The 93930-nt window shown below is 69.1% G+C and carries 94 protein-coding genes, 1 tRNA gene and 1 pseudogene; 43 read left to right on the top strand and 53 right to left on the bottom strand.

Annotated elements, in window-relative coordinates; all coding sequences use genetic code 11:
- Positions 1–171: 171 nt before the first annotated feature.
- Positions 172–1299 (bottom strand): hypothetical protein, encoded by a 1128-nt coding sequence (locus MKK63_RS02640; RefSeq protein WP_243998459.1) that lies wholly within the window; start codon positions 1297–1299, stop codon positions 172–174.
- 26 nt (positions 1300–1325) lie between these two features.
- Complete coding sequence (locus tag MKK63_RS02635) at positions 1326–2315, bottom strand: hypothetical protein (RefSeq protein ID WP_243998457.1); 990 nt, start codon at positions 2313–2315, stop codon at positions 1326–1328.
- On the opposite strand from MKK63_RS02635, the gene MKK63_RS02630 reads away from it, so the two are divergent.
- Positions 2314–2643 carry a hypothetical protein gene (locus tag MKK63_RS02630; RefSeq protein ID WP_243998455.1) on the top strand — a complete coding sequence of 110 codons (330 nt, stop codon included), beginning with the start codon at positions 2314–2316 and terminating at the stop codon, positions 2641–2643. The genes MKK63_RS02635 and MKK63_RS02630 overlap by 2 nt on opposite strands.
- A 495-nt stretch (positions 2644–3138) precedes the next feature.
- Here the strand turns inward: MKK63_RS02630 and MKK63_RS02625 are convergent, their stop codons facing one another.
- The 4 genes from MKK63_RS02625 to MKK63_RS02610 form a co-directional block, all read right to left on the bottom strand.
- Positions 3139–6315: a PAS domain S-box protein gene (locus MKK63_RS02625; protein WP_243998453.1), complete on the bottom strand. Its 3177-nt coding sequence runs from the start codon at positions 6313–6315 to the stop codon at positions 3139–3141.
- 447 nt (positions 6316–6762) lie between these two features.
- Positions 6763–7956, bottom strand: coding sequence for an FAD-dependent monooxygenase (locus MKK63_RS02620; RefSeq protein WP_243998451.1), 1194 nt, complete (start codon positions 7954–7956; stop codon positions 6763–6765).
- 218 nt (positions 7957–8174) lie between these two features.
- Positions 8175–9416 carry a GGDEF domain-containing protein gene (locus tag MKK63_RS02615; RefSeq protein ID WP_243998448.1) on the bottom strand — a complete coding sequence of 414 codons (1242 nt, stop codon included), beginning with the start codon at positions 9414–9416 and terminating at the stop codon, positions 8175–8177.
- 123 nt (positions 9417–9539) lie between these two features.
- On the bottom strand, positions 9540–10613 hold the full coding sequence (locus MKK63_RS02610) for an HD-GYP domain-containing protein (RefSeq protein ID WP_243998446.1): 1074 nt from the start codon (positions 10611–10613) through the stop codon (positions 9540–9542).
- Between the two features lie 744 nt (positions 10614–11357).
- Between MKK63_RS02610 and MKK63_RS02605 the strand changes: the two genes are divergently transcribed.
- The 4 genes from MKK63_RS02605 to terL all read left to right on the top strand — a co-directional run bounded on the left by MKK63_RS02605 (position 11358) and on the right by terL (position 17735).
- Positions 11358–12632, top strand: a complete 1275-nt coding sequence (locus MKK63_RS02605) for a cation:proton antiporter (RefSeq protein ID WP_243998444.1) — start codon at positions 11358–11360, stop codon at positions 12630–12632.
- Between the two features lie 1115 nt (positions 12633–13747).
- Entirely contained in the window at positions 13748–15265 is a 1518-nt protein-coding gene (locus MKK63_RS02600; protein WP_243998443.1) for a DNA modification methylase, read from the top strand.
- 237 nt (positions 15266–15502) lie between these two features.
- The gene (locus MKK63_RS02595) at positions 15503–16126 is read left to right on the top strand and encodes a DUF5681 domain-containing protein (protein WP_243998441.1); all 624 of its coding nucleotides are present in this window, start codon (positions 15503–15505) and stop codon (positions 16124–16126) included.
- Positions 16119–17735, top strand: a complete 1617-nt coding sequence (gene terL / locus MKK63_RS31900) for a phage terminase large subunit (RefSeq protein WP_243998439.1) — start codon at positions 16119–16121, stop codon at positions 17733–17735. The genes MKK63_RS02595 and terL overlap by 8 nt, the downstream gene beginning before the upstream one ends.
- A gap of 423 nt (positions 17736–18158) precedes the next feature.
- Here the strand turns inward: terL and MKK63_RS02585 are convergent, their stop codons facing one another.
- A complete protein-coding gene (locus MKK63_RS02585; RefSeq protein WP_243998437.1) occupies positions 18159–19205 on the bottom strand; it encodes an IS110 family transposase in 1047 nt (348 codons plus the stop codon).
- 192 nt (positions 19206–19397) lie between these two features.
- Here MKK63_RS02585 and MKK63_RS02580 point away from each other — a divergent pair, with 192 nt between their 5' ends.
- Complete coding sequence (locus MKK63_RS02580) at positions 19398–20210, top strand: IS5 family transposase (protein ID WP_243998435.1); 813 nt, start codon at positions 19398–19400, stop codon at positions 20208–20210.
- Between the two features lie 35 nt (positions 20211–20245).
- Here the strand turns inward: MKK63_RS02580 and MKK63_RS02575 are convergent, their stop codons facing one another.
- On the bottom strand, positions 20246–21877 hold the full coding sequence (locus tag MKK63_RS02575) for an integrase family protein (protein WP_243998433.1): 1632 nt from the start codon (positions 21875–21877) through the stop codon (positions 20246–20248).
- 232 nt (positions 21878–22109) lie between these two features.
- On the opposite strand from MKK63_RS02575, the gene MKK63_RS02570 reads away from it, so the two are divergent.
- Together MKK63_RS02570 and MKK63_RS02565 are read left to right on the top strand one after the other, a co-directional pair.
- A tRNA-Arg gene (locus MKK63_RS02570) sits at positions 22110–22186 on the top strand.
- Positions 22187–22349: 163 nt separating this feature from the next.
- Positions 22350–23009 (top strand): carboxymuconolactone decarboxylase family protein, encoded by a 660-nt coding sequence (locus MKK63_RS02565; RefSeq protein WP_243998432.1) that lies wholly within the window; start codon positions 22350–22352, stop codon positions 23007–23009.
- 56 nt (positions 23010–23065) lie between these two features.
- Here MKK63_RS02565 and MKK63_RS02560 read toward each other — a convergent pair.
- From MKK63_RS02560 to MKK63_RS02550, 3 genes and pseudogenes are all read right to left on the bottom strand, one after another.
- Positions 23066–24055 (bottom strand): annotated as a pseudogene (locus MKK63_RS02560) (aminotransferase class V-fold PLP-dependent enzyme); the annotation flags it as partial.
- Between the two features lie 116 nt (positions 24056–24171).
- On the bottom strand, positions 24172–24597 hold the full coding sequence (locus MKK63_RS02555) for a GFA family protein (RefSeq protein ID WP_243998430.1): 426 nt from the start codon (positions 24595–24597) through the stop codon (positions 24172–24174).
- Positions 24598–24692: 95 nt separating this feature from the next.
- Positions 24693–25130, bottom strand: coding sequence for a MucR family transcriptional regulator (locus MKK63_RS02550; RefSeq protein WP_279574474.1), 438 nt, complete (start codon positions 25128–25130; stop codon positions 24693–24695).
- A 313-nt stretch (positions 25131–25443) separates the two neighbouring features.
- Between MKK63_RS02550 and MKK63_RS02545 the strand changes: the two genes are divergently transcribed.
- The 4 genes from MKK63_RS02545 (at position 25444) to MKK63_RS02530 (ending at position 27231) form a co-directional block, all read left to right on the top strand.
- Positions 25444–25812 (top strand): hypothetical protein, encoded by a 369-nt coding sequence (locus MKK63_RS02545; RefSeq protein ID WP_243998466.1) that lies wholly within the window; start codon positions 25444–25446, stop codon positions 25810–25812.
- Positions 25813–25967: 155 nt separating this feature from the next.
- Positions 25968–26402, top strand: a complete 435-nt coding sequence (locus MKK63_RS02540; RefSeq protein WP_243998426.1) for a cupin domain-containing protein — start codon at positions 25968–25970, stop codon at positions 26400–26402.
- A gap of 114 nt (positions 26403–26516) precedes the next feature.
- On the top strand, positions 26517–26777 hold the full coding sequence (locus MKK63_RS02535; RefSeq protein WP_243998424.1) for a hypothetical protein: 261 nt from the start codon (positions 26517–26519) through the stop codon (positions 26775–26777).
- A 157-nt stretch (positions 26778–26934) separates the two neighbouring features.
- Entirely contained in the window at positions 26935–27231 is a 297-nt protein-coding gene (locus tag MKK63_RS02530; RefSeq protein ID WP_243998422.1) for a hypothetical protein, read from the top strand.
- Positions 27232–27451: 220 nt separating this feature from the next.
- Here the strand turns inward: MKK63_RS02530 and MKK63_RS02525 are convergent, their stop codons facing one another.
- Entirely contained in the window at positions 27452–28507 is a 1056-nt protein-coding gene (locus MKK63_RS02525; RefSeq protein WP_243998421.1) for an enoyl-CoA hydratase/isomerase family protein, read from the bottom strand.
- A gap of 216 nt (positions 28508–28723) precedes the next feature.
- On the opposite strand from MKK63_RS02525, the gene catC reads away from it, so the two are divergent.
- The 4 genes from catC to MKK63_RS02505 all read left to right on the top strand — a co-directional run bounded on the left by catC (position 28724) and on the right by MKK63_RS02505 (position 31444).
- A complete protein-coding gene (catC, locus tag MKK63_RS02520) occupies positions 28724–29008 on the top strand; it encodes a muconolactone Delta-isomerase (RefSeq protein WP_243998419.1) in 285 nt (94 codons plus the stop codon).
- 11 nt (positions 29009–29019) lie between these two features.
- Positions 29020–29316, top strand: a complete 297-nt coding sequence (locus MKK63_RS02515; RefSeq protein ID WP_243998417.1) for a YciI family protein — start codon at positions 29020–29022, stop codon at positions 29314–29316.
- Positions 29317–29329: 13 nt separating this feature from the next.
- On the top strand, positions 29330–30121 hold the full coding sequence (pcaD, locus tag MKK63_RS02510; protein WP_243998415.1) for a 3-oxoadipate enol-lactonase: 792 nt from the start codon (positions 29330–29332) through the stop codon (positions 30119–30121).
- Between the two features lie 87 nt (positions 30122–30208).
- Positions 30209–31444 carry an ABC transporter substrate-binding protein gene (locus MKK63_RS02505; RefSeq protein WP_243998403.1) on the top strand — a complete coding sequence of 412 codons (1236 nt, stop codon included), beginning with the start codon at positions 30209–30211 and terminating at the stop codon, positions 31442–31444.
- A 9-nt stretch (positions 31445–31453) separates the two neighbouring features.
- Here the strand turns inward: MKK63_RS02505 and MKK63_RS02500 are convergent, their stop codons facing one another.
- From MKK63_RS02500 to MKK63_RS02470, 7 genes are all read right to left on the bottom strand, one after another.
- Positions 31454–31885, bottom strand: a complete 432-nt coding sequence (locus MKK63_RS02500; RefSeq protein WP_243998401.1) for a hypothetical protein — start codon at positions 31883–31885, stop codon at positions 31454–31456.
- Between the two features lie 43 nt (positions 31886–31928).
- Complete coding sequence (locus MKK63_RS02495; RefSeq protein WP_243998399.1) at positions 31929–32498, bottom strand: hypothetical protein; 570 nt, start codon at positions 32496–32498, stop codon at positions 31929–31931.
- 641 nt (positions 32499–33139) lie between these two features.
- Positions 33140–33358 (bottom strand): hypothetical protein, encoded by a 219-nt coding sequence (locus tag MKK63_RS02490; protein ID WP_243998397.1) that lies wholly within the window; start codon positions 33356–33358, stop codon positions 33140–33142.
- Between the two features lie 256 nt (positions 33359–33614).
- On the bottom strand, positions 33615–34358 hold the full coding sequence (locus MKK63_RS02485) for an ABC transporter permease (RefSeq protein WP_243998395.1): 744 nt from the start codon (positions 34356–34358) through the stop codon (positions 33615–33617).
- Complete coding sequence (locus MKK63_RS02480) at positions 34355–35287, bottom strand: ABC transporter ATP-binding protein (RefSeq protein WP_243998464.1); 933 nt, start codon at positions 35285–35287, stop codon at positions 34355–34357. Before MKK63_RS02480 ends, MKK63_RS02485 begins: the two co-directional genes overlap by 4 nt.
- A gap of 11 nt (positions 35288–35298) precedes the next feature.
- The gene (locus tag MKK63_RS02475) at positions 35299–36516 is read right to left on the bottom strand and encodes an ABC transporter permease (RefSeq protein WP_243998394.1); all 1218 of its coding nucleotides are present in this window, start codon (positions 36514–36516) and stop codon (positions 35299–35301) included.
- Positions 36517–36621: 105 nt separating this feature from the next.
- Positions 36622–37530, bottom strand: a complete 909-nt coding sequence (locus MKK63_RS02470; RefSeq protein WP_243998392.1) for a glycine betaine ABC transporter substrate-binding protein — start codon at positions 37528–37530, stop codon at positions 36622–36624.
- Positions 37531–37884: 354 nt separating this feature from the next.
- Here MKK63_RS02470 and MKK63_RS02465 point away from each other — a divergent pair, with 354 nt between their 5' ends.
- On the top strand, positions 37885–38100 hold the full coding sequence (locus MKK63_RS02465) for a hypothetical protein (protein ID WP_243924007.1): 216 nt from the start codon (positions 37885–37887) through the stop codon (positions 38098–38100).
- Between the two features lie 7 nt (positions 38101–38107).
- Here the strand turns inward: MKK63_RS02465 and MKK63_RS02460 are convergent, their stop codons facing one another.
- From MKK63_RS02460 to MKK63_RS02435, 6 genes are all read right to left on the bottom strand, one after another.
- Positions 38108–39574 (bottom strand): protein adenylyltransferase SelO, encoded by a 1467-nt coding sequence (locus MKK63_RS02460; protein WP_243998390.1) that lies wholly within the window; start codon positions 39572–39574, stop codon positions 38108–38110.
- Between the two features lie 241 nt (positions 39575–39815).
- Positions 39816–40859, bottom strand: coding sequence for a phosphatase PAP2 family protein (locus MKK63_RS02455; protein ID WP_243998388.1), 1044 nt, complete (start codon positions 40857–40859; stop codon positions 39816–39818).
- 112 nt (positions 40860–40971) lie between these two features.
- A complete protein-coding gene (locus tag MKK63_RS02450) occupies positions 40972–41223 on the bottom strand; it encodes a hypothetical protein (RefSeq protein ID WP_243998386.1) in 252 nt (83 codons plus the stop codon).
- A gap of 108 nt (positions 41224–41331) precedes the next feature.
- Positions 41332–41847 carry a MucR family transcriptional regulator gene (locus tag MKK63_RS02445; RefSeq protein ID WP_243998384.1) on the bottom strand — a complete coding sequence of 172 codons (516 nt, stop codon included), beginning with the start codon at positions 41845–41847 and terminating at the stop codon, positions 41332–41334.
- Positions 41848–42349: 502 nt separating this feature from the next.
- Complete coding sequence (locus tag MKK63_RS02440; RefSeq protein WP_243998382.1) at positions 42350–42652, bottom strand: hypothetical protein; 303 nt, start codon at positions 42650–42652, stop codon at positions 42350–42352.
- 147 nt (positions 42653–42799) lie between these two features.
- A complete protein-coding gene (locus tag MKK63_RS02435) occupies positions 42800–43180 on the bottom strand; it encodes a hypothetical protein (RefSeq protein ID WP_243998380.1) in 381 nt (126 codons plus the stop codon).
- Between the two features lie 96 nt (positions 43181–43276).
- Between MKK63_RS02435 and MKK63_RS02430 the strand changes: the two genes are divergently transcribed.
- The gene (locus tag MKK63_RS02430; protein WP_243998378.1) at positions 43277–44035 is read left to right on the top strand and encodes a CDP-diacylglycerol diphosphatase; all 759 of its coding nucleotides are present in this window, start codon (positions 43277–43279) and stop codon (positions 44033–44035) included.
- 675 nt (positions 44036–44710) lie between these two features.
- Positions 44711–44956, top strand: coding sequence for a hypothetical protein (locus tag MKK63_RS02425; protein ID WP_243998376.1), 246 nt, complete (start codon positions 44711–44713; stop codon positions 44954–44956).
- Between the two features lie 12 nt (positions 44957–44968).
- On the opposite strand, the gene MKK63_RS02420 is transcribed toward MKK63_RS02425, so the two are convergent.
- Positions 44969–45157 (bottom strand): hypothetical protein, encoded by a 189-nt coding sequence (locus MKK63_RS02420; RefSeq protein WP_243998374.1) that lies wholly within the window; start codon positions 45155–45157, stop codon positions 44969–44971.
- Positions 45158–45292: 135 nt separating this feature from the next.
- Positions 45293–45553, bottom strand: a complete 261-nt coding sequence (locus tag MKK63_RS02415) for a hypothetical protein (RefSeq protein ID WP_243998372.1) — start codon at positions 45551–45553, stop codon at positions 45293–45295.
- A 154-nt stretch (positions 45554–45707) separates the two neighbouring features.
- On the opposite strand from MKK63_RS02415, the gene MKK63_RS02410 reads away from it, so the two are divergent.
- Positions 45708–45974 carry a hypothetical protein gene (locus tag MKK63_RS02410; protein ID WP_243998370.1) on the top strand — a complete coding sequence of 89 codons (267 nt, stop codon included), beginning with the start codon at positions 45708–45710 and terminating at the stop codon, positions 45972–45974.
- A 58-nt stretch (positions 45975–46032) separates the two neighbouring features.
- A complete protein-coding gene (locus MKK63_RS02405) occupies positions 46033–46332 on the top strand; it encodes a hypothetical protein (RefSeq protein ID WP_243998368.1) in 300 nt (99 codons plus the stop codon).
- A gap of 96 nt (positions 46333–46428) precedes the next feature.
- Here the strand turns inward: MKK63_RS02405 and MKK63_RS02400 are convergent, their stop codons facing one another.
- A complete protein-coding gene (locus MKK63_RS02400; RefSeq protein ID WP_243998366.1) occupies positions 46429–46818 on the bottom strand; it encodes a hypothetical protein in 390 nt (129 codons plus the stop codon).
- A gap of 214 nt (positions 46819–47032) precedes the next feature.
- On the opposite strand from MKK63_RS02400, the gene MKK63_RS02395 reads away from it, so the two are divergent.
- The gene (locus tag MKK63_RS02395) at positions 47033–47278 is read left to right on the top strand and encodes a hypothetical protein (RefSeq protein ID WP_243998365.1); all 246 of its coding nucleotides are present in this window, start codon (positions 47033–47035) and stop codon (positions 47276–47278) included.
- Between the two features lie 24 nt (positions 47279–47302).
- Here MKK63_RS02395 and MKK63_RS02390 read toward each other — a convergent pair whose 3' ends face one another.
- Together MKK63_RS02390 and MKK63_RS02385 are read right to left on the bottom strand one after the other, a co-directional pair.
- Positions 47303–48043 (bottom strand): DUF4336 domain-containing protein, encoded by a 741-nt coding sequence (locus MKK63_RS02390; RefSeq protein WP_243998363.1) that lies wholly within the window; start codon positions 48041–48043, stop codon positions 47303–47305.
- A 216-nt stretch (positions 48044–48259) separates the two neighbouring features.
- Positions 48260–48835: a YgjV family protein gene (locus tag MKK63_RS02385; protein WP_313901739.1), complete on the bottom strand. Its 576-nt coding sequence runs from the start codon at positions 48833–48835 to the stop codon at positions 48260–48262.
- A 616-nt stretch (positions 48836–49451) separates the two neighbouring features.
- Here MKK63_RS02385 and MKK63_RS02380 point away from each other — a divergent pair.
- Together MKK63_RS02380 and egtD are read left to right on the top strand one after the other, a co-directional pair.
- Positions 49452–50429 (top strand): N5-glutamine methyltransferase family protein, encoded by a 978-nt coding sequence (locus MKK63_RS02380; RefSeq protein WP_243998359.1) that lies wholly within the window; start codon positions 49452–49454, stop codon positions 50427–50429.
- Positions 50426–51349: an L-histidine N(alpha)-methyltransferase gene (egtD, locus tag MKK63_RS02375; protein ID WP_243998357.1), complete on the top strand. Its 924-nt coding sequence runs from the start codon at positions 50426–50428 to the stop codon at positions 51347–51349. The genes MKK63_RS02380 and egtD overlap by 4 nt, the downstream gene beginning before the upstream one ends.
- A 21-nt stretch (positions 51350–51370) precedes the next feature.
- Here the strand turns inward: egtD and MKK63_RS02370 are convergent, their stop codons facing one another.
- The 3 genes from MKK63_RS02370 to MKK63_RS02360 form a co-directional block, all read right to left on the bottom strand.
- Positions 51371–51595, bottom strand: coding sequence for a hypothetical protein (locus MKK63_RS02370; protein ID WP_243998355.1), 225 nt, complete (start codon positions 51593–51595; stop codon positions 51371–51373).
- 71 nt (positions 51596–51666) lie between these two features.
- A complete protein-coding gene (locus MKK63_RS02365) occupies positions 51667–52110 on the bottom strand; it encodes a DMT family transporter (RefSeq protein WP_243998353.1) in 444 nt (147 codons plus the stop codon).
- A gap of 39 nt (positions 52111–52149) precedes the next feature.
- Positions 52150–52608, bottom strand: a complete 459-nt coding sequence (locus MKK63_RS02360) for a DMT family transporter (RefSeq protein WP_243998351.1) — start codon at positions 52606–52608, stop codon at positions 52150–52152.
- 223 nt (positions 52609–52831) lie between these two features.
- Between MKK63_RS02360 and MKK63_RS02355 the strand changes: the two genes are divergently transcribed.
- Genes MKK63_RS02355 through MKK63_RS02345 form a run of 3 tightly spaced genes read left to right on the top strand, consistent with a single transcriptional unit; the run spans position 52832 to position 55496 of the window.
- Positions 52832–54838, top strand: a complete 2007-nt coding sequence (locus MKK63_RS02355; protein ID WP_243998349.1) for an OPT family oligopeptide transporter — start codon at positions 52832–52834, stop codon at positions 54836–54838.
- 2 nt (positions 54839–54840) lie between these two features.
- On the top strand, positions 54841–55344 hold the full coding sequence (locus MKK63_RS02350; protein WP_243998462.1) for a DUF2243 domain-containing protein: 504 nt from the start codon (positions 54841–54843) through the stop codon (positions 55342–55344).
- Positions 55341–55496 (top strand): hypothetical protein, encoded by a 156-nt coding sequence (locus MKK63_RS02345; RefSeq protein ID WP_243998347.1) that lies wholly within the window; start codon positions 55341–55343, stop codon positions 55494–55496. The genes MKK63_RS02350 and MKK63_RS02345 overlap by 4 nt, the downstream gene beginning before the upstream one ends.
- 16 nt (positions 55497–55512) lie before the next feature.
- On the opposite strand, the gene MKK63_RS02340 is transcribed toward MKK63_RS02345, so the two are convergent.
- The 3 genes from MKK63_RS02340 to MKK63_RS02330 form a co-directional block, all read right to left on the bottom strand.
- Complete coding sequence (locus MKK63_RS02340; RefSeq protein ID WP_243998345.1) at positions 55513–56271, bottom strand: amino acid ABC transporter ATP-binding protein; 759 nt, start codon at positions 56269–56271, stop codon at positions 55513–55515.
- Complete coding sequence (locus tag MKK63_RS02335; RefSeq protein WP_243998343.1) at positions 56268–56948, bottom strand: amino acid ABC transporter permease; 681 nt, start codon at positions 56946–56948, stop codon at positions 56268–56270. Before MKK63_RS02335 ends, MKK63_RS02340 begins: the two co-directional genes overlap by 4 nt.
- A 483-nt stretch (positions 56949–57431) precedes the next feature.
- The gene (locus tag MKK63_RS02330) at positions 57432–58208 is read right to left on the bottom strand and encodes an amino acid ABC transporter substrate-binding protein (RefSeq protein ID WP_243998341.1); all 777 of its coding nucleotides are present in this window, start codon (positions 58206–58208) and stop codon (positions 57432–57434) included.
- A gap of 328 nt (positions 58209–58536) precedes the next feature.
- On the opposite strand from MKK63_RS02330, the gene MKK63_RS02325 reads away from it, so the two are divergent.
- Positions 58537–59463 carry a dihydrodipicolinate synthase family protein gene (locus tag MKK63_RS02325; protein ID WP_243998339.1) on the top strand — a complete coding sequence of 309 codons (927 nt, stop codon included), beginning with the start codon at positions 58537–58539 and terminating at the stop codon, positions 59461–59463.
- 7 nt (positions 59464–59470) lie between these two features.
- Here MKK63_RS02325 and MKK63_RS02320 read toward each other — a convergent pair whose 3' ends face one another.
- Positions 59471–60673, bottom strand: a complete 1203-nt coding sequence (locus tag MKK63_RS02320; RefSeq protein WP_243998337.1) for a pyridoxal phosphate-dependent aminotransferase — start codon at positions 60671–60673, stop codon at positions 59471–59473.
- A gap of 252 nt (positions 60674–60925) precedes the next feature.
- On the opposite strand from MKK63_RS02320, the gene MKK63_RS02315 reads away from it, so the two are divergent.
- Genes MKK63_RS02315 through MKK63_RS02300 form a run of 4 tightly spaced genes read left to right on the top strand, consistent with a single transcriptional unit; the run spans position 60926 to position 64082 of the window.
- Positions 60926–62344 carry a cytochrome ubiquinol oxidase subunit I gene (locus tag MKK63_RS02315; protein ID WP_243998335.1) on the top strand — a complete coding sequence of 473 codons (1419 nt, stop codon included), beginning with the start codon at positions 60926–60928 and terminating at the stop codon, positions 62342–62344.
- 7 nt (positions 62345–62351) lie between these two features.
- Positions 62352–63359 carry a cytochrome d ubiquinol oxidase subunit II gene (gene cydB, locus MKK63_RS02310; protein WP_243998333.1) on the top strand — a complete coding sequence of 336 codons (1008 nt, stop codon included), beginning with the start codon at positions 62352–62354 and terminating at the stop codon, positions 63357–63359.
- Positions 63359–63481, top strand: coding sequence for a DUF2474 family protein (locus tag MKK63_RS02305; protein ID WP_243998331.1), 123 nt, complete (start codon positions 63359–63361; stop codon positions 63479–63481). The genes cydB and MKK63_RS02305 overlap by 1 nt, the downstream gene beginning before the upstream one ends.
- A 34-nt stretch (positions 63482–63515) precedes the next feature.
- Positions 63516–64082, top strand: a complete 567-nt coding sequence (locus tag MKK63_RS02300; protein WP_243998329.1) for a GbsR/MarR family transcriptional regulator — start codon at positions 63516–63518, stop codon at positions 64080–64082.
- A gap of 50 nt (positions 64083–64132) precedes the next feature.
- Here the strand turns inward: MKK63_RS02300 and MKK63_RS02295 are convergent, their stop codons facing one another.
- On the bottom strand, positions 64133–64828 hold the full coding sequence (locus tag MKK63_RS02295; RefSeq protein ID WP_243998328.1) for a GntR family transcriptional regulator: 696 nt from the start codon (positions 64826–64828) through the stop codon (positions 64133–64135).
- Positions 64829–65150: 322 nt separating this feature from the next.
- Positions 65151–66101, bottom strand: coding sequence for a LysR family transcriptional regulator (locus MKK63_RS02290; protein ID WP_243998326.1), 951 nt, complete (start codon positions 66099–66101; stop codon positions 65151–65153).
- Between the two features lie 121 nt (positions 66102–66222).
- Between MKK63_RS02290 and MKK63_RS02285 the strand changes: the two genes are divergently transcribed.
- The 4 genes from MKK63_RS02285 to MKK63_RS02270 all read left to right on the top strand — a co-directional run bounded on the left by MKK63_RS02285 (position 66223) and on the right by MKK63_RS02270 (position 69380).
- The gene (locus MKK63_RS02285; protein WP_243998323.1) at positions 66223–67146 is read left to right on the top strand and encodes a VOC family protein; all 924 of its coding nucleotides are present in this window, start codon (positions 66223–66225) and stop codon (positions 67144–67146) included.
- A 59-nt stretch (positions 67147–67205) separates the two neighbouring features.
- Positions 67206–67838 carry an alpha/beta hydrolase gene (locus MKK63_RS02280; protein WP_243998322.1) on the top strand — a complete coding sequence of 211 codons (633 nt, stop codon included), beginning with the start codon at positions 67206–67208 and terminating at the stop codon, positions 67836–67838.
- 37 nt (positions 67839–67875) lie between these two features.
- A complete protein-coding gene (locus MKK63_RS02275; RefSeq protein WP_243998320.1) occupies positions 67876–68307 on the top strand; it encodes a DoxX family protein in 432 nt (143 codons plus the stop codon).
- 95 nt (positions 68308–68402) lie between these two features.
- A complete protein-coding gene (locus tag MKK63_RS02270; RefSeq protein ID WP_243998318.1) occupies positions 68403–69380 on the top strand; it encodes a Gfo/Idh/MocA family protein in 978 nt (325 codons plus the stop codon).
- A gap of 10 nt (positions 69381–69390) precedes the next feature.
- Here MKK63_RS02270 and MKK63_RS02265 read toward each other — a convergent pair whose 3' ends face one another.
- Genes MKK63_RS02265 through argJ form a run of 3 tightly spaced genes read right to left on the bottom strand, consistent with a single transcriptional unit; the run spans position 69391 to position 71773 of the window.
- A complete protein-coding gene (locus MKK63_RS02265) occupies positions 69391–69819 on the bottom strand; it encodes a (deoxy)nucleoside triphosphate pyrophosphohydrolase (RefSeq protein ID WP_243998316.1) in 429 nt (142 codons plus the stop codon).
- The gene (locus MKK63_RS02260) at positions 69816–70526 is read right to left on the bottom strand and encodes an SIMPL domain-containing protein (RefSeq protein WP_243998314.1); all 711 of its coding nucleotides are present in this window, start codon (positions 70524–70526) and stop codon (positions 69816–69818) included. Before MKK63_RS02260 ends, MKK63_RS02265 begins: the two co-directional genes overlap by 4 nt.
- Positions 70523–71773: a bifunctional glutamate N-acetyltransferase/amino-acid acetyltransferase ArgJ gene (gene argJ / locus MKK63_RS02255; protein WP_243998312.1), complete on the bottom strand. Its 1251-nt coding sequence runs from the start codon at positions 71771–71773 to the stop codon at positions 70523–70525. The genes MKK63_RS02260 and argJ overlap by 4 nt, the downstream gene beginning before the upstream one ends.
- A gap of 230 nt (positions 71774–72003) precedes the next feature.
- Here argJ and MKK63_RS02250 point away from each other — a divergent pair, with 230 nt between their 5' ends.
- Entirely contained in the window at positions 72004–72438 is a 435-nt protein-coding gene (locus tag MKK63_RS02250; protein ID WP_243998310.1) for a histidine kinase, read from the top strand.
- 666 nt (positions 72439–73104) lie between these two features.
- Positions 73105–75000 carry a methyl-accepting chemotaxis protein gene (locus MKK63_RS02245; protein WP_243998308.1) on the top strand — a complete coding sequence of 632 codons (1896 nt, stop codon included), beginning with the start codon at positions 73105–73107 and terminating at the stop codon, positions 74998–75000.
- A gap of 26 nt (positions 75001–75026) precedes the next feature.
- Here the strand turns inward: MKK63_RS02245 and MKK63_RS02240 are convergent, their stop codons facing one another.
- From MKK63_RS02240 to MKK63_RS02205, 8 genes are all read right to left on the bottom strand, one after another.
- Positions 75027–75851: a TetR/AcrR family transcriptional regulator gene (locus MKK63_RS02240; RefSeq protein WP_243998306.1), complete on the bottom strand. Its 825-nt coding sequence runs from the start codon at positions 75849–75851 to the stop codon at positions 75027–75029.
- Positions 75852–75954: 103 nt separating this feature from the next.
- Positions 75955–76758: a pyrroline-5-carboxylate reductase gene (gene proC / locus MKK63_RS02235; protein WP_243998304.1), complete on the bottom strand. Its 804-nt coding sequence runs from the start codon at positions 76756–76758 to the stop codon at positions 75955–75957.
- Between the two features lie 26 nt (positions 76759–76784).
- Positions 76785–77294, bottom strand: a complete 510-nt coding sequence (locus MKK63_RS02230; RefSeq protein ID WP_243998303.1) for a YbjN domain-containing protein — start codon at positions 77292–77294, stop codon at positions 76785–76787.
- Positions 77295–77588: 294 nt separating this feature from the next.
- A complete protein-coding gene (locus MKK63_RS02225; RefSeq protein ID WP_243998301.1) occupies positions 77589–77873 on the bottom strand; it encodes an accessory factor UbiK family protein in 285 nt (94 codons plus the stop codon).
- Positions 77874–78019: 146 nt separating this feature from the next.
- A complete protein-coding gene (locus MKK63_RS02220; protein ID WP_243998299.1) occupies positions 78020–78250 on the bottom strand; it encodes a hypothetical protein in 231 nt (76 codons plus the stop codon).
- 133 nt (positions 78251–78383) lie between these two features.
- A complete protein-coding gene (locus tag MKK63_RS02215) occupies positions 78384–79100 on the bottom strand; it encodes a PhoH family protein (protein ID WP_243924100.1) in 717 nt (238 codons plus the stop codon).
- Between the two features lie 432 nt (positions 79101–79532).
- Positions 79533–81899, bottom strand: coding sequence for an ATP-dependent helicase (locus tag MKK63_RS02210; protein ID WP_243998296.1), 2367 nt, complete (start codon positions 81897–81899; stop codon positions 79533–79535).
- 298 nt (positions 81900–82197) lie between these two features.
- Positions 82198–82395 (bottom strand): hypothetical protein, encoded by a 198-nt coding sequence (locus tag MKK63_RS02205; RefSeq protein ID WP_243924102.1) that lies wholly within the window; start codon positions 82393–82395, stop codon positions 82198–82200.
- A gap of 408 nt (positions 82396–82803) precedes the next feature.
- On the opposite strand from MKK63_RS02205, the gene MKK63_RS02200 reads away from it, so the two are divergent.
- Positions 82804–86247, top strand: a complete 3444-nt coding sequence (locus tag MKK63_RS02200; protein WP_243998294.1) for an AsmA protein — start codon at positions 82804–82806, stop codon at positions 86245–86247.
- A 10-nt stretch (positions 86248–86257) separates the two neighbouring features.
- Here the strand turns inward: MKK63_RS02200 and MKK63_RS02195 are convergent, their stop codons facing one another.
- Positions 86258–88405 carry a S9 family peptidase gene (locus tag MKK63_RS02195; RefSeq protein ID WP_243998292.1) on the bottom strand — a complete coding sequence of 716 codons (2148 nt, stop codon included), beginning with the start codon at positions 88403–88405 and terminating at the stop codon, positions 86258–86260.
- A 214-nt stretch (positions 88406–88619) separates the two neighbouring features.
- Here MKK63_RS02195 and MKK63_RS02190 point away from each other — a divergent pair, with 214 nt between their 5' ends.
- Both MKK63_RS02190 and MKK63_RS02185 read left to right on the top strand, forming a co-directional pair.
- The gene (locus MKK63_RS02190; protein ID WP_243998290.1) at positions 88620–88841 is read left to right on the top strand and encodes a hypothetical protein; all 222 of its coding nucleotides are present in this window, start codon (positions 88620–88622) and stop codon (positions 88839–88841) included.
- Positions 88842–88936: 95 nt separating this feature from the next.
- Positions 88937–89791 (top strand): DUF6456 domain-containing protein, encoded by an 855-nt coding sequence (locus tag MKK63_RS02185; RefSeq protein WP_243998288.1) that lies wholly within the window; start codon positions 88937–88939, stop codon positions 89789–89791.
- Between the two features lie 13 nt (positions 89792–89804).
- On the opposite strand, the gene MKK63_RS02180 is transcribed toward MKK63_RS02185, so the two are convergent.
- Positions 89805–90233: a SufE family protein gene (locus MKK63_RS02180; RefSeq protein ID WP_243998286.1), complete on the bottom strand. Its 429-nt coding sequence runs from the start codon at positions 90231–90233 to the stop codon at positions 89805–89807.
- A 96-nt stretch (positions 90234–90329) separates the two neighbouring features.
- Positions 90330–91355, bottom strand: coding sequence for a sensor histidine kinase (locus MKK63_RS02175; protein ID WP_243998284.1), 1026 nt, complete (start codon positions 91353–91355; stop codon positions 90330–90332).
- 421 nt (positions 91356–91776) lie between these two features.
- On the opposite strand from MKK63_RS02175, the gene MKK63_RS02170 reads away from it, so the two are divergent.
- Both MKK63_RS02170 and MKK63_RS02165 read left to right on the top strand, forming a co-directional pair.
- Positions 91777–92427, top strand: coding sequence for a helix-turn-helix domain-containing protein (locus MKK63_RS02170; protein ID WP_243998282.1), 651 nt, complete (start codon positions 91777–91779; stop codon positions 92425–92427).
- Positions 92396–93715, top strand: a complete 1320-nt coding sequence (locus MKK63_RS02165) for a DNA-packaging protein (protein ID WP_243998460.1) — start codon at positions 92396–92398, stop codon at positions 93713–93715. Before MKK63_RS02170 ends, MKK63_RS02165 begins: the two co-directional genes overlap by 32 nt.
- The last annotated feature ends 215 nt before the right edge of the window (positions 93716–93930 follow it).

The raw sequence follows: 93930 nt of genomic DNA, 5'->3' as shown, positions 1-93930 counted from the left end.
CGTCCAGCACCAGTTCGTCGACATGCACGCCTGCCGGAACCGAGGGCAGCGACGAATTCGAGATCGCCATCGTGTGGACCCTCGGACGCTCCAAGGATCAACGCCTCAAAAAGCCCTCAGCACCGAACCTGCGGAAGAACCCCGTTCCAACGCCTTTTGACACCATGACGGTCAGCCCTGCCGTGCGGGCTTGGAGGTGGCGGCCGTCGCGACGTTCGGTGCCGCGAGCACCAGGCCGATGCCGTAGCGGTCGATCTCGAAGCGCAGGGGCTTCAGGGGGGGCGCGGTCTGGTCCATCGTCACCATGAAGGTCCCGAGCTTGTCCCCGACGACGCGGCGATGGTGGTTGGCGGCCTGGCGATGGGGCGGCTGGGTGGACTTGTCCTCGGGCGATCCAGGCGACGGGATGGGCTTGCTCGGCGACACGATGGTGCCGCGGTTCCGGCCCTGGGTCTCGAAGAGCCACTTCACCGCGGGCACTGCCTCGGTCTCGGTCACTCCGCGGTCCGGCCCGAGGGACAGGTACGAGCAGTGGTGGAACAGCTTCAGGAGGTCCCAGCGCAGTCGGTCGTCGTTCCCGTACCCGCGCGTGATGTTCACGATCTCGGTCAGCACGGCATGGTCGACGTCCGAGCCGAACAGCGCATACGATTCCTCCCCGCCATCCACGAAGACGGCCTGGAAGACGATGCTGTCGCCGTTGCGGTCGTGGACCACGGTCTCGTCCTGTCGCCAGGCGAAGGGGCTGTGGACGAAGAATTCTACCGCCTCCGGCCCGTCCTTGGCGAAGCCGGGCACGAGCTTGCCTGCGTCGACGAACAGGTGCTTCCGGCTCTCGAAATCCATGCCTTCCGCTTCCATCCACGACTTGAGGCGGTCGGCGCGAGAGAAGATGCGGATGCCCTTTTTCTCGCGCAGGCGGTGGCGCGCCTCCTGCCGGATGAGGCGGGCATCGCCATCGAGGTTGGTTTCTGTCAGCGCACAGGCCGGCACCCAGAGCTCGTCGATCTCGACGCGGTCCCCGCCCTGGTACGCGGTCGAGTGCCGGAGCCAGAAGAACTCGCCCATGCGCTGGCAATGGTCATCGTCGAGGTGCGTGAAGCAGACCACGTCGAATCGGTTTCGACCCACCTTGCGGAGGACCGCCCGCAACTCCTTCGCGAGGTCGCAGCGCTGCTCGTACGGGTCGTCGGGATTGTGCTGGTTGCCGAAGTCGATGAGGAGCAACTGCTTGTTCGCGAGCTCAAGTAGGGTGCTGTCGGCGTTTCCGAGCGGATAGAAGGTCGCGTAGGCGGTCATCTCGAAGTCTCCTCGGTCCGATGGGTTCAGGGCATGCGATCCGTCGAGGGCCGCCAGCGAAGCGTCCTGGGGAACAGGGCGGCCGAATGCGTCGTGAGGACCGTGTCGGCCACCTCGAAGCCGTGCCGTGCGATGCGTTCGAACGCGGCAGGCGTCATGGCCTTGAGGTCGGTGGGGTGGCCGAGCGCCGCGCGGACCTCCTCATCGTTCAGGAAGCCGTCGTATTCGCGCTCGTCGCGCGAGCGTCCTTCCTTGATGTCCACGTCCCGGACCGACACGCCCATCTTGAAGAGGGCGCCGGTGACGATTTTCGCTGCGACGTCCCTGATGAACATCCTGGACCTGAGGGCTCGGATCTGGTCGCTCGCGATGTCGAAGAGGCGGGGGCCGGCGAGGCGTCCCTTGAAGATGCTTAGCGGGGAGGCCGAGCCGTAGGCCGGAACGGGGCCGGAGGCGTCGCTGCAGATGATGAACGCAGCCGGGTCCGGCGCCTTTCCGGGCTTGTAGACCGCTTCGAGACCCAGGTTCTCGTAGACGCCACCGTCCCACAGCCCGATCCTGGTTACGTCGGGTTGCGTCCTCTTCATCGGCTTGCGGGTGGCGGGATCCGTCTGGAACCACCCCTCCTTGGGCAGGTCGATCCAGAGTGCGCCCAGGACGTACGGCACGGCCGCCGAGGCTGCCGCGGCATCCGCCAATCGGATGTCCGGGGCGTAGTGGCGCCCGAACACCCAGTCCCCCATTTCCCTTGCGGAGAACCTCCAGCACTTGCCGCTTTGGAGGGACGTCGTGTTGATGAGCCAGGCGGGCTTCTCGGGCAGGTCCCGCACGCGGCCGGTGACGCCCCAGCGTTCGGCGAGGAGGTCGGCCAGCACGCTGGCCCGGTGCGTCAGTATTCTTCGGTTGAAGCGCAGCAGCCCCCGCCAGCCGATGGCCCCGACCGTGAACAGGTCGACGGTCGTCAGGAGGTTTCGCAGGGCCCCGGAATGGCCGCCGGTGAGGAAGGCGGGGTCCATGCGCGAGCGCAGCTTCAAGACCTCGAACCATTTCACCGCCTACCGTCGGTTGGCCGGGGTCGACGAACGGATCGCGGGCAACAGGCGCGCGCGCGTGAACTTCCACTCGTTCCGCCGTTGGTTCATCTCGCGGATGGAGCAGGCGGGGGTGGCGGACCCGATGATCTCGGCCGTCGTCGGCCATAAGAGGGGGTCGATGGCTCTCGACGTCTACAGCGAGGGTCCGAAGATGCGGGCGGCCCGCCGGGCGATCGCGCGCATCAAGCTGCCGCCCCTCGACGGAAGCGAGATCAAGGAGGACATGGTCCTGCGCGCAGCCGCCAAGTGACGGGTGCCGCCCGGCGCGCGACGCTGGCCGGGCCGGTGCGCCGGCGCCGGACGATCGCCTTCGTCGATGCGGGATGCCGGCGACCACGGCCGTTCGCCGTGGCCGGAGTACGCGCCTCGATCGCGGAATCGTTCGATGTCCGGCGCACGAGCCGGCGGGATCGGCGAACACGATCGCGCCGACGGGCCGTTGCGTCGGTCGTCCCGATCCATCCGCCGCCTCGGGTTGGTCGCGGCCCGACGCGGCCGTGCGCCTCGGCGCGACGCCGTCTCCGCCGCGTTCTAAGCGGGGAATTCCGGGCGAGGGCCCGCGCGGCACCCTCGAACCTCCCCGAACGGATCCCGAACGGCCGCCGACGTACCACCGTCCGCGGTATGCCCGGGTGCCTTTCGCATGCCCGACCTGGGCCGGAGCCCGGACGCCCGACCCCGGCGCGGGGTAAGCTGTCGGTTCGTGCCGGTACGGCGTTGCCCGAGGCGGTCGACGGGCTGCCGCTCAAGCCGCGCGAAGCCTGTCGATCTCGGCCAACGTCCTGGAGCTGATGGCTCGCAGGACAGCCAGCGCCGCCGCGTGATCGCCACCGGCGTGGCACGCCGCCTCGACCTCGCGACAGGCCTGCGCCAACCCCGCGAACCCCATGGCCCCGGCCGCCGAGACCATCGCGTGCGCATCGTATGCGAGTTGCCGGACGTCCGGCGTCGTTTCCCGCCCGAACCGCTCGGTGAGTTCCTGGGCCAGCATCGAAAGCATGCGGGACGTCCGGTCCCGTCCGACCGTCGCCACCATGTCGTCGAGCAGGTCGACGTCGACGGTGTCCTCGATGGCCCGCGGGGCGGCGGCGGTCAGTCGCTCGATAACGTCGAGCAGCTCGGCGGCCCGGAACGGTTTCCCGACATGGGCGTCCATGCCCGCGGCGAGGAAGCCCTCGACCTGTTTCGGGAGGACGTTGGCGGTCATCGCCACGATGGGCACCCGCCCGACCGGGCCGTCCAGCGCCCGGATCCGCCGCGTGGCGGATAGCCCGTCGAGCACGGGCATCTGAACGTCCATCAGGACCAGGTCATAGGACGTCGAGCAGGCGGCGGCGACCGCGGCCTCGCCGTCGCAGACCACGTCCACCGCGTGTCCCGCCCGGCACAGAATCTCGCGCGCGAGCTCGCGGTTCAGCGCGACGTCGTCGGCGAGGAGCAGGCGCCGTCCGGCGCGCTCGGCGCCGGGATGCCCTGGCATGGCCTGCGCGGCTTCCGGTGTCGCCACCGGCAGGACGATCTCGAACCAGAACGTCGAGCCATGGCCCTCCACGCTCTCGAAGCCGATGGTCCCGCCCATCAACTCGACCAGCGTCTTGCAGATGGCCAGGCCGAGGCCGGTCCCGCCGAAGGTCCGGCCTATCGACTCGTCGGCCTGGGAGAAGCGTCGGAACAGGCGGTCCCGCCGCGCCGCCGGAACCCCGATGCCGGTATCGGTGACGGAAAAGCGCAGCCGCGCGCACCCGTCGGCCGCGTCGGTCGCGGCGATGTCCAGGGCGACCCGGCCCTCGGCCGTGAACTTGCAGGCGTTCCCCAACAGGTTGAGCAGGACCTGGGTCAGGCGGTCCCGGTCGCCCAGCAGCCATTCGGGCAGGTTCCCGGCGACGGAGACGTCCAGGGCGAGGCCCTTGGCCTGCGTGGACCCGCGCATCATCGCCAGGGCTTGGTCGACCAGGTCGGACAGCGCGAACGGGCGCGGCGCGATCTCGATCCGCCCGGCCTCGATCTTCGAGAAGTCGAGCACGTCGTTGACCACGGTCAGCAGGGCCGAGCCGGCGGAACGGATGCGCTCGGCGTGCAACCGGACGGCCGGCGCCAGGCCCGGCTCGTCGAGCAACAGGTCGCTGTAACCGATCACCGAGTTCAGCGGGGTCCTGATCTCGTGGCTCATCGTGGAGAGGAAATCGCCCTTGGCCGCGCTGGCGCGTTCGGCCTCCTCGCGCGCGGCGACCAGGGCGGCCTCGTCCGCCTTGCGGGCCTCGATGTTGCGCACCGAGGACACGACCCCGGTCGTCCTCCCGGCCGCGTCCCGCAACCGCCTCAGCGAGGCCTCGATCCAGATCCAGCGGCCGTCGCGGTGGCGCAGCCTGTTGACGATGACGCCGCGGTCCTCGGCCCCCCCGACCATGTCCGAGAGGAGGGCCTCGAAGGCGGCCGCATCGTCGGGATGGATCATGCGCTGTGGACTGTGTCCGAGGAGTTCGCCGGGCTCGTATCCGAGCAGGTCGCGACTGGCGGGCGAGACGTAGAGGCGGCGGCCCGACAGGTCCATGTGCGTGACCATGTCGGCCGTCGCCTCCGACACCAGCCGCAGGCGCGCCTCGCTCTCGCGCAGGGCCCGGTCCGCCTCGACCCGCGCGGTGACGTCCCGGCCGGAGACGACCACGGCCGGGTCCCCCGCGTCTCGGCCCACCAGCTTGAACATCGATTCGATCCAGACGTAGTGCCCGTCCTTGTGGCGCAACCGATGCACGTGGGACGCTTGCGGGCGGTCCGGCGACAGGGACACGTAGATCGCCGACACCTCCGCCATCTCATCGGGATGGATGAGCTCGGCGGGCGGCAGCGCGGCGTACTCCTCCGGTTCCCAGCCGAGAACCGCGCGGACGGCCGGGGATACGTAGGCGCGCTCCGCCATCGACGGCTTGAGCACGATGAGGTCGCTCGTGTTCTCGGCGAGCAGGCGATGGCGTTCCTCGCTCGCGCGGATGCGCGCGTCGGATACCCCCCGCCTGTCGATCTCGCGGGCGAGCAGCAGCAGCGCGGCGACGAGCACGAGCGTCAGGCCCCCCGCCATGGATGCCTGCAGGAGCGCCGAGCGCCACCAGTCTGCCAGCGCGTCGGTCCGTGCCAGCGCCGCGCCGACGTAGAGAGGGTAGTCGTCGAGAAAACCGAGCGCCACGACGCGTTCGACGCCGTCCGTCATGGTGGCCGACCAGTACGGCTTCTCGTCCCTGGACGGTACGTGCTGACGGTAGTTCTCGCCGTCGGCGAAGTTCCTGCCGATCATGCCAGGGAGCGGCGGCGTGCGCACCAGCAGCGTCCCGTCGGTCCTCCACAGGCTAAGACCCGCCCCGGGCCCGTTATCGATGGCCCCGTACACCGCCTCGAACATCCGCGGATCGACCGTCGCCTGGACGATGCCGGCGAACGTCCCGTCCGGGCCGTCGATGCGGCGCGCGACCGGGATCAGCAACTTGCCGGTCAAACGTCCCGTGATCGGGTTTCCGATGGTGAGACCCGTGCCCGGCCGGTCGCGCAACGCCTGGAAGTAGTCGCGGTCGCGCACGTCAAGGCTGCGGGCCGGGAACGCGTCCGCCTCCACGACGGTGCGACCGAGGCGGTCTACGATGATGATGTTGTTCAATCGTGACCGCAGCGCTTGCTCGCGCAACGCGGCGTGGATGGCCTCGGGGGCGAGGCCACCCTCGCGTTGCCCGACGAGGGGGGCGACGGCGCGCAGGTAGGTGTCGATGATCTCGAAGGTCCGGGCGGCATGCTGTTCGAGGGCATGGGCGGTGTTCGCCGCGCGGACCTCGGCGTTCGCGAGCTCCTGGGCGTGCTGCCGATTAAGCGTGACAGCGACGAAGGCTGGGACGCCGAGGCCGAGCGTCAGCGCGGCGATGCGAGCGAGCGTTCTCAACGTCATCGTCGTACCGGGAGTCCAAGCGGCGCGGCCTACGTCGCCCCACGGGCACGTCCACCACAAGGAGGAACATAGACGGGTAAACGGCCCGTGTGCCCTCAGACCTCGAACACCGGCCGTCGCCCGCGGTGTGTCCGTCGTGCCGGGCATCGAACGTGGCCTCCTGTTCGGATCAAGGATCTCCGGGCGAACGAACGGCGGGCGGGAGCGAGGGGATTTTCGGGTCCGACGGCAACGCCCCGGACTTGGGTACCCGATGCGGTCATGCGGGAATGCGACGACCGAAGACCGGCCCCTCGTTTCGGAAACGGACGTTCGGCCTCCGACCGGACCGGGAAGTTTGGATCTCGCCCGTCGATGTCCGGATCCAGGGGTGAGACCGATTTTGCCTTCGAGCGCCCGGGCTCGGCATCCTCGCCGGCCGATCAAGCGCCGAGCGATACTCTAGGCCGTGCCGATCCGTGGATAGCGCGACAGGTCGGGCTCCTTCGGATTGGATGTAAAGAGGCGTGCCGCCAGCCTGCTCAAGACCGGCCTCGTCAGAATGGCCAGCACACCATGAGCTAGCGCGATGCCCAGCCGTGTCCGGGGATGGGCTAGTCGCGGGAGAAAACTCGGGACAGCCTGGCCCTGCGTTACCATCGGCCGCATGGCTCGCTCGTAGGCGATGAATGCCGCCGCGGGATCGTCGTGAAGCGCCAGTTCGCCCGCGAGTACGTAGGCGCCCGCGATCGCCAGCGTGGCGCCGATGCCCCCCAACGGCGTGACGCACCAAGCGGCGTCGCCCACCAAGACCACGCGCCCCTTCGACCAGCAAGGCATCCGCACCTGGCGCAGCGCGTCGAAATAGAAATCCTTCGTGCCGTCCATGGCGGCTAGGACGCGCGGCGTCTGCCAGCCGGCGTCGGCGAAGCGCTCATGTAGGTAGGCCTTCTGCCGCCCGGCGTCCCAGTCGTGCTCGCCGCCTGGCGGTTGCACGATCGTCAGGGTTGCACGCGTCGTCCCTTTGCGGTCCGGTCGGGTCGTGACGCTGCGCCGTTCGGGAGCATTGTACCAGCGCCACATCCGGCCGTCGCCGTCAGCACGCGGGATGGTGAAGTACGCGCACAGCATGCCCATCCAGCGCGGATCGTTCTCACCCGGGAAGACGAGCTCGCGGGTTGCCGAGCCGACCCCTTCGGCCACCACGACCGCGTCGAACGTTTCCGTGCGACCGCCGGCGAAGGTGACGGCGACGTCGCCGCCCCGGTCATCGATCGCCGTGATCCGCTCATCGAAACGATAGGCGACCCGCTGGCTCGCGGGTTCGTAGATCAGCCGCGCAAGATCGCCGCGCAGGATCTCCATCTCCGCGGTAGGCCCATCGGTGCCCGGCTCCGCGACCACCTTAGCCGCGGTCCTACCCCGTTCGTCGACCCATGCGAGGCCCTCCTCGCCGGTGCCTGCATCGAGCGCCGCCTGTTCCAGCCCCATGCGCCGAAGCACCTCGCGCCCGACCCCGCGCACATCGACATTCTGTCCGCCATCGCGGAATGCGGGTGCGCGCTCCACCACCGTCACGTCGAAGCCGGAACGTCCCAGCCACCAGGCGGCGGCATTGCCGGCGATACTCCCGCCGGTGATGAGTATTCGATGCATCGGACGCCTTGGGATTGCGAGAACCTGTCACGGCTGCACGCGGTGTCGTACTGCTTGTGAGGGGCAACGGAAACCAAGGGTGGCTCTGTTCGCGACCGTAGACCACCTTGTCCAGATTGAAGGCCCCCCGCCCCGCGTCCGGAAAGGGACTTTTCCATCCTTCGCATCGTGGCAGAGGCAGCCATCAGCGACAGCTGCCGATCGCCGCGTTTCGGCCGCTAGGCCGCCACGTCGACATCCAGGCCTGGCGTTCCGCCCGCGGGGCGGGAGGCGTACGAGACCGTGTTGCGGCCCGAGGCCTTGGCGGCATACAGCGCGTCGTCCGCGAGCTTGAGCGCCCGCAGGCCGGCATCGACATCGCCGACGGCCCGCATGGCGGAGGCGCCGACGCTCACGGTCACATGCCCGCGATACTTGAACCCGGGGTGCGGAAGGGCCCGCCCCTCGACGGCACGCCGCAACGATTCGGCGGTCTGGCGGGCGACGTCTCCGTCGGCGCCCGGTATCAGGACGGCGAACTCCTCGCCTCCTAGGCGCGCGACCGTCCCGCCCGAGACAGCGGGATGGGCCGCCAGGGTGTGGGCCACCATGCGCAGGCACTCGTCCCCGGCAGCGTGGCCGGCGCTGTCGTTGAAGGCCTTGAAGTGGTCGATGTCTAGCATCAGCACGCCGAAGCAGGCCCGCTCCCGCAGGCTCGCCCGGGTGGCCTCCTCCAACCTGGCGTGGAAGGCTCGGCGGTTAGCCAGCCCGGTGAGGGCATCGGTCGTGGACAACCTCAGGAGTTCGGCGTTCGCCGCGACGAGGGCCTCTCCCTGCGACCGCTCCCGTAGCCCTTGGAGGAAGGCGTCGCGGTCCCTCCGCTCCCGGCCGAACGTCATGGACAGCGTCAGGACGGTGACGATGGCGTTAAAACCCAGCGTGGCGAGGATCTCCACGAGGTCTCCGGGAGCGGACAACCGAATGGCCAGGACCACGTTCACGGCGATGGTGGCGGCGGCGAGAGCGGCCGCGTGCGGGAGGCGCAGCGGCATGGCCGCGTTGACGAAGAAGGCCGCCATTCCGGCCGCGGAGAGATAGAGTTCCGTGTAACGCCCACCGAGCAGCAGGCCGATCAGCGCTATGCTGGCGAGGCCGCACAGGACCGGCACGCCGGCCACGAGGCCTTGCTGCCACGCCGGCCGGCGCGGCGAGAGCGACAGGATGCCGGCGAGGAGGACGGGGGCGACGACGCCAAGCCGGATGGCCAGCCCGAGAAGCAATGCGCCGTGCCAGGCGTCCAACGCGATGGCCAGCAGGTCCGCGCACATGGCGAACGCGAGGAAGTTCCTGAGCATTGCCGTGCGGGCCTGCGCCGTCGACCGTTCGAAGCGGGCCTCCAGTTCGGGTGGCATCGCGAGCCGATGTCGGGGCCGCGACAGCGCCGCCTCCACGACGTCGGGACTAGGGGCTCGATCGACCATGCCTGATGGCTCTCCTCGGATGGACGAGGCCGATAACACCCGGTCGTTCGCGGGCCGTGAAGCCAAAGCGTCCAATTCTTCTGGTCGGTCGCCCGTCGGGGGCGATGGGCCTCCGCCCCGCGATCAGGCAGGCGCGCGCAACCCTGCCCGGTCCCGTGTCGAGGACGGCTTGCCTTCGAGTACGATGACCGGCGCGATGACGACCGGCTTGAACGCCCCGATCAGGACCCGGTCCAGTCGACCCGCCATCCCATCCAGGATGCCGAACGCCTCGGCGCTTCCCAGCGGCGCCCGGTACGGGCGGCGCTCGATCAGCGCCCCGTAGACGTCGCAGACGGTGACCAGACGCACCAGGTCGGGGATGTCCCTGCCGTCCAGCCCGTCCGGGTAGCCGGATCCGTCGAGCATCTCGTGGTGGGAGCGGGCGACGGCCAGCACGGGGGCCTCGAATCCCTGGCCGAGGAGCATCGCATGACCCGCGGCGGCGTGGGTACGCATGATGGCCATCTCGGCGGCGTCGAGCCTGCCGGGCTTGGTCAGGATCGCCGCCGGGACCTTCGTCTTGCCGACGTCGTGGAGCAGAGCCGCCTTGGTCAGGCGATGCCGATCCGGCGCCGCCAAGCCCAGGGTCCCGGCGAAGGCCGCGGCGAGCCCCGCCACCAACAGGATGTGCTGGTGCGTAGCATCGTCGAACTCCCGGACCACCCGGATCCAGTCTAAGATGCCGGCGGCGCCGATGGCTCGCGCCACGGCCTCGGTCCCGTTCTGTACCTCGGCTTGGGTCAGGATGCCCTTGTTGAAGGTGTCGCTCAGGAACTGTCGGGCCCGCTCCGCGTGCGCCATCGCCGAGAGCGGCACCCGGCCGGTTTCCACGACAAGACGTTCGATCAGGGCCGGCAGCGCGTCCAGGTCCGACGCCGGGACGGTCTCCGTCGCCCCCAGGACCCGGGCGTAGGCGCGTGAGCGGGGACCGTCCCCGTGCGCGACGAGGACGAGGCGACCGTCCGGAGGCCGCATCCTCCCCAGGAGGGCCCGCAGGCGCGAGACGGCATCGGCGGAGAGCTCGCGCACGTCGCTGACGATGATGAGCGGCTGGACCGAGAGCTCGGGTGGGTCGTAAAGATCGCAAAGGGCGATCGCGACGAGGCCTCTCAGGCCTCGGAAACGCCGTTCGGACCGAGCGGTGTCATCGCTCAATATGACGAGCTCACACATTCCTGGCCCCGTCCCGTCGACATGAGCCCTCCGATCCGGCCTCGCTCCGTCGACGATGTTCCACTCCTGCGCATTAGGAGTCCGGCCAACTTAAGATTTGCCTGCTTCAGGGCCGTGCGACTGAATTGTCGCACCTCCGTTCGCCCGAACCTCATGGGCCTCCGTCGAGCCGCGCACGGGGAACGACGCGATCCCGTATCCCGGGGCGCCACCGAGGGCGACGTCCGCGTCCGCCCCGGCCGGGCCCGAGCCGATGTCACTTCGTCCGGCAGGCGAGGAGGGGCACCTCTCGTCGGCACGATCCACCGGAGATCCCCATGGGAGCCGGCCCTTGTCGGCGACGACCGCGACACGCACCTGGCGGATCCCGTCGCACGGGACGGGGACGCCTCCGGCACGGTCCGGCCGGCGGACGGGTAGAGACGGCGGACGCGTCGGAACGGGCTTTCACCCGCTTCGGAAGCGAGGCGGGTTCCGCGGGACACGATAGTGCGAACGGTGATGACGGCATGGATGCCGTTGCGCTCACTCGGCGTAGCCTCGCCGGCGTGCCCCTGCGAATGCGTCCGACATGGGGCGAGGGGGCGAAGGCCATTCCGGACCGCGGTCAACCGCCCGACATCGCTCGCATGTCGGAGTGCCCGGGCCCGTCGCGGGCTTTGCCGCCGGGGCACAAGCCGCCGTCCGGCCCGGGAACGGGCCGGGGCATGGACGGTTCCACCCGCGATGGAACCCTACGTCTACGTCGTCACCGGATTCGGTGCGCTGGTCCTGCTGACGGCTTGGCTGCCGATGGTGCTGCGGGCGCTGCCGTTGTCCCTCCCGATATGCTGCGTCGGCCTCGGCGCCGCGCTGTCCCTCGTCCCGTTCCTCGCCGGGCTGGCTCCGCACCCGGGCGAGCACCTCAAGCTGGTCGAGCACGCCACCGAGGCCGTGGTCGTCATCTCGCTAATGGGCGCCGGCCTGAAGATCGACCGGCTTATCGGATGGACGCGCTGGGCGACGACGTGGCGGCTCCTCGGCCTCGCGATGCCGTTGACCATCGCCGCCCTGGCGGCGCTCGCCACCACCCTCCTCGGGCTCGGGATCGCCTCCGCCCTGCTGCTCGGCGCGTCGCTCGCCCCGACCGACCCGGTGCTGGCTTCCGACGTCCAGGTCGGCCATCCGTCCGAGGGCCGGGAGGACGAGATGCGCTTCGCCCTCACGTCCGAGGCCGGCCTGAACGACGGCCTCGCCTTCCCCTTCGTAAACCTCGCCATCGCGCTGGCCGGCGGCGGCCCGTCCCTTGGTCACTGGCTCGCCGTCGACGTGGTGTGGAAGGTCGCCGTCGGGGCGGTCCTCGGGGCGCTGGTCGGCCGGGGCCTCGGCTGGCTGACCTTCCACCTGCCCAACGTCTCGAAGCTGTCGCGCACCGGGGACGGCTTCGTGGCGCTGGGGGTGACCTGCCTCGCCTACGGCATCGTCCAGGCGGTCGACGGCTACGGCTTCGTCGGGGTCTTCGCGGCGGCGTTGGCCTTGCGGGCGTCGAACAGCGGCCACGACTACCATCGCAAGATGCACGATTACGCCGAGGAGCTCGAACGCCTGCTGATGATGGTCCTGCTCATCGGCTTCGGGGTCACCCTCGGCGGCGGAGGTCTCCTCTCCGGACTGACATGGCCGGCCGTCGCGTTCGTGGCGCTGGCCCTGCTCGTCGTCCGTCCCGTGTGCGGATGGGTCGGTTTCGCCGGCTCCGGGCTACCCTCCGACGAACGGGCGGTGATCGCGTTCTTCGGCATCCGTGGGCTCGGGACGGCGTACTACCTCGCCTACGCGCTCGGGCACGCCCCGTTCGAGGCGCCGGACCTGCTGTGGGCGACCGTCGGCCTCGCCGTGCTGGTGTCCATCGTCATGCACGGGATCACCGTCACGCCGGTGCTGCGGTTCCTCGATCACCGCAGCGGTCGGGACACGGCGAGCGGCCAACTCGACCTCGCGCTGCGGGACCCGCCACCGCTCTGAGATCCGCGATCGGCGGACGACGGGGACCATGGCCGGATGGAATGGCGCTAACGTCGGGCTGGTGCGCCGCGGAGCGGTCGTGCCCACCGGCTTCGTCGACGGGACCATGCACGCTCGCGTCGACCGTCCGTGGACGGTGCCGGCGCATCGCGGGCCGTCCGGCATCGGGCGATCGACGCGGTGACGGACCCGACCCGCGAAGGGACGTCCCGGGAGTCGGTGCGAGCCGGGTCTCTGGAGTTCGGCATTCGGGATCCCGGGAAGCGCCGCGAGGACGGGATCGCAATGCCGCGTCCGGTTCCGGCGCTTGCGGACGGCCGTCCGCGCAGGGCGTGGCGGCCGCGTGGGATGGACGGTTCGCGTCGCGGAAATGGGATCCGGGCGAAGGCGAAATCGCATCCCGGCGGGGATGGGACGGAGCCCGGCTTGGGGATGAATGGGGATTTCGCGGGGATGTCCGCCGAGTTAAATCATTGATGCCACTCACTTATTTTTTTGCAAAAAATAAGTGGTGGTGCGGGTAGTCAGGCGCGAACCAGTCTCCAACTGGCGCAGATCCCTGCACCAGGGAAAAATACAGCGATTTTTTCGATTTCCATGGGTCTGGCGCGTTCGGCTCGGTCGGTTCGAATTGGCGCTCCGTGGAATACAAAATCTTGTATTTCCGCTGGTGCCGTGGGTTGAAAGATCTGAGACACTGAAGCGCCGAGCCAGCGGACCCTATCGATCCGCCCTCGTCGTCCTCGACCTTTTTGCTAGGGGTCTGTTGGGATCGTTTACCCGAGGGCGCAGACACGGCCGACCTCGATGACCTGTTCATTCCGAGCTGGGCAACACGATCGGGTTGCGTTTCCCGCGGCGATCCGGCATTCAGCTCGTTGCCGCGGTCGGGTCCCGTTCCCGATTATCGCGGTCCCGGGGACTGATCGCCACGAGATGGTGGTCGTCTGCCCGCGGACATCACGAACTTGAAGCAGCGCGGGGCGCATCAGCCCTAGGCAGCATCGGTTTGGCACGCACGACCCCTGTCGGTCGTTCGCCAACTGATGACTGCGCGCTGACGATCACCTCTCCGAGCTTCGGTCTCCAACCTTGTAACGGGCTTGGAGGCTTCGATGTCACGCAGAGAAAAACTTGACCCAGCCACCGCGGTAGCGGATCTCTCATCCCGTGCCGTGAACGCGATCGCCCTCGACGAGGCGCCACGCGTAGCCATCGGTCCCGGGCTCGAAGGCCGCTACGGGCTCGCCCCCTTGAGCGCCCTCCTCGAGAACCCACACCGTGTGCAGGTCCACTCGCCGCGGCAGCTGAGTAAGCTGAGCCGCGCGATCGAGGTCACAGGGCAACTGGCTCCCGCGATCATTGACGAGCAATACATGGTCCTCGCGGGTCACGCCCGACTCGCGGCGGCCAAGGCGCTGGGTCACGCGAGCATGCCGGTGGTTCAGGTCTTCCACCTGTCGCAGGTACAGAAGCGCGCCTTCTTGCTGAGCGACAATCGCGTCGGCCTCGATGCCCGCCTTGATCGCAAGACACTGGCCGCCCAAATCCCCGAGCTGACCCTGTTGTTCGAGGATGCCGGTCTCACCTTCAGCGACACCGGCTTCGAGGTCGCCGAGATCGACACCCTGGTGATCGACTTCGAAGATAGCGGCCCCGAACCCGACGATGCTATCGATCCAATGCTCGCCGCCGGTGCGATCGTGCTTCGGCAAGGCGACGTCTTCGCTCTGGGCGACCATCGCCTCGCCGTCGGCGATGCCCGCGACGCCGGCCTGCTCGATCGACTCATGTCCGGTGAGAAGGCCGAGGTCGCCTTTGTCGACCCCCCGTACAACGTGCCGGTCCGCTCGATCGGCGGGCGTGGTCGCAGCCGGCATCCCGAGTTCGCCTTCGCCTCGGGCGAGATGAGCCGGGCAGAGTTCGTCGCCTTCCTGGAGGCGGCTCTCGGCAACGCCGCCCGGGTCTCGGTACCTGGGGCGGTGCACTTCGTGTGTATTGACTGGAAGCATTGCCGCGACCTCATCGACGCCGGCGAGCGTGTCTATGGCGCTTATCTCAACCTCGTCACATGGGTGAAGACCAACGCAGGCCAAGGCGGCCTGTATCGCAACCAGCATGAGTTGATCGGCGTATTCCGGGTCGGGGAAGCGCCACATCGCGACAACGTTCAGATGGGCCGGTTCGGGCGCAACCGCTCGAATGTATGGACCTATGCCGGCGCTAACACCTTCCGTTCTGGGCGCATGGATGACCTCAACGACCATCCGACGGTCAAGCCGATCCAGTTGGTCATCGATGCGCTCAAGGACGTCAGCCGACGCGACGCCGTGGTCCTCTACACTTTCGTGGGCTCGGGCACCACGATCCTTGCCGGCGAGCGGATCGGTCGCCGTGTGCGGGCGGTGGAGTATGAGCTACGCTACGCCCAGATCGCGATCCGGCGCTTCGAGGCGATCACCGGCCAGAACGCCCGGCACATCGAGACTGGTTTGACGCTCGCCCAGCTGACCGAGCGCCGCCCCGCGCAGGAGCAGTCGAGTGCGACGGTCGATCAGTCCCCGGAGCCGACGCCACCGCTCGCGGCGGCCAGACCGCGGGTGCGGGAACAACTGAACCGACCCAGCTCGTAGCCGCACGACGCGCGCCACGCTTTGCGCCCGACTCGACCGTCGCCGACCAGATGCTATGGCCCAGATTGAATCTCTCCGGTCTATAGCACAGTCATGTCTTATCGATCGCATTATCAAATATAAAAATCAAAAAATGAAATAAATTTGCCGATCAGCCGCTCTTATGATTGACAAGAAGCGATCGAGTGGGCATTTTCGTCTCATCGCAGCAAGTCGTTGCGATTTTGTATTCGAGACATGCCCGGGAAGACGAGCCGCCATTCTGGCGGGTTCATCGTCATCGTTCTCCAGCGGAACGGCATTCCGGCGCAGTCACGTCCTTTCTCAATGGAAAGCCGTGACGCGTCGCTGGAGGTTGCCATGTCCCGCCACGATGACGACGACATCCTGCCCGTGGATCCCGCACATAGCGGCCCGCAATCCGATATCACTGACGAGGATGAGCGTGTCGGCTACGGCCGTCCTCCGAAGCGGTCTCAATTTGTCAAAGGTCAGAGCGGCAATCCAGCGGGACGGCCAAAGGGGAGCCTCAACCGCGCAACCATTCGAGCCATGGTGACGACGCTGTGGCTCGAGGAAACGATGAAGATCGGTGAGGGCGGGCGCCAGCGGCACATCCCCCGCCTCGAGGCCCTCCTGAAGAAACAGGCCGAGCTCGCGTTCAAGGGCGACCGCAAGGCGATCAAGGATTGCCTCGATGTTGTCTTTCGTATGCTCGGCGATGTCCGTGAAGCGCACAGGGATCAGGAAACGACCGCCGAAGATCTCGCGATTCTACGCACGCATGATTTTGAAGCACGTGACAGCGCCGAGCACGCTGCCGATGTCCCCTGCGACGACGAGGGAGGCGATCGTGAGTGATCTTCGCCGTCGCCTGCGGGCACTGTTGCGCCAGAACCTCGCCGCCTTCGCCCAGAAGACTTTTCAGTCCCTCGATCCAGGGACGCCGTACTGTCACAGCTGGCACCTCGAGCATCTCGCATGGCAACTTGGACGGGTGGCCCGGGGTGAGGTCCGCCGCCTGATCATCAACGTGCCGCCGCGCTCGATGAAGTCGATCACGGTCTCGGTCGCCTTCACCGCCTGGCTCCTGGGTCACGATCCGACCAAGCGCATCCTGTGCGCCTCCTACGCAGCCGATCTCGCGCGCAAGCATTCGATCGACACCCGCATCATCATGGAGAGCGACTGGTACCGCGAGCTGTTTCCGCGCTGCGAGCTGGTCGCGCGGCGTCAGCGCGATACCGAGCTCGTGACCTCGCAAAAGGGCGGAGGTCTGGCCTTCGGGCTCGGGGGGGCGCTCACCGGGCGCGGTGCAGACGTCATCATCCTCGACGATCCGATGAAGGCCGCGAGCGCCACCTCGGAGGCCGACCGTCGCCGGGCGATCGAGTATTACGAGGGGACGCTGGTCTCGCGGCTGAACGACAAGCAGCGCGGCGCTATCGTCCTCGTGATGCAGCGCTTGCACGAAGACGATCTCTGCGGCCATCTGCTCGAGCGATCTCGTGAGGACTGGGAGGTCGTTCACCTCCCGGCCATCGCCATAGAGGACGGCGCGTTCCAGCTCAGCGACCGTCCCGGCCCCGTGCATCGGCGCATCTGCGACGACGCCCTCCAACCCGACCGTGAGCCGCGCGAGATTCTCGAAAACCTCAAGCGTGAACTCGGCTCGCGGACCTTCGAAGCCCAGTACCAGCAGGCACCGACGCCGGCCGGCGGCAACCTCATCAAACGGGAGTGGCTGCAGTACTATCGCGATCGGCCGAGGACCTTCGAGCGCATTGTCGTCTCCTGGGACACGGCTTCGACCCAGGGAGACACCAGCGACTGGTCGGCCGGCCTCGTCTGGGGCGTGCACGATCAAAACTTCTATCTACTCGACGTGGTCCGTAATCGCCTCGAGTTCCCGCAGTTGAAGGAAGCTGTGCTTAAACTTCATGCGGACTGGAAGGCCGACGCTACGCTGATCGAGAAGACCGGGCTCGGGATCGCCTTGAAGCAGGATATCTGTCGCACGACCAGACTGAGGCCACTCTTGCTCCCGCCGAAGTTCGACAAGATCACGCGTTGCGAGGCGCAATCGGATCGCTTTGCGGAGGGACGCATATTTCTCCCTGACGAGGCGCCCTGGCTCGCGCTTTATGAGAAGGAGCTACTGGCCTTCCCGAATGGCCGCCACGACGATCAGGTCGATGCGACGAGCTATGCCTTGCACCACCTTACGGACTGGCTGAACCGCGCCAGACCGCTCGAAAGAAGAAGTCGCGACAGCATCTCGCCCAGGAACCCGCGCGAGAGCGGACCGGAAAGCGAGGTCGTATCGATCGAACCCGAAACACCCGTCATCGAGCCCGTCCGGACGACCATCGAAAACGGATGCGTCACACGACACGTCAGCGCCCGCACGCCGGTCCCAGTGCAAGAGACGCCGGATCGGCCAAGCGGAAGGCCGACGCGTCGCCGGTGATGCGCAAAGCCGATATTCTGTTTTACGCCCAACCCAGTCATTCAAAGGTCGCGAGCAAATTCTTCGAAACGGACATCGCCGGTTGTAACTACTTCGGGCCCCGCAACTATGGCCGCAACACTAAGAGCCCTCTCTGATTGGGGTTCGTGAGGCAAGCATCTCCTCATCGATGTTCCTTGTCCCGGTGTGTCGCTCCCGCGGGTCACGCGCTTCTCTTCGCGGTCGGCGCGAGGCCGCCGCATGATGGGGTCAGGAGAGCAAGGCGTCTCAATCTGTTTCACGACCTGGTCTGCTGACGCGGACCGGTTCGGGACTCTCAACGAGATCGCCTCGCCCATCGTCCCCACGGGAACGATCCGGGTCACCCTCGCGGGTGAAGTCTGGCCTGCCGTCGTTCCGTTCGACGGGGCAGGCGTGTCTCGGTCATGCGAGGGCAGCGACGAAGGCCGTCGGCTCCTTGCCAAAGCGGAACTCAGTCCCGTCGCTCCACATCCGGTGCAGGACGACGGCGAGCTTGCGCGCGACCGCCACGCGGGCCCGCGCCATGCCACGATGCTTGGCAACCTGCGTCCCCCAGGCGCGCAGGCTCGACCATTTGCGTGAGCGCGTCAGCAGCGAGTGCGCGGCCTCGTAGAGCGCGGTGCGAGCGAGTTCGTCGCCGCAGCGGCTGACCTTGCCCTGGATGTCGGTCTCGCCTGACTGGTAACGGGATGGCGTCAGGCCAAGGTGGGCACCCACGTCCCGGGAGTGCCGGAACCGCTCCGGCCGGTCGATGGTGGCGCGGAAGGCCAGCGCGGTGATCGGGCCGACACCCGGCACGCTCATCAGCCGCCGGCAGACCGCCTCGCCGCGCACGATGACGAGAACCTGACGGGTCAGCCGGTCGAGTTGCTCCAGCATGGTCGCCAGGATCGCCAGCAGGGGCGTGACGAGCGGTAGGATCAGGGGATCGTCGCCGGCTAACTCTCGCACGCGCCCGGCAAAGGCGGCGCGGGCCGGGGTGCCGAGCTTGATCCCGCCCTCGCGCAGGATCGCCCGCACCACGTTCTCGATGGAGCGCATCTCGTTGAGCACGGTGCGCCGCGCCACCAGCAGCGAACGCCAGAGCCGGGACTGACGCGACTTGACGTGAACCTGCCGGTACCAGCCTGTCCGCATGATCTGGGCGAGCGCACGGGCATCGTTGCGGTCTGTCTTGTTGGGCATCGTCTTCATGGCTGCGTTGGCGGACCGCGTCTCGATGCAGATGGCCGGCAAACCCGCCGCCCGAAGCTCATCGTGCAGCCAGGCTGTCAGCGAACACGCTTCCAGGCCGACACGCTCCAGGGGCAGGCCGAGCCCCGTCAGGGCAGCGATGAGATCGGAGGGCTCGCTAGCGGCTCGCATCTCCTTGATGATCCGACCCGTCGCGTCGACCACACAGATCGCCGTCTTTTCCAGGGAGACGTCGAGTCCGGCAAAGTAGGTCATGGCTGCTCCTTCCTGATGCTGTGGCGATCCGACATCGACCACGATCTCACATCTCGATAGGAGCAGCCGCCTTCAGCGGACCCACAGCGTGACCCCAATCACCCCATCTGTCCGATAAGGGACTGAGGCGGGGTTGAGTGGTCGGGATGGCGATGCTTCCAGGCGGGTGCTGAAGCCTGACTTGGAAGCGCCATGTGGACCCCGACCACCCGCCGGCAGCATAGCCGCGCGGGCCTTCGCTATGAAACTGATCTGACTGATGCCGAGTGGGCGGTGATCGCGCCACTGATGCCGAGGCCGGCGCCCTGTGGCCGGCCTCCGCTCTGGACGACACGGGAGGTCCTGAACGCCATCTTCTACGTTCTGAGAGGTGGGATCTCTTGGCGGATGATCCCCAAGGATCTGCCGCCGCGCTCGACCACGTTTGGCTACTTCAGCCGCTGGCGCGACACAGGGCTGTTCGGCCGGATCAATCACCACCTCGTCCTGGCTGATCGCGAGCGTGTCGGACGCGAAGCCTCGCCGTCCGCCGCAGTGCTCGACAGCCAGAGCGTTAAAACCACGGAGAGCGGCGGGCCGCGCGGCTACGACGCCGGTAAGAAGGTCAAGGGTCGCAAGCGCCAAGCGCTGGTCGATACGGACGGGCGTGCGCTCGTCCTCGATCCGCAGCCTGCCGACATGCAGGACCGGGACGGAGCCGTGCCGGTCCTTCGCCTGTCACGCCGGAGCTTCTCGTTCATCGTCAAGGCCTTCGCCGACGCCGGCTATGCCGGCGACAAGCCCGCGACCGCCACGATCATCGCCGTCGAGATCGTGCGCAAGCCGCCGGATCAGGTCGGCTTCGCTGTGCATCCGCGCCGGTGGGTCGTTGAGCGGTTCTTCGCCTGGATCAGTCGCAACCGACGCCTCTGGAAGGACCCGGAAGCGACCCTCGCCTCCGCTAAAGCCTTCCTCTACGCCGCAGCCGTCATGATCCTCGTCAGACGCCTCGCCCGATCACCCTGACTTCTCGGACGGACTCTAAGGTTGTAATTAACCCATCAGACCACTGCCTCGGCCCGCCTGCGCTTCTTCGTGTACGCCTTGGCCGACACTAGGCGCAGGCGCGCGTATTCTTTCTCCAGGTCGACGCCCCGCTGTTCGGCCCGTCGCTTGACGAGCTCGGCTTTAAGCTCCTCGCGCGGGAGGAGAACCGCGGCTACCGCGGCCGGCTCCAGGAACCGCTCCCACGCCTCCATGACTGGGCGCTTGAACCCGAGTAGCTCGGCCTCCGTGTAGCGCCTCGTCGTCCCGTTCGACTGGCGGACGGTTTCGGCTTCGTCGCCATGATCGAGGATGTAGCCGACCAAGGCGACGTGCACGTTGCCTTTCTCCTGCACGGTCGACGACAGGCCGCGGCGCAGGTCATGGGGCGAGCTCTCCGAACCCGGGATGGCTCGAACGGTGTGCGTCAGCGTGTCCTCGGCGATGCGCGCCATCTCGCCGGGAGCATCGGCCTTGGCCGGGCGCTGCTGCGGGAAAGCCCAGCGCTGATCCTCGCAGTATTTCAGCCGGTGCCAAGCGAGGTAGGCCGAGAACGGCGCCCAGGCCGCCGGCGGCAGGGGGATGACGTGCTCTTTGCCCTTCTTGCCCGACGGCTTGCGGTGCCAGCAACGCCATAAGCCCCAGCCCGGGCTGCCGTCCCATGCCTCGAAATCGTCGCGGTAGGCCATCACGACGGACAGGCGCCGCTGCCCGGTCCAGGCCGCGAGTTGAATCGCGGCACCGATAGCGGGATTGAGGACGCCGCATCGCGCCGTCGCCAGGATGAGGCCGCACTCCTCCACTGGCGGGAAGTGCTGCCGCTCCTTCACGCCGACGAGTTTCGGTCCCTTAAGGCGGTCCATGTCGGTCGTGGTGATGCCCGAGGCGCGCTCCCGATCAGGGCTGCGCATCCAGCGCCAGAGCATCCGCGCCTTGCGGACGACGTCGGCTGCCTGCGTCCGCTTGCCCGCTTTGCGGAGTTCTTCTACCGCCTGTGCAATGCTGGCGGGCGCGATGTGGACGACCGGCATGGCGTCGAAGGCCCGCAGCGCCGGGCACCGGAGCGTCTTCCTGTAATTTTCGACGGTCGGCTGCGCGTAGACGCCCTCGTCGCACTCGGACTGGAGCCAGGCGAGATAGGCGTCCCGGGCCTCGGCATATGTCCAGGTCGCCGCCGGCGTCTGCCTCGGCATCACCTCCGGGACGTAGAGTGCCGCGAGGTTGGTCCGACCCTTCTTCCTCGCGTCGGCATGGAGGAGGGACTGGCGCTGAAGCTCGATCCAGTTGTCCGATGGGATGCCGTTGCCAGTCGAGACGTGGCGGACGATGGCGGCGCAGGCATGCCGGGCGTGCGCGAGGCCCCAGGCATCGATGCGGCCAATCCGGACGCGGGATTCCTTGCCCTGGTACTGTACGCGGGCGAAGAAGGTTGGACCCCGCGGCTGGACGCGTAAGCGCAGCCCGCGCTGGATGGTGTCAGAGATCTCGAACGTCGCCTTGAGCCCAGCACTCTTCCAGAGGGACGTGAGGGTTTCGATCAGGCCGACGGAGATCTCCTCTCTGCGGTTGACTGTCCGGGCCGGGCCTTCGCCACCCCAGACGCTGCCCGTGTAGGCCACGCCGCCATCCGTCTTCCGCTTACCGCCCATGCCCTGGCCGTCCGAGTTTCGCCCGCGGTCCAATTCCATAACTCGGACGGTATTCGGACGGCCATGAGATGTGGCTCTCCGGAACCTTCCACGAGTTAGTTTTCCCCATAAATGATGCGTTCAGTCCAATAGGTTGGCCTTCCAGCCCCCGTTCTCCGAGCGGAAAGTCCGTGGTGGCAGAAATGCTTGACCCCGGCCTAGAGCCGTGGCTTTTGAGCTGCCTGGCACCCGAGACTCCGTAGCTCAGCTGGATAGAGCAGCCGCCTTCTAAGCGGCAGGTCGTAGGTTCGAGCCCTACCGGGGTCGCCAACCCTTCGCCCGCCGGATCGATCCTGGCCGGTGTGCCCGGTCGGGCAAGCGCTGCGACGGCACCGCGAACCCCCTCGAAACCGCTGGACCCCGGCGTCAGACCCGCCGACATTGCCGGTGCAAAGGCGTGGAGACGCGCGCCCGCACGGCGGAGGGATCGGCGATGGGCAGGCTCGGGATCTGGGGCAGTGCGGCGGTGGCCGTCCTCGCGGCGGGCGGGGGCTGGCTGGCGGCGCAGGGGACGCGTGGGGCGGTCGCGCACGCGCCGCGCTTTCCGCAACTGACCCTGGAGCAGCTCACACCTGCGCAACGCCCGGTTGGCGAGAAGATCCTTAAGGTCTCGAGCGTCGGGCTGGCCGGCCCCTACAACCCGATGATCCGCAGCCCCGAGATGGCGCAGCGGATGTATGACCTGCTCGACTATCTACGCTGGCACACCTCCGTGCCGACGCGGCTGAACGAGTTCGCCATCCTGATCCAGGGGCGGCTCTGGCGCTCGCAGGTGGAGTGGTTCGCCCACTATCCGCTCGCCATCAAGGCCGGCCTCTCCGAGCAGGTTGCGGCCGACCTCAAGGCGAACAAGCGACCGGAGGGCATGAAACCGGACGAAGCCGCCGTGTACGATTTCTGCATGGAACTCTCCACGCAGCACGCGGTCTCGGACGGGACCTTCGCGCGGGCGAAGGCGGTGCTGGGCGAGCAGGGCGTGGTCGACCTGACTGCGCTGACCGGCACCTACGTGACGGTCGCCATGCTGCTGAGCATGGCCGAGGAGGGCGTGCCGCCCGGCAAGGAACCGCCGTTCAAGCCCGGAGAGCAATAGGCGGACGCGATGCGTGCGGCTTGGCGCGCCGGCCTCCGAGACCGGCGCGCTTCGGCTTAGTGCCGCGGCAGGGTGTGGGGCGCCTTCAGGAAGACGTCCACATCCGCGCGGGTGTTGTAGAATGCGAGCGAGGCCCGCACCGACTGGTCGACGCCGAACCGGCGCAGGGCCGGCAGCGCGCAGTGATGGCCCGAGAACACCGCGATGCCGTGCGCGTCGAGGTGGTGGGCCACCGCGTGGTTCTCCTGCCCCTCGATTACGAAGGGCATCACGCTCGCCTTCTCGTGCGCCGTGCCGATGAGGCGCAGGCGCTTCACCTCGGCCAGTCCGCTCTGCGCATAGTCCAGCAGATCGTGCTCGTAGGCGGCGATCGCCGGCAGGCCGATGCTCTCCAGGTAATCCAGCGTCGCGCCAAGGCCGACCGCACCCGCGATGTCCGGGGTGCCGGCCTTGAACTTGTCCGGGGCGCCCTTGTAGACCGTCCGGGCGAAGGTGACGTCCTCGATCATGTGGCCGCCGCCCTGCCAGGGCGGCATCGCTTCGAGCAGGGCGGTCTTGCCGTCGAGGGCGCCGATCCCCGTCGGCCCGAACACCTTGTGGCCCGAGAAGACCGGGAAATCGGCATCGAGCGCCTGCACGTCGAGCGGCATGTGCGGCGAGGATTGCGCCGCATCGACCAGCACCGGCACGCCGTAGGCGTAGGCCAACGCGATGATCTCCCGGATCGGGTTCACGGTGCCGAGGGCGTTGGCGACATGCGTCACCGAGCCGATCTTCGTCCGGCCCGAGAGCAGGGCTGCGTATTGCTCGACGATGATCTCGCCCCGGTCGTTGACCGGAATCACCCGGAGCGTCGCCCCGATCCGCTGCGCCAGCAGCTGCCAGGGGACGATGTTGGCGTGGTGCTCGGTGGTCGAGACGATGATCTCGTCGCTCGGCCCGATATTGGCCTCGCCGAACGAGGCGGCCACGAGGTCGATCGCGTCCGTAGTCCCGCGCAGGAAGACGAGGTCGTCCTTCGCGGGGGCGTTGATGAAGCGGCGCACCGCTGCCTAGGTCGGCGGTCGGGTGACGCTGGCGGTCACCACCTCGCTCCTCGTGCTCCTGGCGATCGCGGTCCTGCTCATTTGCGGCCTCGCGATCGGCTGAGCACGGCGCAGGATCAATCGGCGGGCTCGTAGCGCAGCGTCCCTGCGCGGCGCGTCAGCTGGCCGGTGTCGTTCGTGTGGTTGACGCCGTCCATCACGGGTACGGCAGGGAAATCGAACGGGCTGATGCCCTCCAGGCAGGCCACGTTGACCGCGTAGAGCGTGCTGTCCGAGCGCCGCTGATGGTGCGTATAGATCCCGCAGCGGGAACAGAAGAAGTGCTCTGCCGTGCCGGTATGGAACCGGTAGCTCGTCAGCACCTCCGCGCCCTGCCGGATCCGGATCCCGCCCGCCTCCGCCATCGCCACGACGGCGCCGCGCATGCGGCAGTACGAGCAGGTGCAGCGCCGGATCGACCGGAAGCCGTCGCTGAGCGCCACGTCGAACCGCACCGCGCCGCAATGGCACCGGCCGGCATGCAAGTCCGTCTCGGCGTCCATGTCGCCCAAACCCCGTCCTCTGCCCCCGGACCGAGCGTATCGCCGTGGTGGGGACCGGACAATTCAGAGATTCGCACGCGTTGCGTGAGGTGGACTCACGTGTGGGTTCGGGTCGGCTCGTGGCCGAACTGGATCGCCCGCGCGATCTCCGCGCGCCGCGCGACGTAACCGGGGGCCGCCATCGGGTAATCGTTCGGCAGGCCGTAGCGCGCGCGGTACCGCTCGGGCGTCAGGCCGTGGGCTTTGAGGTGGCGTTTCAGTGTTTTGTAGGAGCGGCCATCGATGAAGCTGATCAGACCGTCCCGCTGGACCGAGTCGCGGATCTCGGCTGGCGTCGGCTGCACAGGCGCCGGCAGGCTATCGGCCGGTGGCACGAGTGCCATCAGCGCTGCGTGCACGCCGGTCAGGATCTCCGGCAGGCCGGTCGGCGCGACGGCATTGCGCGAGAGATACGCCGCGACGACGCGCACCGCGAACTCATTTATCGCGTGCCGAAAATCGGGTGGGGACGGATTTACATCCTGCCGATTCATCATGAGCTCCCGCGGAAACGCATACAAATAAGAAATACTCATACATTCTGCGGAGTCAACGTGGGGAGGTGGCCGGTGGGTTCCGGATTGCGCGCGACACCGGTCGGCGCGCCGCGGGGCCGGCCGCTTTCTCTCGATCGAGCTTCGTGATCCAATACAATCTTCGTGCAGTGCGAAGTCTCTTCAGGGAGCGGATCCCCTGTCCTCGCATCGACAGGCCGGAGTGCCGGCCGCGGCCTGGTCTCGGCCATGGGCCCCGCCTCGCGCCTTCGCGGGCGCGGGACGCACTGGCCTGTGGGCCGCGCCGTTGCTCGTGCTTCTGCTCGCGCCGTCCGCCGTCCGCGGGCAGGACACGCTCGGGCTGATCGCCCCGGACGCACCCGAATTCGGCGCGCCGTTCGAGACGGGGATGCGCGCCAGGGTCGCCGCTGAATTCCCGGATGCGCTCCTCGTCCGGTTCCGGAAGATCAGGCCGATGCCGGGCGAGACCGGCCACGACATCGCGTTCTGCGGCCAGGTCAGCGCGACGCCGCCAGAACAGGCGGCACCGAGCTTCCACCTGTTCCTCTACGGCCGTACCGCCGAAACCGAGACCGTTCAGATCCTCGGATCCGAATCCCTCAACGGCTACCGCGTCGGCCGCAAGCTGATCGGTGCCCTGCGCCGTATCGGTTGTTTATAGAACGCTCTCCGCCGTAGTGGACGCCGGGTCGGCGCAGGAGAGCGCGTTACAGCGAGAGCTGAGAGCTTCACGCTGGAACCGGCTGGCGTGAAGCAGGCGGCAAGACTGTAACGCGACGACACGGCCAGCTATTCCCGGTCGGAGCGGGCGATGTCATGATCTCGGAAACAGACAAGATCCGGGAGAACGACATGGCGCGCCGCCCATCGGCTGGGAGATACCTGATCGCGGTGGGCGCCTTGGTCATCACGGGCGCAGCCGCGGCTCAGGAGCTCAAGCGGACCGAGCTCGGTCGTCAGCCGGTCTCGAGTGACGAGAGCCGCGAGATCGTCATGCAACTGGTCGAGATCCCGCCGGGGGCGACCTCGCGCCGGCATTTTCACAACGGCGAGGAAGCCTACTACGTGCTGGAGGGTGGCCTCGCGCAGGTACAGGGACAGGCGCCGAAGGAGCGGCCGGCCGGCGAGCGCGGCATCAACCGGCGCGGCGTTCCCCATGCCGGCTACACGGTGGTCGGCGACAGGACCGTGAAGATCCTGTCGGTTTACGTCGTCGACAAGGGCAAGCCCCTCCAGGAGGCCGCTGAGTGAGCCCCTGCCCGATCGGTGACGAGAATGTGGCAGAAGCTTGACTATTGCCGTCGAATCAGTTTTAAACTTGATTGTTGCGTCATGGATACACCCCAAAGGGCTTTGGAGGTTCTGATGTGCGCGCGGAAGACCTTCTATATTTTCGCCAAGTCCTCCGATGGCCAGCTTTTCTGTGCCGTCCGTCAGGATCAGCCGATCCCCCGGATGATCGACGGCGTGCAGTGGCGTTACGTGACCTGCATCGACACCGCACGCGACCGACCGTTCGGCTTCGATGTAGATGACGCTCATAAAGCCATGCGGAACGGCGGCGTATACTTCTACAAGCGCGAGTTCGTCTTTTCCCAGCCCCGGACGCTGCTTCAGGCCGCCTGAACGTCGGCCCTCCGCCGGCTGCCGCATGGACGCCTTCCGCATCGGTGTGCTGGAAAAACGCCGCATCGCGGGCGGGCTGGGTGAACTGATCGGGGGCCTCGTTGCTTGGCACGCGGTGGGATCGGGAGATCCAGACCCTGGCCGCGGGAGGACGGACGTGTCGTTCAGGATGGGGCTGGCCGGCTTGGCGCTGGCGATGATGGGTGCGGCCCCGGCTTGGGCCTGGGGCGTTCCCGGCTGCACCAATCTGCCCGAATACAATCGCGCCCTCGGGGCGCTGCAGGGGATGACGAGCGCCTGCGACATGAGCGTCGAGGAGGCCCGTCGGGTGATCGCGGCCCATGACGGGGTTGCCGCACCGCCGCCCGCCGCGGCGCCGATAATCGCGCCGCCGCCCCGAGCCCATCGCCGACCTCATCGGAGGGGTCGGCACCCGCGTTCGACCCGGCGATGAGCGCACGTGGAGGGTTGCGCGCTCACCGCCTTGGTTCCAGCGCCCCTTGCACGGCGTCATCACCCTGGCCTCGGCCACGCTTTCCGGGGCGGCGACGCTGGCTTACTCTCCCGCACAGGCTGCGAGTTCACAAATCGCAGTCCGGATCTGACGCGGCTCAGCCCGATCCAGAACCGGCAGTCGCTGCGGGTGGGTGCGCGTAGCCGATGGTCCATATCCCTCAGATGAAGCTTGGCTCCGGCTCCTCCGTCGGCTCGAAGGCCTCCCGGATAGCGTCCGGGTCGACGGCGTCGAGCGTGGCCGGTTGCCAAGCGGGCCGGTTGTCCTTCTCGACCAGCACCGCGCGCACGCCCTCGTAGAAATCGTGCCCCCGCATGATGCGCGTCACCAGTCGGTACTCCGTCCGGATGGCCGCGATCACGTCCAGATCGGGCCCGCGCCGCATCTGCTCGAAGGCAAGGCAGAGGCTGGTCGGCGACCGGCTGCGGAGGGTGCGGGCCGTCTCGGTGGCGAAATCCGACTGCGCGACCGCGTCGAGCCGCGCCAGGATGGCCGGGACGCTCTCCGCCGAGAAGCACGCATCGATGAGGGCCGCCTCTTGGGTCACCGGCCCGGTCGGCGGCGGAGGCGCGGCGTGGGCGGCCAGGGCCGGCTCGATCGGGCCACCTTCCGCCAACGCGTCGAGGATCGCCGGGAAATCGGCGGCGCGCGCCGCATGGGTCGCCAGCCCGAGCGGGAGGGCGTCGCCCGCGCCGATCTTCGATCCGGTCAGCGCCAAGTAGGTGCCGCTGCGACCCGCCAGACGCGGCAGGATTGCGGTGGTGCCGACATCCGGAACGAAGCCGATCCCGACCTCCGGCATCGCGAAGGCGTAGGATTCGGACGCCACCCGGTACGGCCCGTGCACAGAGATGCCGACGCCGCCGCCCATGACGATGCCGTCGATCAGCGCGACGATCGGTTTGGGGTAGAGGGCCATCGCGGCGACGAGTTCGTACTCGCCGCGCCAGATCTCAAACATCGCCTCCGTCTGTCCGGCCTTGGCGGCTTCGTATATGCGCCGGACATCGCCGCCCGCGCAGAAGGCCCGTCCGCCGCTGCCCTGCACCACCACCCGCGTTACGCGGTCGTCGGCGGCCCAGTCCCGGAGCTGAGCCTGCATCGCCCGGATCATGCCGAGCGTCAGCGCGTTCAGGGCCTTGGGCCGGCTGAGCGTGACGAGGCCGAGGGGGCCGCGCACCTCGAACACCACCTCGTTGGTCGACTGTGCGGTCATCGTCGGACGCATCCACCCCCTGTGAGCTTCGGTTTATGGGGCGGCTGAATAGGCGTGCATCCAGATGGCCGCAACGATGGGGCGGAATCGGGGACAATCGCCCCCGACCGTCGCCGATCCCGCGCTCGAGCCCCGTGGCGACAGCATCGACAGCCTGTCTCGGGATGATAAGCGTCGCGGCCAGCACGGACATCCGGTCGGCATAGGACAGACACGATGCTCTACATGGTCCACATGCAGGTCGACATCCCCGCCACCCTGCCGAAGGCGGAAGCGGACCGTCTGAAAGCCGAGGAGAAGGCGTTCTCGCAGAAACTTCAGCAGGACGGCACGTGGCGGCACCTGTGGCGGATCGCCGGGCAATACGCGAATTACAGCGTCTTCGATGTCGACGGGAACGACGCACTGCACGACATCCTGACGGCGCTGCCGCTCTACCCGTACATGACGATCCACGTCACGCCGCTGGCCCAGCATCCCTCCGCCATCGCGGCCAACTGACAGGTCGAACCATGCCCTTCATCATCGAGACCTTCGACAAGCCGGGCAGCCTCGAGATCCGCAGGGCGCATCGCGCCGAGCATCTGGCTTATCTCGACCGGATCAAGAAAAGCCTCCTGGCCTGCGGCGCCAAGCTGAACGACGACGGCAGCGATGCGGGCGGCGGCCTCTATGTCGTCGATGTCGAGACCCGCGCGGAGGCCGAGGCGCTGATCCAGGCGGATCCGTTCCACACGGCGGGCCTGTTCGACCGCGTCGCGATCAAGCGCTGGCGCAAGGCCTATCTCGACGGCAGAAGCTATCTCTGAGGGAGGGGCGCATATGGCTTTCGCCGAACTCGATGACGTGCGGCTGCACTACAGGGCGGATGGCGATCCCGCGAACCCCACGCTCGTGCTGTCCAACTCGCTGGGCGCGGCGCTGGACATGTGGGCGCCGCAGATCGAACCCTTGGCGCGCCATGTCCACCTGATCCGCTACGACACGCGCGGCCACGGTCAGTCGGAGGTCACGCCCGGACCCTACACGATCGCCCAACTCGGCCGGGACGTGGTCGGCCTCTTGGATCGCCTCGGCCTGGAGCGGGTGCATTTCGCCGGCGTGTCGATGGGTGGCCTGACCGGGCAGTGGCTCGCCCTGAACCATCCGGAGCGGCTGGCGCGCCTCGCCCTGTGCAACACGGCCGCGTATATCGGGCCGCCGGAGAACTGGACCAGCCGGGCCGAGAAGGTCCGCGCGGACGGCGTCGGCAGCATCGCCGATGCCGTGGCGTCGCGCTGGCTGACGGCGGACTATGCGGTTGCCCAACCCGAGCTGGCGGCCAGCCTGCGGCGAATGCTGGCTGCCACGGCGCCGGAGGGCTACGCGGCGGCCTGCCTCGCGGTGCGCGACGCCGATTTCCGCGGCGCGCTTCCGCGGATCACCGCGCCGACGCTGGTGATCGCCGGGACGCACGACCTCGCGACGCCGCCGGCGGAAGGCCGCTTCCTGGCGGACCACATCCCTGGCGCGCAGTACCGTGAGCTCAGCGGCGCCCATTTGACGAATCTCGAGGATGTCCAGCGCTTCAACGAGGCCGTGCTGACGCTCTTCGGCGAAACGCGCGCGTCGTAGAGCCGGCGAAAACTCGGCCGGCCGCGGGCCGGAACGGCCCGCGGCCTCAAGAAAACAAAGGCCGATCAACAAATGGGGAGGAAATCCATGTCCGATCGGATCTCGGGGCGGACGCTCGCCCGACATGGGGTCGTGGCCTTCGCCGCGGCCTGCCTCGCCGCCGCACCGGCCCGCGCACAATACGCCGATGGCGGCATCAAGATCGGTGTGCTGACCGACATGTCGGGCGGCTATTCGGACCTCGCCGGGCGCGGCTCGGTGACGGCCGCGCAACTCGCCGTGGAGGACTTTGGCCGGCCGATCAACGGCCGCAAGGTCGAGCTGATCTTCGCCGACCATCAGAACAAGGCCGATATCGCCTCCGCGATCGCCCGCCGCTGGTTCGACACCGAGGGCGTCGACGCGATCTTCGACACCAACTCCTCGGTGGCGGGCTTGGCCGTCCGTGAAGTCGCGCGCGCCAAGGGCAAGATCGACATCAATTCCGGCGCCGGCTCGATGGCGCTGACCAACGCCGCCTGCTCGCCGACCGGCGCCCACTGGACCTGGGACACCTATTCGCTGGCGGCCGGCACCGCCACGGCCCTGGCGGACGACCCCAAGAACACGTGGTTCTTCATCACCGCCGATTATACGTTCGGGCACGATCTGGAGAAGCAGGTCACCCGCGTCGTGAAGGCGAAGGGCGGCCAGGTGCTCGGCTCGGTCAAGCACCCGTTCCCGAATCCGGATTTCTCGTCCTACCTGCTGCAGGCTCAAGGGTCGGGCGCCAAGATCATCGGCATGGCCAATGCGGGCGCCGACACGATCAACACGATCAAGCAGGCGAGCGAGTTCGGCATCCCGCAGGGCGGCCAGACGCTCGGCGGGCTCAACATTTTCCTGACCGACATCCACTCCGTCGGTCTCAAGGACGCCCAGGGGATGATCCTGACAACCGGTTTCTACTGGGACCTGGACGACCAGACCCGGGCCTTCGCCCGACGCTTCGGCGAGCGGATGGGCGGACGGATGCCCACCATGGTGCAGGCCGGCGATTACTCGGCCGTGCTCCACTTCCTCAAGGCCACCGAGGCCGCCGGGACGGATAACGGGCTGAAAGTCATGGCCAAGATGCGCGAACTGCCGATTCAGGACTTTTTCGCCCATAACGCCAGCCTGCGCGTCGACGGCCGGATGGTCCACGACATGTACTTGGCGCAGGTCAAGACGCCCGCGGACTCCAAGGGGCCGTGGGATTTCTACAAGATCCTGAAGACCATCCCGGGCGAGCAGGCGTTCCAGCCCCTGTCGGAGAGCACCTGCAGCCTCGTGAAGAAGTGAGGCCGGACCCTACACGTCGTCGGGCGCCGCTTCAGTCCGGGCCTGCGCCCAGGCGCAGTCGCGCTCGGCCTGCCGGGCACGTTGCTCCGCCGCATAGGCGTCCTGATCCGGCTGCGCCTGCCGGCTCTGGCGCTTGGCCCGGGCGGCCGCACGCTTGCGCCATTCCTCGGTCTCGGCCTTCTGGCGCAGCAATTCCTCGACCGTGATGGGTTTCACCGGCTCCTTCGGCTGAGCCCAGGCGTAGGCGCGCCGGGGCGGCGGCCGGGGCGCGGATTCTGTCCGCGCGGGACGGGCCGCGCGCATCGCCTCGGCGAGGGTCAGGCCGGCGCTCGCAGCGATACGCGCGGCGGCAGCCTGCGCGGCCGCGCGCTCGCCCATGGTCGCGCCCTGTGCGGCGAGCGCGAGGCACTTCTCGAACCTGTCTCGGTCGGCGGGTGTCATCGGGCGCGTATAGCGCCCGGACGGCCCGCCGTCCCGCTGGTTCTCAATCCGGCTTGGCGCTCGCCACCGTGCCGGTGAAGCTGTAGCTGCCGAGCTTCTCGCCGACCACTTGGACCGCGCCGTCCGTCAGGGTGTTCAGCCGGCGCGAGCGGATCGTCATCATGCCCGCCAGGCCCGCGAACTTGCCGGTGCCGCCGATCCACTGGCCCGTCCCCTCGTTCACCGCCGCGAGCGGCTGGAGCGGGTAGTCCCACTTCTCGAACACGTGGTCGCCATCGGCATCGACGTAGTCGCAATAGCCGTGGTTCTCCACGGTCTTGGCGCCGTTGTCGATCGTCGGCGCGGAGGTGCAGCGCCCGGCCATGTTGTGCAGGAGCTTGCCGCCGGATTCGTTGACCGCGGTCATCATGGCGATCGAGGCGGAGGCCACGCGGTTCTCGCCGATGGTGACGGGCTTCGGCGCTGCCAGCACCGTCGACGTGTAGGTGATCCGGAAATCACCCTGCCGCGGCATGTCGTCGGCGCCGGCCGTGGTGGAGCCGAGGAGCAGCAGGCCGAATGCCGCCGCCGAACATGTCGCGGGTGATGCGAACGCAATTTCTTTGCCCATCATGACGACCTCCCAGTCTGGCGCATGCGAGACGGGTCGGCTTCGGTCCGAGTGTTCATCTCAGGCCGGCCGAATCGTTGGCGCCGAGCAAATATTGTTCTCAGTGCGATCTTCATTCAAGCGTACCTCTAAGATATTGTATTCGATCGGCGGTCTCGTGCATGACACGATCGCGTTATTGTAGGTGACGCCGAAGCGATCAGCGCCAACGACTGCTGTTTATGATCTCTTGAGATACTTGATCATCCATTCGATGCAAAATATCGACCGTGCTCGAAATCACGAATGTTGTTCATAAGTATAAACTGGAATTTTGCATCGGCAGACTCTCGTGCGAATAAAGATAAGACTCCCAGTCCTGAAGCGGAAAATCCGAAACCTTCATCGAACAATCACGGACGACTTGACTGCAAGTTGCGCGATCAGGCGTCGTCACAAATCTGAGGCGCCTGGCCGGGTCGGAGCGACTCGGCAGAGGGCAGCCCACCCAGGCGCGCCGTCCTCACCGCGCGCCCGCGTCCACCAGGGCCGTTCAGCGGAAGCCCGGCGCCGAGCTGGTGGACGTCATCGACGACGCCTGGAACGGCATTGGGCTCGTCACCGCGCAGCTGGCTGCGTGAGCCGGCGCGCGACGGATGGGAGCCTCACAAGTCGGCGCAGGCCTTGCCGCCCGGCCGTGTCTCCCGCGCACCTGCGCCGCCGTCCGGGTCGCTCAGGACGACGAGGATCCGTCCCAGCAGCACCCGCGAATGTCGTGCGATCCGGGTCTCGCTGTGGTCGACCGTTGGGCACGGGCTCGCGTCGTAGGCCGCGCGCAACTCGGCGAGCTGGCGCATCCGCAGTTCGGGATCGATGGGAGCCATGACCCGTCCTCCCGGCCGGCTTTGGTCCGCGGTACGCCCCCGCGAACAAGCCTTCGACCATCCCGAGTCGGGGAGTTGGAAAACCGTGTCTGAACGGTCCCTACGACCTTTAGCGCCGGAACGCCTGGACATACGTCGCAGGCTCCCCGACCGTTTGGTCAAGGTGCGGGTGCCGTTCTGGTCGGCACCAACCATCAGACAGGGGGTTCCACGCCCCAGGCCCGCGCGTACGGGCCCGCCGGACTTATAGTCGGTTCTAGGAACGGAATCCAGTTCGCCGCGCTGCACTTTGCTCGAGGATGTGGAAAGCCGCGTCGATCAGGATCGCCAGCGCCGAAACGACGAGGCCGCCTTGCAGGACATAGGCGGTGTTGCCCGTGAGCAGGCCCGAGATGATGACCTCGCCCAGCGTGCTGGCCGCTACCGTCGAGCCGATCGTTGCGGTCGCGAGGCCGATGACGGCCGACAGCCGGATCCCGGCCAGGATCATTGGCAGCGCGAGCGGCAGTTCCACTTGGACGAGCCGCTGGCTGTCGGTCAGCCCCATGCCGCGCGCCGCCTCCATCAGCGCCGGATCGAGGCCTTCGAGGCCAGTGAGCGTGGTCTCGAAGATCGGCAGCAGCCCGTACAGCACGAGGGCGACGAGGGTCGGCAGCGGCCCGAACCCGAAGATCGGCACGGCTAAGGCCAGCACCGCCACCGGCGGGAATGTCTGGCCGAGATTGGCCACCGCCCGGGCGAAGGGCAGGACGTCGCGTCCCGCCGGACGGGTCGCCGCGACCGCGAAGCCGATCGCCAGCACGCTCGCCGTCAGGGTTGCGGCGGCGACCAGCAGGAGGTGGTTGATAGTGAGCGCAAGCAGCGGGGTCTGTGCGTAGATCGGCGCGGTGTCGCCGGGGGCGAAAGGGCGCAACAGGCCCGCGAAGCTCTGCGGCGCGAGCAGGAAGGTGCCGAGCAGGGCGAGCAGCGCGAGATGCGCTAGATATCCCGCACGGCTCACGGGCGGGCGCCCTGCGCCTCGAGCGCGGCGCGCGTCACCCGGCCGAGCAGCACGCCGTCTCGGCTGACAGGCAGGGCCGGGCGCTGCGACCACAGGCTCTCAGCCAGCGCCGCGCGCACCGAGGTGCCCGCCGGGATCGGCGTGCCCGGCGCCGCCCCGGGCTCCACGAGATCGTCCACGACGCGCAGCGCCATGAGCTGGAAGGCCCGGTCGCCGCCGCCGAGGAGGGCGCCGACGAACGCGGTGGCCGGCGCACCGATCAGCGCCGCCGGATCGGCCTCCTGCACGAGGCGGCCCCGGTCCATCACGGCGATCCGGTCGCCGAGCCGCAGCGCCTCGTCCATGTCGTGGGTCACCAGCACGATGGTGGTGCCGGTGCGCCGCTGGATCGCCCGCAGATCCGCCTGAGCCTGGCGGCGGATGATCGGATCGAGGGCGCCGAAGGGCTCGTCCATCAGCAGGATCGGCGGCTCGGCGGCCAGCGCCCGGGCGACCCCGATCCGCTGCTGCTCGCCGCCCGACAGCGCCGCCGGGAGCCGGTCCCGGTAGGCGGCCGGATCGAGGTTGAACAGGCCGAGCAGCGCGTCGACCCGCGCGTCGATCCGCCGACGGTCCCAGCCCAGCAGCCGCGGCACCACCGCGATGTTCTCCGCCACCGTCCGATGGGGGAACAGGCCGTGGCCCTGGATCGCGTAGCCGATCCCCCGGCGCAGGACATGCGGGGCGACCGCCCGGATGTCCCGGCCCGCGATCCGGACCGTGCCGGCGCTCGGCTCGACGAGGCGGTTGATCATCCGCAGCAGGGTCGTCTTACCGGAGCCCGAGGTGCCCACGACCGTCAGCACCGCGCCCGCCTCGACCCGCAGGCTGACGTCGGACACGACCGCCCGCTCCCCGAAGACGCGGCTGATCCCGGCGAGTTCGATCATCGGATCAGGCATCACGGGTGCCGTTCCGCCACCCGGCCGCGGCTCACTGCGATGGCGGCATCGAACAGCACGGCGGCGCTGCTCGCCAGGGCGACGGTCGGCAGCGCCCCGAGCAGGACGAGGTCGCCCGCGTTCTGGCTGATGCCCTGGAAGACGAACACGCCGAGCCCGCCGCCGCCCACGAGGCCCGCGATCACCGCAAGGCCGATGTTCTGGACCAGCACGATGCGGATCCCGGTGAGGAGACTCGGGAGCGCCAGCGGCAGCTCTACCTGGAGGAGGCGCTGGCGGCCGGTCATCCCGACGCCGCGTGCCGCGTCGCGCACCGGTGCAGGCACGGCGTCGAGCCCCGCGACGGTGGCGGCCGCGACAGGCAGGAGCGCGTAGGCCCACAGGGCCACGACGGCCGGGGCGGGGCCGATCCCCGCGATCCCGGATTCCGCGGCCCCGGGGATCGTCCGGCCGATCCAGGCCAGCGGCGCGATCAGCATCCCGAACAGCGCCAGGGAGGGGATGGTCTGGACCACGTTGAGAATCGCGAGCAGCGCCCGCCACAGGGCCGGCTTCGGACGTGCCAGGATCGCGGCCGGGATCCCGACCAGGGCGGCCGCCGCCACCGACGCGAGGGCAAGGCCGAGATGGGTCCGGACCTCCCGGCCGAACGTATCCGCGTGACCGGCATATTCCCGCATCACCGAGAGGTTGTCCCAGAACCCGGACCGGAGGGCGAGCCCCGCCAGGATCGCAACGGTCGCCAGCGCCGTGACCCGCATCCCGGGGCCGGGCCGCAGGCGCGCCAGCCCGTCGCCGGTGGCGAGGCCGGCGGCGCCGAAGGCCAGCCACCAGCCGGCCTCCGGCGAGACCCGGCTGTAGCGGTCGCCGGGCGGCGTCAGGTGATCGGCCGCCCATCCGGCCGTGAGGCCGAGGAGCAGCAACGCGGCTGCGCCCGCGGCAAGCCGCAGGAACGGGGGGATCCGCAGGGCCAGCAGCGGCGCGGCGAGCCCGGAGCCGCAAAGCAGTGCGAGCGCCGGACCGGCCGGCAGCGCCGACCATGCCATCAGCGCGGTGCCTTCGGCGATCCGGTTCGGCCGCACGACCATCAGCGGCAGCACGACGAGGCCCAGAGTCAGCAGGGTCGCGAGGGTCGCGCCCAGGGGATCGAGGCCGGAGACGATCCGGCCGCTCGGGCGGGCATCGGCATGCGTCCCGGGTGCAGGGAATTGGCCCATCCGGAGGCTCCGCGCGCGGCCGCAGGAGCGTGGCTGCGCGTCGCCTGGACTTAGCGCGCTCTGCGCCGAAGTGGACACCGGTTCGGCGCAGAGCGCGCGCCGGCCTTAATGCACGAACCCCGCCGCCTTCAGGAAATCCGCCGCTACCGTGGAGGCGGGTTCGCCGCCGATCTGAACCCGTCCGTTGAGGTCGCGCAGCGTGGCGAGGTCGAGCTGGCGGAAGATCGGATCGAGCACCGTCGCGATCTCAGGACGCGCCCTGAGGACGGCTCCGCGGACCACGGGTGCCGGCTGGTAGACCGGTTGGACGCCGCGGTCATCCGCCATCACCATGAGGCGGGCGGCGGCGAGACTGCCATCGGTCCCGAACACCATGGCGGCGTTGGTTCCGGAGGTACCCCGCGCCGCCGCCGCGATCGTGGCGGCGGTGTCTCCGCCGGCGAGGATGACGAGCTGGTCCGGCCTGAAGCCGAAGCCGTAGGCCCGGCCGAAGGCCGGGAGCGCGGCGGGCGCGGAGACGAATTCCGACGAGGCCGCGAGCTTGATCGAGCCGCCACCGGCCACGTAGCGGCCGAAATCGCTCATCGTCTCGAGGGCATTGGCCTTGGCGATGTCGTCGCGCACCGCGATCGCCCAGGTGTTGTTGGCCGAGGCGGGCGCCAGCCAAACGAGGTCGTTGGCCGCGCGGTCGAGGCGCCGGGCGGTCTCGTAGGCGGCCTGTGCGTCCTTCCAGACCGGGAGATCCTGCCGTCCGAAGAAGAACGCCGCGTTGCCGGTGTATTCCGGGTAGATGTCGATCTGGCCCTCCAGCAGGGCCTGGCGCACGATCGATGTCGACCCGAGTTGGGTCTTGTCCACCGTCGAAATGCCCTTGGCCCCGAGCGCCTGCAGGATGATGGCGCCGAGAACCCCGCCCTCCGTGTCGAGCTTGGAGCTGACCACGACGGGCGCCGCCTGCGCGGCCGACAGGCCGATCAGCAACCCGACAAGTCCGGCCAGGATCCGCTTGCCCATCGATCCGGGTTCTCCTGTCCGCGCCGCCGCTCAGGATCGGCGCCGGGCCGGATCACGGTATACGACCCCGTGGCAGAATCATCGGGCGATCCTGTTCACCTGCTCATTCCGAGTCGACCGCGTCGCCGCCGCGGCGGCGATGACGCTGTTGCTGACCCTGCTTCAGGCATCGGAGCCGGATCGCGCTGCGGGGCCGTATCGGTCGGCCTGAGGCACGCTGGTTCGCAAAGACTCCATCAAGTCTCCGAAATCCAGTTAAGACTACTTAACCTTGACATGAACTTACAATGAACCCAAGCGATCCAGGCGGTATATGCACGTATAGGTTGTTCCTGGTGGAGCCGAGTCTGACACATGTCGTATTCGATCTTCGTCCGTGATCTTGCCCATGACGACGGGCGTACACCGCAGCTCCTGGCCTATGACATCCAAGACCGCTCCCTGGCAGCCTCCCTCGTGTCGGTGATCGCAACCTCGTACCGGGATCACGGGTTCAACCCGGCCACGCGGGTGCATTGGTTCCGTGCCGCGGGCACCGTGCACGAGATTTACACCTGGCCGCAGGCCTGAACGGGCCTTACGTGCCGCAGAAGGTCCGGTAGCCGACCCCGCCGCCCTCCGGCGCCTGCGCGTAGCGGGCGTGCTCCGGCTGGTCGGCGTAGGGCCGTGCCAGCACCGCCAACAAGGTTTCGAAGGGCGCGAAATCGTTTCGCTCCACGGCGGCCGCGATCATCGCCTCGACCTGATGGTTGCGAGGGATGAAGGCCGGATTCGCCGTCCGCATCGCGGCGGCTATCTCGGCCGGGGCGCGGGTTTCCTCGGCGAGGCGCGCCCGCCAGCGAACCGCCCACCCGTCGTACGCGGTCGGGTCGACGAACAGGTCGCGCACGGATCCGTCGCCCTCAACGGCTCCGCACAGGGTCCGGAAGGTCAGGGTGAAGTCGGCTTGGTTCTCGCCCATCCGTGTCAGGAGGTCGCCCGCCAGCGCGGGGTCGCCGTCCCGGACCGCGCCGAGCCCGAGCTTTCGATTGAGGCCGCCGTGATAGGCGTCTTCGAAAGCAGGTGCGTTGCCGGAGAGCGCCGCTTCGGCCTCACGGACCGCCTGCTCTTCGTCATCGGCGAGCAAGGGCAGCAGGGTTTCGGCGAACCGGGTCAGGTTCCAAAGCGCGATGCGCGGCTGCTGGCCGTAGGCGTAGCGTCCGTTCTGATCGATCGAACTGAACACCGTGCCGGGATCGTAGGCGTCGAGGAAGGCGCAGGGGCCGTAGTCGATCGTCTCGCCGGCCACCGCCATGTTGTCGGTGTTCATCACCCCGTGGACGAAGCCCACGAGCAGCCATCGCGCCACCAGCCCTGCCTGGGCGGCGATGACCGCGTCGAGCAGCGCCCGGTAGCGATTTTCCGCCTCCGCCGCCTCGGGATAGTGCCGGGCCACGACATGGTCGGCCAGGGCCCGCAGGGCCTCGACGTCACCCCGGACCGCGAAGAACTGGAAGGTGCCGACCCGGATGTGGCTCGCTGCGACCCGCGTGAGCACGGCCCCGGGCAGCAGGGTCTCGCGCACCACGGGCTCGCCGGTGGCGACGGCGGCGAGCGCCCGGGTGGTCGGAATGCCCAGCGCCGCCATCGCCTCGCTGACGAGGTACTCGCGCAGCACCGGTCCGAGGGCCGCCCGGCCGTCCCCGCGCCGGGAGAACGGGGTCGGGCCGGAGCCCTTGAGCTGGATGTCGCGGCGGATGCCGGTCCGGTCGATCACTTCGCCGAGCAGGACCGCGCGCCCGTCGCCGAGTTGCGGCACGAACTGGCCGAACTGGTGCCCGGCATAGGCCGCCGCGATCGGATCGGCACCCTCCGGAACCGTGTTCCCCGCCAGCGCCGCAACCCCGTCCGGACCTGCGAGCCAGTCGGCGTCGAGCCCAAGTTCCCCCGCCAAGGCCCGATTTAGGTGGATCAGGCGCGGAGCCTCCACGGGGGTCGCGGGGCGGCGCGCGTAGAAGCGCTCGGGCAGGCGGGTGTAGCTGTTGTCGAAGGGAAGTGCCATCATCGGGGGCTTCTATGGAGCGGCGTTGGCGTGGGCAAGCGGGGCGGGTTTCGGCCGGGACCGTGCAGGCGCGGTTCCGGTCCGCGTCTTCGAGAGAGACCAGAACTCCTCCGCCGCGGCGCCCGGGACGATCGCCAGCTGTCCGGCTGGGCGCGCCTCGTCCACTGGGTCTCGGGCATAGTCTGTCGGACCTCCACTGTCGGACTAATCCACCGGCGGTGGGATAGTTCGCGGCTCAACGCGCTCAGGCATCGGCACGGCTGATCGCCCCGGGGACCGGACAGGCCGGGGCGGCGGACGGCGTGCGCCGAAGGACCCGCTCTCGAACCGCCAGGGCCGCGATCGCCAGGGTCGCCCCGGCCAGCACGTCCGGCAGGTAGTGACCGCCCGCGCCCAGCGTCGCCACGATCACGACTGCGTTGAGGAGGATCGCGAGCGGGCCAAGGACGGGCAAGGGTGCCAGCGCCCAGGCGGTCAGGAGCGCGAGGCACACGTGGAAGGACGGGAAGGTCGCCAGCCCCCGCAGGTCGCCGAGCGCCAGCGTGTCGAGCGTGCCCGCCCGCAGCCGTGCCACCGGCTCCAGATGCCAGAGCGCGCCGATCGTCTCCAGATGGTCCGACGGAACAACGCGCGGCGCGTAATGGGCGTAAGGGCCCAGCGCCGGCAACAGGGCGGCGAGGACGATCACGCACAGCAGTGTGACTGAGAACAGCCGGATGTAGGCCCAGAGCCGTCCGAGCCGGCGGGTCGCGCTCAACGCGATGACCACGACGCCGACCTGCGGCCCGCTGGAATGATAGGCGAGCGCCAGCCACCACGACAGGGTGGGATGGCGCGCCAGGAAGGCCACGTAAGCCGTCCAGTCGAAACCGAGCCGTGCCTCGAACCCAGCCAGCGCGTCGTCAATGAAGGGCAGCCCCAGGCCCGCGACAAGGAAGTGCAGAACCGCCACCGGTATGGTGAAGGTGATCAGAAATGCGCTCGCGAGCGCCATGCCTCGCAGGGGCGGATCCGATTTCACGGTCGCGAAGCAGGCCGCCGCGACCAGCAGGACTACCACGATGGCGGCAGCCACGACGAAGCCGGTCGGCGCGGCCGTCATGCCGGCCGCCCGCATCCAGACGGCGTCGATCCCGATAAGCGCGAGGCTCAGCGCCCAGAGTCGGGGATCGGGGGCGGCGATTCCCGTGGCGAACCGGCGAAGCCCACGCGACCAAGAACGGCACGTACCCGCAACGTGAGCGTCGGCCCAGGGTCGGGCTGCCCCGACCTGCTCGTGAGATATCATCCGGCTCTGCTCACCCCGCGGCCAAGGCGTGACCGCACCGGGCAGACGCACGAGGGCCGCAATGGTTCGCCCGCGGACGCAAGGTCCGGCCCTGCCAGTGGGGCCGGGCTCTCTATCGGCCCGTGGTGGGGGGCGTGCCGGCCACCGGCGGCTTGCCGCTGCCGACGGCGCCTTCAGTCGGCGGTACGGTGGCGGGGTTGGTCACGGCCTCCGTCGCCGTCTTGCCCGGATCCCGCGTATCGGCTGCCGGCTTGGTCGCGGTCTCGGCCTTGGGATCCGCCCCGGTCCGATCCTGCGCCCGAGCCGCCGACAGGTCGGTGAGGGTCGTGGCGACGATGAGAAGGGCGAGGATCGATCGATTCAAGGTCTGCTCCGGGCTGCTCGAGGGGCAATGGTCGGCCGCACGCGTCGTTCCGGCCCGGGCGAGCGCAGGAGCGCGTCGCTCGGGACCGCCGGACCGTCGAGGTCAGGCCTACGCGTCGGCCTTCTTGCGACCCCGGGTCGGCTTGGCGGGCTCCGGTGCCGCCGCGACGGTCTCGGCCGAGGCCGCGTTCTTCGCTGCCGGGCCCCGACGCTTGTGACCGAGGCCGGCATTGCGGGCGAACTCGGCGCGCATTGCCGAGTAGGTCGACGCCGTCGTCGGGTAATCGGGCGGCAGGCCATAGCGCTGCCGGTACTGCTCGATCGTCATGCCGTTCCCGGTCAGGTGGCGCTTGAGCGTCTTGTACGGCTTGCCGTCGATGAAGCTGACCAGCGCGTCCGGCGTAATCGACTTCTTGATCTGCGCGGGTGTCGCCTTCTTGAAGTCCGGCTCCGCAGGTGTCGAACCTTGGCCAAGGCTCGACAGCGCAGCATGGACGCCGGACAGAAGCGTCGGCAGGTCGGGCATAGGAACGGAGTTGTTGGCTACATAAGCCGAGACGATATCGGCGGTCAGCTCGACGAAATCGATCGTGTCTTGGTGCGGGGCTGAAATGTTATCTTCCATCGACGCCTCTCTCGCGGGAATGCGCCATGAACGTGGCTTTCTCTGCCATCCGTCAAGGGCTCGTCTGATCGAATATAACCAATCACGGTTGTTATCTACCGGTTGCGCGGCAAATAACAACATGGATCAATCGCGGCGCTCGTTGCCGGAGACGTTCAGTTACAATCCTGCGTAGGCCCCTTTGCGGGCCCTGTGTCGATGCATTCGGGTCGAAGACATCTTCGCGCCTCCCCTTTGCGCTCGGCCTGCGGGCTTACGCTGGGATGCCCTTGCGGGTGACGTGTGAGGTTGAAGGGGCATGAGTCCCACTTCTGTGCAGGGGACCGAATTCATGCAATGTCGGGCAGCCCAACCGCCCACCGAGCGTCCGAGAAGCGCTCTCCCATAAGCGGGGCGCGGGGGAACCCGTGCTTCCGCCTGAAATGTGCGAATATTCAAGCCCGCCAGAGACAGCATGGCTGTCGCGGCTCGAACGCCGCGGCTCACCGCTCCGCCGCCGCCGTCAGGCGTTGGCTGCCGTCCCGTGCGGCGTGGCGATCGCGCCCCGCGTCCCGGACGGGACGACTGCCTGAAGCATCCGCGCGGCGCTCGATCCGTAATCTGCCCGATACGTCCGTTCGAGGGTCATCAGCGCGCGCATCGGCGCCTCAGCCAGATCGAGCAGCCGCGCGTCCCGCCAGCGCAGCTTGGTGAGTCGGCCGCGGCTGAACCAGCGTGGCTTCTCCTCCTCGACGAGCAGGACCAGCTTGCCCGTCCACGTCTTGCGAAACCAGAACCGTCCCGTGAGCTTGGCCGCGTCGAACATGACATCCTCGCGTGCATGAACCTCGTCACGCCCCCGTGAAACAATGCGTGGGTTGCGCGGCGGTTGCCAGTCGGAACCGCCGCGGTGCGCCGAAATTCGCGCCGCCTTCCTCGTGAGGTTGTGCCTCCGCCGTCGAGGCCCGCGGCGCTATCGGTCCGAAAGGCGTGTCGGGCGTCGGGCCGCAACGGCCGCGACCACAAGACCCGTCACCGCGCCGGCCAGCGCGGCACCCGCCTTGATCAGAAAATCGGCGAACCGGCCGTGGCGCGTGCTGGTCAGGGTCTGCGCGGCCTCGAGGCCGCCGGCCATGAGGACGCTGCCGATCAGGATCTGAAGCCGATGCTGCGGGTAGCCCACCATCATCAGCAGGCCGGCAAGCGCGTAGGCGGCGATCCGCTCGATGCTCGGATTATGGGTCACCACCGGCCGGAGGCCGATCGGCACGAGGGTCACGACCACGATGAAGGCCACCAGGATCCAGGCCGCGATCCGCACCAGACGCAGGTGCCGCGTGTCTGATTCAAGCATTGGCGGTCCGTAACCTCGTGCTGACGGCTTGAGGATACACTGTTTTCCGGCCGTTGCCTGTTGCTGAACGGCCGACGAGGATCGGACGGTCTGATCATGCGCCGTATGCTGGCCATCGGGACGCTGCTCGCATTCACACTGATCCCGGTCGCCGACGCGGCCAATCCGGCGCGGGACGTGCTGTGGGTCGCGCTGCAGGGCTGTGTCCTGGCCAAGAAGGCCGCGGGCCGGAGTTTCCCGTGCCTGTCCGTCGATCTCGGCGACGGCGAGCGGCCGGGTTCTGCGGTGCTGCGCGCCCCGGGCGAGCCGACCCACGTCGTCGTGATGCCCACCGACAACGTATCGGGGATCGAGGCCCCCGTGCTCCAAGGGCCGCGCGGCGTCGCATACTGGCAGGCTGCGCTCCGCGCGCGGCACTTCGTGTCGGACGCCCTCCAGGGGCGCTTGCCGGCTGCCGCGGTGGGTTTGGGGGTGAACTCCGTCGATGGACGCAGCCAGGACCAACTCCACATCCACCTCGATTGCATGCATCGCGGCGTCATGGCGGCCCTGAAGGCACATGGCTCTGCCATCGGCGAGAGCTGGGCACCGTTCCCCGTCCTGCTGGATGAGGATCAATACCTCGCCCTGCGGGTACCGGCCGACGCGGTGGAGCACTTCAACCCGTTCGCGGCGCTGGCCCACGTGCCGGGCTGGCAGGGGAAGCTCCACGATGCGAGCTTCGCCGCGGTCGCGGCCGATCCGGACGATCCCGGCGCGGGCATGATCGTCCTTGCTTACAGGATGCCGGAGGCGAGCGCCGAAGCGTTGATGGACCACACCTGCCGGGTCACCCGTACCGGCCGGGGCAGTTGAGCGGCGGCGCCGAACACGCCGCACTGTTGCCGATCCGTTCTATTCAGAGGCTTGGCCTTGGGGCATAGGACGGGCATGCGCATGCCGTTGCCTGAGCGCTATCCGTGGGACTTGATCCGGCGGTGGGAAGCGCGTTGCGACCCAGGTCCGAAAAGGCTTCCGGAGCTGACGCGCCCGGGGGCACTCCTCGGCTTTTGTGCGATCCTGACCCTGGCCACCGTCCCGGTGCGTGCCGGCCCGTCGGCTGAGGCAGTTGATCCGCGCGCCCTGGAACTGGCTTGGCACCGTTGCCTACGCGAAGCGTCCGCGCATCAGCCTTCAGGACAAAGCCGCGCCGGGGACGAGCGCAACGCCCTGGACGAGTGCAAGCCGCGGGAGGACGCCCTGGTGTCCGCGCTCATGGCCAGCCGCCGCCCCGAGGACGGCCGGAGTGGGACAGTCTGGTCACGGACCTGGGCGGCTTTCGTGGAACCGCTGACGGCCTGGATCGGTGGCTTGCGGCGCTGAGCGTCGGGGCATCGCATCAGGATGCCGACCAAACGTGCTTGATGTGGGGACCTCTGCTCAGTTGGGCATGACGGTCGACATGCATCAGCGCCGTTCCGGCCGGGTCTCCGCGGCACCGCACCGCGCCGGACGCGCCGAACCAGCGCGCGGGCCGCTCGTTGGGCCCGCATGACAGAGCAAACCCCCACCTCGCCCCACGACCCGATCGTCGAGGCGCGTCGCCGCGAAATGGCAACCGAGCACCTGCTGTTCGGGACGATCCGCTTCCTCGCCCAGCGCGATCCGGAACTGCTGGACGAACTCGACGGCAGCCTCGAACACCTCTGGGATACCGGCGATAGCGAATCGCGAGACGATGCGGCCGTCCGCAAGATCGCAAGCCGCATCATCAAGAGCCTGCGCGCCGAGCGTTAAGCCGGCGCCGCTCTACCGCTGAGCGTTGTCGTTCAGCCGGATGGTCGGGATCATCGCGACGGCCTTGGCGGTCACACGGTCGAAGACCTCGCCGGTCAGGCCGCGCTCGGTCGCCAGTTTCCTGATCCGCTCTGCGAGCTGGGACAGAGTCAGGCCGTAATAGGTCTTCTCTGTCGTCTGATCGACAGCCTCGTTTGCCACGCGTCAACTCCTGTTCGTGGTGGGTCGGGGAGCGATGATGTGGCCGATGCTGTGCGGCCGTTCAAGTCACTTTGCGCGATGGCTGCCTTGAAACGGCCCGAAGCGGATCGCGCTCCGCTTCGGGCCGTTTCCCCTTCAGCGTGCGCAGCCGATGCAGATGCCGCTGGTGATGGCGTCGTTGCGCTGCTCGTTGGCATTGCGCTGATCGATGCTTCCGGTCTCCTTCGGGTTGAGGGCGCCCGGGTTCGGCACGGTCTGGCCCGTCGCGGCGGTGTGCGGGGCTTTCGCGGCGGTGGTCGGGCCGCCGCCCGTGCCGGTTTCGCTCACCGGATCCGCGAAGGCGGGGACGGCGAAGGCGAGGGAGGCAGTCAGTGCGAGGATCAGCGGCGTACGCATGGGAAGCTCCTGAAACGACAAGCGACGATTTGCGAAATCGACGCTCGCGGACGGCGGAAGTTCCCGCGGACGTCGCCCGACCCGCTGACGGCGCGACGGTCATGGCCTATGACAACCGGAAGGGATCGCGCGCGGACGTGAAGGGGGCGCAGGGATGGGCAACGGCGAGGGCATCCGCGCGCCGAACGGGAAACTCGCGGAGGTCCAGCGTCTGGCGACGGCGCTCGCCGCCCGGGTGCGCTACGCGCAGCTCGTTGGGCGGCCGGTCTACGATGCGCAGATCACCGCTCTGGTCAGCGCCGCGCGCCTGATGGATGCGGAGCACGCAACCTGGCCCCCCATGGTCGAGGAGGTGCTGACCGAACTCGCCAAGTCCCTCGAGAGCGGCGATCCGAGCCCGGAGGAGGGCGACGGCCCTTGAAGGCGTGGCGCCAAGAGCCACCCTTGTTTCCCGGATAAGCGGGACGAAAGGGTGCGCGATGAATCAGGACACGCCGGAGGTCGATCAGACCGCGCGAACGATCGCCGAGAAAGTCTACGCAGCGTATTGGCGGCAGGCGCAGGGCGCGGACCATCCGCAGATCGAGCAGACGGTGCTCGCCCGGTTGGTCGAGGCCATCCAGCCGGAGATCCCGGGCGGCTCGCCCGGCGCGATCATCACGGCAGCCAACACGGTTCTCGACGCCCTGGAACAACGCAGCCCCGAGATCCGCGGGCCTCGGGTGAGCGCTATCAACCGGGCGGACGGCACCGTTGTGATGGGGCCGACCGGCGGCTGATGCCGCGGTATCGGCCCGGGTTCCAGTCGCCTTCCGAGATCTGTGCCCGATCGCGTTGCGATCAAACGCGGCTCTAAGCCTTTGTTGTGACGCGTTTTAGTAGAGTTGGGCCGGGCTCGGCGGGGCCTGATCCGGCCGGTTGCGGGGCTTCAACCAGTAGACGGCGTCCAACAGGACCACCGGCGCCACCGCCAGGGCCGCCGCCAGGGTGCGGCCGCGCTGCGGATTGGCGGGGGTGGCCCGGGCCGCCAGCAGGCCAGCGTCGAGAAGGTCGCCCGCCATGCGCACGCCCAGATGCCGCTCCGGCTGGGCGGATGCCAGGATGGCCGCGCCCGAGGCGATCTCGCGCAGCCCGTAGAGTTGGACGAGGCCTTCGTGCCCCTGCAGCCCCGTCGCCGCGGCGACGCGCCGCGGTGCGAAGGTCTCGGCGAGACCGAGACCGATCCCGAACCAAGCTAGCCCGCGGGCCATTGTCCGATCGTTCATGAGACACCCTGCTCCGCGCGTCCGGTCCATTGGTCCGGGGTCGGCAGCCGGCCATGCCCGGCAAACCAGGCGGTGTCAGCGGTGTTCCGGGGCGGTGCCGGTCAGGAACTTCGGTGTGGGGGGCTGATTGGACAGGTAGGCGCGGAACGCTGCGGAGCACGTCCCGTCGCTGCACATCCGCTCGCCGGACGCGCGATGGAAAGCCGGGCGCCCCATGATCCTGAACCTGCAACCCGCGCAGGTCGCGACGAAGAGCGACGATGCCGAAAGCCAGCTCGTTTTCGCGGATGGTTTCCTCGTGGCGGTGCTGGTCCGTCTCTCGCAGCAGCACGGGGCCGATGCGGGCAAGTGGTTCTTGGAAGCCGGGTTCGGTCCGGTCGACCCGATCTGTCCGCCGACCTTCGCGGATCTCGCCGCCGCGCAGGCCTGGATCCTGCGGCAGCTCGCTACCGACTCCTGAAGCGGGTCGCGGTCCGGCGCGCTCTCAGGTGAACCGTCCGAGCCAGCGCAGGGCGTGGCACAGGCGCGCGGTCGCATCCCCCGCGAACCACAATCCATGTGCGAAGATGACCCGTTCCGGCTTCAGCGCGACGAGTTCCGCAGCCGCCCGTGCGGCCGCCTGTCGACGCAGTTTGACGACGAGGCGCAGATAGGGTGGCGGCTGGCCGTGGGGCGTGGTCATGCGGGCCAGCCGCAGGAACGGCCGCAGCAGCGCCGGCATCTTGGCCGGTTCGAGGTTGAGGACGAGGTCGGTTAGGATCAGGGTCCGGCTCGGCCCGTGGAAGAAGCCGACTTCCCGAAACCGGAGGCCGCCGGGGACAATGGTCTGGCGCAGGTCCGAGGCCCATTCGGACGGCGCCGCATCCTCCAGCACCCGGTCGACCCGAAGGCCGGAGCGCCGGACCTGCCCGCGCTGGCGCAGGTTCGGGGCCGCCCAGGTCAGCGCATCCGGGCAATGGTCCTGCCACGCTTTCAGGTAGGTCCAATGCGCGATGTTCGGCGCGACCAGATGGCGGATCGGCCCCAGCGACGCGATGTCCCGGTGCAGGCGTGGGTCGTAGCGCGTCGGCGAGTGCAGCCAGAGCGCGCCATCGCGAAGTCGGATGATCGTCATCCGGACGGGCAGCGGGATGCCGAGGGCGCGCAGCGGTCCGCTGTCGACGATCCAGACGCCCTCGGCCACCGGCTTGAGTACGTCGAGCGGGGGGTAGGTGGCCTTTGACAAACGGGATCTCCGTTCGAAGGCCGGCGGCCTCGCGCGCCAGGATTGGCTTTACCGGAACGCTGAAGGCCTGCGGAGTTTCCGGGGTGGATCGCCGCAGGGGCAGCGTATCCTGAGAGCCGTGCCCGATCACGTTGCAAACGCGCATGGCTCTAAGCCGTTGTTGTCACCCGCTCTCTTGTGCCGAACAGGTGTCCACGTCGGCTGAGAGCGATCGAGTTACGCCCGCAGGCCGACCGGCGTGGCCGGGCGAGCCGGAAGGGCACGCAGCAGGGCGATCGTCAGGCCGGAAATCGTCAGCAGGTCGCAGGTCAGGCCGAAGACCGAGCCGACCAGGAGGTTGTGCCCGGCCCAGCACAGGGAGGCACCGAGGAAGAACAGGCGCATGGGCTGCGGTGCCGCATGGAGGCGAGCCCCCGTGGCGAGCAGCGTGCCGAGGGCCGCGCAGGCCGAGGGCCAGCCGTTCCAGGTGGCAGCCGTCAGGCAGGCCGCTGCGAGGGTGGTTGCCGCGAACAGGGGCGGCACCCAGACGCTCCGGCCCGGACGGCCGAGGCAGGTCAGCGCGACGAGGCTCTGTAGCACCGAGATGGCGCACATGGCGGTGCCGGTGAGCGCCCCGAGCGTCAGATAGTGGACGCCGAAGGCGGCCGCGCAGGCGGCAGAGGCCAGCAGGATCCGGTCCCGCCGCGGCATGATGCCGGCCGTAAAGCCCAGGCACAGGCCCAGCGATCCGAACAGATCGAGATGGGCCGCGGCCGAGACCGCCCAGATAGACAAGGAATCGACGGCGTTCATCATCAGCGCCCGACCGGCGCGGATGCGCCGTTTCTGTCGGATGCGCTAGATTTTCATGGTGAGCGGATCGTTAATGCCGCCCCATGGCGGGGACACGACAGCGTGAGCGTGGTCTTTCGGTCTCTGTGGGTGTGGATCCGCAGGCGCCTGCTGAGAACACGATCCGCGCTCGCCCCTGGCTGCGGCCTTTCCGGACCCAATGTCGAACCCGCTCGCCCTTCGGCGGGGGAGGGCCGTAGGAACCCGTCTCCTGCGGATTGATGGAAGAGTGATCATGGCAGTGCTGCGGAGGGTCGGCAGGTCCATCCAAGATCACTTCATGCAGACGAAAAAATAAAGGCGTTTTTTCACCCAACAACACTGTATTAACATAGATTAATTATAGAAATTGCCGGTTTCTCAGTTGAAACAACACCTGGAGTGGTCGGTTTTCCTGGCATTCTATCAAATGCCAGACCGCGGCCATTCGGCCGGCGGTAGGTGCGACCGCGCCCGACGACAGGACCTGCCCGTACCCGCGGGTCGGCGACCGCACCCTGGAACGCCCGGCAGGCGGCCGAGACCCTCTGGTTCGGCGCCTGCCGGGCGCGCCAGATGGACAGCTGAGGACCGGCCGATGACGCGATCCGAACCGTTTCCCCAACACGTGTTCCCCGCCGACGAGGCGGCCGTACTGGACCTGGCGCGCGCCGTGCGCGACACGGGCTACAGCTTCACCACGGTGACCCCGGCGAGCCACGCCCACGTCAACATGCGGCCGCGCAACGCCGAGGCGCAGGCCCTGCGCGACGTGTTCGGCTGGAGCCGGCCGTTCCGGGCCGGGCTGCTCCCCGAGCCGATCCTGCGTCTGATGCGCGAAGCCGGCGCCGTGGTGGAGGACGGTCCGCTCCTGCGGCCCACGCTCCGGTTCTCCAGCCTCGACGACGAACTCTTCGTCCATTCCGCCTACCCGCCGAGCGCCGCCGACGCGGTGTTCTTCGGCCCCGACACGATGCGCTTCGTGGGCGCGGTGATCGCCTACGTCGAGGGTCGAACCGCGCCGGTGCGCCGGGCAGCCGATCTCGGCTGTGGCTCGGGCGCCGCCGGGATCTGCATCGCCAAGCGCAAACCGGGCGCCGAAATCGTGCTGGTCGACATCAACCCTGCCGCCATGCGGGCGGCCCAGGTCAACGCTCGCCTCGCCGGGACCGAAAGCGTCGTGGTCCGCCGCAGCGACATGCTGCGCGATGTCGAGGGTTCGTTCGACCTGATCGTGTCGAACCCGCCCTTCATGATCGACCCCGCCGCGCGGGCCTATCGGGATGGCGGCGGCCCGTTCGGGGCCGGCCTGTCGCTCGCCGTGGCCGAGCAGGCGGTGGAGCGTCTCGCGCCCGGTGGTACTCTGGTCCTGTTCACCGGCGCGGCCATCGTCGAAGGGAAGGACCCGTTCCGCGACGCCGTAGCCGAGCTGTGCACCGGCGCGGGCCTGGACTGGGCCTATCGCGAGTTCGATCCCGACGCGTACGGCGAGGAACTGGCGACCGAGGCCTACGACGCGGTGGAGCGCCTCGCCCTGGTCGTCCTCACGGCCACGCGCCCGGGGTCGCGGCCATGAGCGACGCGTTCCTCCGAGACGCCCTCGCGGGCCTGACCGCCGTGCCGAAGACGCTGCCCGGAAAATACCTCTGGGACGAGACCGGCTCCGATCTGTTCGACCGGATCTGCCACAGCGCCGACTACTACCCGACCGCCCAGGAGACCGCGCTCCTGCCCCAGGCCTCCGCCGATGTGGCGCGGCAGGTCCGGCCGGGCGTTACCGTGGTCGAGTTCGGTAGTGGCGCGAGCCGCAAGATCCGCACGCTGCTCGACGCGCTCCCCGAACCCGCGGCCTACGTCGCCATCGACATCTCGGGTGCGTATCTTGAGGCGGCGATCCGGCGGCTCGCGCCGGACTATCCGGGCATCGCCATGATGCCGGTCTGCGCCGATTACTCGAAGCCGGTTGCGTTGCCGGTTCAGGCCGGTCCGGGGGGTATCCTGGGCTTCTATCCAGGCACGAGCATCGGCAATTTCGATCCAACCGAGGCTGGCCGGTTCCTGGAACGGGCGCGCAAAACGCTTGGTCCCAGCCTGTTCCTGGTGGGTGCGGACGGGACCACCGACCCCAAGCGCCTGCAGCGCGCCTACGGCGCCGCCGACGGGTTGATGGCGGCGTTCCACCGCAACATCCTCAGCCGGCTCAATCGCGAATGCGGGGCGGAGTTCGACAGCGAGAATTTCCGGCATCAAATCCGGCTTCTGCCGGATCCGTTCCGCGTCGAGGCGCATCTCGTGGCGACGCAGCCCGGAACCTATCGGCTCGGCGGGAACGCCATCGCGTTCGCGGCCTCCGAGAGCATCCGGACCGACACCTCGCATAAGTACACGGCGGACGCGTTCCAGGCGCTCGCCCGCGCGGCCGGCTGGCAGCCGCGCGCCCTCTGGCAGGCCAAAGGCGGCAGCTTCAACCTGCATCTGTTGCAGGCCGAGGACTGATCCTGACGACTGATCCCGGCGTCAGACCACTTCGATCGGCGCGTGCTTGCCATCGTGGGCTGAACCCGATTCGAGGCTCTGCGTCTCGGCCGCGTGCTGCTGATCCCGCGCCGGTGGCGGGTAATCCGCGAGCGGGCGCCAGGGCGCCGCTGGGACGCCCTGGCGGAAGCCCCCGGGCCTTAGGAACAGCCAGACGGCGACGGCCATCCAGGGGATCACGAAGAAAGCGAAAGCGGCGAGCCCCACGGTATGCTCCGGGCAGGGGTGGCGATCGGGTAAAACGCCGCAGTGATGGACAGGGATCCCTTACGCCCCCCTCAGAACCGCGCGACGAGTCCCACGCCGCCGATCATCAGGGCGCCGCCGAGGATGCGCCACAGGCTTGCCGGGTGGACCTTGAATCCGACGAGACCGAAATGGTCGAGCAGGGTCGAGGTGATCACCCCCGCGGTGACGATCAGCCCGAGGAAGGTTGCAGCGCCGATCTTCTTGGCGATGAAGAGCTGCGCCATCATCAGGCCCGCGCTCATCAGTCCGCCGAACCACGCCCACCAGGGAACCTCGGCGAGGCGGTCCGCCCGCGGCAGGCCGAACTGCCCGGTCATCAGCACGATCACCCCGACGGTCGCGAGGCTCACCAGCAGGCTGACCACGCCCGCCGGGAGGGGCCGCGCGAACGACTTGGCGAGGGTGGCGTTCTGGCCCGGCGCGACCGCGCTGGCGAGGCCGGCCAGCAGCGCGAACCCGTAGAGGAACAACATGCCGAGACCTTGATGACGGAGCGGGGATGCGTGGGGCCGTCAGAACGCCGCCACCAGGGCGACGCCGACGACCATCAGGATGCCGCCGGCGAGGCGCCAGCGGCCGGCAGGGTGGCGATCGAACCCGACAAGCCCGTAATGATCGAGGGCGATCGAGCCGATAACGCCCGCCGTGATCACGCAGCTCAGGAAAGGCGCGGCGCCGATCTGTTCCGAGACGTAGAGCTGCGCCAGGACGATGGCGGCACCGAGGACACCCCCGGGCCAAGCCCACCAGGGGACGGCGGCGATAGCCTCGGCGCCCACCTGCCCGGCGCCCGGCCGGTCTAAGCGCCGGGCCACCACCACGATGATTGCGAAGCAGGCGGTCGCCAGGGCGAAGCAGAAGATTCCGGCCAGCATCGGCTGACCCGTGGCCTTGGCCAGCGTCGCATTCTGGCCCGGCTCGATGGCGTTCGCGACGCCGGCCAGCAGCGCAAGGCCGTAGAGATACCACATGGGGGCGTCTGGGTTGTCTCGGAGCGGATCCGACGGCGCAGTCGGTCTGCTGCCAAACCCGCCGGGGCGGCGGATGACTGCATCTCACCGGCGGGACGACCCGGGTCAGATCGCCCCAGGGGCCGGCAACGGGACCTGCAACGCTTGGTCGAAAGGCCGCAAACACCGTCTCGGGAAAGTTTTGTACCCTCGCGCTGTTTGCTTATGACAGCCAGAGGGACTGATGGACGCGCGCAGCCCGACGCCGCCCAAGACGCAGCAGAGTCCCGTCGAGTTGACGCTTCGCGGCATCGCCCTCGGCGCGGCTATCACGATCGTCTTCATGGCCGCCAACCTCTACATGGGGTTGAAGACCGGGATGACGTTCTCGTCGTCGATCCCGGCCGCGATGATCTCGATGGGCGCGTTCCGGCTGATGGGCGGCGCCGGCATCCTCGAGAACAACATCGTGCAGACGCAGGCTTCGGCCGCCGGCACGTTGTGCAACGTCATCCTGGCGCTGCCCGGCCTCGTCCTTATCGGGCACTGGCAGGGTTTCCCGTTCTGGCAGACCACCGCGGTCTGCCTGCTCGGGGGTCTGCTCGGCGTCGCGTTCTCGATCCCCCTGCGCCGCGCCCTCGTGGCCGGCAGCGACCTTCCCTATCCGGAGGGGATCGCCGCCGCCGAGGTGCTCCGGACCGGCCAGGAGGAGGAGGGCGGCCACGGCCTGCGCGATCTCATGGCAGCCGCAGGCGTGGCCGGGGCGATCGGGTTCGCCACCACCGGGTTGAAGGTCCTGGGCGAAGGCCTGAACGGGGCGATCAGCCTCGGCGGGGCGGTGTTCCGCACCGGGACCGGCTTCTCGCTGGCACTGGTCGGCGTCGGCTACCTCGTGGGGATCGGGGCCTGCCTCGCGCTGCTGACCGGGGTCGTGATCGCCTGGGGGATCGCAGTTCCCGTGCTCACCGCCCTGTCGCCCGATCCGAGCCAGTCCGCCGGGGCGGCGGCCGAGGCGGTCTGGTCGAGCCACGTGCGGCTCATGGGGGCTGGGATCATCGCGGTCGGCGGCGTGTGGACGGTCGGCTCGCTGGCGAAACCGATCCTGGGCAGCATCCGCGCGGCCCTGTCCGGCGCCGGCGGCCTCGGCAGGGACCATCCCCGCGAGGAGCGTGACCTGCCGATCACCTGGGTCGCCGCCGGGACGGTGGCGCTGGGGGTGCCGCTGGCGGGCCTGTTCTGGGTGTTCGCCAAGCCTGCCGATCTCGGCGGCGTGCTGATCGTGCTGGCCCTGTCCGCGACTTTGTTCACGATCCTGTTCGGCTTCCTGATGGCGGCGGCCTGCGGCTACCTCGCGGGGCTGCTGGGCTCGTCGTCGAGCCCGATCTCCGGGATCGGCATCCTGACCACGATGGCGACCGCGCTGCTGCTGCCGCTGATCCTCGGCCATTCCGCCGGGCCGGAGGGCGACCGGTTCGTCACCGGCATGACCCTGCTGCTGACGGCCGTCATCGTCACGACCTCCTCGATCGCCAACGACAACCTGCAGGACCTGAAGACCGGGCAGGTGCTCGGCGCCACGCCCTGGCACCAGCAGGTCGCCCTGATCCTCGGCGTCGGGATCGGGGCCGTGGTGATCGCCCCGATCCTGTCGCTGCTCTATGAGGCCTACGGCTTCGTCGGCGCGCCGCTGCGCGAGGGCCAGGATGCGGCGAGCGCCATGCCGGCGCCCCAGGCCGCCCTGATGACCCAGATCGCTAACGGCATCGTCCACAGCGAACTGCCCTGGCGCATGGTGCTGATCGGTGCCGGGCTCGGAGTGGTGCTGGTCGCCATGGAGACGTGGCTGAAGCGGCGCGCCTTCACCTTCCCGGCGCTGACGGTCGGGATCGGCATGTACCTGCCGCTCTCCGTCGAGATGACGATCGCCATCGGCGGCGTGCTCGGCTGGGTGGCCGAGCGCCGGTTGAGCGCCCGGATCGGGGCCAAGGGCGACAAGAAGGCCGACACGGCGGTGGGCGCCGCCCGCCGCCGCGGCGTCCTCCTCGCCTCCGGCTTTTTGGTCGGGGAGAGCTGCGTCGGCGTCCTGCTCGCCGGTGCCGATCTTATGGCGGGGCACAGCGCGTCGCTGGCGCTCGCCGGAAAAGGCTTCGCGCCCTACGCGGCCGGGCTCGGGCTCGCGGTGTTCCTGGCAGCTTTGGCGGTCTACTTTCGGATGGTTTCGACTCCGGGCCGCCCTGAGCCCCGGCCATGAGCATGGACGCGGCCAACACGCGGGAATTTCCCTTGAGCGCCGGCCTCCTGTTCGGGCTCGGGCTCGGCGGCTTCTTCGATGGGATCGTGCTGCATCAGGTGCTCCAATGGCACCACATGGTGAGCAGCTGGTATCCAATCGATTCGATCGCCAATCTCGAGCTGAACACCCGATGGGACGGCATTTTCCACAGCGCGACCTACGTGTTCGTCGTGCTTGGATTGTTCGTCCTCTGGCGCGCGGCGCACCGCACGCATCTCGTCTGGTCCGGCAAGCTCCTCGGCGGGTCGGTGCTGATCGGCTGGGGCGTGTTCAACCTCGTTGAGGGCGTGATCGACCACGAGGTGCTCGGCGTCCATCACGTCAACGAGCTGATGCCGCGGGCGCACTGGCTCTACTGGGATCTCGGCTTCCTGCTCTGGGGCGGCGCCATGTTGGCGGTGGGCCTCGGCCTCGTGCAGGTCGGCAGGACGGAGGACGCCGCGACGGCGCGCGGGCCGACATGAGGGCTGCCGCGCCCGGCCTCCGGGCCGCCGTACCCTGGCTCGCCCTGGCGGCCGGCCTGATCCTCGCCACACTGCCGGCGTGGCGACCGCTTCTCTTCGAGACCGCTGTGTCGATCGAGGATCTCCTGAACCTGCGCTGCCTGCCGCGCTGAGCCGCGCGGCCGCCGGTCAGGCGCCCGCCGCCTCGCCGAGCAGCGTCCGGACGAAGCGCTGCGTGCGCGGATCCCCTGGCTTCCCGAACAGGTCGGCGGCGGCGCCCTGCTCGACGATGGTGCCGCCCTCTAGGAACACCACCGTGTCGGCGACGCGGCGCGCGAGGCGCAGGTCGTGGGTCGCCAGCACCATGGTCATGCCCTCGCCCGCCAGCCCGGCCAGCACGTCCACCACTTCGGCGGCGAGTTCGGGATCGAGGGCCGAGGTCGGCTCGTCACAGAGCAGGAGGCGCGGGGACGGCGCGAGCGCCCGGGCGATCGCCACCCGCTGCTGCTGGCCGCCCGACAGGCTGGCGGGCCAATCCGCCGCTTTCTGGGCGAGGCCGACGCGCTCCAGCAGGTCCAGCGCCCGGGCCCGCGCCTTCGCGCGCGGCCACTTCGCTACGGTGACGAGCCCCTCCATGACGTTCTCGATCACGGTGCGGTGGGGGAAGAGCTGGAAGTTCTGGAACACCATGCCGGTCTGGCGGCGCACGGCGAGCACGTCCCGCCGGGCCGGCGGGTGTCCCGGTCGGAATTCGAGACGGAGGTCGCCGAGGGTGAGCGTGCCGGCTTGCGGGATCTCCAGCAGGTTCACGCAGCGCAGCAGCGTCGACTTGCCCGAGCCCGACGGGCCGATCAGCGCCGTCACCCGCCCCTCCGGAATGGCGAGATCGACGCCCCGCAGGACCGGGTTGGCGCCGAAGCGTTTCTCGATGGCCGACAGGGCGATCACGCGCGCGCCTCCAGATAGCCGCCATAGCGCCCGAGGCGCCGTTCCAGGAGCGTCTGCAGCCAGGACAGGAGCGAGGACAGGACGAGGTAGATCAGGGCGGCCTCGATATAGAGGATCAGCGGCTCGTAGGTGACCGCGACGATGCGCTGGGCCGCCTGGAACAGCTCGGGCACCGTGATGGCGGCGGCGAGCGAGGTGTCCTTCACCAGGGCGATGAAGGTGTTGGCGAGGGAGGGCACCGCCACCCGTGCCGCCTGCGGCAGGATCGTGCGGCGCAGGGCCTGGGCCGGTGTCATGCCGATCGCGTAGGACGCCTCCCACTGGCCCTTCGGGATGGACGCGATGGCGGCGCGGATGATCTCGGACGTGTAGGCGCCGACGTTCAGCGTGAACCCGATCACCGCGGCCGGGAAGGCGTCGATCAGGATCCCGAGGCTCGGCAGGCCGTAGAAGATCACGAACAGCTGGACGAGCAGCGGGGTGCCCCGGAAGATCCACACGTAGAGCCACGCCAGGGCCGCCAGGGGGCGGGGGGCGAACAGGCGCAGGAGGGCGGTTCCGAGACCGAGGGCGAGCCCCAGCGTGAAGGCGATCAGCGTCAGCGGAACGGTGAAGCGTAGTCCGGCGGCGAGCAGCGGCTCGAGCGATTGGAGCATGAGGTCGAGCCAGTGCGGCACGGGGCGGCGTCTCCTTCCGGGGGAACGGGGTTCTTGACACAGCTGTATCGGAGAATGGGCCACATTCGCGCGTGCTCCCTCCCCGCAGAGGAGCCACACAAGCTGGAGGCAAGCGATTGATGACGGAGCGCGACCGGCTCCCTCTCCCGAGCGGGCTAACGGATGCACATATCGGGTTTGGGAGATGCGAAGGCGGCTCCGCGCCTCTCCCGCCCCCGCAGAGGGGGGAGGGAGGGCGCATGTGCCAGCCGTGCCGCCTCACTTGGCAACCGCATGATGATCCCGAACTCGATGTGTGAATTCGCAAGCCCGCACGGGAGAGGGGACCCACGCTTCATCCTGCTGCTGTTGTCCTGCACACGATGCGTAAGTCCGGTCGCTTCTGTGGGCGAGAGAAGCGTTGGCGCGTCCGCCTTCTCGCCGGGCGGCCCTCATCGCCGTAACCCGAAGCGGGCGGCGTGACGGCATTCCCTCTCAGAACATCTACTTCGACACATCGGCCCCGAAATATGTCTGCGCGATCGCCGCGTAGCTGCCATCGGCTTTGATCTCGTCGAGCGCCTTGTCGAGGGCGGCCTTCAGCCCGGGGTTGTTCTTGCGCAGGATGATCCCGGAGGCGTCCGCGTCGGCCTGCTCGGCGGCGATCTTCACGGGGGCGTTCGGCTTCTGCTTGCGGAAGTCGAGGAACGACAGGTTGTCGTTGACGGTGGCGTCGGCCCGTCCGGTGATCACCAACTGGATCGACTGATCGAACCCGTCCGTGCCGATGATCTGCGCCCCGGACTGCTCGGCCAGGCGGGCGAAGTTGCTGGTCAGGCTCTGCGCGGCCCTCTTGCCCTTCAGATCGGCGAAGGATGTGATGTCGGGCCGGTCAGACTTGGTGATCAGCACGGCGCGAGCCCGGATATAGGGCTCCGAGAAGTCGAACTTCGCCTGCCGCTCCTTGGTGATGCCGACTTGGTTGATCACCACGTCGTAGCGCCCGCCGTCGAGCCCTGCGATCAGCCCGTCCCACTTGCCCTCGAGAAACTGGGGCGTGACGCCGAGCTTCTCGGCGACCTTGCGACCGATCTCCACGTCGAAGCCGACGAGCGCCCCGGAGGCGTCGTGAAACGTGAAGGGCGCGTAGGTGCCCTCGGTGCCGATGCGCAGGGTCTTGGCCGCCCGGATCGTGTCGAGGTCATCGGCCCGGGCGGGCGCGCCCAGGAGGAGTGCCGAGACAGCCAGCACCGCGGCCAGACCGGTCGAGAAAAGTCGCATCCGAAAATACCTCACGCCGATAACAATGTTCTCTCGCGGCCGTCGAAGTCGATCCGGCCCTGCGCGTTTATTTCGTCAATGAATCGAGCCAGGCCGTCAAGGCAAGCGAGCGGATCAGTGGTGGTGAAGCCGAACTCCTTCGCGCCGGTCTATTCGGCCGCGTCGGGATTGTTCTGGATCACGGGCTGAAACTAAGCTGGCCATCCTGTCACACCGTCGGCTGCGCCCCGCGACGATGCCGCAGGACGTTCGTGATAGGAGGCGGCCCGCCCCGGGCATCGAACGATTCGCGGGGTGGACTCCTGGCCCCGCCGCAGAAGGACCGCTCATGACTTCGCTCGCTCACGCCTATCGCGGCGTCTTCCCGGTCGCCCCCACGGTGTTCGACGCCTCAGGCACCCTCGATCTCGACGGGCAGCGCCGGGCGATCGATTTCATGATCGACGCCGGCAGCCACGGCATCTGCATCCTCGCGAACTTTTCCGAGCAGTTCGTTCTCACCGACGACGAGCGCGAGCGCGTGATGCGCGCCGTGCTGGAGCATGTGGCGGGCCGCGTGCCGGTGATCGTCACGACCACGCACTTCGCCACGCAGGTCTGTGCCGAGCGCTCGCGCCGGGCGCAGGACGCCGGGGCCGCCATGGTGATGATCATGCCGCCCTATCACGGCGCCACGATCCGCGTGCCCGAGATCGGCGTCTACGACTTCTTCCGCGCGGTCTCGGACGCGATCTCCATCCCGATCATGATCCAGGACGCGCCGGTCTCGGGCACGCCGCTCTCGGCTGCGTTCCTCGCGCGCATGGCCCGGGAGATCGCCAACGTCAGCTATTTCAAGATCGAGACCGCCCAGGCGGCCGCGAAGCTGCGCGAGTTGATCGCCCTCGGTGGCGACGCCGTGGTCGGCCCCTGGGACGGCGAGGAGGCGATCACCCTGATGGCCGATCTCGACGCAGGTGCCACCGGGGCGATGACCGGCGGCGCCTATCCGGACGGGATCCGCCAGATCACCGACGCCTTCGCGGCCGGGCGCCGCGAGGAGGCTCTCGACGCCTACGAACGCTGGCTGCCGCTGATCAACTACGAGAACCGGCAATGCGGGCTGCTCGCCTGCAAGGCGCTGATGCAGGAGGGCGGGGTGATCGCCCACGAGACCGCGCGCCTGCCGGTCCAGCCACTCCACCCGGCGACCCGGGCTGGGCTGATCGAGCTTGCCCGCCGGAACGACGCGCTGGTGCTGCGCTGGGGACGGTAGGCTTGGTTCAGCCCGCGCGGCCGAGCACGGCGGAGAGGCGCGCCACTGCTTCCCGCGCCAGTTCCGGGCTGATGGCGAAGCAGATCCGCACCAGACCCTCGCCCTCCGGCCCGAAGGCGGTGCCGGGGGCCACGCCGACCTTGGCCTCCCGCAGCAGGCGCAGCGCGAGGTCGAGGCTCGGCTCGTCGCCGCCCATCCGGGCCATCAGGTAGAAGGCGCCCTCGGGCGGGGCGGCGGTGACGCCCGGCAGCCGGGACAGGCCGTCCACCAGGATCGCGCGCGCCTCGGCGCAGCGGTCGACCATGGTGCGGATGAAGCTGTCGCCCTCGTTCAGCGCCGCGATGCAGGCGTGCTGCACGAAAGTCGAGATCGAGGTGGTGCTGTACTGCCCGAGCTTGGCGAAGGTCGGCGCCAGCCCGCGCGGATAGACGACCCAGCCGGCGCGCCAGCCGGTCATCGCCCAGTTCTTCGAGAAGGTGTTGGTGACGATCAACCGGTCGTCCGGCTCGCAGACCTGCAGGAAAGACGGAGCGATCCGGTTGCCGTAGGTGAAGTGCGCGTAGACCTCGTCCGACAGGATCCACAGGCCGCGGGCGCGGGCGAGGTCGCGCAGGGCCGTCATCTCGGCGAGCGGCATGGTCCAGCCCGTCGGGTTCGAGGGCGAGTTGATCATGATCACCCGGGTGCGCGGCGTCAGCGCGGCCTCGATATCGGCGAGCGGCAGGGCGAAGCGCCCGTCCGGCTGCCGCCGGTAGGGCACCGCCACCGGCACGCCGCCGGTGATGCGCACGGCCTCGCGCAGGTTCGGCCAGGCGGGGGAGGGGATGATGATCTCGTCGCCGGGCTCCAGCAGCACCTGGGCGGCCTGCATGATCGCGTTCATGCCGCCGGCCGTGACGGCGAACCGGTCGGGCGGGATCTCAACGCCCCAGTGGCGGGCGTGGTAGGCGCCCAGCGCCTCGCGCAGGGCCGGAAGGCCGAGCGACGTCGTGTAGCGGGTATGCCCGGCGAGCATCGCCCGGTGCGCCGCCTCGATGATGAAGGGCGGCGTCGGCAGATCGCCCTCGCCGATCCAGAGCTTCACCACCTCCGGATCGTCGCGCCCGCGATCCGCCACGAGGCCGATCTGGCTCGTGCCGATGCCGCGGATCCGGTCCGACAGGAGCGCGGCGAGATCGGCTGGAGCGGCGTCAGCAAGGGAATCGGCCATTGGGCGCGGGGGCTCTCGTGAGGTCCGGGCGCGGCCGGCAGGGGGCGCCTCGCGGCCCTGTGGCCCGATGCGCCGCCGGGCCTGCAGCGTCCCGATCGTGAGTGAGGGACTGAATCTGCCGCGTTCCGGATCACGCGTCCAGAGACCCTGCGTGGCGCACCAGCCCTAACCGACACGCAGAAGTTATAGTCTTTTCAGAAATTTCTGAAATTGCCATACCGTGAGTCGCCGTCGCTTGGCTGGAGGCCTGCCGTGCTCGCCCATCTCGATCCGCTGATCCTCGCACGCGCGCAGTTCGGGTTCACCGTGGCGTTCCACATCGTGTTCCCGTCCTTCTCGATCGGGCTGGCGAGTTACCTCGCCGTGCTGGAAGGCCTGTGGTTCGCCACCGGGCGGCAGGTCTACATGGATCTGTTCCGGTACTGGCTGAAGATCTTCGCCATCGCCTTTGCGATGGGCGTCGTGTCCGGGCTGGTGATGTCCTACCAGTTCGGCACCAACTGGTCGGTCTTCTCCGACAAGACCGGGCCGGTGCTGGGGCCGATGATGGCCTACGAGGTGCTGTCCGCCTTCTTCCTGGAGGCCGGCTTCCTCGGGGTGATGCTGTTCGGCATGACGAAAGTCGGCCCGCGGCTCCACTTCGCCGCGACCCTGATGGTGGCGATCGGGACCTTCTTCTCCGCCTTCTGGATCCTGGCGGTGAACTCGTGGATGCAGACGCCGTCCGGCTACGGCACCAACCCGCAGGGCCAGTTCGTGCCGCTGGACTGGTGGGCGGTGGTGTTCAACCCGTCCTTCCCGTTCCGCCTCGTCCACATGGTGCTGGCGGCCTACCTCACGACGTCTCTGGTCGTGGGCGCGGTGGGCGCGTGGCACCTGCTGCGCGATCGGACCAATCCGGCCGCCCGGACGATGTTCTCGATGGCGATGTGGATGGCGGCCCTGGTGGCCCCCGCCCAGATTCTGGCCGGCGACGCGCATGGGCTCAACACCCTGGAGCACCAGCCCGCCAAGGTCATGGCCATGGAGGGCCATTACCAGAGCCATCCCGACGGGGCGCCGCTCGTCCTGTTCGGCCTGCCCGATCAGGAGGCCGGCACGATCCGCTACGCGGTGGAGATCCCGAAGCTGTCCTCGCTGGTGCTGAAGCACGCCCTCGATGCGCCGCTCGCCGGCCTCGACAGCCTGCCCCGCACGGATTGGCCGCCGGTGCCGGTCGTGTTCTGGTCGTTCCGGGTGATGGTGAGCCTGGGGCTGCTGATGCTTCTGCTGGGCTGCCTCAGCCTGCTCGCCCGCATCAAGGGCCGGCTCTACGCATGGGCGCCGCTCCACCGCTTCGCCCTGGCCATGGGGCCGGCCGGCTTCGTGGCCGTGCTGGCCGGCTGGATCACCACCGAGGTCGGGCGCCAGCCCTACACGGTTTACGGTCTGCTGCGCACGGCGGACTCGGCTTCGCCGCTCGCCGGGCCGGCGGTGGCCGCCTCGCTCACCGCCTTCGTGGTGGTCTACCTTTTGGTCTTCGCCATGGGGACGCTCTACATCCTGCGCCTCATGGCCAAGCCCCCGCAGGCCGGCGAGCCCGGGCTTCAGCCCGGCGCGCCGATCCGGACCGCGGGCATCACGCCCGCCCCCGCGGTCGATCCCGACCGTCATCTTCAGCGGGCCGAGTGAGGCAGCCATGCTGTACAGTGTCGATCTCACCGTGGTCTGGGCGTTCGTCATCGCCTTCGCGGTCTTCGCCTACATCGTCATGGACGGCTTCGATCTCGGCATCGGCATCCTGTTCCCGACCCTGCGGCCGGGACCCGACCGGGACACCGCGATGAACTCGATCGCTCCGGTCTGGGACGGCAACGAGACCTGGCTGGTGATGGGCGGGGGCGGGCTGTTCGCCGTCTTCCCGCTCGCCTACGCGGTCATCCTGCCGGCGCTCTACGCGCCGATCCTCGCGATGCTGCTGGGACTGGTCTTCCGGGGCGTCGCCTTCGAGTTCCGCTGGCGCGATCCCGGCCACCGGGCCGTCTGGGACGTGGCCTTCACGGTAGGTTCGGTGGTCGCGGCCCTGGCCCAGGGGATCACCCTGGGGGCGCTGCTCCAGGGCATCGCCGTGGAGGGCCGCGCCTATGCGGGCGGCTGGTGGGACTGGCTCACGCCGTTCAGCCTGCTGGTCGGCGTGAGCCTCGCGATCGCCTACGCGCTCTTGGGGGCCACGTGGCTGGTGATGCGCACCGAGGGCCTGCTCCAGATCCAGGCCCGGCGCCTTGCCGAGCGCCTCACCCTCGGGACCGTGGCGGCGGTCGCCCTGGTGAGCGCCGCCACACTGTTCCTGCAGGGGCGCTATTTCGAGCGCTGGTTGGCGATGCCGAACGTGCTCGTCACCGCGCAGGTGCCGCTCCTCGTGGCGCTCGCGGCCTACGCGCTGTGGCGGACCCTGCGGAACGGGGCCGAGCGGGCGCCGTTCCTGATTGCGCTGGGGCTGTTCGCCCTGTCGTTCTTAGGGCTCGGGATCAGCATCTACCCCGATGTGGTGCCGGGGCGGATCACCATCTGGCAGGCGGCCGCCCCCGAGGCGAGCCAAGTGTTCCTGCTGGTCGGCGCCGCGGCGCTGATCCCGATCATCCTGGCCTACACCGCGTATTCGTACTGGGTGTTCCGCGGCAAGGTCGACACGCACGGATATCACTGATGGCCGCTGCATCGCCGCTGCCCCTGTGGAAGCGTCTCGCCTGGTTCGTGGCGATCTGGGCGCTCAGCATCGTGGCGCTTGGATCCATCGCGACGCTGCTGCGGTTCTGGCTCAGGACCTGATAGGCTGCGGATCCAGGCCCCGTCGGAACGCCCCGTGCAACTGCCCCCCCTCGTCCAGACCTTCGTGCTTCATTTCGGCGAGATGGGATCCCGGTGGGGGATCAACCGGACGGTGGGCCAGATCTACGCGGTGCTGTTCGTGGCGGAGCGACCGCTCAACGCCGACGAGATCGTCGAGCGGCTCGGCGTGTCGCGCTCCAACGTCAGCATGGGCCTGAAGGAGCTGCAGGCCTGGAACCTCGTGCGCCTCCAGCACAGGCCCGGGGACCGGCGGGACTACTTCGCCACCCCCGAGGATGTCTGGCAGATCGTCCGTACGCTGGTCGAAGAGCGCAAGAAGCGCGAGATCGATCCGACCTTGACGATCCTGCGCGAGTTGCTGATGCAGCGCGTCGAGACCGACGCCGAGCGTCATGCCCAGGCCCGCCTCGGGGAGATGCACGACCTGTTCGAGCTCTTCACCGGCTGGTACGACGACATGCGCCGGCTCGAGACCGACCGCCTCGTTCAACTCCTCACCCTCGGCACGAAAGTCCAGAAGGTGCTGGAGATGAAGGATCGGCTGACCCGCCGCGGCGGCCGGGCCGACAAGGGGGACTGAGGTTTTGGGACTGAGGCTGCCGGTCAGGCGCGACGGCGGTGCGCAACCGGTCAGAGCCGGGCCAGCCCGTCCCGATAGATAGCCACGAGGCAGACGCCGACGGACACGATATGGCCGCGCAGGGCCTCCGCAGCCTCCTCGATCCTGCGGGCCTCGCACAAATCGAGGATTTGCGCGTGTTCCGCGTGCGCGCGGGCAATGTCTCCGGTGGCCTGGAGCTGCAGGCGCGTCGGGCGGTCGCAATCCTGCAGCAGGCCCGACACGATCGTCAGGGAGCGTGGCCGGTCCGCGTGGCGCAGCAGGTCGAAGTGAAAGCGCCGGTTCAACTCGCCCCAGCGCATGATTTCGCCGCCGCTCAGCGCCTCGCCATACGCCTTCTGCACGGCGCGCAGATCCTGAAAATCCTCGTCCGTGAGGTGGGGGACAGAGAGCGGCAGGAGCTGCGGCTCGAGCTGGACGCGCAGCCTGAAGATATCCTCCACCTCTTCCAGGGACAGGCCCGTCACCACGGCACCGCGATGCGGCACGATCTTGACGAGGTTGACGGCCTCCAGTTGCAGGAGCGCTTCCCGGATCGGGATCCGGCTGATCCCGAACTCCTCCGCCAGCGCATCCTGGCGGAGCTGGACGCCCGGGCGCAATTCCCCGTTCAGGATTCGCTGCCGCAGCGAATCGGCCACGGCTGCCGCGACCGTCTTGTGCTGCAGTCGGTCAGGCGAACGCCGCCCGGGAACCGCTATGAACATCGAGGCCTCGACAGGACTGTATACCCTCAGACATAACATCTTGCGCAGCGGAGTCGCGCTGCGTCGGCTTGGACTATAGTCCTTACATACGTCAGGTTGCCGTGCAAGTAAAAGATTAACCTGACGGAGCGATTTCCGTCAGGCTGGCCAGTCTTATCGGTCTCTAGGCATCGTATAGGCCGGGGTCTGCGCCGCACGATGCAGAATGCGTTCGAAATGTTCATAAGCAGGATAATGCGCCCGGTCCGGGCGTCGCAGCCGGTACTGATTTTTCGCTGACCGGTAGCCTCCCGGAGGACGCATCGCCCTCAAATGCATCAGGTTATGCCAAGAGGGCGGGATCTCGCGTTGCAGTTGGTATGTGGGGGGCTGCCCATGGGGCATGCGCGAGCCCTTGCGCCAGATGGGCCACGAGGGCCGTGACGCGTGCCGGCCGGGGGTCGCCGGGGGGCGTCACCAAGTGCAACGCGATCGGCGGCGATGACCAGTCGGGCAGGACCCGCTCCAGGCGGCCGGCCTCCAAGTCGTTCCAGATCATGAAATCGGGTTGGAGCGCGAGGCCGAGTCCCGCCCGGAGCGCCGGCGCCAGCGCCTCGGCGTTGTTGGCCCGCAGCGCCCCGCCGGGCGTCACGACGGCCTCCGCACCGGTCGCATCCGCGAAACGCCACCGGTCCGGGGTCGGCAGGTAGGCGTAGCCGAGGCAGGCGTGGTGGGCGAGGTCGTCCGGATGCCGGGGGCGACCATTCCGGTCGAGATAGGCGGGGGTCGCCACGAGGGAGCGCCTTATCGCGCAGAGGCGACGGGCGCGCAGCGATGAATCCGGCAGGGCCGCGATGCGCAGCCCGATATCGAATCCCCCGCCCACGAGATCGACCACCGCGTCCGAGAGGTGCAGGTCCACCGACACCGCCGGGTGCTGACGGAGAAACTCCGGCAGAAGCGGCGCCACGTGAATCACCCCGAAGGTCATCGGGGCCGCGAGCCGCACCAGCCCCCGCGGCTCCGCGGCGCCCGCCATGGCCTGGGCCTCGGCCGCCTCGCCCTCCGCCAGGATGCGCGCCGCGCTCGCCTTGGCGGCCTGCCCCGCCTCGGTGAGCGCGAGCTTGCGCGAGGTGCGGTTGAACAGCCGCGCACCGATCCGGATCTCCAGCCGGCCGACAGCCTTCGAGACGGTGCCCTTCGAGAGCCCCAGATCCGCGGCGGCCCGGCCGAAGGAGCCGGTCTCCACCACCTTGGCGAACACCGCCCAGGCCTCGAAATCCGGCAGTCTCATGGGTCAATTCCGGAAACGATGAGTTTCCATCGTTTCTATTTTCAGGAGCATTGGCAAGGGGCAGATTGTGGTCATCGCACAACGCCCCGCGCTCAGCGCGGCAGCCTGAGGAGACAGCGCCATGACCCAGACCGGCCTCCATCACGTCACGGCCTTCTCCGGGCCTGCCCTGCGCAACCTCGACTTCCACACCCGGGTGCTCGGGCTGCGGCTGGTGAAGAAGACCGTCAACTTCGACGATCCGGGCACCTACCACCTCTATTACGGCGACGCGGCCGGGCGTCCTGGCACGATCCTGACCTTCTTCCCCATCGAGCGGGCGGCTCCCGGCCGCGTCGGGCTCGGCGAGACGCAGGAGACCGCGTTCCGGATCCCCCGCGCCTCCATCGGCTGGTGGACCCATCGCCTGATCGAGAAGGGCGTCGCCCACGAGCCGCTGGTCCAGGTCTTCGGCGAGCCGACCCTGCGCTTCCGCGACCCGGACGGCATGATGCTCGCGCTGGTGGGCGTCGAGGAGACCGGGGCCGAGGCCTGGGCCTCCGGCGAGGTACCGGCCGAGCACGCCATCCGCGGCCTGCACGGGGTCACGCTGCTCCTCGACAAGGCGGAGCCGACCGCCGCGATCCTCACGGAGGTGCTGGGCCTGGGCGAGGCTGGCCGCGAGGGCAACCTGATCCGTTTCGCGGGCAGCGCTGCGCTCGGCGGCTTCGTGACCCTGCGGGCCGTGGGTGGGTTTCTGCCCGGCCGGCCCGGCGCCGGCTCGGTCCACCATATCGCGTTCCGGGCGGCGGACGACGCCGCACAGGCCGCAATGGGGGCCGCGCTGGCTGAGCGGGGTCTCCACGTCACCGAGCAGCGCGACCGCCAGTACTTCCGTTCGATCTACTTCCGCGAGCCCGGCGGCGTGCTGTTCGAGATCGCCACGGACGCCCCCGGCTTCGCGGTCGACGAGCCGATCGAGACCCTTGGGTCCGCCCTGAAGCTGCCCGCTGGGCTGGAGCCACATCGGGCCGAGATCGAGGCGGTGCTGCCCAAGGTGGCCTGAACCCTCACGGCCCGCCCCGCGACAGCGCGGGGCGGGATCTAGACTCGCGCGAGGTTGCCATGACTGACGGATCCCTCGGTTTCATCCATCGTTTCGAGCCCGGCTCCGATGCCGCGCACCCGCTGCTGCTCCTGCATGGGACCGGCGGCGACGAGAACGACCTCCTGCCGCTCGGCCGGATGCTCGCGCCGGACGCCGCGCTCCTCTCGCCCCGGGGTGCGGTGTCCGAGAACGGCATGCCGCGCTTCTTTCGCCGACTGGCGGAGGGCGTGTTCGACGAGGCCGATTTGCGCCGACGCACGGGCGACCTCGCGGGCTTCGTGGCAGGGGCACGTGATCACTACGGGCGCGGCGCGCCGTTGGCGCTGGGGTTCTCCAACGGCGCCAACATCGCCGCCGCGCTTCTGATGCTGCGGCCGCAGACCCTGGAGGGCGCCGTGCTGATCCGTCCGATGGTGCCCTTCGCCGAGCCCCCGGCGGCCGACATTGCGGGACGTCCGGTCCTGATCCTGTCCGGCGCCATGGACCCGATCGTGCCGGTGGAGAACGCCCGCCGCCTCGCCGCGCAACTCACCGCCGCCGGCGCGCAGGTCGAGCACCGCATCCTGCCCGCCGGCCATGGCCTATCGCAGGCCGATCTCGACCGCGCGGCGGACTGGCTCCGCGAGCTCGCTATCCCGCACGCCGCCTGAGTCGCCCGCACTTTCACCCCACGAAAGGACTACGCCCATGGCCTCCTCGATCGCCCCCGTTCCGACCGCCACCGGAGCCTCCGTCGCGGCCCTGCTGCCGGTGACCGGCCGGGTCCTGATGAGCGCGCTCTTCCTCGCGAGTGGGGTCGGCAAGCTCGCCGCGCCCGCCACGACGCTCGCTACCATCGAAGCCGCCGGCCTGCCGCTGCCCACGCTCTCGTATGGGGTGGCGACGCTGGTGGAGATCGGCGGTGGCCTGTTGCTGATCGCCGGCTATCGCACCCGGCTCGTAGCTCTGGCGCTTACCCTCTTCGCGGTCGCCACCGCGGTGACCTTTCACGCGGCTCTGGGGGACCAGAACCAGATGTTCCACTTCCTGAAGAACCTCGCCGTCGCCGGCGGCCTGCTGCAGGTCGCGGCTTTCGGCGCCGGCCCGTTCAGCCTCGATGCCCGGCGGGGTCGCGCCTGACACTATGTGGCTCGGCTGGCTTTCCCGCACCGGTTCGGTTCCGTAAGCCTGCGACCGGGATGCGCATCCGCGCCGTCCGACACGCGGGACCTTCCATGCCGGCCACCGACGCCACGCTCGCCCTCGGGATCATCGGTGCGGGAATCATGGGCGAGCGCCTGCTCGGTGCCATTCACGGGGCATCGGAGTCGCCCGTCCGGGTCGCGGCGATCTGGGATCCGTCGCCGGAGGCCCTGGCCCGGATCGGTTCAGCCTTCCCGGCTGTGCCGCGGGTCGCCGATGCCGAAGCCGTCGTGGCGGCGAGCGCCTGTCTCTACATCGCCTCGCCGCCGGCCTCGCATCTCGGTTACGCGCGGGCAGCCCTGGCGGCGGGCCGGAGCGTCTTCTGCGAGAAGCCGCTTGCGATCGACCTCGCCGATGCCCGCGCCTTCGTGGCGGAGGCCGGGCAGGCCGGCGCGGTGAACTTTCCCTTCGCCTCGTCGCCCGGCGTGGCTGCGCTTCAGCGCTGGATCGCCGAGGGCGTGGTCGGCACGCCGCGGCGGGTCGCCATTGCGGTGGAGTTCGCCCGCTGGCCGCGCCCCTGGCAGGCAGACGCGGCGCGCTGGCTCGACGCCCGGTCGGAGGGCGGCTTCACCCGCGAGGTGGTCTCGCACTTCCTGTTCCTCGCCCGACGCCTGCTCGGCCCCCTCGAAGGGATCAGCGGCCGCGTCGAAGTCCCAGAGCCCGGCCTGTCCGAGCGGGCGATCACCGTGGCGCTGACGGCGGCCGGCATCCCCGTGACGCTGACCGGCCGGGTCGGCGGCACCGACAAGGACGATCACAACACCTGGACGCTGGAGGGCGATGCCGGCGCCGTCCGGCTGCGCGACTGGGCCATTGCCGAGCGCCGCGCCGCCGATGGCCGCTTCGAGCCGGCGCCCGACGCGATCCCCAACGCGCGGCTCCGTCCGATCACCCTGCGGCGCCAGCTCGACGGCGTCGTCCGGATGGCGCGGGGCGAGCCCCACCACCTCGCCACCTTCGCGGAGGCGCTCGCCGTGCAGGAGGCGGTCGAGGCGATCCTGGCGCTCTGAGGCGGCGCCCTCACACCTCCAGAAGATCGATCAGGAACGGGATCAGCGGCGCGTCGGCCGGCGGCATCGCGAGATCGCGGAGGGCCTTCGGCCGGACCCATTTCAGCGCCTGCCCCTCCATCGAGCGCGGCGTGCCGGTCCAGCGCCGGCAGACATAGAGCGGCATCAGGAGGTGGAAGTCCGGATAGGCGTGGCTGGCGAAGGTCAGCGGCGCCAGGCACGGCTCCTCGACCCGGATGCCCAGTTCCTCCGCCAGTTCGCGGATCAAGGTCTCCTCCGGCCGCTCGCCGGCCTCGACCTTGCCTCCGGGGAACTCCCAGAGGCCGGCGAGCTGCTTGCCCGCCGGGCGCTCGCTCACCAGCACCCGGCCGTCGACATCGATGAGGGCGACCGCAACCACCAGCAGGAGGCGAAGCGGAGCCCGTTCGGGCGCGCTCATGGCGAAACCGCGAAGGTGGCGGCGACCTCGGACGACATCTGGATCGTGCCGGCCTCGATCGGCACACCCCGGCCCTTGGCGGCCATCGGCGCCGCGAGGGTGCGGTTCGCGAGCGGGTAGGGCGCGCCGCCCGCCGGGCCCAGCGTGCACAGCGGGCCGAGCTTGACGCCGAGGGCTTCGGCGAGCGCCACGGCCCGGCCGCGTGCGTCCCGGGCCGCGGCCACCCGCAGGGCGGCGTCGAGCCGATCAGGATCGCGCAGGCCGAAGCTGACGCCGTCGATCCGGTTCGCTCCGGCATCGAGGGCTTGGCGTAGCAGGTCGCCGAGCCGGCCCATATCGGCGAGGCGGACGCTCACGAGGTTGCTTGCCCGGTAGCCGTCCGGCTCCTCGGTGAGGCCGCCCGGCCGGGATACGGACCGCGTGGCGGCCTGCAGCGATACCGCGGCGGTGCCGATGTCGGCCGCCGGGACCCCGAGGGCGCGGGCCTGCGCCGTGACGCCCGCCACGGCCTTCGAGGCCGCGTCCAGGGCCGCCGCCGCGGTCGGCGCGCGCGCCTCGATACCTACCGTCACCTCGGCGAAATCCGGCGCCCGCGCCTCGGCGGCGCGGCCGACCACGCTGATGTTGCGGGAACAGGCCGAATCGTCGGCCCGGGCGTCGGGAGCCAGCGCAATGAGCAGGATGGCGCCGGCCAGGCCGAGCCTCACGACCGATAATCCCCGTTGATCTCGATGTAGCCCTTGGTCAGATCGCAGGTCCAGACGCGGGCCTGACCTTCGCCCAGGCCGAGATCCACCCGGATGCCGATCTCCGGCTCGCGCATCACGGCGCTTGCCGCCGCCTCGCTGTAATCCGGGTCGCGGGCGCCCTCGACGGCCACACGCACGTCGCCGAACCAGATCGCGAGCCGGTCGCGGTCGGCGGGCTCGCCGGCCTTGCCCACCGCCATCACCACCCGCCCCCAATTGGCGTCCTCACCCGCCACCGCGGTCTTCACCAGGGGCGAATTGGCGATCGACATCGCGATGCGATGCGCCGAGGCGTCGCTCTCGGCCCCCGTGACCCGCACGGTGACGAACTTGCGCGCGCCCTCGCCGTCCTTGGCGACGAGCTGCGCCAGCTCGATCAGCAGGCTGTCCAGCGCCTCGCGAAAACCCACGAGACGCGGATCGGCCGGGTCCGAGATCTCGGCGTTGCCGGCCTTGGCGGTCGCGAACAGCAGCAGCGTGTCGGAGGTGGAGGTGTCGCCGTCCACCGTCACGCAGTTGAAGCTGGTCTTGGTGCCCGCGGACAGGAGCGTCTGGAGCACCGCCTGGGGCAGCGCGGCGTCGGTGAACACGAAGGACAGCATCGTCGCCATGTCGGGGGCGATCATGCCGGCGCCCTTGGCGATGCCGTTGAGCGTCACCGTCACGCCGGCGATCGTGGCCGTGCGTGTCGCGAGCTTCGGGAAGGTGTCGGTCGTCATGATGGCGCGCGCCGCCTCGGCCCAGGCGGGCGAGCCGTCCGTGGCCCGGGCCGCGCAATCGGCCAGCACGCCCTCGAAGCGCTCGGCCGGCAGCGGCTCGCCGATCACGCCGGTCGAGGCGACGTAGACCTCGCGCGCACCGCAGACCGCCGCCTGCGCGGCGATCTCGACCGTGCGGGCCACCGCCTCCCGGCCGAGGCGGCCCGTGAAGGCGTTGGCGTTGCCGGAATTGACCACCAGCGCCCGAGCCGAACCGTCGGCCAGCGCCTCCCGGCACCAGTCGACCGGCGCGGACGGGCATTTGGAGCGGGTGAAGACGCCGGCCGCCTGGGTCCCGGCGTCGAGCGCCATGTAAAGCACGTCGGTGCGGCCGCTGTAGCGGATCCCGGCCTGGGCGGTGGCGATTCGCACCCCCGGCAGGGGTGGCAGCTCCGGCAGGGCGGTGGGCGCCAGCGGGGAGACGGGCGGGGATTTCGCGGACGACATCGGCTCGGGCTCCGGCAGCGCGCGGTGGTGTTTTGCGGGCGGCCCGGTGTTGAGCGCAGGACCTCGGCTGCGTCAACCGTATGCCCGACCATTGATCAGGGATCCCGGCTGCCATTGTTTTGGGCGACTCCGGCGCGGAATGCGGCGCCTTCGCGGCGGCAGGCTTGCGCCAGGATTGCATCCCGGCATAGCATGCTGCATCGCAAAGCCAGCGCGAAGTCGAGTGCGGAATGTCCACAGCCGACATCGGGACTGCCTCCAGCACGATGCCCCAGGGGGGCTGCTACCGGATCCAGGTTCTGGTCGTCGGCCGCCACAAGCGCTGGCGCGACGAGGTGGCCGCGCAGGTTCGCTTACTGGGCTATCAGGTCACCGCCTGCGACCGCGGGGTCGATGCCATGACGGTCCTGGCGCTCGGCTTGCCGGTCGACGTGATGGTGGTGGATTCCGGCCTGCAGGGCGGCTTGTGCTGCGCACAGTTGGCCGTCGAGGCACGGACGCTGCGTCCGGGGCTGCGCATCGTGCTCGCGGGGGATGCGCGCGACGATCGGGAGCCGGAGGCGCCGGCCCACATCCCCGACGCGCTGTGGGTGCGGCATGACCAGTTCCAGAACGGGATGGTGGCGACCCTGATGCGCGAAGCGCTGGCCGATCGCGCCGCCTGATCGTGCGCGTTGCCCGGGTGTATTCACGGCCCGCGTAGGCGTGTGCCGCTGGGCCGATCGGAGCCCTGATCGGTGTCGAGCCCGTCATGACACCATGCGAATCGTCGGGCGCCTGTGAGAGGCATGATTCCCACCTGGCCAGCGATGCCGTTCCGTGCGGAACCGGCGGATCATCATTGATCGATGGCTCGTGGATCTGGAACTCGTGCCGTAGTCCGGACGGCCCTTCCGGCCAAGACCCGAGGATCGGGCCACGCAACAGCACGATATCCAGGTCTTTGAGTGTGACCCTCGTCGTCTCGTTCAAGTTGTGCAACAAGATGATGGGATTCGGGTCACATTTTTTGGATCCCATCTTGGATATCTCAGAGTCTCCGTTGAGTGCGCACCACGCCCGTTCGTAAAAACTTTTGAGACCCAGGCTAAATAATTCATTTCTCTAAGCTGTATATCTAATATTAAACTTCAGGTAACATCGTTAATGTGACACGATATTGTCATGAGCATCTCGCTTGCTGGTAGAGATTGGTCCCATCGAAGACCATCTCAGCCAAGGGGAAGGTTGCCGTGAAAATTGGAATTCGTATCCGTTTGTACGCGGGGTTCGCTATTCTCGTCGCGATCACCGCCTTCATCGGTGCATTTGCAACCTACCAGCAAGATAACTTGAATCGAGAATACGAGCGGCTGACCTTCATTGGAGAAAGCGCGCAGCAGATCATCGCGATGGACGGTCTCGCCGCCCAGCTCTCCGCCAAAGCCGAGCATTACCGCGTGGCGCCGGACGCGGCACAGATCACCCCCATGCAGACCGTGCGGGGCGCCCTGGAGGAGATCGCCGAACACCGTAAGACCAAGGCGCTGACCGAGGCGGGGAGACAACACTATGACGCTATCGTCGGCAGCGCGGCCGCGATGAAGGCGGATCTGGACCACCTCGCGGAAGCCGGCACCCGGCTCGATGCCACGAAGCTGCGCCTCATCAAGGCGGGCCCCACCCTCACCCGCCTCATCGAAGGCCCGCTCGCGGAGACAAGCCAGGGCGGCGACAATGGGGCGAAGCTACAGGCCACCCGCTTCGAGAATGCCGTTCTCGCCGCGCGTCTCGCCGCCGCGCGCTCTCTGATCGATCCGAAACCACTCTACCGGGAGGAATTCCGGGACAAGATCGAGCGGGCGCGTGCCGCGCTCCACGGACTCGAAGGCTCTAATTTTGCGGCCATTGCCGGGCGGGTCAAGGAACTCGCGGATGCGCTCGTCACCTACAAGGCGGAGCTCGACAGCTACCACGAGGCGGCCGCCGCCTCGACGGCGACGTTCGAGACCGGCATCAAGCCGCATACGGACGACATCGCGCTGAACTGCGCCAAACTTCGTGAGCGCATCCTGATCGCGTCGACGGCGATCAAGGCGTCGACCGCGGAACTGGCCCTGCGCGCTTGGCGCATCGAGATCGGCCTCGGCGCGTTGACCCTGATCATCGGCGTCGCCCTGGCCTCCGTCATCGCGCGCAGCATCATCAAGCCCATCGACGGTATGGTGAAGGCCATGGCGCGCCTGGCCGACGGTGACACGGATCTCGCGGTCCCCTCGCAGAATGCCGCGGGCGAGCTGGGCGCCATGGGCAAGGCGGTGGAGGTGTTCCGGAAAATCGCCATCGTCCGAGCCGAACTGGAAGCCGCGCAGGCTGCCGACCGGGAGGCCCGCCAGCGCCGGGCCGAGCGTCGCGAACAGCTCGTCGAGATCTTCGATCAGAGGGTGGCGGCTTCCCTGGAGATCGTCACCCTCGCCACCGACGAGCTCGATGCCACGGCACACTCGATGACGCAGATCGCCGAAGACACGGGCAACCAAGCGGTCGCCTCCAGCACGGCCGCCGATCTCGCGTCCATGAACGTGGAGACGGTGGCGGCGGCGGCCGAAGAGATGGTCTCTTCGCTCCAAGAGATCGAGCGTCAGGTGCTCCGCGCCAACGAGGCGGCTGGCTTGGCCGCCTACGAGGCCGAGGCGAGCAACGCCGCCATGGCGAGCCTCCGTGCAGCCTCCGAGCAGGTCGGCGCGGCGGTGACGACCATCTCGGGCATTGCGGCCCAGACCAACCTTCTGGCTCTCAACGCCACGATCGAGGCGGCCCGCGCCGGCGAGGCCGGACGGGGTTTCGCCGTAGTGGCTGCCGAGGTGAAGGAACTGGCCAGCCAGACCGGCAAGGCCACCGACGAGATCGGCGGGCTGATCACCGCGATCCAGGCGGCCACGACGCAGGCGGCCGCTGCAATGCAGCAGATCGCACACACGATCACGAGCGTGAACGAGATCAGCGGAGCCATCGCCTCGACGGTGGTGGAGCAAACGGCCGCGACCAGCGAGATCTCGCGCAATGCCAGCGAGGCGGCCGACGGAACGCAGCACGTGTCGACCAACGTATCGCGTGTGCTGACGTCCGCCAGCGAGACCGGCAGCGCCGCCTCGCAGGTGCTGAGCTCGGCAGCCGAGCTGTCCAAGCAGTCCCGCGCGGTCAAGCAGGAGGTGAGTAACTTCCTGCGCGACATCCAAGCCGTGTGATTCGGCGATCTGAGCGCCGCACAGGCTCAGATCGCGGCGGCGGGATCCGTCTCGTCGCCGTCGCGGCTGCGTCGCCCGCGCGGCCGGCGGTCGAGGAACGCGCGGCCCAGCGCGCGCAGCGGCGCGGTGAGCCGGCGGGCATCCTCGGCCCGCTCCATGATGCGTTCGCCGCTGCGGATCTCCTTGTCGAGCCGGGCCATCGTCCGGGCCAGCGCCGGATCGTCGTCGTCGAGCCAGACCTGCGTGACGCGGGCGAAGGCGATTACCACGCCCTGGAGCTTCAATTGGCCGAGCGGCCCCTCGGTGTCGATCCCGGCCGCTGCCAGCATGTAGCGGTGTGAGTTGAGCATGACGCTATTCAGCGCCAGCATCGACAGCGGCTCGCCGCGCAGCGCGTAGGCAATACGCTGTAGGGCCGGCTTGTAGGGCTCCATCGCATCGAGGCGGCGCATCAGCACGTCGAACAAGCGCTCGCGGGTCGGCTCCTCCTCAAGGCCCGAGAGGTCGCCCTCCAGAACCTTGCGGTCGATGATCCGGGTGAGCCCGCCCAGGACGGCACCCTTCGACGGAAACAGATCGCGCAGCTCGGCAAGTGTCAGCCCGGCTTCCCGGGCGATGTCGCCGATCTCGATGTCGTTCCAGGGCTGCTCGGCGGCGAGCCGCATCAGCGCCTCGACGGCGGCCTCCCGGGGCGAGAGCTTCGGTGCGCTGCTCTCACGCGCGGCCGTGCTGATCCGAGGCGAGGCCGCGGGCGCACCGTTTTCCGGCGCGATGCCCTCGGATGCACGGCTCGTCTTGGCTGGGCTCGCGGCCTTGCGGGGGCGCTTCGAAGGGCCTTTGCTCTCAGTCATGGGTCTGTCGCCCGCTCCTGTCGGTCATACTGCCTGATGTAGGCAGTCCGCCACGGAAGGGCAGGGGTTTCGCGCGGCCATGCCGCACGGGGCGCACCGGATGTCAGCCGGCGAGTTCTTCGGCCCGCCGCCGCGCTGCCGCTACGGCCTCCCGCATCAGCGCGCCGAGCCCATCCGGGCGCATCAGCACGTCGAGGGCCGCCGCCGTGGTGCCGCCGGGGGACGTCACGTTGCGGCGCAGTTCCGCCGCCTCGGCGGGATTGGCGTCGAGCAGTGCGCCCGATCCTGAAACAGTCGCCCGGGCGAGGCGCTGCGCCACCTCCGAATCGAGTCCGGCCGCGATCCCCGCCTCGGCCAGCGCCTCGGTTAGGAGGAAGACATAAGCTGGTCCGGAACCCGAGACCGCCGTCACCGCGTCGATCTGTGCCTCGTCGGCCAGCCACGCGACGGTGCCGTTCGCGGCCAGCAAGGCGTCCGCCGCGGTGCGCTGCCCGGGCGTGACCTCCGGGCTGGCATAGGCCCCGGTCGCGCCGCGGCCGATGCTGGCCGGCAGGTTCGGCATCGCCCGGACGATGGCCCGTGCCCGCTTCAGCCGGCCGGTCAGGTCAGCCACCGTCTTGCCGGCCAGGATCGAGACGAGGAGCGTGTCGCGGCCGATCAAGCGGTCGAGCCCGGAGGCGGCCGCCTCCAGCCCCTGCGGCTTGATGCCGAGCACCAAGACGGCGCCGGGCTCCGGGTCCGGCGGGTTGAGGGCGATGCTCCGTTTCGTGCACAGGTCGATGATCTCCCGGCTCGGCACCGGATCGATCAGCGTGGTGCGGCGCGGATCGAGGCCCGCTGCGAGCCAGCCCGCCAGCATCGATCCACCCATCTTGCCGGCCCCGGCCAGGACCAGCGAGGCGGGCATCGATGCCGATCGAGGGTCTTGGGCTGTCACGCCTCGCCTTCGGTCTCGAACAGCACGGCGTCCAGTGCCTCGCGGGCGGTCTTGCCGGCCCAGAGCACGAATTGAAACGCCTGGAAGTAGCGCTCGCAGGCGTCGACCGCGGTTTTCATCATGGTGGCGCATTGCGGGTGGGTCGGGACCGCGCCCCCCGTCAGCAGCAGCGCATGGCGGAACATCACCACGCCATCGCTCGACCACAGGTCGAAATGTCCAACCCAAAGCTGCTCGTTGATCAGCGCGATGAGGCGCATCACCTCGGTCCGCTGCCGATCCGGCACCTTGAGATCGAACGCGCAGGCGACGTGAAGCGCCTCGACGTCCTCGATCCAGGTGAAGGCCACGTTGTAGTCGGTCCAGCGGCCGGGGCTCGTCACCGACATCTCGTCGGTCTCAGCCCGATCGAAGATCCAGTCGCGCAACGACGCCAAACGCTCGACAACGTCGAGCGGATGCTCGTTCCTGTCCGGGTCGTGGAAATCGACGTTGAGCAGCGGCATGACGATCCAAAATGACGGCCCGGACGAAAAGTCCGGTCCGTCGTGAGCGGTGATGCGAAACCGGAGTGCCGAGAACACTCCGAGACCTGGAACAGCCGGCAGATCTGCGCCGGTGGTGATGCGATCGACTGTCGAAGCTCCGCGGACATCGCCCCGCAGCGCTCGAATCACCCACTGCCCGACTATAGACCGGCCCTGACTCGCGACACAAAGTGCGGGCCCTTAGCAGTGAACAGGAAACCGGATCGTCGCCGCGGCTTCCTGTGTAAAAGCTCCGGGCGTTGCCGCGCGGACTCAGACCACCTCGCTCAGGCCCGCCGCACCCGCAGCAGCGGCGCCGGATTTCGCCTCCAGGGCCGCGACGCGGGCCGTGAGAGCCGTGTTCTGCGTCTGCAGGCTGGTTACGAGATCGCGAAGCACGTCGAGCTCTTCGCGCGAGGCGATGTCGAGATCGCGGATGACGCGTTCGAGCTGGGCCCGGGCCACGGTCTCGGCCTCGCGGCGCACCCCCTGCGCGGCGCCGGCCGCGTCGGTCATCAGGCGGGCGAGGTCGTCAAACAGGCGATTGGAGGGGGGCATCCTGGTCTCCCGGATCGGCCGGCTGCCGCGACGGCCGCCTGACGGCACGATTCCAGAGCACGAGATAGGAATCTTCGAAGAGCCGGGCAACGCCCGGATCGCAGGAAGCGGAGCAGGGCCGGATCGGGCCCCGCTCCGTAACAGAATTACATGCGGTGCATACGGTGCATGCGGTGTTGCATCATCCGCCGACGCATGTGGTGGCGCATCATGCGGCGGTGCGTCATGCGCCGCTCCATGGGCGTCATCCGGACCTGGGTGACGGCATCGGACGTCGTGACGGCGCCCGGCATGGCGGGGGCCGCGGAGGCGGGCTGGACGAGGGCAGCACCACCCAGCGAAGCCAGGACGGCGAAGGCGAAGGTCAGTTTCCTCACGAGGAGACTCCAATTCTCTGATGGCCGGGTATGGCGCCCGGTTCATCCTCCCGGACGGGAGGTACGGAGAGTCGTCTCGTGCCGCGGGACGGCACGGCGGGCCGTCGAGGACCCGCCGCCATCAACTTCCGAGTTAGAGATTCGTTTCCTCGAACGCCTTGACCCATTCGGCGCAGATGCCGGATCGTACGATGTCGTTTCGCGTAAACTCAACCACCGGTATCGGCATCATCCGGCTTTTGACAAGATGCATCACGGTGCGCAGGCCAGACGTCTCGCGCAGATCGGTCTGCGAGATGTCTCCGTTGATGATGACCTGGCAATCGTCGCCGATCCGGGTCAGGAACATCTTGATCTCGTTGACTGTGGTGTTCTGCGCCTCGTCGAGGATCACGAGGCAGTTCTTGAAGGTGCGCCCGCGCATCACCTCGAACGGGACGATCTCGATGTCGCCGGTCTTGAGGGCGATCTCGAAGGCTGCGGCGCCCATGCGTTCCTTCATGGCCTCGGTCAGCGGGGCGACCCAGGGCGCGATCTTCTCCTCGAGGGTTCCAGGGAAGAACCCGAGGGAGCGGCCCGAGGGCACGTTCGGGCGGGTGATGACGACTTTGGAGATGCGGCGCTGGCGGAGCTGATCCGCGGCACGGGTACCGGCGATGAAGGTCTTGCCGGTGCCGGCCGGCCCGAGGACGATGACCTGCGGGGAGCGCGCGAGGGCGTCGAGATACTCGGCTTGGCGTTCGGTGAGGGGCTGGATGGGAGCGAGGTTGCGTTCTTCGTCGAAGCGTGTGCGGTGAATGCGGGACGTGCGGTCTTCAACCAGTTCAAGTCGTGCGCGGCGTCTCTTCATGGATGTACACTCCAACGGGACTTGCCAACCTGGATCTGTTTTTGAACTGCCGTTTACCTGCTTGCTCCCGGATCAACGTCTATCGCGGAACTAATACGGGCCCCTTCCCAAAGGTTCCGCACCGCGCGCGTCCGCCTGTGGAGAGCGTCACGACATGCCGCGCGCGGCCGAATACGTGATGCAACTGTCGCACCAGCGTGATTCGTGCTCCACGATTGCGCACAGGGTGCGACCAGGGGGTGACGGTAGACTCGGCCGCCGCGAAAAAGTCGTGGGGCTTGCACGGATGCATCAGGCTCGACGAGAGGCTCGGAATTGGGAAGACGCGAAGACGCCACATCCGGCACGATCACGATACCTCCCCGCCCGCGGGGGCGAAGCCGGCCGACCCTGCCGCCCTGAAACGTCCGGGCTTGGTCGGCGGGACCTGCCTCACCCGGCCTGGATGAAGCTGTCGAGGACCATTTTCCGGCCGGCCTTGTCGAAGTCAACGGTCAGCTTATTACCATCCACGCCGGCGATCGTTCCTGGGCCGAACTTGGTGTGGAAGACCCGCTGGCCCCCCTCGAACGCGGACGGCGCACCGGTCGATTTGGCGATCAGCTCGCCCTCGATCTGGCGGGGGCCGCCGGCATGTCCGCCGGATCGCCCGCCCGGTGCCGAACCGAAGCCGCGACCGCCCTGAGGCGCCGTATTGGCCTGCGCCCGCTGCCAGCCCGGCGTGCCGTAGCTCGATCCGAACGGCGTCGGGTTGCGGTCGAACCGCGAGGCACCGGCCGAGAAATGGGCCGGGGCCTCGACCACGTCGACCGCGGATTCGGGCAATTCGTCGATGAACCGGGACGGGATGGTCGAGGACCACAGCCCGTGGATCCGCCGGTTGACCGCGAAGGACAGTTTCGCCCGCTTGCGCGCCCGGGTCAGCCCGACATGGGCGAGCCGCCGCTCCTCCTCCAGGCCCGCGCGCCCGCTCTCGTCCAGCGCCCGCTGGCTCGGGAACAAGCCGTCCTCCCAGCCGGGGAGGAACACGGTGTCGAATTCGAGCCCCTTGGCGGCGTGGAGCGTCATCAGGGAGACGCGGTCGGCGCCCTCGGTCTCGGAGGCTTCCATCACCAGGGAAACGTGCTCGAGAAACGCCGCCATGTCGGGGAACTCCTCCATCGAGCGGACGAATTCCTTCAGGTTCTCCAGGCGGCCTGCGGCGTCGGCCGAGCGGTCCTTCTGCCACATCTCGGTGTAGCCGGATTCCTCCAGGATGGTCTGCGCGACCTCGCTGTGCGGCTGCGATTCCACGAGCCGCGCCCAGCGGGAAAAGCTCTCGGTGAGCGCCCGCACGGTCGAGCGGACCCGGGGCTTCAACTCGTCGGTCTCGCACAGGCGCTCGGCGGCGATCCGCAGGGGCAGGCGGTTGGCCCGGCCGTAGGTGTGGAGCTGCTGGAGCGTGGCGTCGCCGAGGCCGCGCTTGGGCGTGTTGACGATCCGCTCGAAGGCGAGGTCGTCGCTGACATTCACGGTGGCCCGTAGATACGCCAGCGCGTCGCGGATCTCGGCCCGCTCGTAGAAGCGGGGGCCGCCGATAACCCGATAGGGCAGGCCGAGCTGGACGAACCGGTCCTCGATCTCGCGCATCTGCGCGGAGATCCGCACCAGAACGGCGATCTCCGACAAGGCGTGCTGCTTGGCCTGCAGGGATTCGATCGATTCGGCGAGCATCCGCGCCTCCTCTTCCGAATCCCAGGCGCCCGTCACGGTGACGCGCTCGCCGGGCTCGTCGTCGGTGCGCAGGGTCTTGCCGAGGCGGCTCTCGTTCTTGGCGATCAACCCGGAGGCGGCGGCCAGGATGTGGCCGGTGGAGCGGTAGTTGCGCTCCAGCCGCACCACCACGGCACCGGGGAAGTCGTGCTCGAAGCGCAGGATGTTGTCGACCTCGGCGCCGCGCCAGCCGTAGATCGACTGGTCGTCGTCACCCACGCAAGCGATGTTCTTCCGGTTTTGCGCCAGCAATCTCAGCCACAGGTACTGGGCGACGTTGGTGTCCTGATACTCGTCGACCAGGATGTAGCGGAACCTGTCCTGGTAGTTGGCGAGCACATCCGGGTTCTCGCGCCAGAGCTTGAGGCAGAGCAGCAAGAGATCGCCGAAATCGACGGCGTTCAGCGTCGCGAGCCGGGCCTGATAGGCGGTGTAGAGCGTACCACCCTTGCCGAACGCGAAGGCCGAGGCCTCGCCGGGCGGCACCTGCTCGGGGGAGAGGCCGCGGTTCTTCCAGCCGTCGATGGCGTGGGACAGGGCGCGCGCGGGCCAGCGCTTCTCGTCGACGTTCTGGTCGGCGATCACCTGCTTCATCAGCCGGAGCTGGTCGTCGGTGCCCAGGATGGTGAAATCCGATTTGAGCCCGACCATTTCGGCGTGGCGGCGCAGGATCTTGGTGCCGATGGCGTGGAAGGTGCCGAGCCAGGGCATGCCCTCGCCGGCGGGGCCGATCAGCGCACCGATCCGGTGCTTCATCTCCCGGGCGGCCTTGTTGGTGAAGGTCACCGCCAGGATGTCGAACGGTCGCGCCCGGTTGGTGGAGATCAGGTGGGCGATGCGGGTGGTCAGCACCCGGGTCTTGCCGGTGCCGGCGCCGGCCAGCACGAGGATGGGGCCCTCCGTGGTCTCGACGGCGCGCCGCTGCTCGGGGTTGAGGCCTTCGAGATACGAGGCGGCGTCGCGGCGGAGCGCGCCCATGGCGCGGGCGGCGATGGAGGAGGACGGAGCGCCGTCCCCGGCGGGCTGCGCATGCGGGTGGTTCTGCATCCTGCTTCCCTGGACCAAATCGCGAACGGCGTCGAGGTGGTTCGGGGGGAATGCGACCGGAGGGTGTTGGGCGGGGTGGTGGACCTCGCCCGTCGGCAGCGGCGTCGCCGCGCACCCTGAGCGCTGGGCCGAGCTCGGTCCGCAAGTGTTCGAACGGCTGCCAACCGGGTACCCGAGACGGCACTTACGTCCGGCGCGGCGAGGGACGTAACGAAGTCCCGATCAGCCCCGCTGGCGAAGGGTTCCGGATCCCACCCCCGCCCGACCTCGGGCGGGAGCCGGACCCGGAAACGGCTTCTTACTTGTGGTTCTCGGCGCTCTTGCCATGCGCCTTGGTCGAATGCTCCTTGGCCTTGTCCGCGTGGCCGTGCGCTTCCGTGGAGTGCTTGTGGCCTGCCGCGTGGTCGCCCTTGCCATGATGCTCGGCGGCTGCGCGATGCGACTTGGCGGCCTTCTCGTGGTGCTCGGCAGCCTCGGTATGAGCCTTCTGGGGCATGATGTTTTCCTGTGCCGACGTGCCTGTTTGGCGGGCATCAAACATCCTGGCGGCGAACCCGTTGCGCACCTCGCGGCAAGTTGACAACTTTTGCGAATTTCCCATCAAGCATACTAGATCTTTATACCGGATCTAAGGCCTTTCGCCGTATGATGATTCATCCCAAAGCTTGAATTTTTAACAACATCGGTAGGTAAATCATACCCTCTCTTTTTCAGCGATGAACATTCCATCCCCGCGGACAGGTAGGTCGCGTCAGCGCGACAGGGTCTCCAACCGCGTAGATCCCGCGCTGGCGCCCCCGGCCCCTTATCGTGCTAAGGCCGTTGCGGTTTGCCCGCGGGGGCACGCGGGGGGCGACATCGCTATGGTGTTTGCCCGCGCGGACACGAGTGCGGAACGGGAACGGTGCGTGATCTTCTGACCGCGCTGGCGGGCGCCGTCATCCTGGTTCTCGTGGCGGCGCTGGCCGTCCCACCCTTCGTGGATTGGCAGGCCCACCGCGCCCTGGTCGATCGGGCGATCGCCCAATCGCTCGGCGTCCCGGCCCGGACCGACGGGCGGATCGAGGTTCGGCTCCTGCCCTCGCCGCGGCTGCGCATCGACCGCCTGCATCTCGGGACCGATCCGGAGCGCCCGAGCCTCGACGCCCGGTTCGTCAAGGCCGAGATCGCACTGGCGCCGCTTCTGAAGGGCGAGTTCCGCTTCACCGAAACCCGGGTCGGCCGGGCCGAGATCAGGCTCCCGCTCGCCGGCCCCGACGCCCTGAAGCTGCCGGCCGATCTCGGCGAATCCCTGCGTGGTCGCGATTTCGCGATCGAGGCGCTGCACGTCCAGCAATTCCTCGTCACCACCCAGGTCCCGGCGACCGGCCGGACCGATCAGTTCTACGCTCAGGATCTGACCCTGCAGGCCCCGGCCCTCGTCGGGCCGTGGCGCGTGGAGGGCACGAGCGGCGGCGTGCCGTTCCGGGCTGTCAGCGGCACGCCGGGGCCGGACGGGCGGGTCGCCGTGAAGATCTCGGGCGGCGGCGATGCTCACCCCCGGTTCGAGGCGGACGCGCGGTTCGGCCTTGCCCCCCAGGAGAGCGGCGGGGCTGTTCAGGTGGAGTCCGAGGGTACCGCCCGCCTTGTGGTCGGCCCGCCCACCCAGGTCGCGGGCGCCTACCTGCCGTTCTCCTTGAGCGGCGCCTTCAAGGCCCGGGGCGCGCAGGTGCGGTTCGAGGGGGTGGATCTCGCGATCGATCCCGGCGGGCGGACCCTGCGGCTCGGAGGCACCGGCCGGCTCGACCTGCGCCAATGGCGCGCCGGCCTGAGCCTGGAAGCCCGTCGCCTCGACCTCGACGCCTTCCTGACCTCGACCGAGGGCCAGAACCTGATCGCCCGCGGCCTGCCCAATTGGGGCGGCGCACTGCCGGCAATGATCGACCTCGACCTTTCGGTGGGCAGCGCCGTGCTCGGGGGCGACGAATTGTCGAACCTCGCGCTGACCGGCACCGTGGAGCGGGCCGGCGGCCTGCTGCTGCGCCGCCTCTCAGTCACCGGCCCGGCGGACTCGACCCTCAGCGTGAGCGGGCAGGTCGAAACGGCGCCGTTCCGCCTGACCGGCCCGGTGGCGCTCGTCGCGCCCGATTCGGATGCGCTGGGCCGCTATCTGCGCCGCCTCGGCGTGGAGGGGCCGTTGACCGCGCTGCTCGACGGACGCCGGATCGAAGCCGCGGCCGATCTGTCCGCCGATCCCGCGAGCCTATCCCTGCGCAACCTGCGCGTCGGGCTCGGCCCCGCCCGGATCACCGGGAACGCGCGCTACACCGCCGCTGAGGACGGGGTCCGGGGTCGGTTCGATGCGCAGATCCGGGCGAACGGCATCGACATCGCGGCCCTGCCGCCCCTCGGGACGACGCTCGGGACCCTGCGCGACCTCGATCTCGCCCTGACCTTGGAGGCTCGGGACGTTCGCTTCGGGACCGTCGGATCCGGCAACGGCACCATTGCGGCCAGCATCCAGACGGACGGCGCCAGCGTCGTGGTCGACAGTCTCGCGGTGACCGATCTCGCGGGGGCGAGCGCCACGCTGTCCGGCCGGATCGGCGCGGATGGGACCGGGCGCGTCTCGGGCCGCCTGAAGGCCCCGGTGGCGGCGCCGCTGCTCGGCCTGCTCGAACGGGTCTGGGTCGGCGAGCTGCGCCTGCTGCCGCCGTTCCTGAAGGACGCGCCCCTCGACCTCGCCGTCACCCTCGACCGGGAGGGCACCGCCGGGGCGCTGCGCACGCAGGCGAAGGGCAACGCGGGCGGCGGCACCCTCGACCTGACGCTGGCGAGCCGCGGGGCGCGGATCGAGGGCGGCACCGCCGCCTTGAGCGCCGCCCGGGCCGGCACATGGTTCGGGCGGGCGGATATCCCGGGCCTCCAGCGGCCCGCCGAGCTGCGCTTGAGCGCCGAGCGGCCGGAGGAGTCCGCCCTCGCGATCACGGCCGACGGGACGGTGGCGGGGTTACGGATCGCGACGGGCCGGCCGATCCTCATCGGCGCGGACGCGCTGCCGACCGGGGGCGCGCTCCGGGCCGAAACGGCCGACCTCGCGCCGTTCCTGACGCTGGCCGGGGCCGCGAGCCTGCAGCCCGGCGCCTGGCCTGCCGACCTGACCGTCACGCTGTCCCAGGAGGTGGGCGCCAGCAGCGCGGCGCTGACCGGGCAGATCGCGGGATCCGCTGTCAACGGAACGCTGATGCGCGCGCCCGGCGGCGCCCTGAGCGGACGCCTTACCCTCGATCGGTTGTCGCTGCCCCAGGTGGCGGCCGCGCTCGTGCTCCCGGTGCAGGAGAACGGGCGGTTCGGGCCGCCGGGCCATCCCCCGGCCATCACCCTCGATACGCGCATCGCCAAGCTCGATCTCGGCCGCGGTCTCGCGGCGACCGACGCCACCGTCGCGCTGGGCCTGTCGGAAGCCAGCCTGACCCTCCGCGACCTGACGGCCAAGCTCGGTGGGGGGCGGATCGCGGGATCGGCCACGATCACCCGGGCGGGCGCCGGCGCGGCGCTCTCGGGTTCCGGCAGCCTGGCGGATGTGGCGATCGCCGGGCTCGGCGGCGGCCCGATCGGCGGCCGTCTGGATGCGGATCTGCGCTTCTCGACCGCCGCCGAGACGCTCCCGGGCCTCGGCGACGGGCTCTCGGGCAGCGGCACGCTGATCCTCAAGGACCTGCGCATCCCGGCGGCCGATCCGGGGGCGCCAGGGCGCGCGCTCGCCCGGGCAGTGGAGATCGATGACCCGCTGCGTGAGGGGCGCCTGCAGGCCCTTGTCGCGGAGGAACTCGGCAAGGCGGCGGCCCAGGCCACCGGTCCCGCGCGCGCCGCCGCCACGATCGTGGGCGGGATCCTGCGGGCTGGCCCGTACGACATCGATTTCGGGTCCGCCCGCTGGGCCGGCACGATCGGCTACGACCTGCGCAACGCCCGCCTCGACGCCCGGGGGACGTTGACCGGCGGTCCGGTGCCCCGGGGCTGGAGCACCGGATCGTCGACGATCCAGCTCGGCCTCGCGGGACCGCTCGCGGCCCCCGACCAGGTGCTCGATGTCGGCGCCCTGTCGAACGGGCTCGCCGCCTTCGTGCTCCAGCGCGAGCTGGAGACGATCGAGCTGACGGAGGCCGATCAGGTGGAGCGGCAGCGCCGCCGCGCCCGGATCGAGATGGACAAGGCCCGCGCGGCGGCCCTCAAGGCCGCCGCCGACAAGGCCGCCGCCGACAAGGCCGCCGCGGAGAAAGCTGCCGCCGAGGAGGCGGCGCGCCGGGCGCGGATCCTCGGTGAGGGAACCGCCCAGCCGCCTGCACCCGCCGAAGCTCAACCTTGAACGACGGGTCTCAAGCCTTTCCCACCGCCATCAGCGCGAACGCATAGATCAACGCCACCTCCTCCAGCCGGTCGAACCGTCCGGCGGCGCCGCCGTGGCCGGCCTCCATGTTGATCCGCAGGAATACCGGGCCGCCCCCCGTCATGGTGGCGCGCAACCGCGCCACCCACTTGGCCGGCTCCCAGTAGGTCACCCGCGGGTCGGTGAGGCCGCCGAGCGCCAGGATCGCCGGGTAATCCTGCGCGGCGACGTTGTCGTATGGCGAGTACGAAAGGATCGTCCGGAAGGCGGCCTCGCTCTCGGCCGGATTGCCCCATTCGGGCCATTCGGGCGGGGTCAGCGGCAGTTCGGCGTCGAGCATCGTGTTGAGCACGTCGACGAAGGGCACATCGGCCACGATGCCGGCGAACAGCCCGGGCGCCATGTTGGCCACCGCCCCCATCAGCATGCCGCCCGCCGATCCACCATGGGCGACGATGCGTTTCTCGGCGGTGTAGCGGGCCGCGATCAGCGCCTGCGCGCAGGCGATGAAGTCCGTGAAGGTGTTGGGCTTCTTCTCACGCTTGCCGTCGAGGTACCAGCGCCAGCCCTTCTCGGTGCCGCCGCGGATATGCGCGATGGCGTAGACGAAGCCGCGGTCGACGAGACCCAGCAGGCTGGTCCGGAACGCCGCCGGCATCAGCGTGCCGTAGGAGCCGTAGCCGTAGAGCAGCAGCGGCGCGCTGCCGTCGAGGACGAGATCCCGCCGGTGCAGCAGCGAGATCGGCACCCGCTCGCCGTCCGGCGCGGTGGCGAACAGCCGCCGCGTCACGTAGGCCGCCGGGTCGTGCCCGCTCGGCACCGCCTGCCGCTTGCGCAGGGTGCGTGCCTTGGACCGGCACCCGTAGTCCCAGGTCTCCGATGGGGTCGTCATCGACGAGTAGACGAAACGGATCGTCTGCGTGTCGAAGGCGAGTCCGGCGCGCAGGCCGAGGGAATAGGCCTCTTCGTCGAAGGCGACCGTGTGCTCGGAATCGTCCGCGAGGTCACGCACCACGATCCGCGGCCGCGCATTCTCGATTTCCAGCCGGATCAGGTGATCCGCGAGCAGGTGCAGGTGGCGGATCATCACCCCCGGCCGATGGGGTACGAGGTCGGTCCAGCTGGCCCGGCCCGGATCGTCGAGCGGCGCGGTGACGATCTTGAAATCCTCGGCGCCGTCCGCGTTGGTCCGGATGAACAGCCGGTCGCCCCGGTGCTCCACGCCGTAGATCAGGAGCGGCTCCCGCGGATGCACGAGGCGCAACGGTGCCTCCGCCGCCTGCCGGTCCAAAAGCCGGACCTCGGATGTCTCGTGATCGCTTGCGGTCACGTCGAGGAAGGCGCCGGACTGGGTTTTACCGATATGGACGAAATAGCCGGCATCCCGCTCGGTATAGACCGTCTCGTCCGCGCTCTGGGCCGTGCCGAGGCGGTGACGCAGGACCTTGGCGGGGCGGTGGTTGGCGTCGAGCGCCACGTACCAGAAGCTGTCCCCGTCCGCGGCCCAGACCGCCTCGCCGGAGGTCGCCTCGACCCGGTCGTCGAGGTCGAGACCGGTTGCTATGTCGCGCACCCGGATCGTGTAGAGTTCCGATCCCTTGGTGTCGGCGCTCCAGGCGAGGCGCGCGTGGTCATCGGAATGGACGGCTGCGGCAATCTCGAAGAACGGCAGGCCGGCGCCCTCCTGGTCGCCGTCGATCAGGATCGTCTCGACCGGGTCCGGTCCGGATTCGGGCACATCGGGCGAGGTCGCCGGACGTCGGCAGATCAGCGGGTGCTGCCCGCCCTCCCGGTGGCGTGTGTAGTAGGCGAACGGTCCGTCCGGATCCGGGACGCCGCTCTCGTCCTCCTGGATCCGTCCACGCATCTCGGCGACCAGCTGCTTGCGAAGATCCGCTGTCCGGGCGAGCGCCGATTCGGCGAAAGCGTTCTCGGCCTTCAGGTAGGCGGCGATGTCTTCGGGCAGCGCAGCGGGGTCCTTGAGGACCGTCTGCCAGTTCTCGGCCTTGAGCCACGCATAGGGATCTGTGATCTCCTGCCCGTGCACGCTGAACCGCCGGGGCCGCGCCTCGGCGATGGGGTGGGCAATCGGCATCCCGGTCTGGTGCGCCGGGAAGCCTCGGCCGATCTCCGTCATCGTGTCTCCCATTGGATCCCGTCACCTGCGGGCCAGGCATGTGTCGCGCTGGCGCGCGGGATGGCAAGACGGCCCGGTGCAGGGCTGGTCCCGGGCCGCCGCGCCCTGCGTGGGGCGCGGCAGCGGCCGGGAGCCCGTTCCGACCTCAGGCGTTGAGCCGCTGGCCGCGGCGCATCCGCGCGGGCGGTCGCCGACCCGAATCGAAGGTGCCGACATGGCCAAAGCCCCCGATCCGCAGCCCGATCACCCCACGCCGGACTTGGAGCAGGTGAACGACGTCCTGGCGCAATGGACGGCGCGCTCGGCGACCAGCAGCCCCGCGCTGATCGATCGACTCGAGGCGATGGGCTACGACGTGCGGGACAAGTCGGAAGACGAGATCGCCGAGATCCTGCATCGGCCGCCGACGCGCCCGGCTCGGCAAGCTCCGAACTGATCGCTGGGGATATAGGCAAAAAAGCCTTGAGGTTCTCGAAATTCCTGAGACACTGCGCGTGCGTCTTGTCGCGTTCACCCACTTAGGAACAAATCATGAACATAAGCGTCGGGCAAGGTCCCCGCAGCGTCGCCCCGTCGAAACGACGCGCGAAGCCAGCGACCGATCTGCCCCCTGAGGCCGCCCGCCTGCTGACTCGGCTGGGCGAGCCATGTGCTTATGCCCGGCCCGACCCGCTCGCCGAGGGTTCGCTGATCGTCCGGCGCGGGGGCGACGGAATCTCGGTGGGAAGCCGGCGCTTCGCGGCGGCTTCAGGCCGGGCCCTCGCGGCGGCCGATCTGGCGGAGTGGGATGCCGCCGGTACGCGGCTGACGATCAGCACAGCCGGCCGGTCGCGCCTCCGCCGGCAGGCGGCGGGGGGCGAGGCCGCGTTCGCCGCGCAGCACCGTGACTTGGTCGTGGAGCAGGAGGACCGGATGGCGGAGCCCGTCCTGCGCAACGCCGCCGAGAACCCGCTCGCCTGGATGGTGCGCCGCCGTGGCCGGGACGGCGTCCCGCTGATCGACGCCGCCTGCTTCGAGGCCGGCGAGCGGCTGCGGCGGGACATGACCGCCGCCGCGCTGCTGCCCCGGATGGGCAGCGAGTTCGGGGCCACGCGGGTCGATGGCGGCGGCCCGCGCGACCCGGCCTCGGCGGCCGACCACGTGATCGCGGCCCGGCAGCGGGTGCGCGGCGCCCTCGATGCGGTCGGCGGCGACCTGTCCGGCCTGCTGATCGATCTCTGCGGCTTCCTGAAAGGGCTGGAGCGGATCGAGGTCGAGCGGCGCTGGCCGGCCCGCTCCGCCAAGGTCGTGGCACGCATCGCCCTCGGTCGGCTCGCCGAGCATTACGGCCTGGAGCGGGAGGCGACCGGGCCGGAGCGGGCGCGGCTGCGCCTATGGCGGGGGTGAGGTCAGGCGCGCCTTATGCCTCAGCGGCGAGCCGGGTCGCGTCCCGGTGGATGCGCTCGGCCATCGCCCGCACGCCGTTCGACCGCTTCGATGTCACGTGGGAGCCGAAGCGGAGCTGCCGGAACAGGTCCAGCCCATCGGTCTCAGCGGCCTCGCGCGGGGTCTTGCCGGTGTAGAACGCGACCATCAGCGCGACGAAGCCGCGGACGATGAACGAATCGCTGAACCCCTGCAGCCGCAGGTGCCGCTCCGCGCCCGAGCCCTCGGCGGCCGTCTCGATCCAGACCTGGCTCTCGCAGCCATGGACCCGGTTGGCCTCGCTGCGCAGGGATTCGGGCATCGGCGGCAGGGCGCGGCCGAGCTCGATCAGATATTCGAGCCGCATATCGTCGTCCTCGACGATCTCAAAATTTTCGATGATGGTGTCGATCGGGGGCAGCATGCTCGTCCGGATCCGGAAGGGGGCCGTGCCGCTATAGGCCGGTCCGGCGGCCATGGCGACGGGGCCGGGCGACGCGGCTAGTCGTTGCGCCGCGGGTCATTGCGCCGTGGCGCTCGGCGGCAGGGTCAGCCTCAGGGGATCGGTCGGGCTGGCATCCCCGGACACCGCGATCTCGGCCTGCGCCGCATAGGCCGCGATGAGGCGGGGTCCGAGCTTCGGCACATTGGGGCGACCGGAGGCCGCCATCTCGCTGACACCGGACACGATCGAGACGCAGAGCGGCTGGCCCGCCGCGGCGTCCAGGCCGATGCTGATCGCGCAGGCGACGTGCTCGGCCGTGGCGTCCAGGCACTCCGCCACGATTTCGGCCACGATCATGCCGAGCGCGTTGGCGGTGCGGGGCTCCACGAGGCCGTTGCCCGCGCCCTCGACCTGAACGCTGATGCGTCCGGCCCGCCGGAGCTGGCCGAGGCCCGAGGCCAGGCGGTGCAGGTAATCCCGCAGGTCGATGGAGGCGATGTGCGGCGCCTCGTGCAGGTGCTGCTGCACCAGGGCGATCGCCCGGACCCGCTGGCCCAGCGCCTCGAAGCTGCCGCGGCAGGCATCCGGCGCCGCCCGCCCGTACAGGCCGATCAGGCTGACCATTACCTGAAGGTTGTTGCGGACCCGGTGGTAGACCTCGGCGAGCAGCGTCTCCTTCTCGGCGAGCGCGTGCTCGATATGCTCCTCGGCATGCTTGCGGTCGGTAATGTCGAAGCAGGAGCCGAGATAGCCCTGGAATCGCCCGTCCTCGACCAGCGGGCGCGCGGTATCCAGCAACCAGCGATAGACGCCGTCGTGACGCCGCAGGCGGAATTCCACCGTGAACGGCACCCGAGACCCGAAGGCCTCCGCGACGATTCCGGCGTGACGCTCGAAATCCTCGGGGTGCAGCCCCTCGCGCCAGCCGAGGCCGAGTTCCGCTGCGAGCGGGCGCCCGGTGAATTCCAGCCAGCACTCGTTGTGGTGGATCGCGTGGCCGTGCGCATCGGAACGCCACATCATCAGCGGCACGACATCGGCGAAACGCCTGAAGCTGTCGCTCAGGGCCGCCGCCTCGGCGGTCCCCGGGGTCGGCACCATTTCGGAAGCCTCCGCAGGACCATCGCCCTTCGGCTCAGCCGTTCCGGACCCTGGGGGCTGTCCGACCATTCTCGATCCGATTCGCTTTGGCGCGTGTGTGAGGAGTCAAGTGTGAGTGGATAGCGCCGGTCAACGTGCCGACCCGGGTGCCGTTCCGGTGTTCAGCCGCCTTTGGAGTGCTCATGCACAGGGAGCGGGATGATCGACCGGCCAGAGACGTAGGCGGCGCACGGAGTGGAGGCGGCCCGTGCCGGCGGGCATGTGGGAGCGCTTTTCCCATCGCGCGGGACTTTGCCGGCCAACGGCCTGCCACGGATGCAAGAATCCTCAAAATATGCCCATCCTAGGAATTTGCGCTTGACACCGGCCCGCTGCCGGGCTATCACCAAGGCACGGTCGAGACGTATGCGGAGAGGCGGCGATGCAGGTAGGCGCTGCGCACCCCGCGGAACGGCGCATCGCGGTGTTGCAGCTCCTGCGCGAGACTGAGCTGACGATCCCCGAGATCGCAGCCCGCACCGGGGTCCACCTGAGTACGATCAAGACCTGGAACGCCCGGGCCGGCTGGCCGCGGCCGCCGCACTGGCGCTCCGTCGTCGCGAAATGGCCCGAGCCGCGGCGCCTTGCGGTCGCCCGGCTTCTGAGCCAACCGGGCAACGATTCCTCCGACGTCGCGGCGGCCCTGGGCTTCGGGCAGAATTCGATGGCTTGGCTGAGCGCGGCGATCCAGCTGACGCCGCTGGTGCGGCCGACACGCCGCGGCGCGCCGCGCGATCCGGCGTCGGTGATCGATCCCGCGACCCTGCGGGCGCATCTGCGCAGCCACATCGCCCGGCAGATCGCCGCCTTTGATGCGGCTTTGAGCGGGGAGGGGGCGGCTTTCGCCGAATCCGCCCGGGTCCTGCGCGACCTCGGCGGCCTGAAGCGGCTGCTCGATGAGGTCGATGCCGAGGGCGCCCACGGCGCGACGGGGGAGGGCGGCGATGACGGTCTCGATCGCGACCTGCCCACGCTCCGCGCGGAGATCGCGCGACGCTATGATGGCTTTGTCGGCGGCGGGGCGCCTGCCTGATTTTCTTGCCACGCTGCCATCCGAACTGATCCGGGCGCTTGAGGCCGACTGGCTGCATCGGGCCCGCGCCGATCAGCTCCCGCCCGCCGATCCGGGGCTCAGCGGGGCCGAGCCTTGGACGACCTGGGCGGTGATCGGCGGCCGCGGCAGCGGCAAGACCCGCACGGGGGCCGAGTGGGTCGACGCCCAGGCGCGGGGCGATCCGGCCTTCACGCCCGAGCCGGTCGGGCGCATCGCGCTGGTGGGGGAGACGCATAACGACGTGCGCGAGGTGATGATCGAGGGCCCGTCGGGGATCCTCGGCCTGCCCCGGCGCGGCCGGAGCCGGCCGGACTGGTCGCCGAGCCGACGGCGCCTCGAATGGGCGAACGGCGCCGTGGCCCAGGCGTTCTCGGCCGAGGAGCCGGACGCCCTGCGCGGCCCCCAATTCGGGGCCGCATGGTGCGACGAGGCCGCCAAGTGGCGCCGGCCGGACGCGGCCTTCGACATGCTGCAATTCGGCCTGCGCCTCGGCGCGCGGCCGCGCAACCTCGTCACCACCACGCCGCGGCCGGTGCCGCTGATCCGGCGCCTGCTCGACGACCCGCGCACCGTGGTGACCCGCGCCCGGACCCGCGACAACGCCGAGCACCTCGCGCCGGATTTCCTGGAGCGCGTGGTCGGCCGCTACGCCGGCACGCGCCTCGGCCGCCAGGAACTCGACGGTGAGTTGATCGAGGACCGGGACGACGCCCTGTGGGACCGCGCCGGCCTCGAAGCCGGCCGGGTCGCCGCCGCCCCCGATCTCGGGCGGATCGTCGTGGCGGTCGATCCGCCCGCGAGTTCGGGGGCCCGTTCGGATGCCTGCGGGATCGTGGCGGCGGGCCGCGCGCATGGGCGGGCCTACGTGCTGGCCGATGCGAGCCTGGCCCGCGCCACGCCACAGGCCTGGGCCGGGGCGGCGCTGGCGCTCTACCACCGGCTCGCGGCCGACGCCCTCGTGGTCGAGGTCAACCAGGGCGGTGAGATGGCGGCCGCCGTGCTGGCGCAATGCGATCCCGCCGTGCCGGTGACCCGGGTCCATGCCACGCGGGGCAAGTACCTGCGGGCCGAGCCGGTCTCCCTGCTCTATGCCCGCGGCCTCGTCCACCATGTCGGGGCTTTTCCGGCGCTGGAGGACGAGCTGTGCGATTTCGGGCCGGACGGCCTGTCCGGTGGGGGCTCGCCCGACCGGCTCGACGCCCTGGTCTGGGCGCTGACGCATCTGATGCTGGAGGTGCGGCCGGAACCCCGCATCCGGCGGCTCTAAGCAGGTTTCGCAAAAGTGGCCACCGGTTTTGCGACAAAAACCTGCGACATAACAAAGAGCTAAGCGGATGAAGCGTTGGCTTGCCCACGGTACACGACACGCGTCTGCCAACACGGGTGGCAAGCGCGACATGCCCCCTCTCCCGTGCGGGAGAGGGTTGGGGTGAGGGTCGAGAAAGTTCAGGATCGCGCGCACCTTCAAGGCGCTGACAGGGT

It is taken from the genome of Methylobacterium sp. J-088 (assembly GCF_022829295.1).
Classification (GTDB): Bacteria; Pseudomonadota; Alphaproteobacteria; order Rhizobiales; family Beijerinckiaceae; genus Methylobacterium.
The sequence above is the reverse complement of the archived record's forward strand: the minus strand, read 5'-3'. Positions and strand labels throughout refer to the sequence as shown.

What these genes read in the sequence shown, in the direction of transcription:
- MKK63_RS02395 (WP_243998365.1), top strand. Translation starts at nt 47,033, where the DNA reads ATGATCCTGAACCTGCAACCCGCGCAGGTCGCGACGAAGAGCGACGAT.
- MKK63_RS02170 (WP_243998282.1), top strand. Translation starts at nt 91,777, where the DNA reads ATGCAGGTAGGCGCTGCGCACCCCGCGGAACGGCGCATCGCGGTGTTG.
- MKK63_RS02490 (WP_243998397.1), bottom strand. Translation starts at nt 33,358, where the DNA reads ATGGCTCCCATCGATCCCGAACTGCGGATGCGCCAGCTCGCCGAGTTG.
- MKK63_RS02480 (WP_243998464.1), bottom strand. Translation starts at nt 35,287, where the DNA reads ATGATCGAACTCGCCGGGATCAGCCGCGTCTTCGGGGAGCGGGCGGTC.
- MKK63_RS02290 (WP_243998326.1), bottom strand. Translation starts at nt 66,101, where the DNA reads ATGAGACTGCCGGATTTCGAGGCCTGGGCGGTGTTCGCCAAGGTGGTG.
- MKK63_RS02400 (WP_243998366.1), bottom strand. Translation starts at nt 46,818, where the DNA reads ATGAACGATCGGACAATGGCCCGCGGGCTAGCTTGGTTCGGGATCGGT.
- MKK63_RS02635 (WP_243998457.1), bottom strand. Translation starts at nt 2,315, where the DNA reads ATGGACCCCGCCTTCCTCACCGGCGGCCATTCCGGGGCCCTGCGAAAC.
- MKK63_RS02555 (WP_243998430.1), bottom strand. Translation starts at nt 24,597, where the DNA reads ATGGACGCCGAGACGGACTTGCATGCCGGCCGGTGCCATTGCGGCGCG.
- MKK63_RS02475 (WP_243998394.1), bottom strand. Translation starts at nt 36,516, where the DNA reads ATGGGCCAATTCCCTGCACCCGGGACGCATGCCGATGCCCGCCCGAGC.
- cydB (WP_243998333.1), top strand. Translation starts at nt 62,352, where the DNA reads ATGCTGTACAGTGTCGATCTCACCGTGGTCTGGGCGTTCGTCATCGCC.
- MKK63_RS02630 (WP_243998455.1), top strand. Translation starts at nt 2,314, where the DNA reads ATGCGCGAGCGCAGCTTCAAGACCTCGAACCATTTCACCGCCTACCGT.
- MKK63_RS02615 (WP_243998448.1), bottom strand. Translation starts at nt 9,416, where the DNA reads ATGGTCGATCGAGCCCCTAGTCCCGACGTCGTGGAGGCGGCGCTGTCG.
- MKK63_RS02210 (WP_243998296.1), bottom strand. Translation starts at nt 81,899, where the DNA reads ATGCAGAACCACCCGCATGCGCAGCCCGCCGGGGACGGCGCTCCGTCC.
- MKK63_RS02445 (WP_243998384.1), bottom strand. Translation starts at nt 41,847, where the DNA reads ATGGAAGATAACATTTCAGCCCCGCACCAAGACACGATCGATTTCGTC.
- MKK63_RS02250 (WP_243998310.1), top strand. Translation starts at nt 72,004, where the DNA reads ATGTCCACAGCCGACATCGGGACTGCCTCCAGCACGATGCCCCAGGGG.
- MKK63_RS02565 (WP_243998432.1), top strand. Translation starts at nt 22,350, where the DNA reads ATGGGCAGGCTCGGGATCTGGGGCAGTGCGGCGGTGGCCGTCCTCGCG.
- MKK63_RS02270 (WP_243998318.1), top strand. Translation starts at nt 68,403, where the DNA reads ATGCCGGCCACCGACGCCACGCTCGCCCTCGGGATCATCGGTGCGGGA.
- MKK63_RS02190 (WP_243998290.1), top strand. Translation starts at nt 88,620, where the DNA reads ATGGCCAAAGCCCCCGATCCGCAGCCCGATCACCCCACGCCGGACTTG.
- MKK63_RS02165 (WP_243998460.1), top strand. Translation starts at nt 92,396, where the DNA reads ATGGCTTTGTCGGCGGCGGGGCGCCTGCCTGATTTTCTTGCCACGCTG.
- MKK63_RS02295 (WP_243998328.1), bottom strand. Translation starts at nt 64,828, where the DNA reads ATGTTCATAGCGGTTCCCGGGCGGCGTTCGCCTGACCGACTGCAGCAC.
- egtD (WP_243998357.1), top strand. Translation starts at nt 50,426, where the DNA reads ATGAGCGACGCGTTCCTCCGAGACGCCCTCGCGGGCCTGACCGCCGTG.
- MKK63_RS02205 (WP_243924102.1), bottom strand. Translation starts at nt 82,395, where the DNA reads ATGCCCCAGAAGGCTCATACCGAGGCTGCCGAGCACCACGAGAAGGCC.
- MKK63_RS02620 (WP_243998451.1), bottom strand. Translation starts at nt 7,956, where the DNA reads ATGCATCGAATACTCATCACCGGCGGGAGTATCGCCGGCAATGCCGCC.
- MKK63_RS02440 (WP_243998382.1), bottom strand. Translation starts at nt 42,652, where the DNA reads ATGTTCGACGCGGCCAAGCTCACGGGACGGTTCTGGTTTCGCAAGACG.
- MKK63_RS02175 (WP_243998284.1), bottom strand. Translation starts at nt 91,355, where the DNA reads ATGGTGCCGACCCCGGGGACCGCCGAGGCGGCGGCCCTGAGCGACAGC.
- MKK63_RS02525 (WP_243998421.1), bottom strand. Translation starts at nt 28,507, where the DNA reads ATGACCGCACAGTCGACCAACGAGGTGGTGTTCGAGGTGCGCGGCCCC.
- MKK63_RS02230 (WP_243998303.1), bottom strand. Translation starts at nt 77,294, where the DNA reads ATGCCGCTGCTCAACGTCGATTTCCACGACCCGGACAGGAACGAGCAT.
- MKK63_RS02195 (WP_243998292.1), bottom strand. Translation starts at nt 88,405, where the DNA reads ATGACGGAGATCGGCCGAGGCTTCCCGGCGCACCAGACCGGGATGCCG.
- MKK63_RS02550 (WP_279574474.1), bottom strand. Translation starts at nt 25,130, where the DNA reads ATGAATCGGCAGGATGTAAATCCGTCCCCACCCGATTTTCGGCACGCG.
- MKK63_RS02580 (WP_243998435.1), top strand. Translation starts at nt 19,398, where the DNA reads ATGTGGACCCCGACCACCCGCCGGCAGCATAGCCGCGCGGGCCTTCGC.
- MKK63_RS02410 (WP_243998370.1), top strand. Translation starts at nt 45,708, where the DNA reads ATGGGCAACGGCGAGGGCATCCGCGCGCCGAACGGGAAACTCGCGGAG.
- pcaD (WP_243998415.1), top strand. Translation starts at nt 29,330, where the DNA reads ATGGCTTTCGCCGAACTCGATGACGTGCGGCTGCACTACAGGGCGGAT.
- MKK63_RS02285 (WP_243998323.1), top strand. Translation starts at nt 66,223, where the DNA reads ATGACCCAGACCGGCCTCCATCACGTCACGGCCTTCTCCGGGCCTGCC.
- MKK63_RS02405 (WP_243998368.1), top strand. Translation starts at nt 46,033, where the DNA reads ATGAATCAGGACACGCCGGAGGTCGATCAGACCGCGCGAACGATCGCC.
- MKK63_RS02280 (WP_243998322.1), top strand. Translation starts at nt 67,206, where the DNA reads ATGACTGACGGATCCCTCGGTTTCATCCATCGTTTCGAGCCCGGCTCC.
- MKK63_RS02605 (WP_243998444.1), top strand. Translation starts at nt 11,358, where the DNA reads ATGGAACCCTACGTCTACGTCGTCACCGGATTCGGTGCGCTGGTCCTG.
- MKK63_RS02640 (WP_243998459.1), bottom strand. Translation starts at nt 1,299, where the DNA reads ATGACCGCCTACGCGACCTTCTATCCGCTCGGAAACGCCGACAGCACC.
- MKK63_RS02355 (WP_243998349.1), top strand. Translation starts at nt 52,832, where the DNA reads ATGGACGCGCGCAGCCCGACGCCGCCCAAGACGCAGCAGAGTCCCGTC.
- MKK63_RS02575 (WP_243998433.1), bottom strand. Translation starts at nt 21,877, where the DNA reads ATGGGCGGTAAGCGGAAGACGGATGGCGGCGTGGCCTACACGGGCAGC.
- MKK63_RS02345 (WP_243998347.1), top strand. Translation starts at nt 55,341, where the DNA reads ATGAGGGCTGCCGCGCCCGGCCTCCGGGCCGCCGTACCCTGGCTCGCC.
- MKK63_RS02215 (WP_243924100.1), bottom strand. Translation starts at nt 79,100, where the DNA reads ATGAAGAGACGCCGCGCACGACTTGAACTGGTTGAAGACCGCACGTCC.
- MKK63_RS02330 (WP_243998341.1), bottom strand. Translation starts at nt 58,208, where the DNA reads ATGCGACTTTTCTCGACCGGTCTGGCCGCGGTGCTGGCTGTCTCGGCA.
- MKK63_RS02225 (WP_243998301.1), bottom strand. Translation starts at nt 77,873, where the DNA reads ATGCCCCCCTCCAATCGCCTGTTTGACGACCTCGCCCGCCTGATGACC.
- MKK63_RS02470 (WP_243998392.1), bottom strand. Translation starts at nt 37,530, where the DNA reads ATGGGCAAGCGGATCCTGGCCGGACTTGTCGGGTTGCTGATCGGCCTG.
- MKK63_RS02180 (WP_243998286.1), bottom strand. Translation starts at nt 90,233, where the DNA reads ATGCTGCCCCCGATCGACACCATCATCGAAAATTTTGAGATCGTCGAG.
- MKK63_RS02495 (WP_243998399.1), bottom strand. Translation starts at nt 32,498, where the DNA reads ATGATGGGCAAAGAAATTGCGTTCGCATCACCCGCGACATGTTCGGCG.
- catC (WP_243998419.1), top strand. Translation starts at nt 28,724, where the DNA reads ATGCTCTACATGGTCCACATGCAGGTCGACATCCCCGCCACCCTGCCG.
- MKK63_RS02430 (WP_243998378.1), top strand. Translation starts at nt 43,277, where the DNA reads ATGCGCCGTATGCTGGCCATCGGGACGCTGCTCGCATTCACACTGATC.
- MKK63_RS02365 (WP_243998353.1), bottom strand. Translation starts at nt 52,110, where the DNA reads ATGTTGTTCCTCTACGGGTTCGCGCTGCTGGCCGGCCTCGCCAGCGCG.
- MKK63_RS02435 (WP_243998380.1), bottom strand. Translation starts at nt 43,180, where the DNA reads ATGCTTGAATCAGACACGCGGCACCTGCGTCTGGTGCGGATCGCGGCC.
- MKK63_RS02185 (WP_243998288.1), top strand. Translation starts at nt 88,937, where the DNA reads ATGAACATAAGCGTCGGGCAAGGTCCCCGCAGCGTCGCCCCGTCGAAA.
- MKK63_RS02515 (WP_243998417.1), top strand. Translation starts at nt 29,020, where the DNA reads ATGCCCTTCATCATCGAGACCTTCGACAAGCCGGGCAGCCTCGAGATC.
- MKK63_RS02585 (WP_243998437.1), bottom strand. Translation starts at nt 19,205, where the DNA reads ATGACCTACTTTGCCGGACTCGACGTCTCCCTGGAAAAGACGGCGATC.
- MKK63_RS02540 (WP_243998426.1), top strand. Translation starts at nt 25,968, where the DNA reads ATGATCTCGGAAACAGACAAGATCCGGGAGAACGACATGGCGCGCCGC.
- MKK63_RS02350 (WP_243998462.1), top strand. Translation starts at nt 54,841, where the DNA reads ATGGACGCGGCCAACACGCGGGAATTTCCCTTGAGCGCCGGCCTCCTG.
- MKK63_RS02325 (WP_243998339.1), top strand. Translation starts at nt 58,537, where the DNA reads ATGACTTCGCTCGCTCACGCCTATCGCGGCGTCTTCCCGGTCGCCCCC.
- MKK63_RS02265 (WP_243998316.1), bottom strand. Translation starts at nt 69,819, where the DNA reads ATGAGCGCGCCCGAACGGGCTCCGCTTCGCCTCCTGCTGGTGGTTGCG.
- MKK63_RS02415 (WP_243998372.1), bottom strand. Translation starts at nt 45,553, where the DNA reads ATGCGTACGCCGCTGATCCTCGCACTGACTGCCTCCCTCGCCTTCGCC.
- MKK63_RS02600 (WP_243998443.1), top strand. Translation starts at nt 13,748, where the DNA reads ATGTCACGCAGAGAAAAACTTGACCCAGCCACCGCGGTAGCGGATCTC.
- MKK63_RS02460 (WP_243998390.1), bottom strand. Translation starts at nt 39,574, where the DNA reads ATGATGGCACTTCCCTTCGACAACAGCTACACCCGCCTGCCCGAGCGC.
- MKK63_RS02465 (WP_243924007.1), top strand. Translation starts at nt 37,885, where the DNA reads ATGTCGTATTCGATCTTCGTCCGTGATCTTGCCCATGACGACGGGCGT.
- MKK63_RS02360 (WP_243998351.1), bottom strand. Translation starts at nt 52,608, where the DNA reads ATGTGGTATCTCTACGGCCTTGCGCTGCTGGCCGGCGTCGCGAACGCC.
- MKK63_RS02505 (WP_243998403.1), top strand. Translation starts at nt 30,209, where the DNA reads ATGTCCGATCGGATCTCGGGGCGGACGCTCGCCCGACATGGGGTCGTG.
- MKK63_RS02305 (WP_243998331.1), top strand. Translation starts at nt 63,359, where the DNA reads ATGGCCGCTGCATCGCCGCTGCCCCTGTGGAAGCGTCTCGCCTGGTTC.
- proC (WP_243998304.1), bottom strand. Translation starts at nt 76,758, where the DNA reads ATGCCCGCCTCGCTGGTCCTGGCCGGGGCCGGCAAGATGGGTGGATCG.
- MKK63_RS02595 (WP_243998441.1), top strand. Translation starts at nt 15,503, where the DNA reads ATGCCCGGGAAGACGAGCCGCCATTCTGGCGGGTTCATCGTCATCGTT.
- MKK63_RS02240 (WP_243998306.1), bottom strand. Translation starts at nt 75,851, where the DNA reads ATGACTGAGAGCAAAGGCCCTTCGAAGCGCCCCCGCAAGGCCGCGAGC.
- MKK63_RS02500 (WP_243998401.1), bottom strand. Translation starts at nt 31,885, where the DNA reads ATGACACCCGCCGACCGAGACAGGTTCGAGAAGTGCCTCGCGCTCGCC.
- MKK63_RS02320 (WP_243998337.1), bottom strand. Translation starts at nt 60,673, where the DNA reads ATGGCCGATTCCCTTGCTGACGCCGCTCCAGCCGATCTCGCCGCGCTC.
- MKK63_RS02275 (WP_243998320.1), top strand. Translation starts at nt 67,876, where the DNA reads ATGGCCTCCTCGATCGCCCCCGTTCCGACCGCCACCGGAGCCTCCGTC.
- MKK63_RS02385 (WP_313901739.1), bottom strand. Translation starts at nt 48,835, where the DNA reads ATGAACGCCGTCGATTCCTTGTCTATCTGGGCGGTCTCGGCCGCGGCC.
- argJ (WP_243998312.1), bottom strand. Translation starts at nt 71,773, where the DNA reads ATGTCGTCCGCGAAATCCCCGCCCGTCTCCCCGCTGGCGCCCACCGCC.
- MKK63_RS02535 (WP_243998424.1), top strand. Translation starts at nt 26,517, where the DNA reads ATGTGCGCGCGGAAGACCTTCTATATTTTCGCCAAGTCCTCCGATGGC.
- MKK63_RS02425 (WP_243998376.1), top strand. Translation starts at nt 44,711, where the DNA reads ATGACAGAGCAAACCCCCACCTCGCCCCACGACCCGATCGTCGAGGCG.
- MKK63_RS02455 (WP_243998388.1), bottom strand. Translation starts at nt 40,859, where the DNA reads ATGATATCTCACGAGCAGGTCGGGGCAGCCCGACCCTGGGCCGACGCT.
- MKK63_RS02380 (WP_243998359.1), top strand. Translation starts at nt 49,452, where the DNA reads ATGACGCGATCCGAACCGTTTCCCCAACACGTGTTCCCCGCCGACGAG.